This is a genomic window from Arthrobacter sp. K5 (assembly GCF_040448525.1).
GTDB classification, from domain to species: Bacteria; Actinomycetota; Actinomycetes; order Actinomycetales; family Micrococcaceae; genus Arthrobacter; species Arthrobacter globiformis.
Genome location: NZ_CP159279.1, coordinates 2860090 through 2973185, shown reverse-complemented (window position 1 = coordinate 2973185; position 113096 = coordinate 2860090). Strand labels below are relative to the sequence as shown.

The window sequence follows — 113096 nt, the reverse complement described above, 5'->3', positions numbered from 1 at the left end:
ATACCGTCGAAACCGGCCTTTTCGAGCGTCTGCGCGACACCCGTCCAGTACTGCAGGTCCGTGTACCGGTGGCCCTGATCGCCTTCGGCCCGCCAGGAACCAGAGGTCAGGTGGGACGGCGCAAAGACGTCAAAAGCGAAAAGGCTCAATGGTGCATTTTTCATGGCAGCGGTGCTTCCTTGGACTCGTGCCGGACAAGGCGACAACTTTCGGGGTGACGTTCATAAGATGAACACTGCGTTCAATTTATGATGTAAGCCAGCTCACTGTCAAGGGCTGGTCTATTGGTCCGCGGGATTACGTGCCGCATCTTGACACCGAATGTGGCGCATGCCATATTTTTGACCACGGCGTTCGGAAACTGAACGAACCCGCCTTGGCTCTTTCGCCTCCCCAACCACCGCCGCTGATATCGCCGGCGCCTTCATCCCCGTTCGAATTGGCACGATCCACAAGGAAGTCCATCGTGAATACACCTGTTACACCGGCCCCGGGGCCGTCGCTGCAATCGTCGGTTGCACCGGATCCGCAGAAGAAGCGGTTCTTGTACAAGCTCAGTGGAGTGATCGCCGGCGGCATGTTCATCGACGGCTTCATCTTGGGCGGTATCGGGCTCGTCATGCCGGCCATGACCTCCGACTTGAGCCTGTCTGCCACGTGGCAGGGCCTGATTGGCGCCTCGGCCCTGATCGGCATCTTCTTTGGCGGTCCACTTGGTGGCTATTTCGCCGACAAGATCGGGCGCAAGCCCATGTTCATCGTCGACCTGGCCATCTTCCTGCTTGGCTCCGCGGCACAGTTCTTCGTTGCCGACGCCTGGCAGTTGTTCCTGATCCGCCTGCTCATGGGTATGGCAATCGGCGCCGATTACGCCATCGGCTGGCCCCTGCTGGTCGAATTCTCGCCTGCACGGTTGCGCGGCAAGCTCATGGCCTTCCAGGAGGTGGCCTGGTACGTGGGTTACCTGCTCTCCTACGCCGTCGGTTACTACATGTCCACAGCGATCCATGCCGACTGGCGCATCATCCTCGGCATGAGCACGGTTCCTTCCCTGATCGTCTTCCTGCTCCGGCTGGGCACTCCCGAGTCGCCGCGTTGGCTTATCAGTAAAGGCAGGGTTGAGGAAGGCATGGCCATCGCCCGGGAATGCATGGAGGAGGCCGACGTCCGGGACCTGGCGCACGAGAAGTCCGAACGCCCCGACTTCCGCAAGCTTTTCTCCCCCCAGTACCTCAAGTCCACGATCTTCGTCTGCATGTTCTGGGTCTGCAATGTGACCCCGTACTTCGCCATTGCCACCTTCTCGCCGATCGTGCTCGAGAGCCTGGGCGTTGAGGATGGCCTGGCCGGAGCGCTGCTGCTCAACGGCGTGGTCGTGGCCGGCGCATTGGCCTCCATGTTCCTCATTGAGCGCGTGGGACGCCGCAAGCTGTCCATCCCGCCGATGTGGATTGCCGCCGTCGCCCTGGTTGTCATCGGCCTGTTCGCCCACGTTTCGCCGATCATCATCCTCGTCTGCTTCATCACCTTCTCCTTCTTCAACGCCATCTCCACAGCCCTGACCGGTGTCTACCCGGGCGAGGTATTCCCCACGGAAATCCGCGGTGCCGGCGTCGGCTTTGCCACGGCTTTTTCCCGCATCGGTGCGGCGGCAGGAACATTCATCCTCCCGATGTCGGTAGAGGGCCTGGGCGTGGGGGCTACCATGCTGATCGCCGCCAGCATTTGTGTGCTCGGCGCAGTCATCTCCCAATACCTGGCGCCGGAGACGAAGGGTCTGAGCCTCAGCGACACATCGGCACCCATGGCCAAAGCGGCCCTGGCCAAGGCCGCAGCGAAGTAGCACCGCGGCCTTACCGGTTTGAGTAATCGGAAGGGGCCCTGCCCGGGCTTGCGCCGGCAGGGCCCCTTCCGTGCTGAGCACCAACTCCGTGCTCCACACCAACACAAGGCACCAAACAACCGTTGACCCCAAGGAGAACCAGCACATGAAAATTTACGGTGACAGTGAACGGGACAGCGGTCTGCGTACCCCGCCGCTGATCCTCGACGACGGCGAGACCCACCCGGGTGCCTGGATCAGTTTCTGTGACCCGGCTGTTGTGGACACGCTCGCGGCCGAAGGATTCGACTGGATCTGCATCGACGGCCAGCACGGCGGCCCGGAAACCCACAAGATGCAGCCACTCATCGAAGCCGCACACCTGTTTTCCGTCCCGTCCATCGTCCGTGTTCCCGGGCACGACATGGGCACCATCGGCCGGATCCTCGACGCCGGAGCCGGCGGAATCATCTTCCCGACGGTAGAGACGGCGGCGGCCGCGGCGTCACTCATTTCCGCCTGCCGCTTTCCCTCCCGCGGAAACCGCAGCTACGGTCCTACCCGCCGCAGCCCGCGGTACCCCAAGCCGGTCCCGGGCAACCCGCACGACGACGCCCTGTGCATTCTGATGATCGAAACAGCCGCCGGACTGGCGAACCTCGACGAGATCCTCGCGACCGGACCGGACGGCATTTTCGTGGGTCCCTACGACCTGTCCCTCAGCCTGGGCATGACCCTGGAGGAACTGACGGGCGAAGGGCCGGACGGAATACTCGCGGACATCGCACGCCGCTGCGCGGCAGCCGGCGTCACCCCCGGCATCTACACCGGAGAGCCCGCACTCTCCGAGAAGATGGCCGCCCTCGGATTCCGCTTCATGCCGGCCGCCTCTGACACCGGGCTGCTGGCTGTCGCGGCCCGCAACGCAGTTTCCGCGGCCCGGCGGCTCACGGCCGCAAAGGCCATGAGCTAGTCCCGAAACCAAGCCGGTACGGGGAGCGCCGCACCAATCGTCGACTGGCCCCAAGCCAACCCACAAGGAGAACTGCCATGCCCTATGCCATGCAAATCACCCGGGCCGGAGGCCCGGAAGTGTTCGAGCGGATCCACGTTCCGCGTCCGGTCCCCGGCCCGGGCCAGGTGCTGGTACGCGTCGCCGCGGTGGGGGTGAACTTCATCGAGACATACCAGCGTTCGGGCGTCTACGCGGTCGACTACCCCCTGGTTCCCGGCGTCGAGGGTGCGGGCACAGTCGAGGAGGCCGGAGCGGGCGTCACCGGGTTTGCGGTGGGGGACCGGGTTGCCACGACAGAGGGCGCGGGCAGCTACGCGGACTACATGGTGCTGGACGCTGATAAGGCGCTTCCCGTGCCGGACGGCGTCTCTGACGACGTTGCCGCGGCGCTGCCGGCGCAGGGCATCACCGCCCACTACCTGATCAACTCCAGCTACCGTGTCCAACCCGGTGACACCGCCCTTACCTATGCCGGTGCCGGCGGGGTGGGACTGCTGCTGATCCAGCTGCTCAAGCTCCGCGGCGCCACCGTCATCACCACGACCTCGACGCCGGAAAAGGCCGAACTGGCCCGGGAAGCCGGCGCCGACCACGCGCTGGACTACGCCGAGGTCCCCCGGCGGGTGCGCGAGCTGACCGGCGGCCGCGGCGTCGACGTCGTCTATGACGGCATCGGCAAAGACACCTTTGAAGGTTCTCTGGACGCCCTGCGGGTGCGCGGCACGCTGGTGCTCTTTGGCGGAGCTTCCGGGCAGGTGCCGCCCTTCGATCTGCAGCAGCTCAACGCCCACGGTTCCCTGAGCGTCACCCGCCCTAAAATCGACGATTTCCTGCTTGACACCGTGGAGCGGCGCTGGCGTTCCGAGGAAATATTCGGCCTGGTGGCCGACGGAAAACTCAAGGTCACCATCGGCGCCCGCTATCCCTTGAAGCATGCCGCTGCTGCCCATGCAGCAATGGAGTCGCGTGCAACCACCGGCAAGGTCATCCTGCTCCCGTAGCTCTGGGTGAACGCCCCGTTCGCTAATTGAAGGGGCATAGGATGGATGTGGACAGCACGGGCCACGCGCCCTGAGCGAATGTGAACCGGGAGCAGACATGGCGGCGGGACAAAGCGCATCAGAAGCAGATGAAGCACAAGGTAGCGATGCCACGACTGCCGAAGAGTCGGCGGACCTGACCAACAAGTCCGTCATTAAGGCAACCGTCCTGCTCAGCGAACTTGGCCGCCACCGGCAGGGCATCACCGTGACGGAACTGGCCCAGGCCGTGGGGATGACCCGTCCGACGGCCTTCCGGCTGCTTCTGAGCCTGGAACAGACCGGCTTCGTGGACCGCGTGGACAACCGCTATCTGCTCGGCTGGCAGGTGGCAAGGCTGGGCAGGCTTGCCGACCCTTACACGGGTGCCGTTGCCAGGATCCAGCCCATCCTGGACGAATACGCCGCGAAGCTCAAGGAGACGATGAGCTTCGCGATGGTCCGGAGTGAAACTTCCTACGACGTCATCGCCGAGGCCTCGGGCTCCCGCTACCTGAACGCCACCCACCTGTACGTTGGCGGGAACTACCCTGCTCATGCCAGTGCTACGGGGAAACTCCTTCTCTCTGAACTCAGTGACGACGCCATTGCCGCCACGCTGCCTGAGAAGCTGGAGTCCTACACCGCCCGCACCATCACGAACCGGAAGGCACTCCTGCAGGAGATCCGGCAGGTCCGCGAACAGGGCTATGCCGTCATCGATGAGGAGCTCGAAGAGGGCCTTTTCGCCGTCGCCTATCCGGTGCGCAACGGTTCGGCCGGGCTGATCGGAGTGCTTGCCGCCCAGGGGCCGGTTCAGCGGTTCAAATCGGACAAGCTGCCTGGAGTTGTCGACCAGCTACATAAGGCCGCCGACGAGGTCGCGAAGGCTTTGTCCTAGAGACCCCTGCGCGGCCCGGTAATCGTGCGCGCCCGGTAATCAGGTGTTCGCCATGGCGATCAGGTGCTCACGCGACGGGTATTTCCATTCCACGTACTGAACGGGGACGTCGGCGCGTTCAGCCACCACTCCATGGGTGACGCCGTCGGGGCCCTCACTGCTGCTCACCTCGGTGATGCAGGCGATCAAGGCTGCCGTTCGCCGTTCATTGCGTTCGCGGATGATGTCCGCGGCCCGCTTGGGGGTCTTACGCCTTGCTTTCTGGCGCCAGTGCGTCATGTCTGATCTCTGACGGGCGTTAGGAAGCGTTGTGGCCTTCAACGTACAGGCCGGCCCACGGAGTGCAGGTGAGCACATCGGAGCCCATGGACTGCTGAGCCATGGGGCTTACGTTGCCAGCCAGCCTGCGCCCGGCGATGGGGCGGGCGGAACGTGCGAACGCGCTGAGAAGGATGCGGTGAACGGTGCTCATGGTGGGTTCCTCGCGGACTGCCGGGGGAACCAGGGGTTCCCGGGTGAAATTTCGGATACCGGAAAGCCGCCTTTGGCCGTCCGATGCGACTGCAAGTGAAAACGTTCTTTTTGAACGTGACGTTCATTTAATGAACGTATCTTTATTGTGGCCTCTGTCACGGCATTTTGCAAGGGGCTGTTCAGGGCGCCGCAGCCGGGGTCCAAATGATTGCCCGCAGGCGCACGGCATCTGGGACCGGTAGCCCCGCTAGACGCCGCAGAAATGCATCAGCGGCAATATCCGTAATCATTGCGCCGGAAGGTGAGCCGTGCCACAATGGACCACGTTCATAAATTGAACGTGACGTTCAAATTTCTTGCCAGCAAGTTTTTACATGACAAGGATCCCGGCCGGATACGCAGATGTGCCGGACGGCAAGGCAGAAGGGAAGGAACCATGTCCATCTCAGTAGGTCACCGAGCAATTGCCAGCGCCTTCGGCTGGGGGCAGGGCCCCGCCCGCCGCCCGGCTGGCGCGCCTTCGCCCGCCACGACGACGGCGGCGGCACAGTCCTCCGTCCAGGCCGCCGCCGTCGAACCCGGCGAACTGGTGTGCTCCCCCTGGGAAGGCCTCTACCGGGAGCAGGCCCACCCGGTGACCGCACGCGGGAAGGAAGCCACGACGCGTCAGCAGCTGGACTCCTTCCTCAACAGCCTTATGTACGGCGAATAGCCAGCACGATGACAACCATTCTGTACGCGGGGGCCGCGGACGACGCCCCATCCACGGCATCATTCACCGAGGACTGCGACGCCAACACCTGCTTCTACTGCGCCGGCCCTGAAACGGACTGAGGACAGCAAGCCCCCGCTCACCACCTCCCCGGGATTTCGGACGGCTGCCGCGAAAGCGGTCCACGGAGGCCATTGACCGCCGATTCTTCTGGAATAAGACTTTCAGTGGGCCAGCAGCCCGCCACCGTCGACCAGGAGGAGCCAGCGATGACCACGCAGGAAACCGAGGCAGAGGCGGCCTACCGGGCCGGCCGGGAATGGTTCAAGAGCGCGGTGGTGTACCAGATCTATCCGCGCAGCTTCGCTGATTCGGACGGCGACGGCATCGGCGACCTCCGCGGGATCATCGGCAAGCTGGACTACCTCCAAAAGCTGGGGGTCGACGTCGTCTGGCTCTCCCCGGTGTACCGGTCACCGCAGGATGACAACGGCTACGACATCAGCGACTACCGCGACATCGACCCCGTGTTCGGTGACCTGGAGACCCTTGACGAACTGCTGGCGGGACTGCACTCGCGGGGGATGAAGCTGGTGATGGACCTGGTGGTCAACCACACCTCGGACGAGCACCCGTGGTTTGTGGAATCCCGCTCCAGCAAGGACAACCCGAAGCGGGACTGGTACTGGTGGCGGCCGCCGCGCGAAGGCCATGGCCTGGAAACAGCCGAGCCAGGCACACCCGGCGCTGAACCTAACAACTGGGGCTCTGCCTTCTCGGGGCCGGCCTGGGAGTACGACGCGGAAACAGGGGAGTACTACCTGCACCTGTTCTCCAGGAAGCAGCCGGACCTCAACTGGGAAAACCCGGAGGTGCGGGCCGCCGTATACGACATGATGAACTGGTGGCTTGACCGCGGCGTGGACGGCTTCCGGATGGATGTCATCAATTTCATCTCCAAGGAGCAGTCGCTGCCCGACGGTCCGCAGGCCGAAGGGATGCTCTACGGCGACGGCGGCCCGTACTTCATCTGCGGCCCGCGCATCCACGAGTTCCTGCAGGAGATGCACCAGGAGGTCTTCGCGGGGCGTGACAAGGACCTGCTGACCGTGGGCGAGATGCCTGGCGTTACCGTCGAGGACGCCGCCCTGTTCACGGATCCCGGCCGGCGGGAAGTGGACATGGTCTTCCAGTTCGAGCACGTGGCCCTGGACCAGGAGGGCGGCAACAAGTGGCGGCCCAAGAAGCTGCTGCTCACCGATCTCAAGAAGTCCCTGGGCCGCTGGCAGGAAGGGCTCGCCGAGAGCGGCTGGAACAGCCTCTACTGGGGAAACCACGACCAGGCCCGCGCCGTTTCCCGTTTCGGCGACGACGGCCAGTACCGGGAGCTGTCGGCGAAGATGCTGGCCGCCGTCCTGCACCTGCACCGCGGCACGCCGTACGTTTACCAGGGCGAAGAGCTGGGCATGACCAACATGGCGTTCGGCGCCATCAGCGACTACCGGGACATCGAAGTCCTCAACCACCACCGCGAGGCCACCACGCACCTGGGCCACACCGACGCCGAGGTCCTCGCGGCCCTGGCGCCGCTGAACCGGGACAACGCCCGGACGCCCGTGCAGTGGGACGCCAGCCGGCACGGCGGCTTCACCACCGGAGCACCCTGGATAGCCGTGAACCCGAACGCAAACACCATCAACGCCGCGGCCCAGGTTGACGATCCCGGGTCGGTATTCAGCTTCTACCGCAAGGTGATCGCCCTCCGGCACTCGGATCCCGTGGTCGCATATGGGGATTTCAGCATGCTGCTGCCCGACGACGAACACGTCTACGCGTTCAGGCGCTCGCTTCCGGACGTGGAGCTGCTGGTCCTTGGCAACTTTTCGGGGTCCAACCGGACAGCCGGGATCGACGACGGCACCTGGCTCAACGGGGGCGCTGAGCTGGTGCTGGCAAATTATGCGCCGGAAGACGGCGAGGTGCCATCCTTCGACCTGCGCCCGTGGGAAGTGAAGGTTTTCCGCCGGAACGTGTAGCGCAGCCCAGGGCGTCTAGGCGACTACGGCGCCAGGCGGTCGCCGGGCCGGTGGACGCGGAACCAGCGGTAGCCGTACCGTCCCAGCTCAAGGGTGAACCCGCCGTCGGCCTCCAACGGAACGTTGCCGCCGTCGAACAAATCCAGCAGCATGGCGTTCCTGAACGCCCGCCGCGGACTGTCCCCGGACCCGACGTTCGCGGTGACCTTGACCGGCTCGTCGCCGAAGTTGTGGAGCAGCACCACGGTGGCCTCCGGCGAGCCGCAGCGGTGCGCAAACACGGCCGGCTCGGGCTGTTCGAGGACGGCGAACTCGCCCCAGCCCAGCTCCGGTGACTCGCGGTACCGCTGGATGAGCGTGGCCATGAAGTTCCACAGCGACCCGGGGTCCCGTTTGGCGCGGGCCGCGTTGACCTTTTCCGGGCCGTACTCCCCGCGGGGCAGCGGGACCACCAGCTCCGACGCCTTGGCGCTGGAGAAGCCGCCGTTCTTTTCGTCGTTCCACTGCATGGGCGTGCGGACGGCGGCACGGCCCTTCTGCCGCAGGTCCTCGCCCATGCCGATCTCCTCGCCGTAGAAGAGGACCGGCGTGCCGGGCAGGGAGAACATCAGCGAGTAGACCATCCGGATCCGGTCGGCGTCGCCGCCCAGCATCGGCGGCAGCCGGCGCCGCAGTCCCCGCCCGTAGAGCTGCATGTTTTTGTCCGGTCCGAACGCGGCGAAGACCTCCTCCCGCTCTCCGTCGCTGAGCTTGTCCAGCGTGAGCTCGTCATGGTTGCGCACGAACATCGCCCAGTGGTTGTCAGGATGCAGCCGCGGACGCGTTTTCAGCGTTTCGGCCAGCGGACGGGCGTCCTGCCTGGCGAGCGACAGGTAGATGTGCTGCATGGACATGAAGTCGAACTGCATGTTCAGCTCGTTGCCTTCGTCGCCGCCGAAATACTCCAGCTGGTCCTTGTACGGCAGGTTCACTTCGCCCAGCAGCACCGCGCTGCCGTTGCGCCGGTTCACGAAGCTGCGCAGGGCGCTGAGGTAGTCGTGCGGGTCGATGTTGGCCGCCTCGTCCTTGGGCGCGCCCCGGGTCTCCAGGAAAAACGGCACCGCATCCAGCCGGAATCCGTCCAGCCCGAGCTCCAGCCAGAGGCCCATGGCCTTGGCTATCTCGTTGCGGACTTTGGGGTTGGTGACGTTGAGGTCCGGCTGGTGCTCCATGAACATGTGCAGGTACCACTCGCCGGTGGCATCGTCCTGGGTCCAGAGAGAGGTCTGTTCGCCCGGGAACACCACTTCCGAGGACGTGTCCGGCGGCGGATCACTTCGCCAGACGTAGTAGTCCCGGTACGGGTTGTCCACGGATTTGCGGGCCTCGACGAACCAAGGGTGCTGGTTGGAGGTGTGGTTGACCACGAAGTCGGCGATCACCCGGATGCCGCGGTCCTTCGCGGTGCGGATGAACTCCACAAAATCGCCCAGCGTGCCCAGCCGCCGGTCGACGTCGAAGAAGTCCGTTACGTCGTAGCCGTCGTCGCGGTCCGGTGACGGATAGAAGGGCATGAGCCAGATGCAGTTCACGCCCAGCGCCGCCAGGTAATCCACGCGCTGGGTCAGGCCGCCGAAATCACCGGTGCCGTCGCCGTCGTAGTCGAAGAACGTCTCAACATCCAGGCAGTAGACGACGGCGGTTTTCCACCACAGGTCCGATGTCTCCGCGATGTTCATGCCACCGGAACCTTCCGCAGCTGCGGCAGGACGCTCTGCGCGAAGGCGTCGATGAACGGCGCCTGCTCCTGCCCCACGAAGTGCAGGTACAGCTCGTCGAACCCGAGATCCAGATACTCGCCCAGCCACTGCACGTGGCGGTCCAGGCTGGCGGAGACGTTCACCGATTTCCGGACCTGGGCCTCCCCAACGTCGGCGCTGACACCGTCGAAGTGCGCCGCAGTCGGCAGGTCCCAGGGGACGGGCGGGGCGAAGACGTTCGAACGCCACTGATCCATGGCAATGGCGACGGCGTCCTGCTCCCGGGGAGCCCAGGACAAGTGGATCTGCAGCACGGCCTTCCCCTTGCCGCCCTCTGAGCGGTACGCAGCCAGCATTTCCGTGAGCTTTTCGGCCGGCTGGTTCACCGTCACCAGGCCGTCTGCCCAGCCGGCCGCCCGGCGGGCCGTTTCCACGCTGATCGCCGGTGCGATCAGCGGCGGCGGTGGTGAGGGCACATCCCAGATCCGCGCCTGTTCCACGGTGACCAGGCCGTGATGGGTCACCTCCTCACCCGCATGCAGCCGGCGGATGACGTCCACGCACTCCTCAAGCCGTTGCTGGCGTGTCTCTTTCAGCGGCCACGGGTCACCCGTGACGTGCTCGTTCATGTTCTCGCCGCTGCCCGGAGCCATCCAGAACCGGGCCGGAAACATGGACGCCAGTGTGGCCGAGGCGTGGGCGATGATGGCCGGGTGGTACCGCTGGCCCGGCGCTGTAACCACGCCGAAGCGCAGGCTGGTGGTGGCCAGGGCAGCCCCCAGCCAGGACCACGCGAAGCCCGAGTGCCCCTGCCGCGCCGACCACGGTTCGATGTGGTCCGAGCACATGGCGGCGTCGAAGCCCGCCTCCTCGGCGAGCCGGACGTCCTTGAGGAGCTGGCCGGGGCTGATCTGTTCATGCGATGCGTGGAAACCTATAGCTGCCATCGTTAATGTCTACCGGCGGCCAGGGATCGTGTCGAGGGGGCTATGTCGGGGGCGGAGCGGTGCCGGGGGTGGCGTCCGGCAGGGTCCCGGGCAAGAATGGGGCCTATGCAGCTGCCGGTCATGCCCCCTGTCGCCCCCATGCTGGCCAAATCGGTCGGCGCCATCCCCGAAGGCCGCTTGAGCTACGAGCCGAAGTGGGACGGATTCCGCTCCATCATCTTCCGCGACGGCGACGACGTGGAGATCGGTAGCCGCAACGAGAAACCGATGACGCGCTACTTCCCCGAACTCGTGGAGGCGCTGAAGGCCAACCTGCCGGCCAAATGCGTGATCGACGGCGAGATCGTCCTGGTGGGCTCGTCCGGCGACCGGCTGGATTTCGACGCACTGCAGCAGCGTATCCACCCCGCAGCCAGCAGGGTCAAGATGCTTTCCGAGCAGACGCCGGCAAAATTCGTGGCCTTCGACCTGCTGGCCCTCGGCGACGAGGACTTCAGCGGCCGTCCCTTCGCCGAACGGCGCACGGCCCTGGAACAGGCATTCGCCGCCGCCAGCGCCCCGGTCCACCTGACCGCCGCCACGCAGGATCCGGAGCTGGCCGGAAAATGGTTCCACCAGTTCGAGGGCGCCGGCCTGGACGGAATCATCGCCAAACCCCTGGACGGCCCGTACCAGCCGGACAAGCGCGTGATGTTCAAGATCAAGCACGAACGAACCGCTGACTGTGTCCTGGCCGGTTACCGCGTCCACAAGAGCGGCCCGGACGCGATCGGGTCGCTGCTGCTGGGCCTGTACAAACCCGGCGGCGAACTCGCCAGCGTGGGCGTGGTGGGCGCCTTTCCGATGAAGCGGCGCAAGGAGCTTTTCGAGGAGCTCCAGCCCCTGGTCACCAGCTTCGACGAGCATCCGTGGGCCTGGGCAAAACAGGAGGAGGGCGCCCGGACACCCCGCAACGCGGAGGGCAGCCGGTGGAGCGCGGGCAAGGACCTGTCCTTCACGCCGCTGCGGCCGGAGCGCGTGCTGGAAGTGAAGTATGACCACATGGAAGGCGAGCGGTTCCGCCACACCGCCCAGTTCGTGCGCTGGCGTCCGGACCGGGATCCAACGTCCTGCAATTATGAGCAGCTCGAGGAACCGGTGAAGTTCGACCTCGCCGAAGTGCTCGCCACCTGAAACTGATTAAACCCCGACGGCGGTCCGCCCCTTCCGAAAAGGGGCGGACCGCCGTCGTCGTAATAGTTCGCCTAGGCTCCGGTCTACTTGAGCCCGAGCTCCTTGGTGGGAACCTTGAACGTTTCCTTGGCCGTCAGCGCGGAGACGGCGGCGATGACGCAGATGACCGCGGTAAAGATGCTGATCTGCACCCAGCCGCCGGGCTTGATGCCGCCCATGGCCGCAACGATGGCCGGCGCGAAGCCTGCCATCAGGAAGCCGAGCTGCGTGCCGATGGCCAGGCCGGAGAAACGCACCTTGGTGCTGAACATCTCGGCGTAGAAGGAAGGCCAGACGGCGTTCGAGGCTGCATAGCCGCAGGAGAAGAAGGCGATGGCAGCCAGGAACATCAGCGGCACGTTGCCGGACTCGAGGCTCAGCAGGAACAGCGGGGCCAGGGCCGCGCTGGACAGGGCGCCATAGATGTAGACGGGCTTCCGGCCGATCCGGTCGGCCAGCTTGCCGAAGAGCGGCTGGGTGCCCAGGGCAACGAGGTTGGCGCCCACCACGAGCCAGAGGGTGATGGTGCCGTCCACGCCGGCAACGGTCTTGGCGTAGCTGATGGCGAGGGTGCCGAACACCGTGGAGACGGCGGCGATGAAGGCGCAGCAGATGACCCGGAGGACGTCGCGCCAGTGGGTCTTGAGCAGGTCAGCCACGGGCAGCTTGGCGATCTGGGCCGACTTCTGGGCGGCTTCGAAGGCCGGCGGCTCGTGCAGCGTGCGGCGGATGAAGAAGGCAATCAGGACAACCACGGCGCTGAGCCAGAAGGGGATCCGCCAGCCGATGCCGTACTTGACCTCGTCCGGCAGGGCGAGCACGGGAATGAAGACGAGTGCCGCCAGGATCTGGCCGCCCTGCGTGCCCGTCAGGGTCCACGAGGTGAAGAAGGAACGCTGGTTGTCCGGAGCGTGCTCCAGGGTCATGGAAGAGGCGCCGGCCTGTTCGCCGGCCGCGGAGAGGCCCTGGCAAAGGCGCGCCAGAACCAGAAGGGCCGGAGCCCACCATCCCACCGTGTTGAAGTCCGGCAGGCAGCCGATCAGGAAGGTGGAGGCACCCATGAGGACCAGGGTGAACATGAGGACCTTGCGCCGGCCAACCCGGTCCCCGAAGTGGCCCAGGACAACGGCGCCGACGGGCCGGGCGATGTAGGCAAAGCCAAAGGTCGCAAAGGACATGATGGCGGCGTTGGCGTCAGCGTTCGGGAAAAACACGTGCGGGAAGATCAGTGCGGCTGCCGAGCCGAAGATAAAGAAGTCGTAGTACTCGACGGCGCTGCCGAGGAAGCTGGCAAGGGCTGCCTTCTTCGGTGTCCCGGCCGGGGCAACAGTGCCCGGCGCGGCGGACGGAATGGTCTGGCTCATGGTGTTCCTTCAGGGGGACGACGTTGTCGCGGGATGGATCAGGGGTCGCGGCCGCCGTCCTTGTTGGGGAAGAGGCGGCGGAGGTCCTTGGAAAGACCGACCCGGACCAAGTAGCCACATGGTGAGAGCTACTTGTGCGATACAGCAATGATGGCTGTGAGGGCAGTCACCTGTCAAGAAAACTGCTCGCGATCTAGAAATAGCTCTCACATTGTGGCAACATCGAGCTATGAGTGTGAAGGAAGCCACAGGCGAAGACGCCTCCCCGGCCAACCCCGTTGAAGCAGATGCCCCCGTTGAAGTGGCAAGACCCGCCAAGGGGGAATCCCGTACCGACATGGTGGGCAAGGCCCTGGGCCTGCTGGTCCTGCTGGGGGATGAGCCCCGCGGGGCCAGCGCGGCGGAGATTTCCCGGCGCGCGGACCTTCCGTTCAGCACCACCTACCGGCTCCTTGGTTCGCTCACCCGTGACGGGTTCGTGGACTACGAGCCGGACGGCCGCCGCTACCACCTTGGCCTTCGCATCTTCCAGCTGGGCCAGGCGGTCTCCCACCACCACGGGTTCGCCGGTACGGCGCTGCCCATCCTGCGCCGCGTTACCGAGCAGACGGGGGAGGCGACCATCCTCTCCGTCCGCGACGGCATCCACCACCTCACCGTGAACAAAGTGGACGGCCCCCAGACATTCCGCGTGACCAGCGACCCCGGGCACCTCGGCGCGCTCCACACCACCTCCGTGGGCAAGGCGCTCGTCGCGTTCGCCGAGAAAGAGGACCGCGAACGGCTGCTCGAGGAACTCCCGCTGGAGCCCCTGACCGCCCTGTCCATCACCGACCGGGACGCCTTCCGCGCCGAAATCGAGAAGGTCCGCCGGCAGGGCTACGCGGTCATGGATGAGGAGAACGAGCTGGGCATGCGCGCCGTGGCGGTGCCGGTCTTCAACTCCCAAGGCATTGCCTTCGCCTCCCTGGCCACCGCTGTTCCGGTGTTCCGGCTCAGCATGGAGGCGCTGGTGGCACTGGTTCCCCTCCTGCAGGCGGCCGCCGTCGAGCTTTCCGCCCGGCTGCCCCAGCGCTGAACCGCGCAGCGCTAAACCGCCGAGAGGTGCTGCCCGAAACTATCTTGTTCGTATCTAGAACAATAGTGCATCATATGAACTTTTCCTGTACTGTTATCCGTATCACCCGGCCAGCGCGGGGCGCAGCAGGCGCCCAAGCCGGTCGAGTGCCGTTGTCAAAGGAGCCGCACGCATGAGCAATCGAACCGAGTCCTACCTCATAGGACTTGTCGGGGATGGCGTGATGCCGTCGCTCTCGCCCCACATGCACGAGCGCGAAGGCGACGTCCAGGGCGTCCGGTACCTGTACCGGCCCGTCGACCTGCACGAGCTCGACCTGCCGGCCACCGCCGTCGGCGACCTGCTGCAAAGCGCCTACCGGATGGGCTTCAATGGGCTGAACATCACGCACCCGTGCAAGCAGCTGGTCCTCCAGCACCTCGACGAGATCGCCCCCGATGCCGAACGCCTGGGCGCCGTCAACACCGTGGTCATCCAGGACGGGCGCTTCATCGGCCACAACACAGACTTCTCCGGCTTCGCCGCCGCACTGGCCTCCGGACTTCCGGACGCCAGGCTGGACCGCGTGGTGCAGCTGGGAGCGGGCGGCGCCGGATCCGCCGTCGCCTACGCCCTGCTCACGGCCGGCGTGCAGACGCTGGAGCTCGTGGACATGGACCCGGCGCGCTGCGCCGAACGCGCCGCCGAACTGGCCGGATTCTTCCCGGACCGCACCGTCACAGCGCGCACGACGGCGGAGCTGCCGCAGCTGATGCCCGCCGCCGACGGCCTGGTGCACTGCACTCCCGTGGGCATGGCTGCCCACCCCGGCACGCCGCTGGACATGGCCCTCGTGGAGCCCCGGCACTGGGTGGCGGACATCGTCTACCGCCCCATCGAAACCGAGCTCGTCCGCGAATCGCGGGCCAAGGGCTGCCAGGTGCTGGACGGCGGGCGCATGGCCGTGGGCCAGGCCGCCGATGCTTTCCGGATCTTCACCGGACTCGAGCCCGACGCCGAACGGATGCGCGCCCACTTCCTGGAGCTCATCGCAGCGGAAGAGGTGGCCGTCTGATGCGCACCGGGATCGCCACCGTATGCCTTTCCGGCACGCTGAAGGAAAAGATGCAGGCCTGCGCCATCGCGGGCTTCGACGGCATTGAGATCTTCGAGCAGGACCTGGTCACCTCGTCGCTGAGCCCCGAAGACGTCCGCAAGATGGCCGCGGACCTGGGCCTCACGCTGGACCTCTACCAGCCCTTCCGCGACTTCGACAGCGTGACCGAGGACCTGCTCGCGGCCAACCTCCGCCGGGCCGAGGCCAAGTTCGGGCTCATGTCCCGGCTGGGCATGGACACCATCCTGGTGTGCACCAACGTCGCCACGGCCACGATCGACGACGACGACCTGCGGGCCCAGCAGCTCGCCGCCCTGGCAGACCTCGCGGGCGAGCACGGCGTCAAGGTTGCCTACGAGGCCCTCGCCTGGGGCAAGTACGTCAACGACTATGAGCACGCCCACCGCCTCGTGGCGAAGGTGGACCACCCCAACCTCGGCACCTGCCTGGACTCCTTCCACATCCTGTCCCGGGACTGGGACACCGCGCCCATTGAGGAGATCAACGCGGACAAGATCTTCTTCGTCCAGGTGGCCGACGCCCCCAAGCTCTCCATGGACGTGCTCTCCTGGAGCCGGCACTACCGCGTCTTCCCGGGCGAGGGCCAGTTCGAGCTCGCCAAGTTCATGGGCCACGTGGTCCGCGCCGGCTACACCGGGCCGGTCTCGCTCGAGGTCTTCAACGACGTCTTCCGCCAGTCCGACGTTGAGCGCACCGCCGTTGACGCGATGCGCTCGCTGATCTGGCTGGAGGAGCAGAGCGCCAAGTGGCTGGACACCAACGCGCCGGCCGCTGGGAACGCTGCCGGTGCGGGTGGCACCCAGGGCGCCGCCCGCCGTCGTTATCCCATGGAACTGGCAACGCTCCCGCAGGTGGCGGAGCCCGCCGGCTTCAACTTCGCCGAGGTCAAGGCCGCGGACACCGGGGTGCTGGAAAAGGTCCTCGGACAGCTTGGTTTCGAGTTCAACGGCCGCCACCGCACCAAGGACGTCCAGCTCTGGACCATGGGCCACGCCCGGGTGATCATCAACGAACAGGCCCCCGAGGCCGCCGAACCGGCCATCGCCGCCCTGGGGTTCGACGTCGACTCCCCGGTGATTGCCTCCGCCCGCGCCCAGCAGCTCAAGGCCCCCGTGGTTCCCCGGAAGAGCCAGGCCAACGAGGAAGTGTTCCAGGGCTTCGCCGCCCCGGACTCCACCGAGATCTTCCTGTGCCAGGGCAACCCGGACGGAACCGCCGCGTGGACGCGTGAGTTCGGGGAGGGACTCGAGGTAGCGTCCGGTGCACGGACCGCGGTGATCGACCACGTGAACCTGGCCCAGCCGTGGCAGCACTTCGACGAGGCTGTCCTCTTCTATACGAGCGCCCTGGCGCTGGAGCCGCAGCCGTACGCCGAGGTCGCCAGCCCCAGCGGGCTGGTCCGGTCCCAGGTCATGCAGACCTCGGACCGGGACGTGCGCCTGGTCCTGAACCTGGCCCCGGTCATCCAGCAGGACGGCGCGGACCCGGGGACGGCCCCACGGAAGACCTACCAGGAGCACATCGCGTTCGCCGTGGATGACCTGGTGGCCACCGCCCGCGCCGCCCGCGACAGGGGCCTGGCGTTCCTGCAGATCCCGGAAAACTACTACGAGGACCTGGACGCCCGCTTCGACCTCGACCCCGGTTTCCTGGGCACGCTCCGGGACCTCAACCTGCTGTACGACCGCGACGCTGACGGTGAGTTCCTGCACTTCTACACCGCCACGGTGGGCAGCGTGTTCTTCGAAATGGTGGAACGCCGCGGCAACTACGACGGCTACGGAGCGCCCAACGCACCGGTGCGCCATGCAGTCCAGTACGACCACCTGCACGACCTGACCAAAACCAACCACTGATTCCAACCACAGATTGAAAGGAGGCTGCTGTGCCTGAAGACGTGAATCTCGCAACGTACAACGCCGACGCGCTGACCGAGGACCTGTCGGACGCAGTACCTGCAACCCCGGCCGCCGCCCCGGCAGAGAAGCCCCGCGTGGAAACCCAGCAGGATCTCAGCGCGGAGATCAAGGCCCTCGGAGACGCCTACGCCCGGGCCCTGAAGGACGGTGCGGAGCCGGAAACCCAGCCGCGCCTGGACTTCCCGCCCTACCGCAGCAGCCTCCTGCGCCACCCCACCAAGAGCCTGCACCACGCGGACCCGGAAACCATCGAGCTGTACTCCCCGGCGTTCGGCCACCAGGACGTCCACGCCCTGGAGTCGGACCTGACCATCCAGCACAACGGTGAGCCCCAGGGCGAACGCATCATCGTCGCCGGCCGGGTGCTGGACGGCGACGGCCGGCCGGTTGCCGGCCAGCTGGTGGAGATCTGGCAGGCCAACTCCTCCGGCCGCTACATCCACAAGCGCGACCAGCACCCGGCACCGCTGGACCCCAACTTCACCGGCGTGGGCCGCTGCATCACCGGCCCGGACGGTTCCTACCGCTTCACCACCATCAAGCCGGGCGCCTACCCGTGGAAGAACCACCTCAACGCCTGGCGTCCAGCGCACATCCACTTCTCCCTGTTCGGCACGGAGTTCACGCAGCGGATCGTCACGCAGATGTACTTCCCGGGCGACCAGCTCTTCCCGCTGGACCCGATCTACCAGTCGATCGTGGACCAGGATGCCCGCAACCGCCTCGTGGCCACCTACGACCACGACCTGACCCAGCCGGAATGGGCGCTGGGCTACAACTGGGACATCATCCTGACGGGCTCCAAGCGGACCTGGACCGAGAACGAGGCGCTGGGCGCGGAAGGCGACGACCATGAGTAACTCCACCAAGCTTGTTCCCACCCCCGGCCAGACCGTAGGCCCGTTCTACGGCTACGCCCTGCCCTACGACAAGGACCGCGAGCTGCTGGCCCCCGGCTCGCCGGGATCCATCCGCCTCCAGGGCACCGTCTACGACGGCGCCGGGCACGCCATCCCCGACGCCATCCTCGAGATCTGGCAGCCGGACTCCGAGGGCAACATCGTGCACCGGACCGGTTCGCTCGTCCGGGACGGCTACACCTTCACCGGCTTCGGCCGCAGCGCCGTGGGCAACTCCGGTGTCTACACCTTCACCACGGTGAACCCCGGCCCCACCGAACCCGGCGCAGCAGCCTTCATTTCCGTCGCGATCTTTGCCCGCGGCCTGATGAACCGCCTCTTCACTCGCATTTACCTGCCGGAGAACGAGGAGGCGCTGGCGAATGACCCGCTGCTGTCCTCGCTGGACCCCGAGCGCCGCAGGACGTTGATCGCACGCCGCGACGCCGACGGCGGGCTCACCTGGGACATCCGCCTGCAGGGCGAGGGCGAAACCGTCTTCCTCGACTTCGAGGGAGCCGGAACCGGGGGCGCCGCAAAGTGACCGGCTTCCAGGCAGCGGGCGCCGGCGGGCTCGGCGACGTCGGACTGCTCAGCCCTGTGTCGGCGTCGCCCCTCGTGGAGGCCCTGACCGGTGACCGGGCCATCCTTGCGGCGATTCTCGCCGTCGAGGCCGGCTGGGCCGCCGTGCTGGAGCACCATGACCTCGCTCCCGCCGGGTCCGCTGCCGTGGTGGCCCACGCCGCCGACGCCTCCCGGTACGATCTTGCCGATATCGCTAGGCGCGCCCAGGGCGGCGGAAACCCGGTGATCCCGCTCCTGGCCGACCTCCGGGCCCAGGTCAAGGCGCTGGACACTGCCGGTGCCGGTGTGCGTGCCGCCAAGGCAGTGCACACCTCGCTGACCAGCCAGGACGTGCTGGACACGGCCCTGATGCTGGTGGCACGCAACACCGTCGCGGCGCTGCTCGCTGACGTGAAAGGCACGACGGCGGCACTCGCCCGGCTGGCGGGACAGCATGCGGACACGCTGTGTGTCGGCAGGAGCCTGACCCAGCACTCGCTGCCGTTCACGTTCGGGCTTCGGGCGGCGCAGTGGTTCTCCGGCCTGGCTGCTGCGGCACGCCGGCTTGAGGCGCTGGTGCTGCCGGTGCAGTTCGGCGGCGCGGCGGGTACGCTCGCCGCCGGCACGGTGCTTACCTCCCAGGCAGGGCTGACGTCCGGTTCTGCCACGGATCCCTTTGCACTTTCCGACGCGCTGGCCGCCCAGCTGGGCCTCGCCGCCGCCCCCGCCCCGTGGCACACCAACCGGCTGGCCGTGACGTCGCTCGGCGACGCGGTCGCCTCCGTGGTGGACGCCCTCGGCAAGATCGCTGCGGATGTCCTGTTCCTGAGCCGTCCCGAGGTGGCCGAAGTGGCCGAACCGCGCGCCCCCGGCCGCGGAGTTTCCTCGGCGATGCCGCAGAAGCAGAATCCCGTGCTGTCTGTGCTGGTGCGCAGCGCCGCCCTGCAGGCGCCCGGCCTCGCTGCGCAGCTGCACCTTGCCGCGGCCACCTTCAACGATGAACGTCCCGACGGTGCGTGGCACACCGAATGGCCGGCCCTGCGCCAGCTGCTCGCGCTGGCCCTCGGCGCCGCCGGCCACGTGCGGGAACTCGCGGAGGGGCTGCAGGTCTTCCCCGACGGCATGCGGCGGAACCTGGACCTGTCCGGCCCGCTGCTGCTCAGCGAAGGCGTCTCCGCTGCGGTGGCACCGCTTCTTCCCGCCGACGGTGATGGTACCCCCGAAGCCGGCCTTGACGGGAAGCAGCAGCTGCAGGCCGTCGTCGACAAGACGCTGCAGGCGCCGCCGGCCGAACAGGCCGCCACCTACCGCCGGCTGCTGCGCGAGGCCGTCCCCGCGGACAGGCTCTCCGACGCCCGGCTGGAGGAGCTGCTCGACCCGGCCAGCTACCTCGGGCAGGCAGCCGAGATCTCGCGGCGGATCCTGGCGGCTTTCCCGGATTTTGCGCCTACTTCAACCGAACCAGACGGAAACGGAGATTCCCGTGGCTAAACCAGCAGTGAAGGCAGTGCTGCTTTCCCCCCAGCGCGCGCTGGGGGACAAACCGCTCCTGATCGTCGGGCCGTCGCTCGGCACCTCCTCGGTGCTGTGGGCCCAGGTCGGCTCGCTCCTGGGCAACGACTTCGACGTCGTCGCCTGGGACCTGCCCGGACACGGAGTCTCAGCCGCCGCCAGCGAAACGTTCAGCGTCGCGGACCTGGCGGACGCTGTCGTCGAACTTGTTGACTCGATCGCCCCCGGCGAGAAGTTCCACTACGCCGGAGTGTCCCTGGGCGGAGCCACCGGCCTGCAGCTGGGCATCAAGCACGGCGACCGGCTCAAGAGCCTCTCCGTGCAGTGCTCCGGCGCCAAGCTCGGCACCCCCGAGGGTTGGCTGGAACGCGCCGAGACTGTCCGCACCCAGGGCACCCCGGTGATGATCCAGGGCTCGGCCGAACGCTGGTTCGCGCCCGGGTTCATGGACCGCGAACCGGAAGTCAGCAGCCGGCTCCTGCACTCCCTGCGCGACGCCGACCGCTTCAGTTACGCCTTCTGCTGCGAGGCACTGGCCGGCTTCGACGTGCGCGACCAGCTCGGCAGCATCACCGTCCCTACGCAGGTGGTGGCGGGTGCGCTGGACGGGGTGGCCCCGCCGTCGTTCGCCGAAGAGGTAGCCGCCGGCATCACCGCCGGCGGCGGAACAGCGTCCGCAGCCACCCTCGAGGGAGTGGCGCACCTGGCGCCCGCCGAGGCACCCGCCCACGTGGCCGAGCTGATGCGGAGCCTAATTTCCTGGACCGAAACCCGTGGAGGAGCGAAATGAGCGGCGCCGAAGCTACCGGTACACAGGCAACGGACACACAGGCACCCGGCAACCGGGCAGCCGACGCCCGGCGCAACGGTGTGGTTCAGCCGGACGCCACCAGCCGGGAGATTTACGACGGCGGCATGGTGGTCCGGCGCGAAGTGCTCGGCGACGCGCACGTTGACCGGGCAAACGCCAAGAAGGACGCCTTCACCGAGGACTTCCAGGACATGATCACCCGCATAGCGTGGGGCGGCATCTGGACGCGTCCGGGCCTGCCGCGCCAGATGCGCTCCGCCGTCACCATCACCGCCATGGTGGCGCACGGGCACTGGGAAGAACTGGCCATGCACATCCGCGCGGCCATCACCAACGGCCTCAGCCGGGACGAGATCAAGGAGATCCTGCTGCAGACCGCCATTTACTGCGGAGTCCCCTCCGCCAACACCGCCTTCAAGACAGCCCAGCAGGTCTTCCATGAAATGGACAGCGCCGGGCTCGACAACACCCCCATCCCACCCAACTAGGTAGCAGCAGACGGCGTTCTGAGTCCTCACAACGCCCTGAAGTGCTACCCAGTTGGGTCCAGAGAATTCGAGGAATTCATGAACCAGGCTTTTGTTTACGACGCCGTACGCACGCCGTTCGGGAAGTTCGGCTCCGGTCTCGCCGGGGTCCGTCCGGATGATCTTGCAGCGCATGTGATCGGCGAGTCCGTCCGCCGGGCCCCCGGGCTGGACGTGGAGCGCATCGACGAGGTGGTGTTCGGAAACGCCAACGGCGCCGGCGAGGAGAACCGCAACATCGCCCGGATGGGCACACTGCTGGCCGGTTTGCCGGTCTCGATCCCCGGCACCACGGTGAACCGGCTCTGCGGGTCGTCGCTGGACGCGGCGATCATCGCGTCCCGGCAGATCAACGCCGGCGACGCCGACCTGGTCCTGGTGGGCGGTGCCGAATCGATGTCACGGGCACCATGGGTTTTGCCCAAGACGGAGAAGCCGTACCCGGCCGGGGACATGACCCTGGCGTCCACCACGCTCGGCTGGCGCCTGGTGAACAAGGCCATGCCCAAGGAGTGGACGATCTCCCTGGGCGAGGCCACCGAACGGCTCCGCGAGAAGTACGGCGTGACCCGGGCCCAGCAGGACGAGTTCGCGGCTGCCTCGCACAACCTGTCCGCCGCGGCGTGGGACGAGGGGTTCTACGACAACCTGGTCGCACCCGTGCCGGGCACGGACCTGGTCCGCGATGAGAGCATCCGCCCGGGTTCGTCGGCGGAGAAACTGGCCGGGCTGAAGACGGTGTTCCGGCCTGAAGCTGCTGGGGCTGAGGGCGGCACGGTGACCGCCGGAAACGCCTCCCCGCTCTCCGACGGCGCGTCCGCGGCCTGGATCGGGTCCGAGAACGCCTCGTCCATCCTGGGCCTGGAACCGCTGGCCCGGATCGCCGGCCGCGGCGCGCACGGCAACGATCCCCAGTTCTTCGGCTTCGCTCCGGTGGAGGCGGCAAACAAGGCCCTCGCGAAGGCGGGCATCGGCTGGGACGAGGTGGGCGCCGTCGAACTTAACGAGGCGTTCGCCGCGCAGTCCCTGGCATGCATCAACGTCTGGGGGATCGACCCCTCGATTGTGAACCGGCACGGCGGTGCGATCGCGATGGGCCACCCGCTGGGTGCCTCCGGTACCCGGATCCTGGGCACGCTGGCGCGGTCCCTGCAGGCGTCCGGGCAGCGCTGGGGCGTGGCGGCGATCTGCATCGGCGTCGGGCAGGGCCTGGCAGTGGTGCTCGAAAACGTAACTTCTTCCAATGGAAAGGCGTAGGCGATGCTGAATTTCGTTGACACGGTCGGCGAGGCCGTCGCGGCCGTCAAGGACGGCTCCACCGTGATGATCGGCGGGTTCGGCAACGCCGGCCAGCCGTTCGAACTGATCGATGCGCTGCTGGACAGCGGCGCCACGGACCTGACCGTGGTGAACAACAACGCCGGCCAGGGCGACCAGGGCCTGGCTCTGCTGATCAAGGAGGGCAGGGTCCGCAAGATGATCTGTTCGTTCCCGCGGCAGTCGGACTCCTGGCACTTCGACGCGAAGTACAAGGCCGGTGAAATCGAGCTGGAGCTGGTGCCGCAGGGCAACCTGGCCGAGCGCATCCGCGCGGCCGGGGCCGGGATCGGCGGGTTCTTCACCCCCACCGGGTACGGCACCATGCTCGCCGAGGGCAAGGAAACCCGTATCATCGACGGCCGCGGCCAGGTCTTCGAAACCCCGATCCACGCCGACGTCGCGCTGATCAAGGCGCTGAAGGCCGACCGTGTCGGGAACCTGGTCTACCGCAAGACCGCACGGAACTTCGGCCCGATCATGGCCGCCGCCGCGAAGCACACGGTCGTGCAGGTGTCCGAGATCGTGCCCACCGGCGGCCTGGACCCGGAGAACATCGTGACCCCCGGCATTTACGTCAACAGCATCGTCCGTATTGACTCCAGCGGTGCTGCCGCCGCCGGCACCGCAGAACAGGTGGCCTGAGATGAGCCTTGTAGAAACGTCCATCCAGACGTCCGAAACCCCGCTGGGCCGCGACGACCTCGCCCGGCTCGTGGCCCGGGACATCAAACCCGGTTCGTTCGTGAACCTCGGCATCGGGCAGCCCACCCTGGTATCGAACTACCTGGTGCCGGAGCAGAACATCACGCTCCACACCGAGAACGGCATGCTCGGCATGGGGCCGGTAGCCACCGGGGACCAGATCGACGAGGACCTCATCAACGCCGGCAAAATCCCCGTCACCGAACTCCCGGGAGCGTCCTACTTCCACCACGCGGACTCGTTCGCGATCATGCGCGGCGGGCACCTGGACATCTGCGTCCTGGGCGCGTTCCAGGTCTCCGCGACCGGTGACCTCGCCAACTGGCACACCGGCGCACCCGACGCGATCCCGGCCGTGGGCGGCGCGATGGACCTCGCCACCGGAGCCAAGGACGTCTTCGTGATGATGACACTCCTCACCCGCGAAGGCGCGTCCAAGATCGTCGAAGCCTGCACCTACCCCCTCACCGGCGTCGGCTGCGTCACCCGCGTCTACACCGACAAGGCCGTTTTCCTCACCGGACCCGAAGGAGTCCGCGTCCGCGAAACCTTCGGCTGCACCCTCGAAGAACTCCAGGCCTTGGTGCCCGTCCCCCTCACCGCAGCCCCCGCCGTCGAACAGTAACCCAGCGCGAACTGGCAGCAGATGCCTCAAATCCCGGATCTGAGGGCATCAGCTGCCAGTTCGCGCTCCGGCGGGCTAATAGGATTGGTAACCATGACCGACGCAGCAGCAGGGACCACGCCTCGGGCGGGCCGCCCGCCGAAGGACGGAGCGGCGCCGGCGGCCAGTGACCAGTACGTGCAGTCGCTCGCGCGCGGGCTGGCTGTGATCCGCGCGTTCGACACCGAACATGCCGACATGACGCTCACCGAGGTGGCTGCCCGCACGGATCTCACGCGTGCCACCGCGCGGCGTTTCCTGCACACGCTGGTGGAGCTCGGTTACGTCCGGACCGACGGCAAGACCTTCGCACTCACGGCCCAGGTGCTGCAGCTTGGCTACGCCTATCTTTCCGGTCTCTCGCTGCCGCAGCTGGCGCAGCCGCACCTGGAGGAGCTGTCCCTGAAGCTGGGGGAGTCGACGTCGGCGGCGGTGCTGGACGGAACGGACATCGCTTACATAGCCAGAGTTACCACCCGCCGGATCATGACCATCGGCATCACAGTAGGGACCAGGTTCCCGGCCTACGCGACGTCGATGGGCAGGGTGCTGCTCGCCGGCCTTCCGCCGGAGCAGCTGAAGGAATACCTGGCCGCGGCGGAGATCAAGCCCCTGACTCCGCGCGCGATCGGCACGGTGCAGGACCTGTTGGCCGTTCTGGACAAAGTTCGGGCTCAGGGCTGGTGCCTGCTGGACCAGGAGCTGGAGCTTGGGCTGATGTCCGTGGCCGCGCCTGTTTACCACGGCCCGAAGGTGGTGGCCGCCGTCAATGTATCGCTGCAGGCACAGTCTGTAGCCGCCAAGCCGGATCGCGAGGCCTACCTCGAATCCGTGCGGAAGGAAATCGTGGCCACGGCAGAACGAATTTCCTCGGACTTCTCCAGCGGACGGTAGCTGTACTCACCCGGTTGGTTGGTGACGCCGCCGAGGATCTGCGCGCCTTCCCACAACGGAGCTCAGAGAAAACCAGCAGTGAGCCTATTCCCGTTGGGGTCGTGAGCGGAAGTAGTGGTTGCGGCGGGGTTTTCGGTGGGGGTCGAGTTCTGGTGGGGGTTTGAACCAGGGGACTTCGTTGGTGATTTCGATGGTCCATAGTTCTTTGTGGATGAGGTGGTGGTGGTGGGTGCAGAGGAGGACGCCGTTGCCGGTGCCGGTGGTTCCGCCCCGTGACCAGTAGGTGATGTGGTGGGCTTCGCACCAGGGCGCGGGGATGGTGCAGTCGGGGAACGCGCAGCCCTGGTCCCGGGCCATGATGGCTTTGCGGATGTGGGGCGGGAAGACCCGTGAGGCGCGGCCGATGTCCAGGATCCGGCCGTCGCTGCCGAGGACGACGGGGATGAGGTCGGCGTCGCAGGCGATTTTGCGGATCGTGGCGGGGTTTACCGGGCCGGAGAAGGCGAACAGGGCGGTCCCGTCGCCGGTCCGGCCGGTGTAGCCCGGCCGGGGGCCCTGCACTCCTTGGAACGAAGGCGCTCCTTGGAACCACTGCGTGCCCTGCGAGGACTCCTGCGGCGGTGCTGCCCGGTCCTGCGGCGGTGCTGCCCGGTCCGGCGGCGGTGCGGCCCACTGTGCGTTGTGCCGTTGCTGGAGTTCGGCGAGGAGGTCGCGGTAGTTGATGGTGACCAGGATCTGGGGCCGGTGTCCGCCGTTGGCGGGCAGGGTGTCGGTGGTGAGGGCGGTTTGGCAGGCGCCGACGAGTCCGTCGAGTCTCTTCTGGCCCTGGGACCGGTGGTCCAGCGGGATTTCCGGGAGATCCGGGAGGTCCCAGCCGGCCGGGCCGCCCTGTTCCCCGGCCCCGGCACCGTCCGTCCCGTCACTGTCCGTCCCGGCACTGTCTGTCCTGTCGGTGCCGGTTGGGGTGCCGGGTGTTGGGGTGCGGGGGTTGGTGGCGGTGTTCATGGCGGTGGTGAGGGTTTCGAATTGTTCGGTGGTGGCGAAGATTTCCAGGTGCTGCAGGCCGTGTTTGGGGCGGCGGATGAAGGCGCCCTGGATCTGGCGGAGGGCCGGTTCGGAGGGTTCGGTCCCGTCCTGGTCGATGGCCTCGGCCCAGTGTTTGGTGACCCGGGTGAGGAAGTCGCCGTCGCTTTCGACGGCGGTTTGGGTCAGGGCGTGTTCCATCGCGGCGGTGAGGTCCGCGGTGGTGAGGTGCCGGGCCCGGTCCAGGGCCAGGGTGATGGTGCTCCCGGCGCGGGAGCCGATCCGGGCGGCGCTGACCGCGGCGGCGAGTTCTTCGTAGCGGGGCGGGAGCGGCTGCCCGCCGAACCCGGCCCGGGGCAGGACGGCGTCGGCCAGGGCGAGGCGGCGGCGGGCTTCGGCGGCCGGGATCCGCAGCCTGGCCTGCAGGAACTCGACAGTGGTCCGGGACCCGTCATCCCCCGGGCCCGGGCGCGCTGCGGCGGCGGGGCCGGGGACGAGGGGTGCCGCGGCGGTCAGCGGCCCGGTGAGCGCCGCGGCGCGGGCCCGGTCCACCGCGCCGGCGGCCACCACCTGCAGAAACTCCACGTGGCGGGAGAGCTGCTCGACCCGGTCCGCGAAATCCGCGGCCTGCCCGAAACCCCACAACGCCGTGTCTTCGGCGGTGATGGCGTTCGAGGCCAGATCAGCAAGGCTGCGGTCCACCACGTCCGCTCCGGAAGAAACGACCTGCAGGGCGTTGGCACCGGCAGAAGCCAACCCACTGGCACCGGGCCCTAAGGCCCGGTCTGCGGTGAATCCCCCCATGGCTTCCATGGAACCAGTCTGGTCCGGGGGTCTGACATTAAAAGCCCCGCCGGCCGAGGGGCCCAAAAAGTTTTTCGCGGACCACCCGAAGCGGCAGTCCAAAGCGTAAGCGGCCCGTCACCCTCCCGCCGCGCGCCCTTGGGCCATAGACTCTAGCCAACTACGTGTAGCAGCGCCGCTCCGTCCATCCGGCCGCTAAGGTCCGGAAACTCCAGGGGAGCAGGGCGCCGCTGCACCCGTTGGAAGGAAGTGGCGGGTGAAGCTGGGCATAGCGCGGGAGCGCCGGGAAGGCGAGCGGCGGGTCGCTGCGACGCCGGAAACCGTAAAGCAGCTGGCCGGACTGGGCCTGGAAGTGCTGGTCGAATCCCGGGCCGGCGTCTCGGCCGGGCATGCCGACGATGAATACCGCCAGGCAGGCGCCCACATCGTTGACGACCTCGATCCCGCCCTGCTGGATATCCTCGCCCATGTCCGGCCGCTGGAACTCCCGACGGCGACAGCCCTGAAACGCGGCGCCGTCACCGTGGGTTTGGCCTCGCCGTCGTCCGAACTCACCACCGTCAGGGTGCTCGCCGAAGGTGGCGTCACGTCCTTCGCGCTGGAACTCGTGCCGCGCATCTCCCGTGCCCAGTCCATGGACGCTCTCTCCTCGCAGGCCCTCGTGGCCGGCTACCGCTGCGTCCTCGAAGCTGCCATCCGCCTGCCCCGCTTCTTCCCGCTCTACATGACAGCGGCCGGAACCGTGCCGCCCGCGAGGGTGCTGGTGCTCGGCGTCGGCGTGGCGGGGCTGCAGGCGATCGGAACGGCTAAACGGCTGGGCGCCCGTGTGTCCGCCAACGACATCCGGCCGTCCTCCGCGGAAGAGGTCACGTCCATGGGCGGCACCTTCATCAAGCTGGACCTGGAGACGGCGGAGGCGGCCGGCGGATACGCCCGCGAGCTCACTGCCGACCGCGGCGCCCTGCAGCGGCAGTTGCTGGCGCCGCACGTAGCCGACGCCGACGTTTTGATCACGACGGCGGCCGTCCCCGGCAGGCGTGCCCCGCTTCTGGTGACCCGCGAGATGGTGCAGGGCATGCGCCCCGGGTCCGTCGTCGTCGACCTCGCCGCGGAATCCGGCGGCAACGTCGAGGGGTCCGTTCCCGGCCGGGACATCCACGTCCCCACCGCCGACGGAAAGGGGACCGTCACCGTCGTCGGCCTTAAGGACGCGCCCTCCGCCATGCCCACCGACGCCTCCCGGCTTTACGCGAAGAACGTCGCCAACCTACTGGCCCTGATGACCCGCGACGGGACGGTGGACCCGGATTTCGATGACGACGTGATAGCGGGTGCCTGCCTGACGCACGACGGCGTGGTGCGTCATCCGCCGACGGCGGAGGCTCTTGCGGCGCTCACGGGGGAGAACGCGCCCGGTGCCGCATCAACGGACGGACCACCCGGCGACACGGACACCGCAAGTGACACGGACCACGAACTCGCCGACGAGCTGGCGAACGGGCCGGAAAAGGCGTCGGAAAACGAAGGGGTGGTCTGATGGACGGTATCAGCCTGCTGACCATCACCGTGCTTGCGGTGTTTGTCGGCTTCGAAGTGGTGTCGAAGGTGTCCAGCACGCTGCATACGCCGCTGATGTCCGGTGCGAATGCCATTCACGGGATCATCCTGGTGGGTGCCATCATCGTCGCCGGGCAGGCCACGCACCCCTGGGTGCTCGCGGTGGCGCTGCTGGCGGTGGTCCTCGCCACGGCGAACCTTGTGGGCGGTTTCGTGGTAACGGACCGCATGCTGGAGATGTTCCGCGGCCGCAAGGAAAAACCGGCGAAGCCCGCCCCCGGGGTTGGGGCTCCGGGCGTCGCCCAGCCTGAAACCAAGGAGAACACGGAGGCCACGCGGTGATCCTCCTCGACCCCAACGTCACCGCCCTGCTCTACCTCGCGGCCGCCGTCTTCTTCATCCTGGCGCTGAAGGGCCTCAACTCGCCGCGCACCGCCCGCCGCGGCAACCTCATCGGCGCCTTCGGTGCGCTGGTCGCCGTCGTTACTGTCTTTTTCTCGACCCGGCTGGACAACGTCCCCCTGATCCTCGGCGCCATTGCCGTCGGTTCCGGTGTGGCCGCCCCCGTGGCCAGGCGCGTCAAGATGACCCAGATGCCCCAGCTCGTCGCCCTCTTCAACGGGGTGGGCGGCGGCGCCGCCGCCCTCGTGGCGCTGCTGGAACTGCCGCATGCGGAGGACGCCTGGGTGCGCGTCGCCGTCGTTTTCACCCTGCTGGTAGGGGCGGTGTCCTTCGCCGGCTCAGCCGTGACGTTCGCAAAGCTGCAGGAGCTCATGACCACCCGCCCCGTGGTGTTCCCCGGCCTGCCGGTGCTCATGGGGGCGGTGCTGCTCGCCGCCGTCGGTGCCGCGGCCGCCGTCGTGACGGGTGGCTCGCTCGCCCTGGCGCTGCTGCTCCTCCTGCTGGGCCTGGTGGCAGGCGTGCTGCTGGTGCTGCCCGTGGGCGGCGCCGATGTGCCGATCGTCATCTCGCTGCTCAACGCGTTCACCGGCCTCGCCGTTGCCGCGTCCGGCCTGGTGCTGGGGAACGTGCTCCTCGTGGTGGCGGGCACGCTGGTGGGGGCATCGGGCACCATCCTCACCCGGGCGATGGCCGCGGCCATGGGCCGCAGCGTGGCCGGCATCCTGTTCGGCGCGTTCCGGGGAGGTTCGACGGCGGGATCCACCGTCGTGAGCGACCGCCCGGTCCGCTCATCCAGCCCGGAGGACGTGGCTGTACTGCTGGGCTACGCGCAGCGCGTGATCATCGTTCCCGGCTACGGGCTCGCCGTTGCGCAGGGACAGCACACCGCGGCAGAGCTGGCGCAGGCCCTGGAATCCCGGGGCATCCGCGTGGACTTCGCCATCCACCCCGTGGCGGGACGCATGCCCGGGCACATGAACGTGCTCCTTGCCGAGGCCAATGTGCCCTACGAATCGCTCAAGGAAATGGGCGAGATCAACTCCGAGTTCCGCACTGCCGACGTCGCGCTGGTGGTGGGCGCGAACGACGTCGTGAACCCCGCCGCGAAGACCACCGCAGGCTCGCCGATCTACGGGATGCCGATCCTTGAGGTGGCGGACGCGCGTCAGGTGGTGTTCCTCAAGCGCTCCATGCGGCCCGGGTTCGCCGGGATTGAGAACGACCTCATGTTCGAGCCGCAGACAACGCTGCTGTTCGGCGACGCGAAGGAGTCCCTGACGAAGGTGCTGGGCGCGGTAAAGGCCCTGTAGGGTGGGGCCTTCGGGGACCCTCTATCCCGGCTCCTGCAGTACCGCCTCCGCCTCCGTCCGTTACCGAAATGTGACTTTTGCTGCGTGAGTGCGATAGCCTCGGGCGGTGTCCTGGTTCCGCTCAGGGCATTCCCGGGCAGAATGCCGAGCCCTGCCGCTGACCGGGATCCGTTCGCTACGACCAACAGGCAGGGACGGGGGAACCACCTTTTTACCGGCCTTGCGAGTCGAGGCCTAGGGGTTAAGTCCAGACGCTCCGCCTAGCCGCGGGCAGGACCGGGTGACTCCCATCCGAACCCGACAGCTCACCCCGCAGGCATGGGAGAGGCAAACCACCATGTCACGTAAGTCCATGTCCGCGCGCCATCGCGCCACCCCCACGACGTCCATCGCCCTGCAGGGCCTGTCGTATTCCCTCAAGTCCAACGCCGCCACGGTTGCCAAGCCGGCGGCAGCAGCCGCCGTCGCTTCCGGTCTCCTCTTCGGCGCCGGGGCGCCCGCCCACGCAGGTTCCTACGCCCCTGAGACGCCGGACGCCGCTGCCCAGTCTGTCGCTGGCCAGGCGCTTGCTGCCCCCGCCGCGCCGGCAGTCCCGGCCCCGGCGGGCGGCGGATCTGCTGTTGCCGGAGCGTCTCACACCGTTGAGCCCGGCGACACCCTTGGCGCCATCGCAGCACGCCACGGCGTCAGCCTCGATGCTCTTCTGGCAGAGAACGGCCTGTCCCTGGCCTCGGTCATTTACCCAGGTGACCAGATCTTCATCCCCGGGCCGGGCGCAGCTGCAGCCCCCGCAGTACCTGCGGCTCCGGCAGCACCCGCGGTGCCTGAGGTTCCTGCCGCGCCGGCGGCCCCTGCGGCCCCGGCTGTCCCCGAGCCGACCGGCATGGGGATCTACAACGCCTCCGCGTCGATAACGCCGGCAGCAACCGCTCCGGCAGCCAGCGGCACCGGCGCAGCCATTGTGGCCTCCGCCCGGGCGCAGCTCGGTGCCACCCAGGACTGCACCGTCCTGGTGGAGCAGGCCCTGCGCTCCGTCGGCAAGTCCGTCGGCGACCTCGCGCCCGCACAGTTCCACCAGTACGGAACTCCGGTTTCGGCCCCGCAGCCCGGGGACCTGATCATCAGCGCGGGACACGTCGGCGTCTACATCGGCGGCGGGCAGGCCATCAGCAGCGGCATGAACGGTGTCAACGAAACCATCGTGCACCCGGCCTCCTGGCTCACCGGCTCCACTTACGTGCGGGTGAACGCTTAGCAGTCGGAAGGGTTTACACGGCAGCGGCGGGTGCATCGGCACCCGCCGCTGCTGCGTTTGGTGGCAGTTGAGCTTGCTTCACGCCCGCTTCGCGGCTCCCCGGCGGCCACGCAAGCTCCGCGGCCGTCCGCGGCTGACATAAAATGTCACTTCCACGCAACAATTGTTGACCTATGGATACCGAGACGGTTAACTGGCAACCTGACCGGATGTGAGGTGGGACACGTCACGGCTGAAACTTCGCAAGCAACGCCGAGAGTGAGTTCCCGTGGACCTAATCACCACCGCCGAGGTTGAGGCAGCAGCGACGAGGCTGATGACCGCCTTCGCGGCCACCAACACAGACGACTACTTCGACTGTTTCGCGCCTGACGCGACCTTCGTCTTCCATTCCGAACCGGACCGCCTCACCTCGCGCGGGGAATACCGCGCCCTGTGGCAGAACTGGCTCCAGGATGGTTGGCAGGTCGCAGGGTGCACCAGCTCTAATCCGCGTATCCAGATCGCCGGCCCAACCGCCGTTTTCAGCCACGATGTCGAAACCGTCATCGACGTCGCCGGCACCAAAGAGACCCTTCACGAGAGGGAGACCATCATTTTCACCAGGACGGAGTCTGGCAGCGTGCTCGCCCTTCACGAGCATCTCTCTCCGGCGCCGGCTAGCCCAAAGGCAATCTCATGACAAACGAACTCAAAGCCCCTGCCGTGACCGAGGTCGAAAAGCATGGCATCGAGCCGATTCCCGCCGCCGACCGGACCGCAAAACCGCTGGATCTGTTCCGTCTCGTGTTCGGCGGCGCGAACACCTTCGCCACGGTAGTCCTGGGGTCGTTTCCCATCCTCTTTGGGCTGTCCTTCAAGGACGCGCTGTTGGCCACGGTCCTGGGCGTGGTGGTTGGTGGCCTGATACTTTGCCCAATGGCCGTTTTCGGCCCGACCAACGGAATGAACAATGCCGTTTCGTCGTCCGGGCACCTGGGCGTGCACGGCCGTGTGGTGGGATCCTTCCTGTCACTCCTGACAGCCTTCGCCTTCTTCTCCATCTCCGTGTGGAGTTCAGGGGACGCGCTGGTAGGGGGCGCGAACCGCCTGGTGGGCCTGCCCCAAAACGCCGTGACGCTAAGCCTCGCCTACGGCGTCTTTGCTGTCCTGATCCTGACCGTGTGCATCTACGGGTTCCGTTTCATGCTTTGGGTCAACAAGATCGCAGTGGTCGCAGCGTCACTGCTTTTCCTGCTCGGAATCGTTGCTTTCGCGGGCACGTTCGACGCGTCGTACGCCGGGACGTTCGGTCAGGGAGCGGATGCAGCTACCAACGCACTGTTCTGGCCGTCCTTCATCGGATCGGCACTGATCGTCATGTCCAACCCGATCTCCTTCGGCGCGTTCCTTGGCGACTGGTCCCGGTACATCCCGGCTGAGACGCCCAAGCGAAAGGTCATGGCTGCCGCCTTCCTGGCCCAGGTGGCTACCCTCGTGCCGTTTGGCTTCGGCCTGGTCACGGCCACCATCATTGCCACGGAGGCGCCGGCATTTTTTGAAAACTCCGATTATGTGGGCGGGCTCCTGGCCGTCTCCCCTGCCTGGTACTTCCTGCCGGTGTGCCTCATTGCCCTGGTGGGCGGAATGTCCACCGGCACCACCGCGCTTTACGGAACTGGCCTCGACTTCTCCAGCGTCTTTCCCAGGTTCTCCCGCGTCCAGGCCACGTTGTTCATTGGCTCCATCGCCATCGTCTTCATCTTCGTAGGCCGCTTCGCATTCAACATTGTGCAGAGCATCTCCACGTTTGCGGTGCTCATCATCACCTGCACCGCGCCCTGGATGATCATGATGATGATCGGTTACGTAACGCGGCGGGGCTGGTACGACGCTGACTCCCTCCAGGTTTTCAACCGCCGCCAGGTTGGTGGCCGGTACTGGTTCAACCGCGGGTGGAACTGGCGCGCGATGGGCGTCTGGATCTTCTCGGCGGTCATGGGAATCATGTTCGTGAACGTTCCTAACCAGTTCGTCGGTGCTCTCGGCAACCTCGCCGCGGGAGTGGACCTGAGCATCCCAATTTCGATTGGCCTGGCTGCAGTTCTTTACCCCGCAGTGCTGTGGCTCTTTCCGGAACCTGCGGACGCGTATGGCCCGGAGGGCCCAAGGTTCGTCAGGGCAGCTGCCCCGAAGAACATCCCGATCGTCGACGAGAAGAAAGATCTCGAGTCCGTGCTGTCCTGACGACCCCGCCGCACCGAAACTAATTTCGGTGCGGCGGCAGGGTTTGTGCGGCGCGGACGACGGCGTTCGTCACCTCCGCGAGGCCCGGCGAGTCCAGGGTCCACACCTGCCAGAAGAGCCGCAGGTCCTCGCTCCACCCCGGGTCGAGCTCTACGAGCGTGTTCCCGGGGTCCTGTTGGTCCGGCACCATGCCCCAGCCCAGGCCCGCGTGAATCGACTCGACGAACTGAACTGAATCGGGGATAAAGTGCTGCGGGGGCGTGGCGTCCGGCGCGACGCGCGCGAGAACAGCGAGCTGGTGCGTGTCCTTCCGGTCGTACTGCATGACAGGGGCGACGGCGAGGGCCTCCGGCGTGGGGCCGTCCGGGAACCAGCGGGCGGCGAAATCGCGTGAGGCCTTGGCCCGGTACACCATGGTGCCCAGCGGCCGGAGGGTGCACCCCTGCACCGGCCGGGGATCCGCGGTAATCGCGCCAACGGCGTCGCCGGACCGCAGCAGGTCGGCCGTGGCGTGCTCGTCGTCGCGCAGCAGCTCGAGGGCCACGCGGCCGCCGAGCGCAATCTCCCGGTAGGCCGCCGGCAGCCACGTCGCGATGGAGTCTGCGTTGGCCACGACGGGAACCCGCAGCCGCTCGGCGCTGGGCGGCGCGCCGCCGTCGTCGTCCCCCTCGTCGTCCTCCGGCTCCCGCAAGGAAAGGACCGCCTCGTCGGCGAGGAGCAGGAGCTGGCGCGCGGAACGGAGGAGCCGTTCGCCCGCCGGCGTTGGGCGAACCGGCTTGAGGCGGCGCACCAGCACACTGCCCACGGAGCGTTCGAGCGCCTTGATGCGCTGGCTCACGGCGGAGGGAGTGAGGCGGAGTTCCGACGCGGCGGCGTCGAAGGTCTCGTGATCGACGACGGCGGCAAGGGCCCTGAGCTGATCGAGTTCCATGAAGAAATTCTAATGGAACTTCAGAAAAAGTGAATTGCTTTTCAGATTTTCGTCTCGTACCTTCGAAGAATGCTTCCCTTCCTCACCGGTCTCGGAGCCGGCCTCAGCCTGATTGTCGCCATCGGAGCGCAGAACGCGTTCGTCCTGCGGCAGGGCCTCAAGCGTGAGGCTGTCCTGCCGGTCATCCTGGTGTGCCTCCTCAGCGACGCGCTCCTGATTCTCGCCGGCGTCGCGGGGATCGGCGCGCTCATCCAGGGCGCACCGGTCCTGCTCGCGGTGGTGCGCTGGTTCGGTGTCGCGTTCCTTCTCGCCTACGCCGCTTTCGCGGCCCGGCGCGCCTTGCGCCCCGGGACCTTGAAGGCGGCGGAATCCCCCGGCAAGGGAACTGTCTGGTCGGCTGTACTCACCGCCGCCGCCATCACCTGGCTCAACCCCCACGTGTACCTCGACACGCTGGTGCTGCTGGGCTCGCTCGCCAACTCCCATGGTGGTTCCGGGAAGTGGCTCTTCGGGGCAGGGGCCGCCGCCGGCAGCGCCCTCTGGTTTCCCCTGATCGGCTACGGGGCGCGCGGACTGAGCGGCTTTTTCGCGCGGCCGGCGTCGTGGCGCATCCTCGACGGCGGCGTCGCCCTGCTCATGCTTGCCCTGGCCGTCGTCCTGGCAACCGGACACTGACGTTCGCAACGAAAGACCGACGGCGGCGTTGCCGGCCGCCGCGGTTATCCGCTGTCGCCAGCCATTCGGTCGAGTATCCCGGCGATGATGTCCAGTGCACGGGCAAGCTGAAGATCGGTCGGGGCGCCGTATCCGATGACGAGGCCGTTTTCCGGTGGTTGTTCTGCAAAGTAGCTTGCGAGTGTCACAACCCGCACCCCCAGCTGCAGTGCTTCCTCGGCCACACGCCCGGCCGGGACGTTCTGTGGGAGCCGGATGACGGCGTGCAGGCCGCCGTCCAGGGCCGCCAACCGGACGTCTGCCCGTCCTCCGAGCCGGTTCAGCAGGAGTTCGCGGCGGTGAGCGTACTGTCTCCGCGCCCGGGCGATGTGCCGTGCGAGGCCTCCGCCCGCAATGTAATGGGCCAGGGCAGACTGCAAGACCCCGGAAACAGGTGTGCCGAGGTCAAGCCGTGCGTCCTTGAGGCGCTGCCCGGAGGTGCCGCGAACCACAAGGTAGCCGCACCGCAGCCACGGGCTCAGCGACTTTGAAAAGGTGCCCACCAGGACGACTTCGGCAGCGGAGGGCAGCGAGGCCAGGGCGGGCAGGGGCATCCGCCGGTGCCGGAACTCGCTGTCGTAGTCGTCCTCGAGGATGACCACCCGGTTGGCTTCAGCCCAGGCCAGCAGGGCCAGCCTTTCCTTCACCGGCATCCGGCCGCCCAGGGGGTACTGGTGGCTGGGTGTTACCAGGATCGCGTCAGGGCTGGGATCAACGCCCGCAACCTGTGCTGCTTCCAGCCCGTCGTCGGCAACCGGAAGGGCTTGAACCACGGCGCCCGCCGCGGAAAGCACCCGTCTGGCCGTGGGATAGCCGGGGTCCTCCATCAGCACGCGGGGCCGGTCCGCCGCGCCGCGGAGTGCCGTGACGATCAGCTGCAGGGCGTCACTGGTACCGGCTGTGATGACGACGTCGTCAGCACTCACCGTAAGTCCGCGGGACGCGGCGAGGTGCTCGGCCACGGCAGCACGAAGGGCCGGAGTGCCCAGAATGGCAGGAATCTCGACTTCCACCGGCTCGGCAACGGCCGTCCGCCACGCGGCCCGCCAGCCGCGGTCACGGAACGGCGCGCCGGACGGCCGTCCCGGGGTGAGGTCGATCGTTGCGGTTTGCTCCGTGCCGGACACGGCCCGAGGGCCTGCCGACGCCGTGCCCTGGCCATCGGAGCGTACCGTCACGCGGGTGCCGCCCGAGCCCCGGCTTTCCAGGTACCCTTCGCCGGCGAGCTGCTCATAGGCGCGGACCACCACTCCGCGGGAGACACCAAGCCCGGCGGCAAGCCGCCGCGACGCCGGCAGGGTGTGCTCCGGCCTCACGGTTCCGTTAAGGATTGCTTCCCTCAGCCGGACAACCAGCTGGGAGGTCAGCGGAACGCGGCTCCGGTGGTCCAGCACCAGGGGCAGTTCGGCTTCGATCTTGGTCCTCCTGAATCGTGGATTCTTGGATCTATGTTAGGACCAATCAGGCTGTGAGCATGAGGAGAGAAACCTAAGCCGAACTGATGAGAGGACACGCCTCGTGTTTACCGGCCTTTGTGCATTTCCCCTGACTCCGCTCGCCGGGGACGACGTCGACGAAACCGCACTGGTGCGGCTGGTTGCGCGGTGCGTCGATGCCGGCGTGGACTCCATCGGTGTCCTGGGTTCGACCGGCATCTATACCTATCTGCTGCGCGGGGAACGCCGCAACGTGGTGGAGGCTGCCGTTGATGCTGCCCAGGGAACTCCGGTGGTGGCAGGTGTGGGCGCCATGCGCACCCGTGACGTGCTGGGCTGCGTCGAGGATGCCCAGGCGGCGGGCGCCTCCGGCCTGCTGCTGGCTCCTGTTTCGTATCAGCGGCTCAGCGACGACGAGGTCTACCGGCTGTACTGTGATGTCTCGTCCGCGTCCGATCTGCCGATTGCCGTCTATGACAACCCGGCCACCACAGGGTTTACCTTCTCCGATGAACTCCATGGCCGGATCGCCGAACTTCCCGGCATCGCATCGATCAAGTTCCCGCCTCCGGCTCCGGGCTTGGCCGCCGAACGCATCGCTAGCCTCCGCGCCGCAGTTCCCGAAGGCGTATCCCTGGGCGTCAGCGGCGACTGGGCCGCAGCGGAGGCACTTCTGGCCGGCTGCGACATTTGGTACTCAGTTATCGCCGGCCTGTTTCCCAAAGCCGCCAGGGTGATCGTTGATCTTGCCCAGACGGGTCAAGGTGGCCAGGCCAGCCACGGCCGCCTTGCGCTTGAGGCATCTGCGGCACTGGAACCGGTGTGGTCCCTCTTCCGCACCTACGGGAGCCTGCGCGTCGCTGCCACCATGGCCGAAGTTCTCGGCTTCGCGGAGGCGCCGTGCCTGCCCCGCCCGCTGCAAAGCCTGCATGGTGAGGGCCGCAGCCGCGTCGAGGAAGCCCTCCGGCTCAGCGGACTGGGCGCCTGAGCAGGTACGGCATGGGCAGCCTGAACCGCGGTACCGCGGAGCAACAAGCACCCACGAAACAGGCCCCGGCCCGCGGCCCGGTCCGCGGAGGATTGGTCCGTTACGTGGCGGCTGCGACGCTCGCACGCACCGCCGACGGCGGAGCCGTGGTGGCAATTGTCCTCATGGTCACAACGAGCGGGGCACCGGGCTGGCTGGCCGGCCTGCTCGGCGCCTGCATCACCGCGCCGCACCTGCTGGGGCCGCTCGTGGCGCGGAGCCTGGACTCCTGCCGCGACGGACGCGTCCTGATCGCGTGGGCGTGCGTCGTTCACGGCGCCACGCTCGCGGCCGCCGTGCTGCTGTACCCGGTGACGTGGCCGGCGGTCACCGGCGTTCTGCTGGTGGCTTCGGGGCTGGTCGGGCCGCTGCTGACCGGCGGCATCAGCAGCCGCCTACCGGCGATCGCCGGCCCGGACCAGGTCAGCCAGCGCCGTGCCCAAGGCTGGGATGTGGCCACCTACGGAATCGGCGGGACCATCGGCCCGAGCGTCGTGGCCGCTGTCTCCGCCTGGGCCGGACCCACCATAGCCGCGCTGATCCTGGCGGCTGCCACCTTCGTGGCCGCCGGCGTCGTTCGACTGCTGCCCTATGTTCCTCCCGCCGCAGTGGCAGCCGAGGTTCCGAGGCCTGCCCAGACCCTGCGGCTCATGGCTGTCACGGGCCGGCTTCGGAGGATGCTGTACCTGACCATCACGGTGGCGTTCTCCGTGGCGGCGCTGCCCATCGCGGCCGTGGCGTCCACCGCCATGTTCCAGGTCCAGCCGGCAGCCGCCGGCGTTCTCACGGCGGCTTACGGGCTGGGCGGCCTGGCCGGTTCCGCCGGAGTGATGTGCCACCCGCTGCGGGGCGACGCGGACCGACTGGTGACGCGTCTCGCGGGATTCGTTGCCGTGGCGCTGGCCGTCGCCGCCTTGTCCGGGTCCTTTGCGCCTGCCGTCGCCGCCTACGCAGCCGCCGGGGTCGTGAACTCGTACTTTTTCGCGGCGACCCTCGCCGCCCGCAGCGAGTTTGCGCCGCCGCAAGTCCGGGGGCAGGTGTTCGTTTGGGTTGGTGCCCTCAAAATCGCCGCCGGGTCCGCCGGAACAGCCACGGCCGGCGTCGTCATCACGGGGGAGCCGCAGCTTCCCCTGTTCCTTGCCGCCGCACTCATTCTGGCCAGTGCCGGGGCATCGGTCCTGGACCGCCGCGGCCCCGTCGGGCTGAAGACGTCGGGCTGAAGCCGGTGGGCTGAAGACGGTGCGCTGAGGGTCGCCGGCCGCCCGACCGCGCTCGCAAGTATCAGCCGGATTGATCGGACTGTGCCCCATATCCGGGGAACGCGGTTACGATTTGAGTTCCGGGGCTTTCGGGCCCGCCCGCAGCAGCCGAAGGACACCATGACAGCCCAGAATGCTTCCTCGCCGCCACGGGCAGCCGTGGTGGTCAACCCCGCCAAGGCTGTTGGCGCCGATCTCCGCGCCTCGCTGGTCCGGCTGTGCGACACTCAGGGCTGGGCCGAGCCGCTGTGGCTGGAAACAACGGTTGAAGACCCGGGCGTGGGCCAGGCCCGCGAGGCGCTGGAGGCGGGGGTCGACGTCGTTATAGCCGCCGGCGGCGACGGTACCGTGCGGTGCGTGGCTGAGGCGCTGGCCGGCACCGGAACGCCCATGGGGATGGTGCCGCTGGGCACTGGCAACCTGCTGGCCCGCAACATGGGCGTGGACATCACGGATCCCGTTTCGGCAGCATACGACGTCCTGAACGGCACAGTCCGCACGGTTGACGTCGCCCGGACCACCTTTGACGGGTCCGACGACGAGAACGTCTTCCTGGTGATGGCCGGAGTGGGCTACGACGCCGCGATCATGGCGGACACAGTGGACGCGCTGAAGGACCGCATGGGTTGGCTCGCCTACGTCGAGGCCGGGATCCGCAAGCTCCCGGGTAAGCCGGTCAGGGCCACCATCAAGGTGGACGACAAGCATCCGGTCAAGCGCCGCATCCGGAGTGTCATGGTCGGCAACTGCGGCCGGATCATGGGCGGCATCGAGATTTTCCCCGAGGCGAAGATCGACGACGGCATCGTGGACGTGCTGATCCTTGCCCCCCGCGGCCGCTTTGGCTGGCTCGGCGTCGCGGCAGGCATTTTCGGCCGCAGGAAGAACAGGAAGGAATCCGCGGAATACTTCCAGGGCAAGAGGATCGAGGTCACCCTGGAGCACGAGGAGGAGTTCCAGCTCGACGGCGACCACGTGGGCGCCGTCAAGCAGCTGTCCATTTGGGTGGATCCCGGGGCGCTCAAGGTCCGGATGTAGACCCGATCCGGGTATAGATCCGCTCCGGACGTAGAGCGCCCCGGGCTTGGGAGTGCCCGGACCTGGCCGATATGGCCAGGCGCGTCAGTCCCCGAGGAGCCGCCCCCACCTTGGTGCGAGCAAGGGTGAGCCGGCAAGTTTCAGGCAGTGCCACAGCGTCACGGCAACCGAATCCAGGACCGGGACGCCCGTGCCCGCCTCGATTTCAGCCGCGATGTTGGCGCCGTACAGGTTGGTGCAGAGATAGATCAGCGCATCCGGCGCGTCGGCCGCGAGTTCCAGGGAACCGGGACGCATCTCATCATCGGTGACCCGGCCGAAGGACTCGTTGTCGCTCAGGCCCAGGCAGCGGTGGCTGACGGTTTTGATGCCGTCCCGCTCATAGGACCTGATGATGGCCTCGTTGACGTCCTGCGTGTATGGCGTGAACAGCCCGATCCGCTCGGTGCCGAAGGACCGGAACGACTCGAGGTAGGCGAGGGTGGACGTCGTGGCGGGGATGCCGGTGGCGTCTGTGATTTCAAGGACGAGGTCGCGGTCGTGCGCGGACCCCAGCCACGAGCCCGAGGTGCCGTTCCAGGCGATCACGTCCACGTCCGCCGTCGCCAGCAGCCTGGCCGCCTCGCGCATGACGGCGGGGTCGAACTGCCGGTCCGACGAATCGTCCAGTGCGATCCGGGTGACCGGAATCCGGGTGAAGTGGATGGTGACGTCGGTGCGGTCACCCAGGATGCGGTAGCTTTGCGGTTCCAGGCAGGTGTTGGAGGACGGCACGATCATGCCGATCCGGGTGGGGCGGGCAGGTGCAGTCTGGCGGTTCAGCGAGGTCAACGAATGCTCCTAGAGGGTCGCGGCGGACAGGTCGGCAGTGGCGGCCAGGTGTTCCCGGAACCCGTTCCGGGACACGAAGCGGCCCACGGCGCCCGGATCGTGGAAGCCCTCCCGGTCCAGTACCACCCGGCCTGCGGAAACCACGACGGCGGGCCAGCCGGCCAGCGTCCGGCCGTCAAACGGCGAGAAGTCGGTGCCCATGTGCAGCGCGCCGCCGTCCACTGTCCGCTGGACGGAAGGATCGAAGAGCACCAGGTCGGCGTCGAAGCCCTCGGCGACGGAGCCCTTGCCGGGCAGGGCATTGATGCGCGCCGGGCCGGCGGCGAAGACCTCCACGAAGTCCTCCACGCTGCTGCCGGCTTCGGCCATGGCCGTGAACGTGACGGGCATGCGGGTTTCCACGCCGGGCAGGCCGTGCGGCATGGCGCGGACGTCGTCGGTGCGTTCCCGCTTCTGGGTCAGGTCGTAGCAGGAGTGGTCCGAGGCCACGGTGTGGATGGCACCGCCGGCCAGCCGCTGCTTCAGTGCCGCGACCGTTTCCGGGCTGCGCATCGGCGGGCAACAGGCGTACCACTCCGGGAACGCCGAGCCGTAGACCGTGTCATCCAGGGTGAGGTAGTGCGGGCATGTTTCCGAGTAGGCCTCCTGGCCGCGGGCACGGGCCTCGGTGACCAGGTCGACGGCGCCGGGCGTGGACTGGTGGACGAAGTACACCGGTGCCTTCGTGTACTGGGCCATGGCCAGGGTTTCCTTGACTGAGGTTTCCTCGGCAAGCTCGGGGCGGGTGCGGTGCAGGTGCTCGATGCCGATCCTGCCGTCGTCGGCGTGCTGCGCCGTGCAGTCCGCGATGATGGGGTCGTGCTCGGCGTGGATGTAGGTGAGCCCGTCCAGCCGGACCATTTCGCGCATCACCTTCAGGATGGTGTCCCCGTCCGCCATGGTGGTGCCGCGGTTGGTGGTGTACATCTTCACGGAGCGGACGCCCTCGGCGGCGAGCTGTTCGAGCTGCCAGGGCACGGTCTCATCCCAGCTGACCACAGAGCCGTGCAGTGCCACATCGCAGCGTGACTCCTGCGCCAGTGCCTTCTTGCTGAGCACGGCTTCAAGCGGGGTTTCGCGGGCGTCGCGGGGGATGCCGAAGTCGATGATGGTGGTGGTGCCGCCCCATAGGGCAGCGGTGGAGGTGGTCCGGTAATCGTCCAGGGTGCGGAACCTGCCGGTTACCTGGGCCACGTGGCAGTGCCCGTCCACACCGCCGGGGATCACCAGCTGGCCGGTGGCGTCGATGGTGCGTTCGGCGTCGGGCACGGGTTCTGTGGCGTCGACGAGCTGGCTGATCTTGCCGTCCACCACCACGATGTGGGCGTGCCGGCGGCCAAAACTGTTGACCACGGTGCCGTTGGCGATGACGAGTTGGGGGATGCGGGACATCGTTGTCCTCCTGACTGGGAAGCTGATTGGAAGGGAAGCTGCTGGGACTAGCTGGGGGAAGGCGCCGCGGCGTTCGACGCCGTCTGGGCGGCGGTCAGGGCGGCGTCGAGGTTTTCGGACAGGCCCTTGCGGGCCTTGACGGGCGGCGGAGCGAACGCGCCGGCCCGGTGCGGGCCGGACTGAAGCCCCACCACGGCCTCCGCCATGCGGATGCCGGCGGAGATGCCGTCCACCACGGGCACGGGGATCTGCCCCCGGAGTTCCCGGGCCAGCCCCGCCAGGGGCGCCCCGGCGAGGATGACGACGTCGGCCCCGTCCTCCGCGACCGCCCGCTGGCTCAGTGCCAGGAGGGTTTCCTTGAAGTCCTGCTGCACGGAGCCGATGGCGTTCAGGGTCTCGTTGATGGAGCGGATGGAGGCCAGGCGTCCGCCCAGGCCAAAGCGTTCCACGCAGTCCACGTACCACGGGCGGATCCGGTCCGAGATGGCGATGATGGAGAAACGGTGCCCCTGCAGCGCAGCGGCGCAGAGGGCCGCCTCGGTGATGCCGATGACTGGAACGTCGGCCAGTTCCTTCAGGGCCGGCATCCCCGGATCCCCGAATGCGGCCACGACGACGCCGTCGATGGGATCGGCGTCGCCGCCTGCAGCAGGGCAGATGGTGTGCTCGGCAATGATCTCGGCGACGGCGCCGGCAGTGATGAGTGATTCAAAGCGGGTTTCGATGTATTCGACGCCGTGGCCGGCGGTGCGGACCAGGAGCTCGGTGCCCGGGGAAGCGGAGCGGCGGGCCTCGGACTCGATCAGGGCGGTGACGTCGTCGCTGATGTTGGGGTTGATGACAAGGAGTTTCATTTTTTCTTCCGGTGAAGGTCGGGTTCTGTTTTCTGGAAGTCGTCGGGGAACTGCTCGCGGTATTTGCCGATGTGCGACGCCGACTGCGCTGCGGCGCGGTCGGGATCACCGCTGGCGATGGCGCCGTAGAGTTCCCGGTGTTCCTGGATCAGTTCGGGCAGGTCGCTCACGTGCCGGAACAGCCAGTGCATGCGGCCCTGCAGCGGTTCGAGGGCGGATTTGAGGAAGCCGTTGTCCGCGATCCGGGTGATGGCGTCGTGGAATTCGCTGTTGGCGCGGTGGGCCTCCATGACGGCGCCTTTGGCGAGGCAGCGTTCGGCCTCGTCCAGCAGCCCTTCAAGATACTCAAGGTCCTCGGGTGTTGCCCGGACAGCGGCGAGGCGGCAGGCCAGCACCTCCAGCGACTGGCGGACGTCGAACAGGTCCTCCACGTCCTTGGGGCTGAGGGAGCTGACCTCGGCGCCGCGGGCTCCCCGGTCGCTGAGGAGGCCCTCCTGGCGCAGCATCCGCAGCGCCTCGCGGACCGGCAGCCGGGAGACATTGAACTCGGCGGCGAGGTCGCGTTCCACGAGCCGTGTGCCCGGAGCGTAATGTCCTTCGAAGATCCTGGTGCGCAGCGTGTCCCGGACAGTCTCGCGGAGGGGACGTTCCTTGTTCTGGGTTTCTTCTGCGGCAAGCATGGTGCTCCATTCGTGGTTTTTTTAGCGACTCTATGTCCTCGGCGGCTTCCATCTCTGCTCAGTCCGCTGAAGCTGGCCTGGACCTGGGTGGCGGTGGGCTGAAGCGGCCAAACTCCCGTTCGAGGGCCGCGGCGACGGCGAGTACTTCGCGGTCGCGGTAGGGCCTGCCCACCACCTGGACGCCCACGGGGAGGCCCTCGCTGGAAAGCCCGCAGGGCACAACCGCCACCGGGAAACCCAGGATGCTGATGGCACGGCAGCAGGATCCCAGCTCCGTCCACGGAATGTCCTTGCCGCGGACGGTGAAGGTTCCGGTCCGGGGATCCGACGCCGGCAGGCTGGCCACAGGCAGCAGCAGGATGTTGTGCTCCGCCATGAACCCGAGCACCTCTGCGCGGATCGCATCCCGCTCCGCGGCGGCCTTGCGGTAGTCCGCCACCGTGCTGGGTTCTCCGCCCAGCACGGAGTCGCGCAGGTTGGCGCCCAGCCCGTCCTCGCGCCCCGTGGCAAGCTCCACCACCTCGGGCATTCCCTCGGCCGTGCGGAGGGCAACGAAGGCTGCCGCCGCCCGCTCCAGGCCTGGCGGCCTGCCGTGCTGCATTGGAACACCGAGGCCCTCGAGGGCTTCCGCGGCCCTCCGGACGGCGGCCACCAGATCGTCCCGGACGGGGTGGGTGCCCTCGTCCTCGAACCAGGCACAGCTGATCCCGGCCAGGGAACCGACCGGACCGCCCAGCGGAACCGGCACGGTGGAGGGATCCACCCCATCCGGCCCGGCGAGGATGCCGAGCAGTACGCCCAGATCCTCCACGCTCCGGGCCAGCCAGGCCACGGTGCCAAGCCGGTGCAGGGCAGACATTGAGTTGGGTGCGGGGAGGCTTTCTCCGGCCGCCGGCGGGACATACGGCAGGAGCCCCGTCTCGGGTACCAGTCCGACAGTGGGCCGCAGGCTGGCCAGGCCCGTGCAGTGGGCCGGCCAGCGGATGGACCCGCCAAAGTCGGTGCCGAGCCCGAAGGCACTCATGCCGGAGGCCACGGCGGCGCTGTCGCCGCCGGTGGAACCGCCGGACGTCAGGCGCGTGTCCCACGGATTCCAGGTGTCCCCAAAGAGCGGGTTGCGGGTGTGGGTCTCGACCGCGAATTCCGAACAGTTCGTCTTGCCCAACAACACCGCTCCTGCCTCCTGAAGGCGTTGGACCGCCGTCGCGGACTGCTCCGGTACGTAGTCCCCCAGAAGGGGGCTTCCCGCCGTCGTGCGCAGGCCCTTCGTCGCCAGGGTGTCCTTCACCGTGAACGGCACGCCGTGCAAGGGGCCCAGGGGTTTGCCGTCGGCGGCGGCCCGGTCCGCGGCGGCAGCGTCCTCAGCGGCCAGCGGGTTGAGCGTGACGATGGCGTGCAGGCGGGGGTTTTCCTCGGCGATCCGTTCGAGGTGCAGTTCCAGGCATTCGGCCGCCGTCAGTCGGCCCTCCCGCATGGCGCTCGCCCATTCGGTCAGGGAAAGGCCGGTCAGCTGCTCCCTGTCCAGGGAGGTCCTGTCCACAGTGGTCCTGTCCACGGTGGTCCTGTCCACGGTGGCCTGCGCTGAAGGCAGGGCGGTGTTGTTCATGTCCATGATCCTTATCGTGTGGTGCTGGCCGTCTTGCCGGCCTCGTTCATGGTGATCCTGGACGTTTCTTTAGCTACGTAGACGCAGTACACCATGAGCAGCAGCGCGGCGGACAGGTAGCCGGCCACGGCGAATCCGGAGCTGGTCAAGACGATCAGCTGAATGGCGATCAGCGGGGCAAAGCCGCCGCCGAAGACGCCGGCGAGCTGGAAGCCTACGGCGGAGCCGGTGTAGCGGACCTTGGTTGCGAAGAGTTCGGGGATGAAGGAGGCCACCGGGCCGTACATGGCCGCAACGATCACCAGGCCGATGGCGGGGGCGATGAGCACCAGGAACGGGTCCTTGGAGTTGAGCATCGCAATGAACACGAAGCTGTAGATGATGCCCGCGACGGCGCCGCCGATCATGACGGGCCTGCGGCCCACACGGTCCGAGAGTGCGCCGAACAGCGGGATGCTGATCATCTGGGCAACGGCCGAGATGGTGGATGCGGCCAGGGCCAGGCTCTTGGGCAGGCCCAGGTGTTCGGTTCCGTAGACGAGGACGAACAGCGCGAAGATGTAGAACGCGATATCGCTGCCGATGCGGGCACCGACTGCCAGGGCCAGCTGCTTCTTGTAGTGCTTGAAGACGTACAGGAGCGGAGCCTTGACTTCTTCCTGCTTCTTCTCCGCGGCCTTCTGTTCCGTCTCCTCGAAGATCGGCGATTCCGCGAGCTTCAGCCGGATGTAGAGGCCGATGGCGACGAGTGCGAAGCTGATCAGGAAAGGGATCCGCCAGCCCCAGGCGAGGAAGGCTTCCTTGGAAAGGGCCGAGGTCATGAGCGTGAAGATGCCGGTGGCCAGGAGCAGGCCCGTGGGCGCGGCGGTCTGGACGAGGCTGCCGAAGAGTCCGCGCCGGCCGCTCTTGTCCGACTCGGTGACCATGAGGGCGGCGCCGCCCCATTCGCCGCCGATCCCGATGCCCTGCAGGAAGCGAAGGGACACCAGGAGGACCGGAGCCCAGACGCCGATGTTTTCGTAGGTGGGCAGGAGGCCGACGGCGGCACTGGCCAGGCCCATCAGGAGCAGTGTGGTGACCAGGACGTTTTTGCGTCCGATCTTGTCGCCGAAGTGGCCGAAGATGGCGGCGCCCAGGGGACGCACCACGTAGCCCACAGCGTAGGTGGCCAGGGCCAGCAGGAGGCCGGTGGCGGGCTCTGAGCCTGGGAAGAACAGGATGGGGAAGACGATGGAGGCGGCTGTGCTGTAGGCAAAGAAGTCGTAGTACTCGAGCGTGGTGCCGACGAAGCTCGCGGCGACGACCCTCTTCATTGAGTTCCCGCCGCCCTTCGGCTTGGCGTCGGACACGGAACTGCGGGTTTGGGAGTTGATCGACATGTGGCCCTCCTGGGCGATGCGATTGGTGGTGCAGGAACCGGGTTGGGTTGAGGAGGTTGTCCTCGCAGTGCCGGTTTGGGATCCCAAATATGACGGTAGGTTGTGCGGGGGCTGATGTCAATGGTTTGGGATCCCAAAACGGGATAAGTGTTGCGGGGGTGGCTCGGCAGGTTTAGACGGGAAGGCGCTTGTTGTAGTTCAGGGTGAGCACGGAGGCGCCCATGATGATGGCGGAGCCCACGAAGTACAGCAGCGCCCAGGTGTAGGAACCGGTGGCGCCCACGATCAGGCCGACGGCGATCGGGGTAACGAACCCGGAGATGTTGCCGCTGAAGTTCATCGCCCCGCCCAGGACGCCGGCGTTGGTGCGGCCGCCCAGGATGGACGGGATGCTCCAGAACAGGCCCACCCAGCGCAGGAAGAACATCACCACGGAGAGCAGTACGACGGCGGTGGTCGGGTCAGCGACGACGGTCACCCCGATGAGGCCGCCCACCACCACGACGCTGGAGATGCCCAGCAGTGTCCGCATAACGCGGTTGGCCGAGGCGCCGGCTGCCCGCCACTTGTCGGCGATGGTGCCGCCCAGGATCTCGCCGACGAAGCCGGCTCCGAAGATCACGAAGGTGGACCAGCCGATGGTTTTCAGGTCGAAGCCCTTGGCCTGGGCGAGGTAGAGCGGTCCCCAGGTGAGCAGGCCGTAGAACACGCCGTTGAAGCCCAGCCAGCCAAAGCACATGGCCCAGAAGGAGCGGAACTTCAGGTACGGGAGCAGTGCCCGCTTGCCCTTGCTGCCTTCCTTCTCGGCTTCGGCGTCCTCCGCCGCATGCGAGGCTTCGATGTAGTCGGCCTCGGCAGCGTTGACGCCGCGGTGCTGGCGCGGGTTGTCGCGGACATACCACCAGACGGCCAGGCCCATCAGGACGGTGGCGGCGCCGGCGATGACGAACGAGCTGCGCCAGCTGCCGGTGGCGGCGATGAGGCCGGCGATAAGGATGCCGCCCAGGCCGGCGCCGAGGGGAGCGCCGGCGTCCAGGATGGTGGCACCCCGGCCGCGCTCCGACTTGTGCATCCAGATGGCGTTCAGCTTGCCGCCGGCAGGCATGACGCCCGCTTCGGTGACGCCGATGCCCAGGCGGGCGATGAACATGCTCAGGAATCCGCCGGCCATGCCTGAGGCGGCGGTCGCCGCGCCCCAGCCCACGCAGGAGGCTGTCATGACCTTGCGCGGCCCGAATTTGTCGATCAGCAGACCCACCGGGATCTGCATCAGGGCGTAGGTCCAAAAGAAGGCCGAGAGCAGGAGGCCCACGAGCTCCGGGGCGAGGTTGAATTCCTTTTGGATGATGGGCAGCGCCACCGAGATGGAGCCGCGGTCGATGTAGTTGACGGCGACGAGGACGAGCAGCAGCAGGAAGAGTCTCCAGCGGACGCTGGTGCGCCGTTGCACGCCGTCCTTGCCGGGCTCGGCACCTCGGGATTCGGTGGATTGGGCCGGGGTTGTCACTGCTTCAGTATCTGGAAGAGACACAGCTTCTCCTTTGCGGGAAGGGTGCGGACAGGGGGATGGGGGAATGAAGTGGGGGCGGTGCGGCCGCGGTTTGGCGGGAATTCCCGGGCTGGCGGTGTTGGGTCTGGGTCAGCGGGAGAGTCCTGCTATTTGGGATCCCGTTTTGGGATCCCAAATTCAAGGTAAGGAGTGGCGTGGGACACTGTCAAGGGTTTTCGGAGAAGTGACCCGTGGCCCGCGAAAAAACGAATTGTGACAGCGGCCGAATGGCAAAGCATCGAAAGGGAGTACCGAATGAAGACGGTCCGACTTGGAAACTCCGGGCTGGAAATCAGCGCCGTTGTCCTGGGCATGATGAGCTACGGCGATCCGGCGAAGGGGTCGCACGAGTGGAGCGTGGGGCTCGATGAAGCCAGGCCGTTGGTGCGACGCGCCTACGAGGCGGGAATCACCACGTTCGATACAGCAAATGTGTACTCGGCCGGCTCGAGCGAGGAGATCACCGGCACCCTGCTCAAGGAACTGGCCCCGCGTGAGGAGGTCCAGATCGCCACCAAGGTCCACGGGCGGATGCGCGGGGCCCGCAACGGGGCCGGACTCAGCCGGGCCGCGATCATGCACGAGATCGACGCATCCCTCACCCGGCTCCGCACCGACTACGTGGACCTGTACCAGATCCACCGGTATGACCCGGTGACGCCCGTCGAGGAGACGATGGAGGCCCTGCATGACGTCGTGAAGGCCGGCAAAGCCCGCTACATCGGGGCGTCGAGCATGTGGGCCTGGCAGTTCGCCCGGATGCAGCACGTGGCGGAACTGCACGGCTGGACGAGGTTCGTGTCCATGCAGGACCAGTACAACCTCCTCGAGCGGGAGGAAGAGCGCGAAATGCACCCGTTCTGCCAGGCAACCGGCGTGGGTGTCATCCCCTGGAGCCCCCTGGCGCGTGGAAACCTGACCCGGCCGTGGGGCGCAGCCGGATCCGGGACCCGGCAGGACACGGACCAGTTCGGCAAGGGCCTGTACAAGCAGGACGAGGATGCGAACAGGGCCATCGTCGACGCAGTCGCCGCCGTGGCGGACGAGCGTGGCGTGCCGATGGCGCAGATCGCCCTGGCCTGGAGCGCGGGCAAGTCCGCCGTCACCGCCCCCATCGTCGGGGCGACGAAGGAACGACATGTCGACGACGCCGCTGCCGCCGTCGGGCTTGACCTGACCGAGTCGGAGGTCCGGCGCCTCGAGGAAAGCTACACGCCCCGCTACCCCTCCGGGTTCTGACCTACCCGCAGAGACTCCCGGTGCGCCAGGATTTCGGCGAGCTCCGCGAGCCGGTGGGCACGGGCCGATTCGGCCGGCGTGAACGGCTCGCCGGGACGGAAAAAGGTGATGGGTCCGTGCCAGGCGGTCGGGATTTTCAGGATGGTCCCGGCGTCGTTCGTTTCACTAAGGTGGCGGGCCGACTCGCTGGCGGGATCGAGGATCCGGGCGGACAGCAGTTCCGCCACGGCCAGCGGAAGTTCCCCCGGCGTGGCGGCGATCCGGGCGGCCAGGCTCAGGGCCTTGGTCTGCCCGTCGGCCATGGCCAGGGCGGTGGTGGGCCAGACCTGCGTGCTGCGTCCACCGCCGTCCGCCAGGGCCTCCAGCAGCTGGCGCTCGCTGACCTCGCCCGGGGCCGACAGGACGAATTCATCCATCACCCCGCCCCGGACCGGATGGACGTGGATGCCCAAAATGTTGGTGTCCAGCAGTGCCAGCGACCTGGTGATCCGCTTAAGGGAACCGGGCTCGTCTCGGAGCACGGTCCGCGCACGCCACAGCGCCGGAGCCGTGCCAAGGCGCCGGCGGTGACGCAGCGCGGGTGCGTGGAGCCACCGCCGCAGAATCCGGGCCGCGGAGGGCTCGGCCACCCAGATCACCAGGACGGTGGCCGTCAGGGTCAGGACCAGCACCTTGGCCAGATAGGGCAGATGCGTCTGGACCACCAGCGCGTGCACCAGCAGTTCGATCGGGAGCATGACGGCGACATTGGCCACCGTGAGGCGCGTCTTGGTGGGCTCGGGCATCTGCCCGCAGACTTCGCAGCTCAGTTCGGCCGCGGCGGGCTTCGGCGTGTGGGGCTTCATGGTGCCAGACTGCCCGGCCGCTGTTACGGGGTGATTGCCCCTGCGTTCCGATCCCGCGAAACATCCCCCGGATGCATGGAGTTTTTGTACAGATGATGGCCTCTGGCGGGGCTTTTGCGCCCAATGGCTGGACAAGAACTCGCGGCTCCTGCGGGGCTATGGCCAGCCTCCGGCCCGGTCCCTACACTGAAGGGACCAGCGTGCGGACTCCCGTACAACGGCCTGCTCGCACGGAAGAGTCGACTCGTGGAGAGCACCGCCATGTCCATCAGCACCAGTTCAGGTCATATGCGCCGCCGTGCCGCGGTAGGGTTCCTCGCCCTCGCCGCGCTCCTGGTCCCCGCACCCGTCGCCTCGGCCGGAGAGACCCGGTCCGACGACATTGCCCCGGTGATCCTGCTGGACGGGGCCAAGGGTGCCGAGGGCATCGCGGCCGCCGGCAGCACGAAATTCTTCGCGGGTGACCTGGTCACCGGGGACATCTACCGCGGCGACATCCGCAAGGACAAGGCGACCAAGTTCATCGATGCACCCGACGGCAGGATGGCCGTGGGCATGAAGGCGGACCGGCACAACGATCTGCTGTTCGTCGCCGGCGGCCCCACGGGCCGGGCTTACGTGTACGACACCGACACGGGCAAGACGGTCAAGACCTTCCAGCTGACCAGGAAGGAAGCCTTCATCAACGACGTGGCACTCACGGACCATGGCGCCTGGTTTACCAACTCGCGGCAGGCTGAGCTGTACTTCATCCCGGTTGACGACGACGGCGACCTCGGCAATGTGCGCACGCTGACGCTGAAGGGTCCCGCGGCGGACACCAGCAAGCAGTTCAACCTCAATGGCATCGCCTATTCACGCGACGCCCGCCGGCTCGTAGTGGCGCACACGGACAATCAGGAGCTGTACACCGTCAGCCCGCGGACCGGTGCCAGCACCGAGATCACCGGCGTGACGGTCCCCAACGTCGACGGCGTCCTGGTCAAGGGCGACACCGTCTGGGCAGTGCAGAACTTCTCCAACCAGATCAGCCGGCTGCGGGTGAACTTCCACGAATCGACGGCAAAGCTGCGCGAGGTCATCACCAGCCCGGACTTCAACATCCCGACGACGGCCGCTCTGTTCGATGACACCCTCGCCGCCGTCAATGCCAAGTTTGGCGTGCCGAACGCCAAGACCTTCGAAGTGGTCACGGTGGACGCACGCACCAACGCCACGAAGTAAAGAGACGGCTGAGGAGACGAACGCAACAGGGCAGCAGGCGGCCTCCGCGGGGAAGGCGGAGGCCGCCCCCGTTAAACTGGGAAGCGGACGCCAGCGCCGCCGTCGTCAGTTCCAAACTGCAACGAAAGGCGCGATTCCCCCGTGAAGCTGCTGGCCGAGATGTTCACCCTTGCCCCGGCAAACAAGGACCATCACGTCGCCATGCGGTGCGCCGTGGGCGTGTTCGTGCCGCTGATCACCCTGGTGCTGCTGGGCCGGCTGGACCTGGCGATCTTTGCGTCCTTCGGCGCGTTCACCGGCATCTACGGCCGCGGCGAGCTGCACCGCAAGCGGTTCTTCATCCAGGTCCGGGCGGGTGCGCTCATGCTCCTGGTGATCCTTCTGGCCACGCTGACCGCCCGCATCGTGCACAACGGCGGCCTGTCCCAGGAGGCGGGCATCTGGCTGCAGGTTCTGGCCACCACGCTGGTGGCCGGCGCCTGCTCACGGGTGATCGCCCGGTGGCGGCACCGGCCGGCCGGCTCGCTGTTCCACATCTTCGCCTTCGCGGCGATCGCGTCCATCCCCAGCCAGCCGCCGCTGTGGCAGAGCCTGCTGGTGTCCGTCGCGACCACGCTTTTCTGCCTGGCCGTTGGGCTGTCCTCCCGGGTGCTGCGGAGCCACCGGACGCCGTGGGAGATGCCTCCGCCCGTCCGGCTCACCGCCGAGGAGAAGCGTGCGGCCGGGCTTGAGGCGGTGGGCTACCTGGCGGCCGCGGGGCTTGCAGGAACCCTCGCCACACTCATTGGCCAGCTGCTCGGCTTCGGGCACAACTACTGGGCCATGGTGGCGGCAGTCGTTCCGCTGGTGGGACGCACCACGCGGCACCGCATTGCCCGCGGCGTCCAGAGGATTATCGGCACCGTGCTGGGCCTCATCCTGCTGGCGGGCATCCTGCTGCTGCAGCCCGTGCCGTGGCAGACGGTCCTGGTGATCGCCATCTGCCAGTTCGGCGCCGAGCTCTTCATTGCCCGGAACTATGTGCTGGCCCAGGTCTTCGTGACACCGCTGGCACTGACGTCCACGCTGCTGGTCTCGCCTGCCGCACCCGGCATCCTGCTCCGGGACCGGATCGTGGAGACGGTGATCGGCGCCGCCGTCGGAATCGCCGTGGTGCTGGCCCCCGCCCTGTGGTCCCGGCGTTCCCGGCGGACCTCGGCCGGGGTGGCCACGCGCTGAAGCGCGCGGCCCCTGGTCATTCAGCTACCAGGAGCGCCTGGGGCGCGGCCTGCTTCATCCTGGTCTGCAGCCACCGGATCTGCAGCTCCGAGTCGTCCTCACATTGCTCCACGACGCCTTGGAGTTCCTTGTCCCGGTCACCCTTGGCTGCCTGCCCCACCATCATCCAGGTGACGTCGATGTGGTTGACCAGCACATACAGGTCCTGCAGGTCCAGCATCAAAGCCAGCGGACCGGAGCGGACTTCCTTCACGCCGTTGGCCGTCAGCCGGTGCTCTTCCTCGCCCTCGACGTCTTCGCCGTAGCGGCCGATGACCGGCTTCAGTGCCTCCCGGTGTGCATCGCACTTCTTGGCGAACGTCTGCAGGATGAAGTGCACGTCGGGTTCGTCGCCGTGGCCGTTGGCCACAACCCGGAACGAGGACGCCAGCGTGGCTTCCGCCTCGTCCAGCAGGCCGATGTAGACAGGGAGTTTCATCGCTGGGCTCCTGTTGCGCGGCGGGATGCGGTGGTGTCCGGAGCCTTCGACGGGCCGTCGCCGCTGCGCAGTTTTTCCACCCGGACGGCGGCGTTCTTGAACAGCGGCTGCTTGGACACCGGGTCCCATTCGGTGACGGTGAGTTCGTTCGCGGCACGGTGCCTGCCGCCGTCGGGCGCGTCCCAGTAGCCGTAGTGGAACGGCGCGAAGACGGTGCCAGCCCGGATGTCCCCGACCCGCACCGGAACTTCCAGGCTGCCGCGGCGGGACGTCACCCGGGCGATGTCCCCCTCCTGGCAGCCGGCGCGTGCGGCGTCCTCCACGGACATCTCGATCCACGGCTCGGGTGCGGCGCCGTTGAGGCGGCGGCTGCGGCCGGTCTTGGTGCGGGTGTGGAAGTGGTACGCCGTCCGGCCGGTGGTGTAGCGCAGCGGGTACTCGGCGTCGGGTTCCTCGTGCGGCGGGCTGTAGTCGAGGGCCTTGAGCCAGGCCTTCCCGGGTTCGACGGTTGCCTTGTACTGGGTTTCGCCCGTCGTGGCGCCGGTGAGGAGGTCGTGCCCGAAGGACTCGCAGTACTCCGGCGCGGTGGGGAACCGGGCATCGGTGTACAGCCGCTCGGTGCCGGCGGGCTGCTCCGCCGTGCAGGGCCACTGGATGCCGCTGCTGCCCCGGAGCTTGTCGTAGCTGAGCCCCGTGTAGTCGCAGGGGCGGCCGCGCGAGCATTCCTTCCACGCCTCGAAGCCGTCCTCGGGGCCGGACCAGTCCAGCAGCGGCTGCCCGTCCTTGTCCTTGAACCCCATCCGGCGGGCATAGTCGAGGAAGACGTCGAGGTCGCTCCGTGCCTCGCCCGGCGGATCGACGGCCTTCTCGGACAGGTGGACGGTCCGGTCAGCGTTCGTGAAGGTACCGGTCTTCTCGCCCCACGCAGCGCAGGGGAGGACGACGTCGGCATACTGCGCCGTTTCGGTGAGGTAGATGTCCTGCACCACGAGGAACAGGCTGTCCCTGCCCAGGATGTGCCGGATCCGCTCCAGCTGCGGCATGGACACGGCCGGGTTCGTGGCGGAAATCCACAGCAGCCCGATGGAGCCCTGTTCGACGTAGCGGAAGATCTGCAGGGCGTGCGTCGGCGGGGCCCAGTCCGGAATGATCCCGGGGTCAACGTTCCACAGCCGGGCCAGGTCCTTCACGTGCTGCGGGTTCTCCCAGTTGCGGAAGCCCGGAAGGTCGCCGTCGGCCCCGCATTCCCTGTTGTTCTGGGCAGTGGGCTGCCCGTTCATCTGCAGCAGGCCGCAGCCAGGCTTGCCCAGCATGCCGCGGAGCAGGTGGAGGTTGTTGACCTGGCACGCGGACGCCGTCGCGTGGGCCGACTGGTAGAAGCCCTGCAGGACGGTGGAAAGCACCCTGCTTTCGGTGCCGAAGATCTCCGCCGCACGCCGCACGTCGGCAGCCTCCACGCCGCAGGTTTCGGCCACTTTCTCCGGGGTCCAAGGCTCCACCACGCTGCGCAGCTGGTCCACGTTGGCGGTGTGCTCCGCGATGTGGGCTTCGTCGATCCAGCCGTTGGCGAAGAGTTCGCGGACCAGCCCGTTCATCAGCGCCAGGTTGGTGCCCGGATGAACCGCCAGGTGCACGTCGGCACGGCGGGCCACCTCGGTGTCGCGCGGGTCGACGCACACGAGCTTAGGCGGGTTGGGCCCGTCCAGCCTGTCCAGCACTCGGGACCACAGCACCGTCTGCGTCTCGGCCATGTTGTGGCCGTACAGGAACACGGCGCTGCACTCATCGACGTCGGCGTAGCTGCCCGGCTGGCCGTCGGCGCCGAAGGATTCCTTCAGTGCCGCCGCGGCCGTGGCGGTGCACAGCCGCGTGTTGCCGTCCATGTGCGGCGTGCCGATCCCGGCCTTGCCGAGCATGCCCAGCGCGTAATACTCCTCCAGGAACAGCTGCCCGCTGGTGTAGAAACCGTGGCTGAGCGGACCCTTGCTGGCCAGAAGTTCCTTGCTCCGCGCCACGATGCGGCCCATGGCGGTGTCCCAGTCCGTCTCCACCAGCTTGCCGTCCACCCTGACCAGCGGGCGGGTCAGGCGGTCCCGGTGATCCTCGCCCTGCCAGCTGCCGTAGAGGCCCTTGGGTCCCAGTCGGCCGCGGTTCACCCGGTCCTCCCTGCGGCCGCGGATGCCCACCATTTTGCCGTCCTTGACGGCGATGTCGCAGCCGCAGCCGTTGCTGCACAGGACGCACGCCGACTGCACCCAGCGGTCGACGTCGCCGTCGGTGAGCCCCTCGGCCAGGACCTGGTCCACGCGTTCGGGCCACGCCTGGCCGCTTCCGTGGGGTGTCCGCTCACCCCAGATGTCTGCGATCCGGTCCGTCATGGGGGTCAGCCTCCAGGATGGTAAGTGAACTTACTGTCCCTAGGTTACCCGCCGCCGTCGCTGGCGGAAGTGGCTGGCCCATGGGTTTCCGTCTAGGAACGCCCGACGTCGGACGGCTGGCCGGGTGCCGGCGCGATGGCATGGGGGACGGTCACCAAGGCCAGCAGACCCAGCACCGCGGCGCCGGCGAAGACGTAGAAGCCCCACGGGTAGGCGATGCCGGCGGCCACGAGCGTTCCGGTAACGGCCGGTCCCATGATGGCGCCGAGCCGCCCGACGCCCGCGGCAAAGCCCAGGGCCGTGCCGCGGAGCCGGGCCGGGAAGAGCTGGCTGACCCAGGCGTAGACGAGGACCTGGGAGCTGAACACGAAGACGCCGGTCACGAACACGGCAGCGTTGAGCAGCAGTTCGCTTTGGACCTTGATGCTGAGGACGGCCAGGAAGAGGGCGGATAGGCCGAACCAGAGGAGCACGATCTTCTTGGTGCCGTGCTTGTCGGCCAGGATGCCGGCCACGATCAGGCCCACCACGGCGCCCACGTTAAGCACCAGGAGCAGCACCAGGCCCGTGCTGACTGTGTAGCCGGCGGAGGACATGAGTTGCGGCAGCCAGGTATTCAGGCCGTAGACCAGCAGGAGCCCCATGAATGATGCGACCGCAATTCCCAGCGCAACCAGCGGATACGGCTTGCGCGTGAGGTCCCGGAAGCTGGCCCGCTCGCCGGCCTGGTCGGCCAGCAACGACGCCGGCGCAGCCTCGGGCTCGGCCGCCGGCAGGGCGATGGGCCGGTGGTGTGTCCGGGCGGGGCCGGCGCGGCGGGCTTCTGGGGCCGGACTTTCGGCGCGGTTGGCCTCGGCATCGTTGATTGCCGCTGGCTCCGCGTGGACGGGCGGCAGGGTTTCCGGCAGCCGGAACCATAGGAACGGCACCAGCACGAACCCGGCAAGGCCTCCCACGATGAACATGATGCGCCAGTCAGGCACCACCAGGATGGCAAGGAACGCTGTGGCCACGGCGCCAACGTGATAACCGGTCATGGTCCGGGTCGTGGACTTGCCGGCGGTGCCGGCGGGGGCGTAATCGTTCATGTAGGCCAGGGCTGCGGGCAGGCAGGCGCCGAGTCCCACGCCCGCGAGGAGCCGGAAGATGCCGAACATGGCAACGTTGGGGGCAAAGACGACGGCTATGGTGAAGAGCGAGAACCAGGCCACGCAGGCAACCAGGAGCCGTCGGCGGCCGAAGCGGTCCGAGAGCGGCGCGATGAAGAGCGCCCCGATGCCAACGCCCACCAGCGAGATGGTGGCCGCGTAGGTGGCCCCGATGGCGTCGAAGCCCAGGTCCTGGGTCTTGATCAGGGTGGGTATCACGGTGCCCAGCACCACCAGGTCGAAGCCGTCCAGCACCATGGCCAGCCAACAGAGCCAGACGGGCCACTGGGAGCGGCGGGCAACAGGGAGCGTTGACATGGGAACCTCATCGTTCGGGTAGAAGCGTCACATTCGACATGAGAGTTGTATCACCGCCGGGTGTAATCTGGGACAACTCAAACCATTCAATGGAAGCGAAAATGCGGTGGCCAATTCAGTCTCGGGCGACTCGGTGGTGGACCGCGTTGTGCGCGTCATTGCGGCGTTCCCGGCCGGCGTTACCGTCCTGCAGCTGTCCGAGCTGGCCGAGCGGGCGGACCTTCCGCTCACCACCGCCCACCGCCTGGTGCGGCAGCTGGCCACGCACGGCCTGCTCGAAACCAGCCCCGGCGGCTCGGTGCGGCTGGGCCTGAGGCTGTGGGAGCTGGTGAACCGTAATTCGCCGACGCTGGCCCTGCGCCAGGCAGCCATGCCCTTCATGGAGGACATCCAGCACGTCCTGAACCAGAACGTGAATCTCGCGGTGCTCGACGGATGGGAAGCGCTTTTTGTTGAGCGGCTGTCCCGCCGCGGGTCCGTGGCCAACCGCGCCCAGATCGCGGGCCGGATGGCAGTCCACGTGTCGTCGGCCGGGCTGGCGCTGATGTCGCACCAGCCAAAGCACGTCCAGGCCGAATACCTGGACCAGTTCGCGGACCCTGCCGGAAAGGTCAGCCGCGACGAAGTGCGCGCCGTGCTGGCCGAGGCTGCCAACCAGGGGTATGCCGAACTGGCCGGTGTGATCGATCCCGATACCTGGGGAATAGCTGTCCCCGTACTGGACGGCCAGAAGCGCGCGGCGGCAGCGATCGGCGTCGTGGTTCCGCTGCGGGAGATGCGCATGCAGGCGCTGGTACCGGCACTTCAGACGGCGGCGCGTGGCATCGCGCGGCGGCTCGCTGAGGGCGTCGGCTGATTCTTGCCCGGGCGCACGCTTCCATTCAGCGGAATTGCTGTAACGCCGACCACACTCCCCGGCGCACACTGTTAGCCAGCAACCACCTTCCGCCCGGACTCCCGGGCCACGCAACGGAGCGAGGAACACCATGGCACGACAGATCATCACCACCCAGGTGGCCATTCTGGGCGCGGGCCCTGCGGGACTCATGCTGTCCCACCTGCTGGCCAAGGCCGGAATTGAATCCACCGTGATCGAAATCCGCAGCCGCCAGGAAATTTCCGAGACGGTCCGCGCCGGCATCCTGGAGCACGGCACGGTCAATATGCTCGTGGAGGGCGGCGTGTCCGACCGCGTGCTGCGGGAAGGAGACCGGCACGACGGCATTGAGCTGCGGTTCAACGGCGAAAGCCACCGCATCGACTTCAAGGAACTCGTGGGCGAGTCCGTCTGGCTCTACCCGCAGACCGACGTCTTCATGGACCTCGCCGCCCGCCGGGAAGCCGACGGCGGCGACGTGCGCTACAGCGTTACCGACACGACCATCCACGACATCGAGGACAAGCCCAAGGTCTGGTTCACCGATGCCGACGGTATTGAGTTCGAGCTGCAGGCCGACTTCATCGCCGGTGCCGACGGCTCGCGCAGCCACTGCCGTTTCCAGATCCCTGAGGCGCACCGCAAATGGTACTTCCACGAGTACCCCTTCGCGTGGTTCGGCATCCTTGCCGAGGCGCCGCGCAGTTCCGACGAGCTGATCTACGCCAACTCCGAGAACGGCTTTGCCCTCATCAGCCAGCGCACCGAGACCGTGCAGCGGATGTACTTCCAGTGCGACCCCAAGGAGAACGTGGCCGACTGGAACGATGAGCGGATCTGGGCGGAGTTCCGCAGCCGGGTCAACGGCAACGGCTTCGAGCTGAAGGAAGGCCCGGTCATCGACAAGATGGTCCTGCCGTTCCGCAGCTTCGTGCACACTCCCATGCGGCACGGAAAGCTGTTCCTCGCCGGCGACGCCGCGCACACCGTGCCGCCGACGGGCGCCAAGGGCCTGAATCTGGCGATCCACGACGTGAAGGTGCTGTTCGAGGGGCTGGACAGCTACTACAACAGCGGCTCCACGGCCCTGCTGGACTCGTACAGCGACCGCGCCCTGGACCGAGTGTGGAAGGCCCAGCAGTTCTCCTACTGGATGACCACCATGCTGCACACCCCTGCGGATGCCGGCGACTTCGCCCGGGCCCGTCAGCTGGGCGAGTTGAAATCCGTGGTGTCCTCGCGGCACGGCCAGGCGTACCTTGCCGAGGCCTACACGGGCTGGCCGTCGGCCTAAATCCCCGTGCCGCCCGCGCCGGGCGGACCGCCACACCCGGCGTCCCGCCGTCGGGCTTAAGATCGGGTCCATGGAAGCCATAACCATCATCGGCGGCGGCATCGCCGGCCTCGCGCTCGGGGCCGGCCTGGACCCGGAGCGCTTCGACGTGACCATCCACGAGCAGCGGCCCGGTGTGCCGCCGGTGGAGACGTCGCTGGCCATGTGGCCGGAGGCGCAGGCGGCCCTGGCGGTCCTGGGAGTCCTGCCGCAGATCAGGGAGGCGGGCACGACCCTCGGCGGGATGGCCTTGCGTGACGCCACGGGCACAGCCCTGATGGCACCCGAGGTGCGCGGGGTCCTGGGCGTCTCCCGGGCGGACCTTATCCGGATTCTCGACGGCGCCGTGCCCGCATCCGTGCGCCGCGTTGAGGGCAGGGTTGACGGCATCCCCGCTACCGGACCGCTGGCGTCAGGCCTGCTGGTGGGGGCCGACGGAGTCCACAGCGTGGTCCGCCGCTGCTTCTGGGGTGCCAGATCGCAGGCAAGGCTGACGCCGTACCTCGCCTTGCGCGGCGTCCTTCCCGAGCCCGTCCAGGCCGACGCCGGCGGGGAATATTGGGGACGCGGGCAGCTGTTCGGCATCACGCCTGCGTCCGGCGGCAGGACCTACTGGTACGCCTCGTTCCGCTCAAACCTGGGACCGGCAGGCCTCGATGCGGCCGAAGCGCTGAAGCAGGCAAAGGAGCGTTTCGCCGGAAGCGCGCCGGCCGTCCGGAAAGTGCTGGAGCTGGCCACGCCAGACGCCACGCTGGCGCAGCGGGTCTGGACCACGCCCAACCTCGGCAGCTTTGTGCGGCCGGGCGCCGTGCTGGCGGGTGACGCTGCGCATGGCATGACGCCCAACCTTGGCCGCGGCGCCTGTGAGGCACTCGTGGACGCCGTCACGCTGGCCGAACTCCTCAATGCCCGTCCGCCGGAGGACGCGCTGAAGGCCTACAACCGGCAGCGCGCCCTCAAGACCCAGCTGCTGCGGCTGGCCTCCTCCGCCATGGCGGGCGTGGCCCTGACAGAACGGGCACAGCCACTGCGCGACGGGCTCCTGAGGCTGGTTTCCCGTTAGAAGCCGGACGACGGCGGCTCGCTAGTCCTGCTGCAGCGTTTCGGTGAGGTGGTGCGTGGGAATGCGGTCGCGGTCGTAGGTGATTTCCGTGTAGCCGTGCGGCTCCGGCTTGCCGGTGGTGCTGAGGTTGACGAACACTATCTCCTCAATGGTGAGGATGCTCTGCCGCGTGATCATGTTGCGCACCTCGGCGCGCATGGTCAGCGACGTGCGGCCGAAGCGCGTGGCGGTCAGGCCCATCTCGATCAGGTCGCCCTGGACCGCGGAGCTGACGAAGTTGATTTCGGAGATGTACTTGGTGACCGCGCGGCCGTTGCCCAGCTGGAGGATGGCGTAGATCGCGGCTTCCTCGTCGATCCACTTCAGCAGGCTGCCACCGAACAGCGTGCCGTTGGCGTTGAGGTCCTCCGGCCGCACCCACTTGCGGGTGCGGAACGTAATGTCTTTGGTTTCCATAGCGCGAGATTAGCCGACGGCGGCCCGACCCACCTGAGTGTGACGGCCGCCGTCGGACTGTAGGAACGGAGCCGGCTCAGGCCATGGCGGTGTGCGCTGCGCTGTGGGAATTGATGCTCTTGGCGTAGCAGTACGAATGCTCGACGCCGATGTAGGGGCCGAAGTTGGGAACCTGGTCGAAGCCGGAGTTCGCGTAGAAGTTGCGGCCATCGGTCTGCGCGGAGCCCGCTTCCGCCGTGATCCGGGAGATCCCCTGTGCGTAGGCTTCCGCCTCAAGGGCGGCCAGGATGGAGCTGGCCACACCTGATCCCCGGGTGTAGGGGAGAACGTAGAGCCGCTTGATTTCCGCCGTATTGGAGTCGAGCAGCCGCAGGCCGCCGCAGCCCACCGGCTGGCCGGATCCCTTGTCGTAGGCCACGAGGAACACGGCCGTGTCCACTTCGGACGGCTTGGGCCCAGGCTCATGGTCGGCACATCCGAAGCGGGCGTCCAGTTCAGCCTGTTGCGCGGCGCGGAGGTCGGCGCCCACAGGGTTCGACCAGGTGACTTTCCGGATATTGAGCCTGGGATTGGTCTGCATCTGTGCCTCGATTCGCCGAAGGGTTGTGCGAATTAAGGCTAGAAGCGCACCGTTACCGCGGTGTTTCCTGCCGGTAAGCGCCGTGGGAACACTTGGCGTTGCACTGTTACGGCTGGCACCCTTACGGCCGCACCAGCGTCCGCAGGAGCTTCAGGGCTACCGAGATCGAGGCGATGTCCACCTGCCCCGGCTTGGTCACTTCGGCGAACGTGTCCTTGATCCGGGCCAACTGCTCCTGGTGCCCCCGCTCCCACGCCACAATGCGGCCAATCGGGTCGGGGGCAGCCGGGTCGGTGTCCCGGGTGTGCTGCATGACCGAGACCGTCATATCCGCCACGGCGGAATAGACGTCGTCCCGCAGGGCGGCCCGGGCGAGGGCTTCCCACCGGTTCTGCCGGGGCAGGTCGGTGATGCGCAGCAGCAGGCTGGCGGCCCCGATGCGCTGGAACACCGTGTAGTACAAATCCGTGATCGCGGCCAGGGGCTCCCGGACCTGTTCCGAAACCAGCGAGATGTCCAGCAGTCCGAAGCTCTCCAGCATGTCCGCAGCCCGCTTCCCCAGGTCGTGCGGCAGCCCCACCTGGTCCCAGTGCGCGAGGCGGTCCTGCACGCGGTCCAGGTCCGAGCCGCGAAGGTAGTCCACGGTGCGGGTCCGGAACATCTCCAGCGTTGGGGTGATCCTTGCCAGCGCCTCCGTGACGGGCCGGTCCCGGTGGTCATGGGTCACGTACCAGCGGGTGGCCCGGTCGAGCACCCGGCGCATGTGCAGCGAGACTTCGGCAGCATGCTCGGTGGGGAACTCGGGGGGAAGGGCGGCGATCCGGTCCACAATCCATGGCAGGTCGTAGACCTCGCGTGCCACCACGAAGGCCTTCGCGACGGCTGCAGGAGTGGCGGTTGTTTCCTCGATGGCGCGGAAGGCGAAGGTGATGCCGCCCAGATTGATCATGTCGTTGGCCACCACGGTGCAGATGATCTCGCGGCGCAGCGGGTGCGTGTCCAGTTCGGCGCCGAAACGTTCGGACAGCTGGCGCGGGAAGTAGCTGCGGAGCGTGCCGTGGAACCAGGGGTCATCGGCGAGGTCGCTGGCCACGAGGTCCGCGACCAGCTCGATTTTGGCATAGGCGGCCAGCACGGACAGCTCCGGGGCGGTCAGTCCGTGGCCGGAAAGGAGCCGGTCATGGAGCTCCTCGGTGCCGGGCAGTGCCTCGATGTTCCTGTCGAGGTCCGCGGCGGTTTCCAGCCAGTCCATGGCCCGCTCGAAGCCGGGGCTCCAGTTGGACACGAGGTGCCGGTCGTTGAGCAGGAGCACATTCTGATCGGTGTTGTTCTTGAGGACCAGCCGGGCGACTTCATCCGTGAGGGAATGCAGGAAGCCGGTCCGTTCCGCGGCGTCCATGCGGCCGGCGGCGATCATCCGGTCCACGAAGATCTTGATGTTGACTTCGTGGTCGGAGCAGTCCACTCCGGCCGAGTTGTCGATAGCGTCGGTGTTGAGCAGGACCCCGCCCAGCGCGGCCTCGATGCGTCCGCGCTGGGTCAGTCCCAGGTTGCCGCCTTCGGCGACCACCCTCGCCCGTAGCTGGGACCCGTCGACCCTGATGGCGTCGTTGGCTTTGTCGGCGACGTCGGCGTTTGTTTCCGTCGCGGCCTTCACGTAGGTGCCGATCCCGCCGTTGTACAGGAGGTCCACCGGCGCCCGGAGAATGGCCCGCAGGAGTTCCTGCGGCGCCACCTCGGTGGTGCCGTGCTCCAGCCCCAGGACGCGCCGGACCGGTTCCGTCACCATGATCGACTTTGCCTGCCGGGAGTACACGCCGCCGCCCTCGCTGATGAGTGACGCGTCGTAGTCGGCCCAGGATGAACGGGGCAGCCCGAACAGGCGCCCCCGCTCGGTGAAGGAGGCCTCCGGATCCGGATCCGGATCCAGGAAGATGTGCCGGTGGTCGAAGGCAGCCACCAGGCGGATGTGGCGGGAGAGCAGCATGCCGTTCCCGAAGACGTCGCCGCTCATGTCGCCGATGCCCGCCACGGTGAAGTCCTCGTTCGCGATGTCCAGCCCGAGCTCCCTGAAGTGTTCCTTCACGGACTCCCAGGCACCCCGGGCGGTGATGCCCATCTGCTTGTGGTCGTAACCCACCGAGCCGCCTGAGGCGAAGGCGTCACCCAGCCAGAATCCGTATTCACCGGCGAGGAGGTTCGCAGTATCCGAGAAGGAAGCGGTCCCCTTGTCCGCGGCCACCACCAGATAGCAGTCGTCGCCGTCGTGGCGGACCACATGGTCCGGCGGGACCACTGTTTCCCGGCCACCGGGTTCAGCGCCACCGGTTTTTCCGACGGCGGTCAGGACCAGGTTGTCGGTCAGGTCCAGCAGGCCGCGGATGAAGATCCGGTAGCATTCCTGGCCCTCCGCCAGCCACGCCGCCCGGTCAACGGCCGGGTCCGGCAGCCGCTTGGGGTAGAAACCGCCCTTGGCCCCGGTCGGGACGATGACCGAGTTTTTGACCACTTGTGCCTTCACCAGGCCGAGGATCTCGGTGCGGAAGTCCTCACGCCGGTCGGACCAGCGCAGCCCGCCCCGGGACAGGGCACCGAAACGGAGGTGAACGCCTTCCACCCGCGGCGAATACACCCAAATCTCGTATCTTGGCCGGGGCAGGGGCGAACTGTGGATGGCCGCGGGGTTGAGCTTGATGCTCAGGTGCGACTTGGCCTGGTAGTAGTTGGTGCGCACGGTCGCCTCCACGAGGTTCATGAAGGTCCGCAGCAGCCGGTCGGCGTCCAGTACTGGGACGTCGTCGATGGCGGCCAGAAGTTCCTGCCGTGCCGCGGCGGTGCTGCGGAGCCGCTCAACGGCGGCCAGCTCCGGATCGAACTTGGCCGCAAACAGCTCCAGCAGGGCGCGCGTCGCCCGGACGTTGGCCAGCAGTGTTTCGGCGATGAAGCCGTAGGAATTGGTGGTCCCCAGCTGCTGCAGGTACCTGGCATAGCTGCGCAGGATGACAACCTGCCGCCACGGTACCGCCTCACGGATCACCAAGGCATCAAAACTGTCGGACTCGATGTCTCCCCGCATGGCTGCGGAAAAGGAATCCGCCAGCAGCGCGCCCACCTGGGCGGGGTCGACGCCGTCGGGATACTTCACGCCCAAGTCGTACAGGTGCAGCTCGCGGCCGCCGCGGCGCAGGCCGAAGGGCCGCTGGTCCAGCACCTCGACGCCGAGATTGTGGAAGAACGGCAGGAACGTCGTGAGGCTGCGGGGCCGGGTGAGGTAGAGCCTGATGCGGGAGCTGCCGGCCGCGGCGGGGGAGGCATCAGTGGTGGTGGGACCGGCGGGGGTGGCACCGGCAGGCAGGGGCAGGGTGTAGACCGTCAGAGCCGGATCGTCGGGGTCCCGGCCGCCCCGCCCGTCCAGGTCAAACTCTTCGAACCTGCCGATGTCCCGAATGGCATCGTCCGCGCTGTACTCTGCGCGGTAGCTGGGCGGAAAGGCGCCTGACCAGAGTGCCGTGAGCCTGGCCCCCTCGGGGCCGGGAAAGTGGTCCCTGAGTGCTTCGTCGAGGCCCTCGGTCCAGGAGCGCGTGGCCTGCAGCACCCGCTGTTCCAGGGCCGCGGCATCTACGTCCGGTGTGGCGCGGCCGGCCAGTAGGATCCGGAAGAAGACGCGGGCCATGGGGGAATCTCCCAGCCGCACCTCGAACTCCATGTCCCGTGGCCGGAATGTCTGGCGGAGTTCGTGCTCGATCCTGAGCCGGACGGCCGTGTTGTAGCGCCGCCGCGGCAGGAACACCAGGGCATGAACAAAGCCGCCGGGACTGTCCGGGCGCAGGAACAGCCGGGTCCTGCGGCGTTGCTGCAGGTCAAGGATGTCGGCGGCCAGCCGGGTCAGGTCATCAACGCCGATCGAGAAGAGCTCGTCGCGGGGAAAGGACTCAAGGACCGCCAGGACATCCTTGCTCCGTTGCGACCGGTGCACGGATTCGAGACGCCCCAGGACCGCCACCAGCTTGTCGCGGATCACCGGAATCCGGCGCACCGACTGGCTGGACGCGCCCGGCGTGAAGAGGCCCACGAAGCGCCTCTCACCGGTAACCGCGCCCGCGGCATCGAAAATCGGGAGCCGCAGTTCGTCCAGGTAGGAGGCCCGCAGCACGCTCGAGTGGAGGTCGCACGTGGTCAGCGTGAAGACCTGTCCGTCCCGGGGCCCGTCCCACTGTTCGGTTCCGGCCTGTGCGATTCCGGCCAGTGTGGTTCCGACGTCGTTCGCGTTGGCACCGCCCGCCGCCTGACCGCCGTCCGCCTGTCCGGCGCCGTCCGCCAGGGGACGGCGCAGCAGTCCCAGCGCGCTGACGGGCCGTCCCGCTCCCTCCGGCGACGCCGGCAGGCGGCGTTCCGCGTATCCCAGGAATGTGAAGTTGCCTTCGTCCAGCCACCGCAGCAGGTCGCGGACCTGGTCCGGCGGCGGAGCGGATGACGCCGGGAACCTGTCCACCGAGCCGATCGCAGCGACCACCGCTTCCTGTATGGCCGGGGAGTCATCCGCGGCCGCCCGGACATCGTCCAGCACCCGGTGCAGGTTGGCGGTCAGTCCGTCCACGTTTGATTGCTCCGGAAGCCTGTCGATTTCCACCGCCACCCAGGTCTCGGTGGCCGTCCAGGCGTCGGGCCCGCCGCCCGGTTCGTCGCCCGCGGCCTGGGCCGGCGGCCGCTGTTCATGAGCCGCCCGGGGAACAGCCAGCCCCGACCGCGAAGGTCCGTGCCGCAAGTCCAGCAGCCGATGGGTCCGGGAGTCCCGCCGCACCTCGAACGTTGGGTGCACCAGGAGCCGGATCGCGGCGTCCTCGCGCGTCAGTTCCGCCGTGACCGAGTGGACCAGAAACGGCATGTCGTCCGCGACCACGGCCACGATCGTGGCGTCAAGGTCGTTCAGAACCCCGACGGCGGCGTGCCCCGGGGCGCGTTCCGCCGCAACGGAAAGGTGGTGCATGGCCCGCTGGCGGAGGACGTCGAGGCTGTAGTCCCCGATGTCTTCCCCGGACACGTGCTCGTAGTAATCAGTCAGGAACGATTCGCCGGGCAGGAAGGGGCCATCCTCGCGGTCCCCGCCCCGCGGCACCGTTTCTTGTGCCATGGCAGTGCGCCTCCACCGTGCGGGACACCGCCGCAAGTCGCGGTTGCCGGTCCTGTCCCGACGCCTGCTTTCATGATGGCCGCGTGGGCTGGCGCCCGTCCAGTACGGCGGGGCCACTACGGCAGGTTGGGTACATGCGGGCCCGCTTGTGGACCAGTCGCTAAGGCCACGGCGGCGGCTGACCTAGCCCGTGGTCTTTCCCATCGGGTCTTCGGCGGCGGGGTCGGCCAGGGCAAGGCCGCCCACCGGGCTGGCGTCCCAGTGGATCAGCTGCCAGCCGGCTTCGGGGTCGCCTTCCAGCGCCACGATGCCGGTGTTGGCGAGGACGTGCCGGGCGGCGAATTCCATGTCGATGTTGTCCGCGCGGCGCGCTGCCCAGACGCGGATCGCGGCGCCGTGGCTCACCAGCGCGACTGCGCCGGCGCCGGCGGCTTCCGCGGCCACCTTCGCGATGGCCGCGTCATAGCGCCCGAAGAATTCGTGCCCGTCCGGTCCGGCGGGCATCCGGCGGTCGAAATCGCCGTCGCTCCAGGCGAACACGGTGCTCATGTACCGCCGGTGGGACTCGTGGTCCGTCAGTTTTTCCAGGGCGCCGGCTTCGATCTCGTGGATGCCGTCCAGGATCTCCACATCGAGGCCGAGTTCCCGGCTCAGCGGTTTGGCCGTGATCTGGGTGCGGAGCAATGTGGACGCGTACAGGGCGCTGACCGGCTCGTTCACCAGAGCTCGCGGCAGTGCCTCCGCCTGGCGCTCGCCCAGCTCGGTGAGGCCGGGACCCGGGTGGGCGGTGTCCAGCTGCCCCAGCACGTTCCCGGGAGTTTCGCCGTGGCGGATGAGCAGCAGCCTCATGGTTTCGCGTTCCTTGTCATGGTCGGGAAGGTGGGCCGCACGAGCCGCCTTGGGCGGGATCGGCCGATTCTTTGCGGGGCCGCCGGAAACGGAAGCGGTGCCGGGCAGCAAAGCCCGGCACCGCCGTCGTACTTATTTGAGGTGGTCCACCAGCTGGTCCGCGATGCCGGTGTACTTGCCCGGGGTCAGGGCGAGCAGCCGCGCCTCGGCCTCCGCGGAGAGGCCCAGGCCTTGGACGAACTCCTGCATCCGGGCGGCGTCCACGCGCTGCCCGCGGGTGAGGTCCTTGAGCCGCTCGTACGGGTTCTCCATGCCTTCGACGCCGGCAATCGACTCCGCCCGCATCACCATCTGGATGGCTTCGCCCAGGACTTCCCAGTTGGTGTCGAGGTCGCCGGCGAGGACGTCCTCGGCCACGTCCAGGCGCTCCAGGCCCTTGGCCACGTTGGAGATGGCCAGCAGGGAGTGGCCGAAGGCCACGCCGATGTTGCGCTGGCTGGAGGAGTCGGTGAGATCGCGCTGCCAGCGGGAGGTGACCAGGGTGGAGCCCAGCACGTCCAGGAGGCCGGAGGAGATCTCCAGGTTGGCCTCTGCGTTCTCGAAGCGGATCGGGTTGACCTTGTGCGGCATGGTGGAGGAACCGGTGGCGCCTGCCACGGGGATCTGCGCGAAGTAGCCGATCGAGATGTAGCTCCAGATGTCCGTGCAGACGTTGTGCAGGATCCGGTTGAAGCGGGCGACGTCGGCGTACAGCTCGGCCTGCCAGTCGTGGCTTTCGATCTGGGTGGTCAGCGGGTTCCAGGTCAGTCCCAGCTTCTCCACGAACGACTTCGCGACCTGCTGCCAGTCCGCGCCCGGGACCGAAGCCACGTGGGCGGCGTAGGTGCCGGTGGCCCCGTTGATCTTGCCGAGGTATTCGGTCCTGGCGATCCGCTCCAGCTGCCGGTTCAGGCGGTGGGCGATGACGGCGAGTTCCTTGCCCAGGGTGGTCGGCGTGGCGGGCTGGCCGTGCGTGCGGGACAGCATCGGAACGGCGCGGTTATCTTCGGCCATCTTGCCGATCTGGGCCACGAGGGCCCGGGCGGCGGGCAGCCACACGTCCTCCACAGCGCCCTTCACGCCCAGCGCGTAGGACAGGTTGTTGATGTCCTCGGAGGTGCAGCCGAAGTGCACCATGGCGGTCAGGTTCTCGATCCCGATGGCGGGCAGGCGGCGGCCGATGTAGTACTCCACGGCCTTGACGTCGTGGACGGTGACGGCTTCGATTTCGGCCAGCTCGGTGACGGAGGAGGCATCGAATTCGGTGACGATGGCCCGCAGCTGCTGCTGCTGGTCCTCAGTCAGGGGGCCGGCGCCCGGGAGGACGTTGTCCCCGGTCAGGTGGATAAGCCACTCCACCTCGACGGCGACGCGGTCGCGGTTGAGGGCTGCCTCGGACAGGTAGTCAACGAGGGGTGCGACGGCGGACTTGTAGCGGCCGTCCAGCGGGCCGAGCGCGATTTGTTCCCCTGACGCGGCGAGGGCGAGGCGTCCGGAGGGCGTACGGGTGTCAGCTGTGGCGGCAGTTTCAGGCATGACCTGATTCTTTCATGAAGTTCTGTGCCCGCTGAAGCACGGGATTCCGTGTGACTTCTCCTCCACAGCCCCGCCCTTCCGCACTTCTCCACATGGACGACGCCGGCCGTTCCGTCGGCGGCGGCCGGCACCTTAGCGTCGTGGGCAGGAACAGGGGAAAGGGCGGACGCGGGGGACGCCGGCCCACAGGGGATGGAGGTACCCGCATGAGCGCCAGCACCACAGCGATGAGCGCCGGCGTCACAACGATGAGCGCCAGCATCACGGAGGCCGACGCCGCGGCATGTTCGTCGCGCAGCTTCGAAGTCCAGCTGCTGGCCGGGCGGGTGGAGGCCTGCGCGGAACAGATTGAAGCCGTCCAGGCCAGGCTCGTGCAGCTCCAGCTTATGGACTGGCGGTCGCCTGCCGGTCTGGCATACCGGTCCAAGCTCCGGGTGCAGGCCGGTGCCGTGGGCGGGGCGCGGGACAAGGTGCGTGCTGCGGCACGTGCCCTGCGGCGGCACGCCGTGCACGTCGCCGAGTCCGCCCTCCCCGCTGCCGGAGGCTGCTGATGGCCGAAACGACGCCGGACAGCGGCGGACAGCTCCGTCCCGCCGAACCGGCCTCCAACAGTGTCCTCTCCGTGCGCGGCGGAGTAGGCGGGATCTCCTTCCAGCTCGAGGAACTGGACGCCGGAGCGCGGGAGCTGGATGCGCTCGCCCGGGATTTGGCGTCCGTGGAACTGGGCGTTTACAGGGTCTGGGAGGCATCGGGAAGCTACCAGCGGGATGATCCGTTTAGCGGCGCCGAGGCCCTGACCGCGGTCTGGGAAGGGCAGCGCTCCGTGGCGGCGGTACGGGAGGAGCTGGAGCGCCTGGCTGGCGGCGTGCGCGCCTGCCAGCTTGAGTACAGCGCCGCCGAGTCGGCAAACCAGCTGGTGATGCAGCTCGGACTGAATGCGTCATGGCTATGGGGGCGGCAGGTGGTGGACTTTGGTCTGTCGGGGGACTGGCGTCCGAATGGGGCGAGCACCGAGGCGATCACCGGGAGCGTCCCCCTCCTGGGCGGCACGATCCTGGCGGCGCTCCTGGGAACGCGGCCAGGCGAGATCGATGCCGCAGCGCGGATGGCCATGACCTCTGGCGGGCGTGCCAGCGTGCCGGTTATCCTCCGCATGCTGCTGGACCGGGTCAAACCCGAACTGAAGCCGCGGCCGGTCAGGGCTCTGACGCAGGGCTCCGCGGACATTGACCTGGACGCTTCCCCGGCAGGCCTCCTCGCCCGGGCAGGGGAGGTGGCAGACGCCGGCCCGGGCCACATCGAGATCATCCAGACAACCACCGGCGGACGCGATGCGTACATCGTGATCATTCCAGGAACCCAGCCCGGCAACACCGGCGGACCCAACCCCTTCGACGAGGCCGGCGTCGGCGAAGCGCTGGGATATGGGTCCGAGTACACCACCGCAGCAATCCGCGCAGCCCTTCGCCAGGCCGGCGCGGAGGCCGGGGACCAGGTGGTGGCCGTGGGCTACAGCCAGGGCGGCATCCATGCAATGAATTTGAGCCAGCACAAGGCTTTCCTCGCCGAGTACAACCTCAGGTACGTGCTGACTGCAGGATCGCCGGTCGGCGCAATAACTCCGGAACCCGGCGTCAGCAGCCTGCACCTGGAGCACCGGCAGGACTGGGTTCCGGGCAGCGAAGGCCTTCCCAACCCGGACACCAGCGACCGGGTGACAGTAACGCTGAACGGAGTGGTCAGGACGCCTGCCGGTGAGGACGCCGGACTCGGCCCCGGGCACCGGCTCGCCAACTACGAGGCCGGGGCCCGGGCAGTCTCCGCGAGTCCGGATACTTCGCTGGTGGCGTCCACCGCCGCGCTTGCCGGAGTAGTGGGTGCGGGAGGAACGGCCAGGGCCACCCGCTTCCAGCTGGTCCGTGCGCCAAAGCCGCATGCGCCCGCCGTGCAGCCGTCACTGCCCGGCCTGGGCAGGGGAATCCTTCCCCTCGGCGGGGGTGTCAGCCTCGGGGGTTTCAGCGGCGGGGGTGTTAGCGGTGGCGGGCGCCGGGGAGCCGGTCTGCCACCAGCGAAATGACGGTGATGATGATGGCAGCCAGCACGGCGGTCCAGAAGAACGAATCGATGGTGAAGTGCACGGGCGTGTAGCCGCTGATCCAGGAGGTGAGATAGAGCATCGCGGCGTTGATCACCACCGTGAACAGCCCCAGTGTCAGGATGGTGATGGGCAGGGAGAGGAAGCTGACCACCGGCCGCACAAACGCATTGACCAGGCCGAAAATCAGCCCGACGAACAGGTACGCGACGACAATGCCGGCGGCGTCGGTTCCCTGGTTTACCCCGGTCTTGGCTACGGCTTCCGTGGTGGCTGTGGTGGAGATATCCAAGCCGGGCAGAAGCCAGCTGGCAACCCACAGCGCCAGCCCATTAATGATCACGCGCATGATGAAAGACCGCATGCGCCCATGCTTTCACACCGCACGGCCAGGCAGGCAGCCAGGGGCATAGGCTAGGTGGCATGACTTCATCAGAGACTATGGCGGGGGGCCTGAGGCCCCGACCGGTGGTTGATCGGCTGCCCCGCTACGCTGCCGGCAAGCCGCCCGTCGCCGTCGACGGCCTTGCAAGCTACAAGCTGTCGTCCAACGAGAACCCGCTGCCGCCCATCCCTGCCGTGGTGGAGGCCATTGCCGCCCAAACCGACTTCAACCGCTACCCCGACCCGCTCAGCACCAAGCTGCGCACCGCGCTCGCCGGGTTCCTCGACGTCCCGGCCGAGGACATCGTCACCGGTGCCGGCAGCCTCGGCGCCCTTACCCAGCTGCTGGCTACGTTCGCCGGCCAGAATGACGATGGCAAACCGGACGAAGTGATCTACGCATGGCGGTCCTTCGAGGCCTATCCCATCTGCGTCGGGCTGGCCGGTGCGGAAAGCGTCCGGATTCCCGTGACGGCTGACGGGCGCCATGACCTCGACGCCATGGCCGCAGCCGTGACAGCGCGAACAAGGGTGATCCTGCTCTGCACCCCCAACAACCCCACCGGCCCCATCCTGACCACCGTGGAAACTGAACGGTTCATCAGGTCCGTGCCTTCGGACGTTGTGGTGGTCATCGACGAGGCCTACCAGGAGTTCGTGCGGGCAGAAGACGCCGTGGACGGCATCCGGATGTACCGCAAGTACCCCAATGTGGTGGTGCTCAGGACGTTCTCCAAGGCACACGGCCTCGCTGGCCTCCGCGTCGGCTACAGCGTTTCCCAGCCCCAGCTCACCCAGCACCTGCGCGTCGCCGCCACCCCGTTCGCGGTCTCGCAGATCGCCGAACAGGCCGCGGTGGTGTCCCTGCAGAATTTTGACCACGTTGTAGAAAGGGTACAAAGCCTGGTGGAGGAGCGGGACCGCGTGACAGCGGGCCTCCGGGACCTCGGCTGGTTCGTCCCGGACGCGCAGGGGAACTTTGTCTGGCTTGATCTGGGCGCGAACAGCGCGGAGTTTGCCCAGCTCGCCGGCGAACGTGCACTGTCTGTGCGCGCCTTCGGAAATGAAGGCGTCAGGGTCAGCATCGGCGAAGCGGAAGCGAACACCCGTTTCCTGGAACTCTGTGCGGTTTACACAAAACCGCCACGCCGTTCCTAGCGCTTAACAAACAGCCGGCGCTACCTACGCCCGATAAAGTAAGGAACAGTAAGCCAAATATATATGCCTCGCGGGGAATGCATTCCCCGCGAGGCATATATCCCAGCGACATTGCAACGCATCCGGATGCGGCAGGCAAGGAGACGGTATGGGCGCAACACATCTGCCCTCCACCGAGTTCGATGGAACGGAACTGGACGACCAGCTCGAGGCGCAGGCCGAGGCTGCCTTGGGCGTGCCTCCGACTGAAATGGTCCAGCTTCTGCGCCCCGATGGCACGCTGGGCGCGGACTCCGTGTTCTCCGAGTACGCCGAGCGTCTCGACGCCGAAAAGCTCCGGGGTTTCTACGCGGACATGGCGGCCATCCGTCGCTTTGACCAGGAGGCCACGGCCCTGCAGCGGCAGGGCCAGCTGGCATTGTGGGTTCCGCTCACGGGCCAGGAAGCCGCCCAGATCGGATCCGGGCGGGCCAGCCAGCCGCAGGACTACATCTTCCCCACCTACCGTGAGCACGGCGTCGCCCTGACCCGCAACGTGGACCTGGCCGAACTGCTGAAGCAGTTCCGCGGCGTCTCCAACGGCGGCTGGAACCCCAAGGACACCAACTTCCACCTGTACACACTGGTGCTGGCTGCGCAGACGCCGCACGCCGTCGGATATGCCATGGGCATCCAGCGCGACCAGCGGCTGGCAGCGGCACAGGGTGTGGAAGGCTCGGTCGAACCGAAGGCCGCCGTCATGGTCTACTTCGGCGACGGTGCGAGCTCCGAGGGTGACGTCCACGAGTCCATGGTCTTCGCCTCCTCGTACAATGCCCCGGTGGTCTTCTTCTGCCAGAACAACCACTGGGCTATCTCCGTGCCCACAGCTGTGCAGACCCGCATCCCGCTCTCCAACCGCGCCAAGGGCTACGGGTTCCCGGGCATCCGCGTGGACGGCAACGACGTCATCGCTGTCCACGCAGTCACCGAATGGGCGCTCGAACACGCGCGGCAGGGCAACGGACCGGTCCTGATTGAGGCCTTCACCTACCGGGTGGGAGCCCACACCACAGCCGACGACCCCACGAAGTACCGCGAGTCCTCAGAAGAGGCCCTGTGGCGCGAAAAGGACCCGCTGGACCGCCTGGAGAAGTACCTCCGCTCCGAGGGCATGGCCGACGAGGCCTTCTTCGCCAAGGTTGCTGCCGAGGGCGACGAACTCGCCGCCTACATCCGCAAGTCCACCTACGCGTCGGACGCCCCGGACATCAGGACGGCCTTTGCCAACACCTACGTCGAGGCGCATCCGCTCGTGGCCGAGGAACTGGCGTGGTTCGAACAGTACAGCGCAGGCTTTGCCGGCGAGGACGAGGGAGAAGGGGCAGGCCGCTGATGACCACCATGACCATTGCCAAGGCCATCAACGAAGGCCTGCGGGCCACGCTCAGCAACAACCCCAAGTCCCTGCTCATGGGCGAGGACATCGGCCCTCTCGGCGGCGTCTACCGCGTCACCGACGGCCTGATCGGCGAATTCGGGCCAGACCGCGTGGTGGACACCCCGCTCGCCGAATCCGGCATCATCGGCACGGCGATCGGCCTGGCGCTGCGCGGCTACCTGCCCGTTGCCGAGATCCAGTTCGACGGCTTCGTCTTCCCCGGCTTCAACCAGATCACCACCCAGCTGGCAAAAATGCACTCGCGCAGCAACGGCAACCTCACCGTGCCCGTGGTCATCCGCATCCCCTACGGCGGCGGCATCGGCTCCATCGAGCACCACTCGGAATCGCCGGAGGCGCTGTTCGCGCACACCCCGGGTCTGCGCATCATCACCCCGTCCAACCCCCACGACGCCTACTGGATGATCCAGCAGGCCGTGAACTGCCAGGACCCGGTGATCGTCTTCGAGCCGAAGCGCCGCTACTGGCTCAAGGGCGAGGTCGACACCGAATCCGCCGGCCCGGCTGAGGACCCGTTCAAGGCCCACGTGGTCCGGGAGGGGACGGACGCCACCGTGGTGGTTTACGGCCCGCTCGTTCCCGTGGCCCTCGCCGCCGCCAACGCTGCGGCCGAGGACGGCCGCAGCATCGAAGTGATCGATCTGCGCTCCATCTCGCCGATCGATTTCGACGCCATCGAGGCCTCCGTCAAGAAAACGGGCCGGCTCGTCGTGGCGCATGAGGCTCCCACCTTCGGCGGCATCGGCGGCGAAATCGCTGCCCGAATCAGCGAACGGGCCTTCCTCTCGCTGGAGGCGCCGGTCATCCGGGTAGGGGGCTTCCATATGCCGTACCCCGTGGCCAAGATCGAAGAGGACTACCTCCCGGACATCGACCGCATCCTTGAGGCGCTGGACCGCACCTTCGCGTACTGACGCCGTTGCACCAGCGCCTGCTGACTCTTTCGCCTACCGCCTCCGCACCTCCCGGAGCGCCCGAGCTTTCGAACCCGAGGATCCCATGACGCTTAACAAGTTCAACCTCCCCGACGTCGGTGAGGGCCTGACCGAGGCAGAGATCGTTTCGTGGAAGGTCAAGCCCGGCGACGAGGTGGCCATCAACGACGTCCTGTGCGAAATCGAGACGGCCAAGTCCCTCGTTGAGCTCCCGTCGCCGTTCGCCGGTACCGTCACCGAGCTGCTGGTTCAGGAAGGGGCAACGGTCGACGTCGGGACTGCCATCATCAGCGTGTCTGACTCCATGTCCGGCGATCCTACGCCGGCCGACGCGCCGCTGCCCCCGGTCCCGGATGCCGAGCCGGCGCCGATGTACGGAAAGCTGAAGGACGACGGTGAAGCTGGCGTTAGCGGTCTTGCTGCCGGTCCGCTGGTGGGTTCCGGGCCGAAGGCGGACGCCGTGAAGCGGCGGCCGCGCAAGACGGGGCACGTTATTCCGGCGGATGCAATGCACGGTGCTCCGGAGGTTGAGCCGGTCCAGCCCCGGTCTGCCGAGGAAGTGCTCTCGGATGGTCCGGCCAGCGCCGGACCGGTGGCCGCGTCTGCCGTGTCGAGGCGGCCCGAGTGGACTCCAACAATCGAGAGCGACAAGCCGACCTTCGGCGGGGCCATTTCCGGGCTCGTAAACAGGGTCCTGGCCAAGCCGCCCGTGCGCAAGATTGCCCGCGACCTGGGGATTGACCTGGCCGACGTCGTGGCTACGGGCGCGCGCGGCGAGGTGACGCGCGAGGACCTGGTCAGCTACCAGGCGCAGCGCGATGCGGAACTGGACAAGGCGGACACCTTCTGGGGCACGTCAGGCCGTCCCCAGGAGCAGCGGATCGAACGGATCCCCGTCAAGGGTGTCCGCAAGGCCACCGCGAAGGCCATGGTGGAGTCGGCGTTCTCCGCCCCGCACGTGAGTATCTTCGTGGACGTGGACGCCAGCCGGACCATGGAGTTCGTCAAGCGGCTCAAGGCTTCGCGGGACTTTGAAGGCATCAAGGTCTCACCTCTGCTGATCCTCGCGAAGGCCGTCATCTGGGCGGCGGCACGGAACCCGAGCGTCAACGCCACCTGGGTGGACAACCCGGACGGCAGCGACACCGCCGAGATCCACATCAAGCACTTCATGAACCTGGGTATCGCCGCGGCCACGCCCCGCGGGCTGATGGTCCCGAACATCAAGAACGCCCAGGACCTGTCCCTCAAGGAACTGGCGCTGGCCCTCAACGACCTCGCCACCACCGCGCGCGCCGGCAAGACCCAGCCGGCGCAGATGCAGGGCGGCACGCTGACGGTGACCAACATCGGCGCCCTCGGCATCGACACCGGAACCCCCATCATCAACCCCGGCGAGGTGGCCATCGTGGCGTTCGGCACGATCAAGCAAAAGCCGTGGGTCCTGGACGGCGAGGTCATTCCCCGCTGGATCACCACGCTTGGCGGATCCTTCGATCACCGGGTCGTGGACGGCGACCTTTCAGCCCGCTTCATGGCCGACGTCGCCGCCATCCTGGAAGAGCCGGCACTGCTGCTCGACTGACCTGCCCGACTGGCCTGCTCGACTGACGGTCCCCGGAGGGGTACCCTCCGGGGAAAGGGGGAAGAGCCGGACAGTCAGGGACGGGGTTCCCATGGGTGAGGATCGCGGGATCGTCAGCATCCGCGTGAAGAACCGCGTGGCCCGGGCCATCACGGAGGCCCTTCAGCCGCCCATCACCGTGGCTTTGCTGCTGCTCCTCAGCCCGGCAATGGAACCCGGCTTTCCGGGCACCGTGTGGTTCGGCGCCGTGGCGGTACTGTTTGTGTGCGTGCTGCCGCTGGCCGCCGTCGTCGTTCTGGTCCGGATGGGCAAGGTGACGGACCGCCACGTCAGCGACCGCAAGCAACGCTTCCCGGTGCTCGCCATGTCGGTGGTGTCTTTGCTCGCGGGGCTGGGAGTCCTGCTGGCCATCAACGCCCCGTACAGCGTTATCGTGGTGGTGCTGGCCATCGTGGGCGGTGTGGTGGTGCTCGCCGTTATCAGCCTGTTCTGGAAAATCAGCGGCCACGCCGGCGCGATCGCCCTGACGACTGTCATTACCGTGCTGATCCTGGGCACGCCGTGGATTCCGCTGCTGCTGCTGATACCCGCTGTCGGGTGGTCCCGGGTGGTGCTGCGCGCGCATACCGTGGCGCAGGTTGTTGCCGGTGCCCTGGTGGGAGGCGGCGTTACCGCAGCGCTCTGGTGGCTGCTCCGCGAGCTGCTGGTACGGACGGCTGACGGCTGACGGCTGACGGCGGGCGTGGGCGGATGCCGGGGGCCCCTTGGACCGGGGGCCGGCGGCGGAGGCTGGCCTTAGTAGGCGGCGTAGGAGTTGGCCAGCAGCTGGGCCATGGCCGGGTCGGCGGACATGCCTGCCATGCTCACCGCAGCGGCCAGCATGACGCCAGCTACGGCGGCGATGCCGCAGCTCACGAGCGTGAGGAACTTCCAGTCCTCGCGCACGACGCTCTTCAGCGTGTCCGGCAGCTGCAGGTCGGGGGAGATGAGATTCGGGGCGCTGTCCACCGAGCCGTCGTCGAGGAGGGCGATTACGCGGCCGGCCGAGCGGTCCACGCGCATCGCGCTGATGTGGTTGCCGTGGCGGGCAAGGAGGATGTCGTGGCCGACGAGGTGGCGGCGCTGGAGTGTAAGCACAGTGTTCCCCTGAAAGGTAGATTTGGGTTTGTCCGCACCATCGGGGGCACCTCCAATTTTATCTTTCAGGGCATGCCGGACTGCCCGAAACGGGGGTGAGACTGCCCACCAGCCCGGGTGATCCGCGTCAAGTCAGGCCCGCGCTGCTGCTAATCGGCTCCGTAGGTATTCGCGATGTAGACGTCGCAGGACGCGCTGTGGGCAACGCTGTTGGCCACACTGCCCAGCACGCGCCCAAGGCCCTGCATGCGGCGGTTTCCCACCACGATCATGCTTGCGTCGAGCCGGTCCGCCTCCCTGACCAGGGCTTCTGCTGGCTTGCCCCGCGCGGAGGAATAGGTGACCTGGAGCTCGCCGGCCGCCAGCGCGGCCGCCACATCCCGGGCCACCTTTTCCGCTTCGCCGGCGTCCGAGACGATCCACCGGTCACTGCCGCTGCCGAAGACTTCGGTCCTGTCGGTATCGAATGCGGACACGACGTGGAGCCTGGCGCCCAGCGCCGCTGCCAGGTCCCGGGCCACTTCCGCCGCCTTGCGTGCAGTACCGCTTCCGTCCACGCCCACCACAATTGTTCCCGCCATGGCCTTATCTCCTTTGATTAATCGTGACTCATCTGGTGCCCCGTTCGCGGCCGCAGCTCAGGCCAGGGCGTCTATGGCTTCCCGCAGCACCGGAGCCAGGCGTCGCACGCCCTCGGCGATGGCCTCCGGCGGAACGGCGCTGAACGCCAGGCGGAGTTTGTTCGACGGGGAATCCGAATGCATGAAGGCCGCGCCGGGAATGAAGACGACACCGGCATCAATCGCCTTGTGCAGCAGGGGGTAGGTGTCCACGCCCTCAGGCAGCGTCACCCAGACGAAGAATCCGCCCTGCGGCCGGGTCCAGCTGAGCCCGTCGGGCATGTGCATCTCCAGGGCCGCCAGCATGGCGTGGCAGCGCTCGGCGTACAGCCCGCGGTACGTCTCGATCTGGCCCTTCCAGTCGTAGTCCCGGAGGTAGGCCGAGACCAGCATCTGGTTCAGCGTGGGCGGGCAGAGCGTCACTGCCTCGGAGGCCAGGTAGTAGCGGCGCTGCAGGTGGGCGGGAACCAGGGCCCAGCCGATGCGCAGTCCCGGGGCAAAGATCTTCGAGAACGAGCCCATGTAGATGACGTCGTCGGGGTTTCCTGCCCGCAGCGGGGCCAGCGGCTCGCCGTCGAACCGCAGCAGGCCGTAAGGGTTGTCCTCGAGAACCAGGATGTTGGCGCGGCGGCAGATGTTCACGATCTGCTGCCGGCGGTCCTGCGCCAGCGTGATGCCCGACGGGTTGTTGAAGTTGGGGATGGTGTAGAGGAACTTGATGTTCTTCCCGGCGGTCTGGAGCGCCGCGATCCGGGCCTCGAGAAGCTCAGGCACCAGGCCGTCGTCGTCCATGGGGACGGCCTCCACCTGGACCTGGTACGCCTCGAACGTGTTCAGCGCCCCCACGTAGGTGGGTTCCTCCACGAGGACCACGTCGCCGGGGTTGCAGAACACCTTGGTGGCCACATCCTGGGCGGACTGCGAACCCGCGGTGATCACCACGTTCTCCGGCCGGGCGTCCAGGATGCCTTCCGCGGCCATGACCTCGCAGATCTGCGTGCGCAGTTCCTCGGTGCCCTGGCCCCCGCCGTACTGAAGTGCCGTGAGGCCGTCCTCGGCGATGATCCGCGCGGCCGTCTCCGAGAGCCTTTCAAGGGGCAGGGACTGCAGGTAGGGGCTGCCGCCGGCGAGCGAGACCAGGCCCGGCCGCATGGAGATATCGAAAACATCCCGGACCGCCGACTGTTTGATGTTCGCGGCGCGCTCCGAGAAGAGGTCGTCGTGGCGGTGGGCTGAGGTCGCGGCCCGCTCGATGGCGTCAATGGCTTCGGCGGGGAGGACGGCTGCGGCGGCGTCGAGTGTCTCGTGTGTCACACCCCCAGAGTACAGCCATTGGTTGCTGATTAGGCAACAGGTGTTGACCAGAATCTCGCAAGGAATCTGAACTGGTGCCTGCGGACGCCTTTACGTCCGGCAGGGCAGGGCATGGAATGGAGCCATGACGTCACTCGAGCCTACGCCCGCACTGTCCCAGCCCGCCAAGGCCGACGCCTTCCACCAGATGCACGAGGGCGGCCCTGTCCCGCTGGTGCTCGTGAATGTCTGGGATGCCGCGTCGGCCCGGCTTGTGGAGAAGGCCGGGGCGCGCGCCATTGCCACCTCGAGTTCAGCCATTTCGTGGAGCCTCGGGTTTCCGGATGGCAGCCACGTGCCGCCGGGCCTGGCCTTCGGCGCGCTCCGCAGGATAACCGCGGCCACGACCGTCCCTGTCACGGCCGATATCGAAGCCGGGTACGCGGGTGCGGACGGTGCTTTCGACGACGGCCTGCTCCGGCAGACTGTCGCGGCGGTGCTGGAGGCCGGCGCGGTGGGCGTGAACATCGAAGACTCAGGCGGTACGTCCCTCACAGCCGTGGACGAACAGGCCCGCAGGATCAGTCTGGTCCGCAGCATCGCGGCGGAGTCCGGTGTGCGCCTCTTCATCAATGCGCGCACGGACACGTACCTTTCCGGGCAGTTCGGGGACGCCGCCTTCGAGGAAACGCTGGAGCGTGCCGGGGGCTACCTCGCCGCGGGCGCCGACGGAATTTTCGTTCCCGGCGTGACGGACCTGCATATCCTGCATGAACTCAGCCGGCGGATAGCGGCGCCGCTCAATGCCCTTGCCGGCGTCGGGTCGGCGTCCGTGGGCGAACTGCACGACGCCGGCGTGCGGCGGGTCAGCATCGGCGGCAATGCGGCGAAGGCGGCGTATGCAACGGTTTCCCGTGTGGCAGCCGAAATCCTGGGGGACGGCAACTGGTCCGAACTTGCCGGTTCGCCGAGCCACGCCGACATGGACGCCCTGTTCTCCGGGTCAGCGGGCTCTCCCGGGACACCGGATGCCTAGCGTCCGGGTCTCCACGCGGGTCTAGCTGAGGCCGAGAACGTCGGCCAGCGGCACCCCGCTGACATAGATTTCCGCCCGGACGGCACCTACGGCCGTGACGGCTGTGTGGGTGAGCTGCGCTTCAATCCGCGGAAGATCGCAGACGCCGCCGGGCTGCACCGCGCCCGTCAGGTTCACCACCACGGTAGTGCCGTCGAGATAGCCGGAGACGTACTGGAGCGAGGAAGCCGACAGCGCGTTGTACAGCCCGCTGGCCGGCGGCGCACCCGGGCCGGACAGCAGCCTGCTCATGGCCGCCTGCAGCGGCTCGCTGATGGCGGAGTCGGCATTCCGCACGGCCACCAGGCTGTCGTTGCAGCCAAAGCGTACGCCGGATCGGCCGCCGTCGTCGATGGCAACGTAGTAGACCGCAGTGCCGGCGCTGGCAGCGCCGGAGGCCGCGCCCGGACCCGCACCCGGTGACATGGAACCCGGTGACATGGAACCCGGTGCGTTGGGGCCCGTCGTGGGCCCTGGGGAAGCGGGGCCGGCTGCGGCGCCGGAAGCAGGCGCGGGCTGGTCGCCGGATTCGCCCGGCAACTGCGCCTGGGTGTCCGGACCGACGCCGGCCGGCTCGCCAGCAGTCGGGCCGCCCGGGTTTGAGCCCGCGGACGGGGGAGCCAAACCGGCCGACGGGACGGGTTCGGAAACCCCGGCCCCTGTGCCGTGACCTGTTGTTCCCTGACCTGCCGTGCCCTGACCAGCACCCTGGCCGGAGGCTCCCAGTGCGGGGCCCGGTCCGGATCCGGAGGCGGCGGGTGAGCCGGCTTCCCCGGGCGGGTTCACTGGGGGTGCCGGGCGTGGCTCGGGGGCTGCCGCAGGGGCGGCCCCGGCGTCGTACGCGTTTTGGAGGGGGGCGCAGGAGGTGAGCCACAAGGGAAGTGCCAGGCAGAAAGCGGCAACCGCCGTCGTCAGCGGTCTGACTCCCCAGCTCGACTTCATGACTGCACCGCACTCCCTGCCCCGGCACGTCCCGTACATCAACGTTACGGCGGGGCGGCGGGCCGGGGAACGGTGCCCGGGTGTCAGTTTGGCCGCAGCTCAGTCACGGATTGGTTGCAGCCTGCCCTCGCTGGCGGCCGGCATGCAGAGACCGGAAGAAAGCGCATGCCCCCGGCCCCTCGACGGCCGGGGGCATGCGAACGAGCGGAGCAGCCTAGGCAGCAGCGCCGGCCGGCTCGACGGCGGCAAGGGCGCCGAAGAGTTCCTTGATCTGCTCAACGACCTCGGCGTCGTCCTTCGGGTGGGTCTCCGCGAAGCGGACCATGGAGCCGGGGACGGCGAGCTTAGCGTCCTCCAGGACGCGGGCGCCGGCGATACCAACAGCCTTGCGGGCCTCGTCCTGGGCCCAGACCCCGCCGAACTGGCCAAAGGCGGTGCCGACGACGGCGGTGGGCTTTCCGGCGAGGGCGCCGGCGCCGAACGGGCGGGACAGCCAGTCGATGGCGTTCTTCAGCGAGGCTGGCATGGTTCCGTTGTGCTCGGGGGTGACCAACAGCAGGGCATCTGCCTGGCCGGCTGCCTCGCGCAGTGCGGTGGCGGCTGCCGGGACCTGGCCTTCGACGTCGATGTCCTCGTTGTAGAACGGGATGTTGCCCAGGCTCTCGTGGATCACGATCTCGACGCCTTCCGGCGCGTTCAGCTGGATGGCTTCGGCAAGCTTGCGGTTGTGGGAGTCGGCGCGCAGGCTTCCCACCAGGGCGAGGACGGTGCTCTTGGACATGTGAACTCCTTAGGTCTTGCCGCGGAACGCTCCGTGGCGAGTGGTTCTGGAGGCGTTTGGTGCCTTCATCAAGACTAAACGGACTACGGTCCGGATATTATTCCCGGGTCTAGAATGCTTGGTGTGAGCCTCATCCCCATCCGCCCCGGGTCTTCGCCCGGATCCGGAGCGGAACGCAGCGATGCTGCCCGCAACCGGGAGCTGTTGCTGTGCGCTGCCCGGCAGCTCGTGGAGGAGTGCGGCGCCGACGGCGTGACCATGGACAAGCTGGCGGAGCGCGCAGGCGTGGGCAAGGGGACGGTGTTCCGCCGCTTCGGCAGCCGCGCCGGCCTCATGATGACCCTGCTGAGCGACGCCGAGGCTGAATTCCAGGGCCGCTTCATGTTCGGGCCGCCGCCGCTTGGTCCCGGGGCGCCGCCGCTGGAACGGCTGATCGCCTTCGGTGCCGAACGCATCCGCTACGTCCTGGAATACGGTGAGCTCGCGAGGGCCGCCGAAGCGTCCCTGCACAACAGGTTCGAGGCACCCCCGGCGGTGCTGTGGCACCGGCACATCGAGCACCTGTTGCGCTCGGCGGGCTTCGATGCGGACCCGTGGCTGATGGCCATGTCGCTCAGCGCAACCCTCGATCCCGACCGGCTGCTGCACGCCGTCCGCGTGCAGCACGTTTCACAGGAGCGGCTCGAGGAGTCATGGCGCCAGCTCGTCACCCGCGTCGCAGGGGGTACCGTGGCACCATGAGCACCGATTCCTCGATGTCCCCCGCCCCCATTCGCACCGCCGTGGTGGGCTTCGGCCTGTCCGGCCGGGTATTCCATGCGCCGCTGGTCGCCGCGGACCCCGGCTATTCGCTGGACGTGATCGCCACCTCTGACCCCGGCCGGCAGGCGGCCGCAGCCGGACAGTACCCGGGCGTGAAAACAGTGCCCGACGGCGATGCCGTCCTTGCGCTCGCCGCTGACCTTGACCTTGTGGTCCTGGGGACCCCGCCGGCCACCCATTACCCACTGGCGAAGGCCGCGCTCGAGGCCGGGCTCGACGTCGTCGTTGACAAGCCGTTCGCCGTGACGAGCGCCCAGGGGCAGGAACTGATCGCGCTCGCGGAGCGGCTGGGGCGGGTGCTGACGGTGTTCCAGAACAGGCGCTGGGACGGGGACTACCTCACGGTCAAAGCCTTGCTGGAGGGCGGCGTGCTGGGTGAGGTGACGCGGTTCGAGTCACGCTTTGAACGGTGGTCGCCCGAAGTTTCCAAGGCCTGGAAGGCGGAGGCCACGGCGGCCGACGGCGGCGGCGTCCTGTTCGACCTCGGCACCCACCTCCTGGACCAGGCGCTCCAGCTTTTCGGGCCGGGCACGGTGGTCCATGCCGAGCTCCAGGCCCGGCGCCCGGGAGAAAAGACGGATGACGATTGCTTCGTGGTCCTGCGGCACGGGAACGGCGTGGTCAGCCACCACTGGATGAACATGCTCTGCGCACAGCAGGGACCGCGCTACCGGGTCCTCGGCACCGGCGGCGGCTACACCAAGCATGGCGTGGACCCGCAGGAGCCGTACATCGTGGCCGGCGGGAGCCCGCTGGACGCAGAGTACGGTGTGGAGGCCGCCGAATGGGCCGGGCAGCTGGGCCGCGACGGGCATCTGGACCGGCTGCCCACCGAGCGCGGAAACTACCCAGAGTTCTACCGGATCCTCGCCGCAAAGATTTCCGACGGCGGCACCGCCTCAGCCCTGTCCGTCCCGGTAGATCCTGCCGGCCCCGTGGAAGTCCTCAAGCTGATAGAGCAGGCCCGGGAACTGGCCGGTTAAGCACGTAACCGCTGGGTGAGCTCGTCGAAACCTCGGTTTCGACGAGCTCACCCAGCGGCGGTCTCTCGGCTGCTAAGCGGAGACCAGCTCGTGCCAGTCCGCTACCAGGGGCAGGTTGTGCGCCTCGGAGACGGAGAGGTGTGCCACGTGGCCTCCGGCGATGTTCAGGCCGGCGGCGAGTGCCGGGTCCTTCTCGAAGGCGGCCTTCACGCCGAGGTTTGCCAGGGCCACGCCGTAGCGGAGCGTGACGTTGGTCAGCGCGTAGGTGGAGGTGTTCGGGACGGCGCCGGGCATGTTGGCCACGCAGTAGAAGATCGTGTTGTGGACCTTGTACGTGGGTTCCTGGTGCGTGGTGGGGCGCGTGTCCTCGAAGCAGCCGCCCTGGTCCACGGCGATGTCCACCAGTACCGAGCCGGGCTTCATGCGGGCGACGAGCTCGTTGGTCACCAGCTTGGGTGCCTTGGCCCCTGGGATCAGGACCGAGCCGATCACGAGGTCCGCGTCCACCACGGACTTCTCGATCTCGTACTTGTTGGATGCCACGGTCTTGAGCCGGCCCTGGTACTGGGCGTCGAGTTCGCGCAGCCGGTTGATGTTGATGTCCAGGATGGTGACGTCGGCGCCGAGTCCGAGTGCCATGGCGGCTGCATTGGTGCCTGCGACGCCTGCACCCAGGACCACGACCTTGGCGGGGCGGACGCCCGGAACGCCGCCGAGGAGCACACCCTTGCCGCCGGCGGGCGCCATCAGGGAAGTCGCGCCGACCTGCACCGAAAGCCGGCCGGCCACCTCGGACATGGGGGCGAGCAGGGGCAGGGTGCGGCCTTCCTGAACGGTTTCGTAGGCGATGGCGGTGACGCCGGAGTTGATGAGGGCCTGGGTCAGCTCGGGCTCGGCGGCCAGGTGCAGGTAGGTGAAGAGGATCAGGCCCTTGCGGAAACGGTGGTACTCGGCCTTGATCGGCTCCTTGACCTTCATCACCATGTCCGCGCGGGACCAGACCTCGTCGGCGTCGGCGACGATTTCGGCGCCCCCGATCGCGTATTCCTCGTCGGTGATGCCGGAGCCCAGGCCCGCGCCGCGCTCCACCAGGACCGTGTGGCCGTGGGTGCGGAATTCGTGAACGCCGGCAGCCGTGATGGCGACGCGGAATTCGTTGTTCTTGATCTCTTTGGGGACACCGATGATCATTTTTGGGCTCCAGATCCGATGGCTTTCAAGGCCGGAATGTGTGGGGAAGTTGTGATTCCAGAATAGATCCGGCTGTGAGGCGCGCTACAGGAATCCGCCGCCCTGCCCGGGACTAAACCGCGTGTTTCCGCGGATTTTCAGCCCGCCAGCTCGACTAATGTCGACCGCTGGGGCGTCAGGTGTCGCCTGATGTCCGTTCGCCCGGGACCCCCCGCGGGACGTAGTCTGTCACCATGCAGCAGGATGTGGAACAGCTCGTCGAGCGGGTGGCCCTGAAGCTGGGCCGCGGGCTTTCCCTGGAGGACCTCGACGGCCTTTTGCTGGCCTACAGCTCCAACCAGTCGCATGCGGACCGGGTCCGGGTTAACTTCCTGCTCAGCAAACGGGTGCCGCTGGACGTCAAGAACTGGCAGCTCTCGCACGGCATCGCCACCGCCGTACGGCCCGTGGTGGTGCCAGCCAACGAGGAGCTGGGGATGCTTGGGCGCGTCTGCGTCCCGCTGCTGGTCCGTGGGTTCCGGGTAGGTTACCTGTGGGTGCAGCTGGACGTGGAAGACCAAAGCGCGACGGCTATCCTCGCCGAACTGCCCGGCCTCCGGGACGATCTGGACGTGCTGTCCGGGCTCCTGCTGGACTCCAACACCGCGGAATCCGAGTTCAGGCGCAGCCGCGAACGGGAGTTCCTGGCAGCCTGCGCCGGGGAGGCCAATGCGGTGGCTGCCGTGGCGGGCTGGAAGGAAGTGCAGGACCGCGGGCCCTGGCAGCTGGTCACCGTCCTTGACGCCGACGGCTGGATGGCCGGTCCGGATCCGATCGCTTCGACGCTCATCCACCGCGCTGCGGCGTTGCAGGCCACCATCGGCGTGGACGCTGTCCTGTTCAGCGCCGGCGCGGAAACCCATTCGGTGGTCCTTTTCCGGGAGTCCACGGGGCGCGCCAGCCAGGCGCAGGTTCTGGTGCACTACCAGTTGGAGCTTGCCAAGCGTTCCGGCAGGTCCGTGGAGCGGATCATCCTGGGAACCAGTGAGGGATTCAGCCGCATCAAAGACCTAAGCGAGGCGTACCGGCAGTCCAAGGTTGCCGCCCTGGCAGCGGCGGTTGATCCGCGGCTCGGCGAGCTTGTGGATTGCCGGGCCACGGGCGTCTACCAACTCCTGGCATCGGCCGGCGGCGGGGCCGGCGTCTGGAGCGATGCAAGTTCGGTGAATTTCCGGGCCCTTGAGGAACATGACCGGAACGGGGAACTGCTGCCCGTTTTGGAACTGCTCTACGACAATGACGGTTCCGTCCAGGATGTTGCCGAAAAACTGCATCTGCACCGCAGCAGCATCTACAACCGGCTGGGCCGCATCCGTCAGCTGCTGGGCGTCGATCCGCTCAAGGGGATGGTGCGGCTGGAGCTGCACGCCGCCCTGAAGGCACGGCGCTGGGCATCAAGGCCAAGAATCTAAGGAGCAGGTTATGCGGCGTTGCCTTCGCCGCTGGGCAACTGCTCAGCGCTCCGCTCGGCGGCCCGTTCGGTGGTCCGCTCCGCGGTCAGATCGACGGTCCGTTCCAGCGCGACGCCGTCGGGAAGAGGCTGCGGAAGTCCCTGGAGCCGGGTGCGGGACTTGGCGACGCGGCTCTGGACCCACAGGGAGACTGCCACGAAGACCACGCAGCTGGAGGTAAAAACGGCGGTGTTGTTCAGGCCCATGACGATTCCCAGGGCAGCCGCCAGACCCATTGCGGCGATGCCCGCCACGATGTGCAACCCCCTGAATCTCACCACGAATAAAGAGTAACCCCGTGCGCCAGCCGGAAACCCTGGTTCCGGGGGATCGTTGCTTGATCCTTATCACCGCGTCATTTTTGCGTGCACAGCGGCGATTTACGGCCCATGGAACGAGGCAAGGAGCCTAGTCCCGGAGGGTGACCAGCTTCCAGGGCAGGCGCGCGGGGTTGTCGGGCGAAACGTCCACTGAGATGTCAGCCCGTGCCATGTCCTCTTCCAGGAACAATGTTCCGGTGGCGATGCGTGCGTTGTTGGACGCGATGACGCGGCCGTTGGGACCCACGAGCACCACCACCGGCTCGCGGAGCTGAAGGGCGCGGAGGAAGATGCCCTCAAGGTTCGCGAGGGTCAGGTCGCATCCCAGGATCTGAATTCCCTGCGCGGTGGGCGCCGGAACGCACAGCGTGATGATGTTGACGTTGATGCCGCCGAAATCAACGTAGGGTCCGACGGCCACGGGCTGTCCGCTGGCGGTCGGGATGGTGAACCAGTCGCGGGTTGTGTAGTCGTAGTAGTTCAGCGAGTCCGGGTTGAGGTCATGGGTGACGAAACGGGGTTCACCTGTCCGCTGCGTCCGCCACCACTCCAGCCAGTGGGTTGCTTCCCGGAGGCTCCCCGGAGCGTAGGCGATGCCGGCGCCGACGATGATGTCCGAGTGCTGCTTGATGAAATTGGCCAGTTCCTGCTTCAGGTACAGGAATTCGCTGCGGCGGGGGACGCCTGATGCCGCTGCCGCCGCGGCCGTGACGGTGCCCGCAATCTTCTCCAGGTCGACGAAAACGCGGCTGATGCTCGAGGAGAGTGCGGTGGCTGTCCGCTCGAGGGCTTCTTCTACGGTCTCCACGTCACGCACCTTCTTCGGGCCGCATCGTCAATCTGAGATGCTGCTCTATCAAGTATTCGGTCTCGTTGCGGCTGTGGCGCTCTGCCGCGCTGGCGGCCACGTCAGCGTCCCGCGCCCTGATGGCATCAAGGATTGCGGCGTGTTCCTCCACGGACTTGCCGTCGATGCCGCCCTGGCCGGAGTGCCCCCACCACAGGGTCATGAGTTCGGCTTCAAGCTGAAGGGCCGCCGAGGTCAGCCTGCTGGACTGCGCGGCGATGCTGACGGCAACGTGGAACCGGCTGTCCATGCGGCGGCGCTCCCGGTCATCGGCCGCGTCCCGGTGGCGCCTCGCCAGATCTTCGAGGTGCTCCACATTCTTGGGATCCGCCCGGCCGGCGGCAAGCCGCGCGGACATTGACGCGATGGCGGCCCCCAGGTCGCCGAGGTCCCTGAGGGCCTCGGTGCTCGTTTCCCGAAGTTTGGCCTGCAACTGTGAATCCGTGAATTCGATCTGCCGGCGAATCACACTGCCGCCGCTGCGTCCCCGGCTGGTTTCGATCAGGCCCTTCGTCCGCAGGGCGGCCAGGGACTGCCGGAGGGTGATCGGGGAGATGCCCAGTTCCCCGGCAAGTACGGATTCCGTGGGCAGCCTGTCACCTTCGGTGAGGATGCCCATCAGAATGGCGGTTTCGATCTGGTAGGAGACCTGGTCGGCCCGGCCCAGCCCCTCTGGCTCGCTTCCGCGGAGGAGCAGCAGCAGGTCAAGCGCGGAAGTGGAAATTGCCGCACTTTCCATTCCCAGGCCTCCTGCAGTCCGTGGCTCCGATGTCACCGGCGTCGATGCCCGGGCTTCGGGCGTCAGCGCTTTCCGATTACCTTCAATCTTTGCACATTTACTTTTTTCGGCCACTGCCGCGCCGTGCGGGGCGCTACTGTCCGGATTCGCCGGCGGAGGTCCCGCCGTCGGCGGCTTCCCCGGCAGCCTCGGCTGCCGCCCGCTTCTTTTTCTGTCCCTCCAGCCAGCCCATGATGGCGGCCAGCCTGATGCGGCGGTGCGTGCCGCGGTATTCCACGGGTATCTCGCCACGGTCCGTCATGTTCCGCAGGTAGGTGTGGGAGATGCCGGCCAGCTCGGCAGCCTGCGAGGTGGTCAGCATTTCCTCCACGCTGCTCACGGTCACCGCTTCGCCGCGGCTGAACCTTGCCAGGAGGTCGACGACGGTGTCCCTCGCCTGCGGCGGGAGGCGGTGGACGGTGCCGTCCACGAAAACTGTGATGTCAGTGCCGCCGTCGAGCGCGCGCTGCAGCGCCAGCGCGTCTTCGGGCGGAAGGGCGGGCGCCACCCTGGGTGCAATCAGAGCCATGGCAGAAGCCTAGCCGTTGCGGAACGGTGCGTTGTGTATGCTCGGCGGATGAGACTTGCCGGCGGAGCAGCAGTGACGGCGAACGGCCTGACCGGCCGCGTGTACTCGTCCAACGCGCCCTCGGCGGCGGGCGAGCCGGCCTATGTGCTGCTCCACGGCATTGGCGTCTCGCACCGCTACCTCGCCCGGCTGCACGTCGAGCTTGCCCAGGGCGCGGATGGGCAGGGCCAGCAGGCGGAGGGCGCGGATGGGCAGGGCCAGCAGGCGGAGGGCGCTGACCAGGGTGCCGCCGTCTACTCCTTCGACCTGCCGGGGTTCGGGGGCACGCCCCGGCCCGGGCGTCAGGTGACCGTCGGCGAATATGCGGCCTTCGTCGCGGCGGTCCTGGCGGAGCGTGGAGTCGAATCCTGCATCGCGGTGGGCCACTCCATGGGAGCACAGTTTGCGGTGGAGTTATCGCTCCAGGCGCCCGGGCTGGTGATCCGGACAGTGCTAATGGGCCCGGTGGTGGATTCGGCGCGCAGGAGTGCCGCCTGGCATGTGCTGGCGCTGACGCGGGATGCCCTGTTCAGCGAGCCGCCATCCACCAACGCCGTGGTTTTCACCGATTACTTCCGGGCGGGGATGCGGTGGTATCTGACCGAACTGCCCGTGATGATGCAGTACCCGCTGGACGTGCGGATTCGCGGCGTAGGGCAGCCGGTGCTCGTGCTCCGCGGCGGAAGGGACCCGATCGCCCGCCGGCCGTGGTGCGAGCACCTGTCCGCGCAGGCACCTGACGGTGCGTTTGCCGAGATGCCCGGACACGGTCACGTTGTTCAGGAGACCGCTGCCGGGGATGTTGCCCGGCTCATCCGGCGCTGGGCCGGCACCGCAGCCGAGGGCTCTCCGGCGGCAGGCGGATCCACCGCCTGAAACCCGAACAGCGGGCAGGCACCAACCCAAGGACCAGGCAGGCGCCCGGAACTCCGTGCGCCTGCCTGCTTCAGACGGTTGCCAGCTGCCGGTGCCTCCTGTCGGCTTCCGGGCCGGCAGGCTTACAGTCCGAGCTCCTCCAGGACGGGCAGCTTCTCCCGGACCCAGGCCCGGGCTTCCACGGCGCTCGGCGCGGACAGGGCCAGCTTGGCCAGCTCCTGGGCCTCCGCCAGCGTGACGGTCTTCAGCACGGCGGCCACAGCGGCCAGCGACCGGGCGGTCATGGACAGGGTGGTGACGCCCAGGCCGGTCAGCACGACGGCGAGGGCCGGGTCCGCAGCGGCCTCGCCGCAGACGCCCACCGGCTTGTTGTGTCCCTCGGCCCTGGAGCCCTCAACTGTCAGGCCGACGAGGCGCAGCACCGCGGGCTGCCACGGCGTGTTCAGCCCTGCGAGCGGACCCAGCTGGCGGTCGGCGGCCATGGCGTACTGGGTGAGGTCGTTCGTTCCCAGGCTGGCGAACCCCACCTCGCGCAGGATGGTGTCGGCCGTGAGGGCGGCGGACGGAACCTCCACCATCACGCCCGGCGTCTTGATGCCGGCCTCGGCGCACATGGTGGCGAAACGGGCAGCCTCCTCCGCCGTCGAAATCATCGGAGCCATGACCCAAACGTCAGCCTCCGACTCCTTTTCGGCCTTTGCGATCGCCTCCAGCTGCCGGTCCAGGACGCCGGGAGTCGTGAAGTCGGTGCGGTAGCCACGAACACCCAGCGCCGGGTTGGGTTCGGTGGAGTCGGTGAGGAACGGGAGCGGTTTGTCCGCGCCGGCATCGAGGGTGCGCAGCACCACCTTTTTGCCGGGGAAGGCGTCGAACACGCCCTTGTACGCGGCGGCCTGTTCCTCGACGGTGGGCTCGGTGTCTCGCTCCAGGAAGCAGAACTCCGTGCGGAACAGGCCCACGCCTTGGGCGCCGAGCTTGGCCGCCGCCTGGGCATCCTTGGCCCCGCCCACGTTGGCGAGGAGGGGCACCAGGTGGCCGTCCGCCGTCGAACCCGTACCGCTGAACTCGGCCAGGAGGGACGCCGTGGCGGCCCAGGCCTCGGCGGCTGCGCGCAGTGAGTCGTCCGGGTCGGCCGTGATGGAACCGGCGGCGCCGTCGACGTAAACCTCGGTGCCGTCCGGGAGTTCGTCCACACCGACGGCGGCCACGACGGCGGGCAGGCCGAGTGAGCGGGCGATGATCGCCGTGTGGGACTGCGGACCGCCGCCGGCGGTCACGAGTGCAAGGACCTTGTTGGGGTCGAGGGTGGCGGTGTCGGCCGGGGCCAGGTCCTCGGCCACCAGGATGAACGGTTCGTTCGACGTCGGGATGCCCGGGGCGGGCACGCCGCGGAGCTCGGCCACGATGCGGGCGCGGACGTCCAGGACGTCGGTGGCGCGCTCCGCCATGTAGCCGCCGAGGTTGTGCAGCATTTCCGAAACCGAGGAGCCGGATTCCCAGATGGCCCGCTGCGGCGAGGAACCGCGCGCGATCAGCTTCGCGGCGCCCTTGATCAGCATGGTGTCCTTGGCCATCAGGGCCGTGGCTTCCAGGACGGCCTTGCCATCACCGGTGGCATGGTCTGCACGGGCCTTCAGCTCATCATGGACGGCGCCCGCCGCAGCCTTCAGGGCAGCCGTGGCCTCTTCGGGCGTGGTCCCCGCAGCCAGCTGCTCGCCCGCCGGAGGTTCACTGATGGGCTTGGGCATCTGGCGGATCGTGCCGATGATGCGGCCGGGGCTGACGCCTACTCCTGGGAAGTTCTGCACTGAAGGTCCTCGTTCTCTGCCGGTAGCCAGGCCCGCCGGTATCTGCCCGGGCGGAAGCCCGGAAGGTCGGAACAGCTACGTCCGATGATGCGGTTGCGGTGCCTGAAAAAAATTGTATGTGATTCAGTTCATATAGCGTTGCTATAGCTGCTAGGGTAGCGGTTATGAGTTTCGATGGCCAGCTTCCGCCCAAGATGAGGCTGTTGCGTGCGGCAGCCGAATTGCTGGCCAAATCCGCGGGGGCAGCTGTTTCCACCCGCCAGATCACGCAGCTGGCGGGCGTTACAGCGCCCACCCTCTATCACCACTTCGGTGACAAGGAGGGCCTGTTTGACGCAGTTGTCGCCGCGGGCTTCGAAGAATATGTGGCGGGCGAACGCGACTTCGCCCCGTCCGGCCAGCCGCTGGTGGACATCCGGCGGATGTGGGACAACCACGTGCAGTTCGGGCTAAAACAGCCGGAGCTTTATCTGGTCATGTTCGGTAACATCCGCCCCGAGAGCCGCCCCGCCGTCGTTGCCGATGCGGAGGGCCTCCTGGAGGAAATGCTGAACAAAGCCGCTGCGGCGGGGCAGCTGAGCGTCCAGCCACGGGAAGCAGCCCGGAGCATTCTGGCTGCCAACGTGGGCGTCACGCTCATGCTGATCGCGGAACCGGTTGCGGAGCGGAACCTTGAGCTCTCCACCATGACCCGGGACGCCATGATTTTTGCCGTGTCCAGGGACCAAGGGCCGGATGCAGCAGCCGAGGACTCCGGGAAGTCATCGGTAGTCGTGGCTGCCATCGCGCTGAACGCGGCGTTGCAGGCATCGCACTCGGACCAGCTCACCAGTTCGGAACTCAAGCTCTTCCTCGAATGGCTCCACCGGATCTCCACCAGTTCCACCGGCTAGACGAAACTATCGGACCATCCTGCGGTGCAGCAGGGACCACGTTAGGAAATCACATGGCAACAGAGACAGTTGCAAAACCCAAAACCAGTGCGCGGGTGCACGTCCAGAAGTTCGGGACATTCCTGTCCGGCATGATCATGCCCAACATCGGGGCGTTCATCGCCTGGGGCATCATCACCGCGCTCTTCATCGAAAAGGGCTGGATCCCCGTACCGCAGCTTGGCGGCTTTGGCACCAACGCCGCGGGTGCCCCGAACACGGGCCTCGTAGGTCCCATGATCACCTATCTGCTGCCCCTGCTGATTGCCTACACCGGCGGCCGGATGGTTTATGACGTCCGCGGCGGCGTCGTGGGCGCCATCGGCACCATGGGCGTGATCGTCGGTGCCGGTATCCCGATGTTCATCGGCGCCATGATCATGGGCCCGCTGGGCGGCTGGACCATGAAGAAGCTCGACTCGATCTGGGACGGCAAGATCCGGCCCGGCTTCGAGATGCTGGTCAACAACTTCTCCGCCGGCATCTGGGGTGCCCTGCTGGCGATGCTCGGCTTCTACGGCATTTCCCCGCTCGTGACGGCCTTCAGCACGGCTGCCGGCAACGTGGTCCAGTTCCTGGTGAACAACGGACTGCTGCCCCTGACCAGCATCTTCATCGAACCGGCCAAGGTACTTTTCCTCAACAACGCCATCAACCACGGCGTACTGACGCCGCTGGGCATCCAGCAGTCGCTGGAACAGGGCAAGTCCATCCTGTTCCTGCTCGAGGCCAACCCGGGCCCGGGGCTCGGGCTTCTGCTCGCCTACATGTTCTTCGGGCGCGGCGCGGCCAAGGCCTCAGCCCCCGGCGCCGCCCTCATCCACTTCTTCGGCGGCATCCACGAAATCTACTTCCCCTACGTCCTGATGCGCCCGATGCTCATCCTCGCCACGATCGCCGGCGGCATGACGGGCATCGCCACCCTGGCCATCACCAACTCCGGGCTTGTTGCGCCGGCGGCCCCAGGGTCCATCATCGCGGTGATCGCCCAGACCTCCCGGGACAGCTACTTCGGTGTGATTCTGTCCGTCCTCCTTGCTGCGACGGTGTCCTTCCTCGTCGCCTCGCTGATCCTGCGCACCACGCACCACAGCGACGAAGGCGACCTCAACGCGGCCACGTCGAAGATGGAAGCCATGAAGGGCAAGAAGAGCTCCGTCGCCTCCACCCTCACCGGCGCAGGCGCAGGTGGCGGCGTGGGCGTTCTGACCGGCCCCATCAGCAACATCGTGTTCGCGTGCGACGCCGGCATGGGCTCCAGCGCCATGGGCGCCTCGGTGCTGCGCAACAAGATCAAGGCGGCGGGCTTCCCGGACGTCAAGGTCACCAACGCATCCATCGCCAACCTCAGCGACACCTATGACGTGGTGGTCACCCACCAGGACCTCACTGAACGGGCCAAGCCGTCAACGGCCAGCGCCGTGCACGTCTCCGTGGACAACTTCATGAACAGCCCGCGCTACGACGAGATCGTGGAAATGGTCCAGCGCAGCAACGCCGAAGGAACGGCGGCGCCCGCCGCCGGGGCTGCAACAGCGGCAGCGCCGGCTGCCGCCACCACCTCCGGAACCGCCGCTGCCCCCGAAGCCGCCGCAGCGCCGTCGGACATCCTGGTGCCGGAGAGCGTGGTCCTGAACGGCTCCGCGGCCACCCGGGATGCCGCCATCGACGAGGCGGGCCAGCTGCTGCTGGCGCGCGGGGCAGTCGACAACGACTACATCCTCGCCATGCATGAACGCGAGGAGTCCGTCTCCACGTACATGGGCAGCTTCCTGGCCATCCCGCACGGCACCAACGCCGCGAAGGACCACATCAGGAAGTCGGCCGTCTCCGTGGTCCGCTACCCCGACGGTATCGACTGGAACGGCAAGCAGGTCAAGTTCGTGGTGGGTGTGGCCGGCGTCAACAACGAGCACCTGCACATCCTGTCCTCGATCGCCAAGGTCTTCACGAACAAGGCGCAGGTGGCGCAGCTTGAGGCGGCGACATCCGTGGACGAAGTCCTGGAACTGTTCGGAAAGGTCAACGCATAGTGAAGGCTGTACATTTTGGGGCCGGGAACATCGGCCGGGGGTTCGTCGGCCTGCTGCTGCACGAGGCCGGGTATGAGGTGGTGTTCGCCGACGTCGCGGACACCCTGATTGCCCAGCTCGCCGCGGCGGACAGCTATAGCGTGCACGAGGTGGGAGAGAACCCTGCTGTGCGCACGGTGGACAACTTTCGGGCGGTGAACTCCGGCACCCAGGAGGCGCAGCTGATCGAGGAAATCGCGACGGCGGACATCGTCACCACCGCGGTGGGTCCGCACATCCTGAAGTTCGTGGCCCCCGCGATTGCCAAGGGAATTGCCTCCCGGGCAGCGGGGCTGCCGCCGCTGCAGGTGATGGCCTGCGAGAACGCCATCAACGCCACGGACATCCTGCGCGAGTCGATCGTCTCGTCCTGGGACGAGGCCGCCGGGTCGCTGGCGGATGCGGCCGTGTTCGCGAACACGGCCGTGGACCGCATCGTGCCCAACCAGGAACCGGGTCAGGGCCTGGACGTGACGGTGGAGACGTTCTATGAGTGGGTTATCGACCGCACGCCGTTCGGCGGTGCCGCCCCGGTGATTCCGGGCGCCACCTTCGTGGACGAGCTCGGCCCCTACATCGAGCGCAAGCTGTTCACGGTGAACACGGGGCACGCGTCCGCGGCGTATTTCGGCTTCGAAGCCGGGCTGGAGAAGATCTCGGATGCCATGGCTGACGAGGACGTTGCCGCCGACGTGCGGGCCGTGCTCGACGAGACCAAGCAGCTGCTCGTGTCCAAGCACGGCTTCAGCTACGACGAGCAGGAGGCCTACGTCCAGAAGATCCTGGCGCGCTTCACCAACCCGCACCTGCCGGATACCGTGCACCGCGTGGGTCGCGCGCCGCTGCGCAAGCTCAGCCGGCATGAGCGCTTCATCGGCCCGGCAGCGGAACTGGCCGAACGCGGGATTGTCCCCGAGGCGCTGCTCGGGGCGATCGCGGCAGCCCTGCGGTTCAACGACCCCGCCGACGCCGAGGCCGTGGAGCTGGGCCAGATCCTGGCGGACTCCGAGCCCGCCGCCGCCACGGAGCGAATTACCGGACTGGCGCAGGACCACCCGCTCTTCGCCGCGGTTTGCGGCCTCGTCGAGGAGCGCAAGGCGGAGGACGTCGCCGCCCCGGCCTAGCCAACCCACAGCCGCGGCCCTGCTGCCCTGCTGCGGGAGGGACCGCGGCCTGACGGAACGTCTGCACCGCGGAGCCGGAAACAGCGGAACTGAATACAGCGCAACGCACGACGCCGGAACTCAACCGAGTTCCGGCGTCGCCCATTTAACGGGGCCACTCAGACGCGTCCTCAGGTCTTGTCGTCTTTTTCCCGACGCGTCCTCAGGTCCTGTCGCCTTCGGTGCAACGCTTCCGCACTTGTTGAAGCCGGGTCATGCCAGAGCCTCCCCGTGCCAAGTGCGGAAGGGTTTGAGGAAGACCTGCAGGAGGTGAGGGAGGGTTGCCCAGAAACCTGCAGGAGGTGAGGGAGGGTTGCCCGGAAACCTGCAGGACGTGAGGAAGGGTTGGTTGGCGGGGGCGGGGGTTAGTGGCTAGCTCGCCTGGAGGCTCGCGGCGGCAGCTTGGACCGCCTCGCGCAGCGGCGTGGTGGGGCGGCCGAGCAGGGCACTGAGGTCCCCACTGGTGACCAGGAGATCGCCGCGCGCTATGCCGAGGTCGCTGTCCGCCAGGATTGCCGCGTAGGGTTCCGGCAGCCCGGCTTCCACCAGGACCTGGGTGTATCTCTCCGCCGGAAGATCTGTATAAGTCACGGGCATTCCGGACGCCGCGCTGACTTCCCCGGCCAGCTCACTGAGGGTGAAGGCGTCGTCGCCGCCCAGTTCGTAGACCTTGCCGCCCTGGTCATCACGGAGCAGCACGGCCGCCGCCGCCGCGGCGTAGTCGGCCCGGGCGGCGGCACTTACCCGGCCCTCACCGGCACTGCCGAAAACAGCGCCGTGCTGGACCTGAACCGGGAGCTGGCCGGTGTAGTTCTCCAGGTACCAGCCGTTGCGGAGCAGGACGAACGGGACGCCGGAGTCCCGGAGGATCTCTTCAGTGGCGATGTGCTCGGCAGCCAGCTGCATGGCGGTGGTGTCCGCGTTTGCCACGCTGGTGTAGGCAATCAGGCCGACGCCGGCGTCGCGGGCCGCTTCGATCGCATTCCGGTGCTGCTCGACGCGCTGGCCCACCTCGCTGCCTGAAACCAGCAGGACCTTGTCGGCCCCGGCGAACGCCTGCCGCAGTGACTCGGGCTGGCTGTAGTCGATGGTGCGGACCTGGACGCCGCGCTGGCCGAGGTCAGCGATCCTGTCCACGGTCCGGCCGGCGGCCACAATCTGATCGGCGGGCAGGCCGCTGTCGAGCAGTGCTTCGACGACAAGGCGGCCGAGCTGGCCGGTGGCTCCGGTGATGGCGATGGTCATTGATGGTCCTTTCTGAGGTGACTGTCAATGGTGTCAACCCGGCCCCGTCCCGATTACTTCCCAAAAGAGAGTACGCACTTTCAGGTAAGGTACTGTCATGACGGTAAGTACCTCAGCCAAGGTCCCCGCGTTTCCCTTCGCCGATGGGATTTTTCCCGCGGGTTGCCCCAGCCGGACCGTGCTGGACCACGTCACCAGCAAGTGGGGCGTGCTGCTCCTCGTTGCGCTGTCCGAGGGGCCCCAGCGCTGGAGCGAACTCCGCCGCCGTGCCGAAGGCATCAGCGAGAAGATGCTCGCCCAGACACTGAAGACCCTCGAAGCCGACGGGTTTGTCAGCCGCGACGCCCAGCCGGTCATTCCGCCACGCGTGGACTACAGCCTGACCGGCCGCGGGGAGGAACTGAGCGCCCTGCTGCTGCCCCTGGTCGCCTGGGTGGCCGAGCACGCCGAGGCGATCGTGAGCCGCCCGGCGAGCTAGGCCGCATCCCTAGGCGGTGCGGGCCACGGTGTATTCAAAGGTGCCGGATCCGACGTCGTGCGGTTCATGGCCCGGCAGCTCAACGCGTGCTGTGGCACCGGTGGGGACTTCGACCGTCACGCTGTAGCCGCCGTCGTTGCTTTGCCATTCAATCGACGCCCGGCCATAGGGCGTTTCGTGGCTCGCGGCAGCTGACGTCAGCCCTCCTCCCGGCTGTGGGCGGAACAGGATCCGGCGGTAGCCGGGCTCCAGCGGTGCGAGGCCTGCCACCGTGCGGTGCATCCAGTCCGCCACGGCACCCAGCGCGTAGTGGTTGAAGGAGGTCATCTCGCCGGGGTTGACGGTGCCGTCCGGGAGCATGGAATCCCACCGCTCCCAGATGGTGGTGCCGCCCTGGCTTACGGCATACAGCCAGGACGGGCATTCCTTCTCCAGCAGCAGGTCGTAGGCGGCGTCCAGCCCTCCGGAGATCGTGAGCGCGTCGGTGATCACGGGTGTGCCGGCAAACCCGGTGGCGATGCGGTTGCCTGCCGCCCGGACCAGGCCGGCCAGCCGCTGCCCGGCCGCCCGCTGCAGCTCGTCGTCGGGAAACAGCCCGAAGACGATGGCCAGGGCGTAGGCCGTCTGGGCGTCCCTCGCCATCCGGCCGTCGGAGCCGATGTACTCGTTGGCGAAGGCCTCGGCCACGGCACGCGAAAGCTCAAGGTAGCGCAGTTCGTCGTCGGCCTTGCCCAGGACCCCGGCAGCCTTGGCAAGGTGCAGGGCCGACCACGCGAAGTATGCCGTGGCCACGATGTGCGGATCCGTCATCGCCTGGGTGGGATCCTCCGGCGGGGCGCTCGGGTCCAGCCAGTCGCCGAGCTGGAAGCTGGTGTTCCACAGATGCTTGTCCCCGGCCAGGCTGTCAAGGAGGTCCACCCATGCCTTGGCGCTCGGGTACTGGTCGGCGAGGATTTTCGGGTCGTTGAACCGCTCGTACAGGCTCCAGGGAGTGAGGACGGCGACGTCCCCCCACACCGCGCCAGGGCGGATTGGGGTCCAGTAATTGCCGCCCGGAATTACGGGAACGTACCAGGGGACGGTGCCGTCGGGCAGCTGCTCGGCCGCCACGTCCTTCAGCCAGGAGGACAGCATGCCGCTGCAGTCATAGAGGAAGGCCGCGGTGGGCGTGAAGACCTGGATGTCGCCGGTCCATCCCAGCCGTTCGTCCCGCTGCGGGCAGTCGGTGGGGATGTCCACGAAGTTGCCCTTCATGCTCCACAGCACGTTTTCGTGGAGCCGGTTCAGCTCCGGGTCGGAGCTCTCAAACCAGCCGGTCCGCTCCATGTCCGTGTGATACACCCTGGCCACGATGTTCTCCGCCGCGTTCCCGCCGGTCCAGCCGCTGACCTCGGCGTAGCGGAAACCGTGCAGGGTGAATCGCGGCTCCCAGGTCTCTTCCTCCGCACCGGCCAAGGTGTACCGGTCGGTGGCGTCGGCAAGGCGCAGCGGGCGGGTGTAGATCTCGCCGTCCTGGAGGACCTCGGCGTGCCGCAGCGTCACTGTTGCGCCGGCCTCGCCGCGCACGGTGATGCGGAGCCGGCCCACCAGGTTCTGGCCGAAGTCCAGCACCAGGTTCCCCGACGGGGATTCGGTGACGCTCACCGGCCGGATTTCGCCGGTGCACCGGACCGGGGGCCCCTCCGGGGCCACGAGCGTCGCGGGATCGCGGGGAACGACGACGACGGGGTGCCAGTGCGCGTCGTCAAACCCCGGGCGGCTCCATCCTTCCGGCAGCTCGCGGGCATCGTACGTTTCGCCCTCGTACAGGCCGGTGAACCGGATGGGGCCAAAGGAGGCCTTCCACTCAGTGTCCGTGCCCAGCACGGTGGTGGTGCCGTCGTCGTGCGTCACATGAAGCTGGGCAAGGACGGCTACTTTGTCCCCGTACAGATTGCGGTAACCGCCGTTGAAGCCGATCCGGCCCCGGTACCAGCCGTCGGCGAGCCATGCACCCAGGGCATTGTCGCCCTGGCGGAGGTGGTCCGTCACATCGTAGGTGTAGTAGCGCAGCCGCTGCCCGTAGACGGTCCAGCCCGGTGAGAAGGCGTCCGTGCCAACCCGCGCGCCGTTGATCTCCATTTCGTACAGTCCGTGGGCAGTGGCGTAGAGCCGCGCGGAAACCACCGGACGGTGCAGCGCGAAGGACCTGCGCAGCAGCGGCGGCCGGCGGTCCGAATCCGGGTCCTCAGGCCAGGCCGGGGCCACCGGCTTGGCAGTCCAGTCCTGGGGATCCAGCAGTCCGGGCTCGACGGCGGAGGCCGGGCTCCAGTCACTGGGTTCGCCGTCGTCCTCGCCCCAGACGCGCACGCTCACCTCGGCGCGCTCGCCGGATCCCAGCGGAGCTGCAGGCCAGGGAAGCAGCACCGACTCCGCAGAGGCGAGCCGTTCGCTCATCCAGCTGCCCTCGGCAGTGGTGACCGCGAGCTGGTACGCGGCCTGGGTCCAGCCGGGCGCCGCGCTCGTTTTCCACGAAACGCGAGGGGTGCCCGTGCCGATCCCGAGGGCTGTTGGAAGGTGTTCGAAGGTCACCGGGCGGACGGTGGTGGACATGCGGATGTTCTCCTGTGGTGGCGAATGCTGGTTGTTTGTTCCGGTGCTGGCCTGGCCGGACCTGGCTCTTGGCCGCGGGGCTAGCCTTTGACGGCACCGGCGGTCATGCCCGCAACGATCTGGCGGTTGAAGAACAGGTACATGATGAACGGGGGGATGGTGATGAGCAGGATGTTCATGAAGAGCAGGTTGTAACTGGTGGCGAACTGGCTCTGGAAATTGAAGAGGGTCAGCTGGACGGTCGCGTTGGCATCGCCGGGGAGGAAGTACAGCGGGTTCTGGAAGTCATTGAAGATGTGGACGGACTGGACCACGATGACGGTGACGATGACCGAGCGCAGCAGCGGGAAGATGACCCGGAAGAAGAGTCGGACCGGGCCGCAGCCGTCGATGACCGCGGCTTCGTCCAGTTCCTTGGGGATGCTGGCGATGAAGGCGCGGAACAGCATCACGCAGAAGGAGAGGCCGAAGGCGACTTCGATCAGGATCAGGCCGGGGAGGGTCTTGAACAGCCCCATGCTCTGCAGCACCCAGATGGTGGGGACCACGGCCGGCGGGATGATCAGGCCGGAGAGGATGAGGAAGTTCGCGACGCCGTTCCAGCGTGAGCGGCGGCGCTGCAGGATCCAGGCGACCATGGCGGCGAGGATCACCAGGATGGTGACGCTGGCCACCGTAAGGATGGTGCTGTTGATGAAAGCGGTCACGAGCATGAACTTGCGGGCGGACAGGACGTCCTGGAAGTTTTCGATGAAGTTGAAGGTGGTGGGCCAGGCGAAGTCCAGCTTGGCCGCCTCCCGGCGGTCCTTCACGGCCGTGAGTGCCATGAACGCGAGCGGGACGATGAAGAGGACGACGGTGACGGCGATGGCCAGGACGCCCAGGCCGTAGCGTTTGAGTGCGGTGGTCACTGTTCGACCTCCTTGCGGTTCAGGAACATGGACAGTGGCAGGATGATCGCGGTGACGATCAGGAACAGCACGACGTTGCCTGCTGTGGAGAGGCCGTAGAAGCCGGCCTGGTACTGCTTGAAGATGACCGAGGCGATCACGTCGGAGGTGAAGCCCGGTCCGCCCTTGGTCATGGCCCAGATGAGGTCGAAGGACCGGAGCCCCCCGATCAGAGACAGGATGATCACGGTGGCTGTGGCCGGGCGGGCCAGGGGAAGCGTGATGTTGAAGAAGCACTTGACGGAGCTGGCGCCGTCCATTTTGGCGGCTTCGAAGTATTCCTGCGGAATGGAGACGATGCCGGCGATGTAGATGACGGTGGCCAGGCCCACGCCCTTCCACACATCAACCATGGCGACGGACAGCAGGGCCCAGGCCGGATCGACCAGCCAGGCCGGCCCCTCGATCCCGACAACGGCCAGGGCCTCGTTGATCATGCCCTTGGACGGGTCCATCAGCACCGTGAAGACAATGCCGACGCCGATGCTGCTCAGCAGGACGGGGAAGAAGATGACCGACCTGAGGTAGCCGCGGGCGATGATCCGGGAGGTCAGCAGCACGGCCAGGAGCATGCCCAGGACCACCTTGAGGGTGGAGGTCACCGCACCGTAGATGAACGTGTTGGTCAGGCCCTTAAGGAGCGCCGGCTCCTGGAAGAACTGCACGAAGTTGTCCAGTCCGATGAAGGTGAAGTCGGTGAGGGTCCAGCGGGTAAAGCTGAAGAAGAAGGACGCGAAGGTCGGGACCAGGAACAGGGCGGTGTAGACCACCGCGGCCGGCAGGTAGAACCAGTACGGGTACGGTGATTTGCCTTTGCGGCGGCGGGCCTGGTGCTCTGCTCGCCGCGCGACGGCGGCAGGGGCAGGGGCTGCTGTCTTGAGTGTCATGGTGTCTCCGTCGGTGCCGTCCGGGCCGGTGCGCGGCCCGGACGGCGGAGTGGGGTGTGGGTTAGTTCCAGCCGGGCAGGTTGAGCTGCTTGGCCTGCTTCTTGACGTCCTCGTCGTAGAGGGCGGCGGCGTCCTTGGCGGAGCGGATGCCCGAGCCCACCTCGACCGTGATCTGCTCAAGGGCCGGGCCCTTGACCGGGGAGAGGTACTCCAGGGCGGGGCTGTTCCTGGACTCGTCCTCGAAGTAGGGGAGCATGTCCTTCACTGCCGTGGGCACGTCCGCCGGCAGGTCGCAGCCTTTGACGAGGTAGGGGCCGTTGGCCCCGACGGCCTTGGTCTGCGAGTCGCAGCCGGCCTTGCTGGCGATGAAGGCCTGGAACTTCTTGGCCTCCTCAAGGTTCTTGGTGGACTTGGGGATGTACACCCCGCCCGGAAGCCAGACAGTGAGGGCGTTCTTTGACGCGTCCTCCCCGGGAAGCGGGAAGAGGCCGATGTCGTTGAGCTTGTCCGGGAACGTCACCTTGATCTCCGGCAGGGCGAAGCTCAGGATCGGGTACTGCGCACCCTCGCCGTTGGCCAGCTTCTCCAGGCCCTGGGCGTACGTGGCGGACGCGAAGTCCTCGTTGAAGAGTCCGGCCTTCGCGGCCTCTTCCTGGTGTTCAAAGCCCTTGATGGCTGCGGAATCGGTGGCGTACTTGGCCTTGTTGGCCGTGTAGTCGGCGGCAAATCCTGGGCTGGCGGCAGCCACATTGGCGAAGTCGCCCAGCACGAACAGCTGGGACGTCCAGGTGGTCTGGTACGTCTGGATGATCGGAGCGATGCCGGCGCCCTTGATCTTCCGGCTGTTGGCCATGAACTCGGACCACGTCTTGGGCACTGACAGGCCAAGCTTTTCGTAGACCTTCTTGTTGTAGAGCACGGCGCCGGCGTTGCCGGTGCCCACCGGCACACCGTAGACCTCCTTGCCGGCCGTCACCACGGGCTTGAACGACTCGGAGACGTTGGCCATGTACGGCTCGCTGGTCACGGGCACCAGGTTCTGTTCCGGGCTGATCTGATGGAACAGGGAACCGGAATTGTAGGAGAACAGATCGGCCATGTCGCCGGTGGACAGCCGCGTCTTGACGATGTTGTCGCCTTCCCCGCCCTGGGGGCGGGTCTCGACCTCGACTGTGATGTTCGGGTTGGCAGCGTTGAAATCCTTGGCGATTTGCTCCGCGTAGGTGACAGTGTTTTCGGTGTTGTCCACCAGCCACGTGATGGTCTTGGACTCCCCGCCGCCGGCGCTTCCGCCGCTTCCACCCGCGCAACCCGTCAGAGCCACCGCCAGCACCGTCACGCCAACGGTCAGGGAACCCCAAGGCCGCCTTCTCGATGTGGTCATCTTTACCTCCTCGTAAAGCCCCTGGCCCTGAATCCGTTTATGGAACGTTTCAAGCTGTCTTGGAATGCGTTCCGCCATGGGGGTGTGTATTTGTGTAGATCGGTCTACGTTTTTCCACTGTAAGTCATGTCACAGAAGGTTTCAAGGGATTGTGTAGATCAGTCTACAATTTTGCTAAGGATGACGGCCAGGCGCCGGAAGGGGAGCGATGTCCGAGCAGGTCAAGCGGGCGACCATCGGCGACGTTGCCCTGCACGCCGGGGTCTCAAAGGCTGCGGTCTCGAAAGTGCTGCGCGGGGCTTACGGCGTCAGTGAAGCCATGAAAGCCCGGGTTGAAGCCTCCATGGCCGCCTTGGGCTACCGCCCGTCCGCTTTGGCGCGCGGCATGCGCGGCAGCAGTTTTACCCTTGGTGTCTTCGTTGTGGACCTGCAGAACACCTTCATGTCGGTGCTCATCGAAGGCATCCGGGCCGAGGCTGAGGTCAGCGGGTACCAGGTGTTCATTGGCGAGGCGAGCCGCGGGCTTAGCCAGCAGCAGCAGATGATTGAGGCGATGCTCGACCGGAAGATGGATGGACTCCTGCTGATCGCGCCCTTCGGTACGGCGGAGGATCTCGAGGAAATAGGCCGGAGCACGCCCACCGTTGTCCTGGGCCGGCACGGTCCAAGCAAGTCCTATGACACCGTGGCCAGTGATGACGTGGCTGGCAGTGGCCTGATCGTGGATCACCTCGCGGCGCTCGGCCACCGCCGCATAGCGCACCTGAAGCACGTCGGCCGGGAGCGCAATGAGGATGGCATGCCCCAGGTGGTACGCGCCCGGGGGTATGTTGAGGCGATGGTCCGGAACGGGCTGGAAAGCGAAATCGACCTCATCGAAGGCCGGTGGCACCAGGCCGGCGGCCAGCGCGCCATGGAACTGATGCTCGAGCGGCCGCTCCCGCCGACGGCCGTGCATGCCGGCACTGACATGGCGGCCCTGGGCGCCCTCACGGCGCTTCATGAGGCCGGCATCAGGGTGCCCGAGGAGTTCTCCGTGGTGGGCTATGACAACGTCTTCGCTGCGTCCCTGCCTCAGGTGGCGCTCACCAGCGTGGACCAGTCCGGCGTCGAGATGGGATCGCTGGCGGCCAAACTGCTGGTGGAGCGCATCCAGGGCCGGCGCGAAGCGGTTTCGACCGTCGTGGCGCCGAGCCTCGTCGTCCGGCGGACCACGGGCCAAGCCCCGGCTGCCATCGCCCCGGCCGGCCGCAGCTAAACACCGGCAGTCCTCCTCGCCGGCCTTTCCCCGAGGCCTTGATATTAGGTTACCTAACTATTAGGATACCTAAATATGAAATCCCAGAATGCCCCGGCCTTGCAGGAGCTTGCTCAAGACTTCCGGGAGGCCCTGCGGCACAGCGTGTACCTGGTCCGCCGCCTCGACGCGGACGGTGAATTGAGCACCGCCCAGCTGAGCACGCTCAAAATGCTGCTCGACGACGGCGTCCGGGTGGGGGAGATCGCCAAGAACCTGGGCGTCAGGGTGCCCAGTGCCACGGAGCAGATCATCAAGCTCGAGCGGGCAGGACTGGCCCGCCGGGAAGCGGACCCGGACGACTCCCGCGCGGTGCGCGTTGTGCTGACCCCGGAAGGCCGCGACGCCATCGAATCCGCCAACCGGCGCCGGAACGCCGTGATGGCCGGCATTCTCGAATCCCTCACCGATGACGACCGGCGTGCCCTTGCCGCCGCCCTCCCGGTCATCGAAAAGATCAACAGCACCATCCAGAACTGACAAGCGACTCAAACTGACACAGCGACACTTAGGAGTTCCCTCCATGGACGGCCAGCTCGCAGACACCCTGCCGGCACCACAAACCTCCCTCGGGGCTGAGAAAGCCTCATTCCTCAAGCAGCCCAAGGCGGTGTGGGCCACCGCGCTCGCGGCCGTGTTCGCGTTCATGGGCATCGGCCTGGTGGATCCCATCCTGCCGGCCATCGCCAAGAACCTGGACGCCAGCCCCAGCCAGGTCTCTCTGCTCTTCACCAGCTATTTCCTGATCACGGCGGTGGCCATGCTCGTCACCGGTTTCATCTCCTCGCGCATCGGCGGCAAACGGACCCTGCTGGCAGGGCTGGCCGTGATCGTGGTGTTCTCCTCGCTGTCCGGCCTCTCCGGCAGTGTGGGGGAACTGGTCGGATTCCGCGCGGGATGGGGACTCGGCAACGCACTCTTCGTGGCCACCGCGCTCGCCGTCATTGTGGGCGTGGCCAGCGGCGGCGCCGGGACGGCGATCATCCTGTATGAGGCCGCGCTGGGCCTGGGCATTTCGCTGGGCCCGCTCCTCGGCGCCCTCCTCGGGGGATGGCAGTGGCGCGCCCCGTTCTTCGGCACGGCCGCGCTGATGGCTGCGGCGTTCATCGCGCTGACCGCGCTGCTTCCGAAGACCCCGCTGCCTGAACGCAAGGTGAGCCTGGCCGATCCGCTGCGGGCCCTGGGCAACAAGGGATTAAGGACGACGGCGGCCAGCGGGCTGTTCTACAACTACGGCTTTTTCACCGTGCTCGCCTTCACCCCGTTCATCCTGGGCATGGATGCCTACGGCATCGGCGGGGTGTTCTTCGGCTGGGGCGTCGCCGTCGCCGTCTTTTCGGTCTTCGTGGCTCCGGCGCTGCAGAACCGTTTCGGCGCCACGAAGGTGCTCCTGGGCACCCTTGGCCTGCTGATGCTGGACTTGGCAGGCCTTGGCCTGGCTGCGGGCCACTCCGTGCCGGCCGTTGTGGCGCTGGTGGTGGCCTCCGGCGCGCTGCTGGGCATCAACAACACCATCTACACCGAACTGGCCATGGGCGTCTCGGACTCGCCGCGCCCGGTGGCCTCGGCGGGGTACAACTTCGTCCGCTGGATGGGCGGCGCCCTGGCGCCCTTTGCCGCGGCGCAACTGGGCGAGCACTTCGGGCCGCAGGTGCCGTTCTTCGCCGGCGCCGTAGCCATGATTGTCGCCATGGCCGTCGTGGCCGGCGGGCGGCGCTACCTCGCGGCCCACGAACCGCACGTGGTCTGAGCCGCGAGCCCCTCAGCCCGAAGGCACGCACAAAACAAAGACGCCCACACTCCCGGGACATAGTCCGCAGGGAGCATGGGCGTCTTCCGTTTCATGCCGGAGGAGCCAAGAGCCGGTCAGACCTTGACGGACCCCTTCGGAACAAACAGGGTCTCAGCCTGTTCCAGCGACATGCCGTTCGTCTCCGGCACCTTGTACATGACGAAGAAGAACGAGGCTGCCGCGAAGAGTGCGTACATGGCGTACGTCAGCGGCAGCGAGCCTGCGGCCATCACGGGGAAGCTCAGCGTGATGGCAAAGTTGGCGATCCACTGGGCGGCCGCTGCCAGGCCCAGGGCGCGGGCACGGATCCGGGCCGGGAAGATCTCGCCCAGCAGCACCCACACCAGCGGTCCCCAAGATGCGCCGAAGCTGATCACGAACACGTTCGCGGCCACCAGGGCTACGGGGCCCCAGGCGCCGGGGAGCGTGATGTCGGAGCCGGTGCCCTTGGCAGAGGCGAAGGCCAGGGCCATGGCGCCGAGGGAAACGGCCATGCCGATGGAGCCGGCCAGAAGGATGGGGCGGCGGCCGATCCTGTCCACGAGGGCGATGGCCACGAGCGTGACCAGGATGTTGGTGATGGACGTGGCCACCGAGATGGTCAGGGAATCCTTCTCCTGGAAACCTACGGCCTTCCAGAGCGTGGTGGAGTAATAGAAGATCACGTTGATGCCCACGAACTGCTGCAGGACGGATAGGGTGATGCCGATCCAGACCACGGCCTGCAGTCCGAAGGCCTTGCCGCGCAGGGAGCCCTTCCTGCCGGCCAGCTGGTCCTCCTCGATGGCCTCCCGGATTTCGCGCAGGTGGCGGTCGGTGTCCTCATCCGGGGCGATGGAGTCGAAGACCTTCCGTGCCAGGTCCTCCTTGCCCTGGACCACCAGGAAGCGCGGGGACTCGGGCAGGGTAAACGCGATGACGCCGTAGAGCACGGCCGGAACAGCGGCGGCCAGGAACATCCAGCGCCAGGCCTCGATGCCCAGCCAGAATGCCTGGTGCGCGCCGCCGGCGGAGGTCGCGAACAGGGCGTCGGACAGCAGGGCGGCGAAGATGCCCGTGGTGATGGCCAGCTGCTGCAGCGATGCGAGCCGGCCGCGGACGTGCCGGGGCGAGATTTCGGAGATGTACGCGGGGGCAATGACGGAGGCCAGGCCGATGCCGAGACCGCCCACCAGGCGCCAGAAGATGAGGTCCCAGACGCTGAAGCAGAAGCCGGTGCCGATGGCGCTGATGAGGAACAGCAGTGCCCCAAGCTTCATCGCGGGGATGCGGCCGTAGCGGTCCGCGACCTTTCCGGCCAAGTACGCGCCGGCCGCGCAGCCGAGCAATGCCACTGCCACGGCGAAACCGGTGACGGCCTCACTGAGCGCGAATTCGTCCTTCATGGCGTCCACGGCGCCGTTGACCACGGAGGAGTCGAAGCCGAAAAGGAAGCCGCCCACGGCGCCGGCAAGCGCCAGCCAGATCACCCGCTTGGGGATCTTGGCGGTTGTCTGCTTGTCGGTGGACATGGTTCTCCCTTGGTTCGGGGGTGGGTGGATGCGGTGCAAACGTCGTCGGCTGCGGAAACCGGCCCTGTCGGCCGGCGCACACGCGCCTAACAGTGTGCCACGTCACCGCCTGCTGATCCACTCCGGGACGGAGGACGACGACGGCGGCCGGTCCCGCCGTCGTCCATCTCCCGGCCTGGCTCCGGGCCGTCACGCAGCGCAGGCTTTTGCTTGCCGAGGCGCCGGTGCGTCCCGGAATTCCGCGGAAACGAAACGGCGGGCAGCCCGAAAGGCTGCCCGCCGTGACATGCAGGTGTGGCTAGTGCGCCGAAACGGATTCCTTGGCCACGGCCTTGGGGTCCGTCAGTTTCTTCTTCGGCAGTGCGAAGCTGATGAGGAAGGCGATGCCGGTAAGGACGGCGGCGGTGAGCATGACCGCGTCGATCGACTGGGCAAAGCCCTCCGTGATGGGCCGGGTGAGCACCGGGTTCGCGGTGTGCAGCCAGCTGGTGTCGTTGAGGGAGTCGTTGCTGGCGCCGTTCTTGAAGAAGTCGTAGAGCTTGGCGTTGGCGGGGTCGGCGGCGACGGCGGGGTCCTGGAGGACCTTCACGTAGTCGGCGTTCTGCATGGCGTCCTTCATGCCGTTGGCGATCTTGTCCGCGGCCATGCTGAACAGCATGGAAATGAACACGGCTGTGCCCACCGCGCCGCCCATGGAGCGGAAGAACGCGGCGGTGGAGGTGCCCACGCCCATGTCCTTCGCGGGCACCGAGACCTGCATCGCGAGGGTGAGCGGCTGCATGCAGAAGCCCAGGCCCAGCCCGAAGAAGACCGCAATCAGCCCCGGGACCCAGAGTTCGGTGTCAGCGCCAAGCGACAGCCCCATGACGACGGCGGCTGTGGTCAGGATGGCGGTGCCGAGGATCGGGAAAATCCGGAAGGTGCCCGATGACGAGATGGTCCGTCCGGCGGTGATGGAGCCGGTCAGGATGCCGATCGTGAAGGTGATCATCATCAGTCCGGCTTCGGTGGGCGTCAGGCCCTTGACCAGCTGCAGGTACATGGGCAGCATGGCGATGGCACCAAACATGCCGATGCCGATGATGAAGTTCAGCAGCGAGGACAGCCCGAACGTGACATTCCGGAAGAGACGCAGCGGGATCAGGGCGTAGTCCCCGGCACGCCGTTCGGCCAGCAGGAACGCGACGACGCCGACGATGCCCAGGCCGTAGCAGATGAAGGAGCTGACCGAGGTCCAGCCCCAGCTGCGGCCCTGTTCGGCGACGAGCAGCAGCGGCACGATCGCCAGGGTAATGGCAGCGGCGCCCCAGTAGTCGATCCGCTGCTTGACATGTTTGGCGGGCAGGTGGAGGTAGAGGAACACCACGGCCAGCGCGGCCAGGCCGATGGGCAGGTTGATGAAGAAGACCCAGCGCCACCCGTCGAAGCCGAGGATGCTCTCCGAACCGGCAAAGGCGCCGCCCACCACCGGGCCGAGGACCGAGGAGATGCCGAACACGGACATGAAGTAGCCCTGGAACTTGGCCCGGTCCTTGAGCGGGACGATGTCGCCGATGATGGTCAGCGCCAGTGCCAGCAGGCCGCCGGCGCCCATGCCCTGGATGCCGCGGGCGATGGCCAGTTCGGTCATCGAGTGCACCGATCCCGCATACAGCGAGCCGGCCAGGAAGATGATGATCGCTGCGAGGTAGAGCGGGCGTCGGCCGAAGATGTCGCTGAGCTTGCCGTACAGCGGCGTGGTGACCGTGGACGTGATGAGGTACGCGGTGGTCGCCCACGCCTGGAGTGAGAGCCCGTCCAGGTCGTTGGCGATGGTGTAGATGGACGTGGACACGATGGTCTGGTCCAGCGAGGAAAGGAACATGCCGAGCATCAGCCCCACCATGACGGTGATGGTCTGCCGCTGCGTCAGGGCCTCTCCGGGCGCGGGTCCGGCGGTGGTTTTGGACATGGGTGCTCCAGGGTCAAGAGAAAGGGGGATCGCATTTGATAGTTGCTTTCAGTAACTATGTTACTTCCTGCTTTGTTCCCCGGAGCAACGAATTTTTTTTGGGGTGCGACGGCCGAGGTTCAGCGTTCGACGAGGATGCCGTCGGGATCGCACCAGATCGTGGCCCCGGCGCGGATGGTCACGCCGTCGATCAGCAGGTCCACTTCTGTTTCCCCCGCGCCGGCCTTGGCGCTCTTGCGCGGGTTGCTGCCGAGTGCCTTGACGCCGAGCGGCAGTTCCGCGATGGCCCCGCGGTCGCGGATGGCACCGTTAATTACGACGCCGGCCCAGCCGTTTGCCACGGCGCTCGCCGCGATCATGTCCCCCATCAGGGCGGTCCGCAGGGAACCGGCGCCGTCGACGACGAGCACGGCTCCGTTGCCGGGGGTGGCAAGGATCGATTTGACCAGGGCGTTGTCCTCCAGGCAGCGCACGGTCCGGACAGGGCCGCTGAAATGCGTGCGGCCGCCCAGGGACTGGAACTGCAGGGAGATGGAGTCCAGTTCGTCGCCGCGCTCATCGTAGAGGTCTGCGGTGTTGACGCTGCGGCTGGCGGCCGCGGGAGAGGCGTCCGGGGTTTCTGGCGTGCTTGCCGGGGAATCGGTCATTGGTCCTCCTCGAAATGCGTGTGGACAACCCGCGTGCGGGCCGTGCTGCTCACGATAGTCTGAAACCACACCGACCATCAGTTCATGGGGGAGCCGCAATGAGCCTGTCCGACCTGCCGGGGCACGTCCCAGACCCTTCCGCCGTGGCCGCCTCCCCCGGAAGTGGTTCGACGGCGGCGCTCGCCGAACCGGAGCGGAAGGTCACCGCGCGCTGGGTCACCGGCCTGGTCCTTGTCAACGTCGGCATCAATGCCGCCTTCTTCGGGCCCATCAACATCTTCATTGGCCAACAGGCCATCAGCATCGATGCACCCAGCAAGGAAGCGATCTTTTCGCTCGTCACCGGCTGCGGCGCCGCGGTTTCGCTGGTGGCCAATCCGCTTTTCGGCGCCCTGTCCGACCGCACGGTCTCCGGCTTCGGCCGGCGTGCCCCGTGGATCCTGGCCGGAGCCATCCTCGCGGCGGCGGCACTGCTGGCGATGTCCGGGGCAACGACCGTTGCCATGATGCTGCTGTTCTGGTGCCTGGTCCAGCTCGGTGCGAACGCCGCTTACGCCGCCATCACGGCGGCCGTTCCGGACCGCGTTCCGGTGCCCCAGCGCGCCACCGTTGGCGGGTTGGCCGCCATGGGTCAGACTGTTGGCATCCTTATCGGCGCCGTCTTTGGTGCGGTGGTCTCCGGGAACTACATGGTGGGGTACTGGCTCTGTGCCGCGGCCCTCGTACTGTCAGTCTTGCCGTATCTGTTCCACAGGAACGATCCTGTGCTGCCATTGTCCGCGCGCCCGCCGTTCCGGCTGAAGGCCTTCGCCCGGGGTTTCTGGATCAGCCCGGTACGGCACCCTGACTTTGCCTGGGCCTGGATCACGCGCTTCCTGATGAACGTGGGCAACCAGCTGACCATCGTGTACCTGCTTTTCTTTCTCCGGGACGTCATTGGCCATGAGGACCCGGCCCTGGGGGTGCTGGTCCTTACCGGAATCTACGCGGTCCTGGTGATTATCACCGCGGTGCTGGCCGGACCGTGGAGCGACCGGGTAGGCAAACGGAAGCCATTCGTGATCGGGTCATCCCTGGCCATCGCCATGGCAGGACTCATCCTGGCCTTCTTCCCTGTCTGGCCCGGTGCCCTCGCCGGCGCTGCCGTGCTGGGGATCGGCTTCGGCGCCTACCTGGCGGTGGATTTTGCCCTGCTGACGCAAGTCCTGCCGCAGGCGGCGGACCGGGGTAAGGACATGGGGGTCATCAACGTGGCCGCCTCCCTGCCGCAGGTGTTTGCCCCGACGCTCGCCTTCCTGTCCATCCAGTACCTCGGCGGCTATGTCACGCTGTTTTCCGCCGCCGCCGTCATCGGCCTGCTGGGTGCCGTGTTCGTGGTGAAGATCAAGGGCGTCGCCTAGCGCCTGGCCGGTCCAAAACTGCCGGGCGCGGGGGGCGGGCCCTGCAGTTCCCGGGCGGCACGCCGGGCTTCCGGGGAGCAGGCCAGGCTCCCAGGGAACCCGGAGACCCGTGCCGTATAGTGGAGTGCGAATCGCGGCAGGACCGGGAATGGGGCTCTCCCTGACTGCACCAGGAATCTCAACCTCCGGACTGATGATGCTTGACTCTATGCCTGATCTTCCGCCCATGGCCGCCCCGCCCTCCCTTCCCCGGCAGCAGCGCCGCTACAACCGCATCCTCGAGGTGGCTGCCGGGTTCGCACGTAAAGGCCTCCAGTCCGTGACCCTTTCCGAGGTTGCCGCCCAGGCCAACGTTCCTCTCGGCACCCTGTACCGCTACTTTCCCTCCGCCACC

The 113096-nt window shown here is 67.4% G+C and carries 101 protein-coding genes and 1 riboswitch (2 of these 102 only partly in view); of the genes, 56 read left to right on the top strand and 45 right to left on the bottom strand.

What is annotated here, in order from left to right; translation table 11 throughout:
• Positions 1-164, bottom strand: partial view of an LLM class flavin-dependent oxidoreductase gene (locus ABRP34_RS13400; protein WP_353710560.1) — the 5' end (the start) only. 1234 nt of this gene lie to the left of the window's left edge; the window shows 164 of its 1398 coding nt (coding positions 1-164); its start codon is at positions 162-164; its stop codon lies beyond the left edge, outside the window.
• Positions 165-466: 302 nt separating this feature from the next.
• On the opposite strand from ABRP34_RS13400, the gene ABRP34_RS13395 reads away from it, so the two are divergent.
• From ABRP34_RS13395 to ABRP34_RS13380, 4 genes are all read left to right on the top strand, one after another.
• Positions 467-1843 (top strand): MFS transporter, encoded by a 1377-nt coding sequence (locus tag ABRP34_RS13395; protein ID WP_353710559.1) that lies wholly within the window; start codon positions 467-469, stop codon positions 1841-1843.
• A 145-nt stretch (positions 1844-1988) separates the two neighbouring features.
• Entirely contained in the window at positions 1989-2795 is an 807-nt protein-coding gene (locus ABRP34_RS13390; RefSeq protein WP_353710558.1) for an aldolase/citrate lyase family protein, read from the top strand.
• Between the two features lie 77 nt (positions 2796-2872).
• The gene (locus tag ABRP34_RS13385; RefSeq protein WP_353710557.1) at positions 2873-3838 is read left to right on the top strand and encodes a quinone oxidoreductase; all 966 of its coding nucleotides are present in this window, start codon (positions 2873-2875) and stop codon (positions 3836-3838) included.
• 97 nt (positions 3839-3935) lie between these two features.
• The gene (locus tag ABRP34_RS13380; protein ID WP_353710556.1) at positions 3936-4757 is read left to right on the top strand and encodes an IclR family transcriptional regulator; all 822 of its coding nucleotides are present in this window, start codon (positions 3936-3938) and stop codon (positions 4755-4757) included.
• Positions 4758-4796: 39 nt separating this feature from the next.
• Here the strand turns inward: ABRP34_RS13380 and ABRP34_RS13375 are convergent, their stop codons facing one another.
• Together ABRP34_RS13375 and ABRP34_RS13370 are read right to left on the bottom strand one after the other, a co-directional pair.
• The gene (locus ABRP34_RS13375; RefSeq protein ID WP_353710555.1) at positions 4797-5036 is read right to left on the bottom strand and encodes a hypothetical protein; all 240 of its coding nucleotides are present in this window, start codon (positions 5034-5036) and stop codon (positions 4797-4799) included.
• Positions 5037-5055: 19 nt separating this feature from the next.
• The gene (locus tag ABRP34_RS13370) at positions 5056-5229 is read right to left on the bottom strand and encodes a hypothetical protein (RefSeq protein ID WP_353710554.1); all 174 of its coding nucleotides are present in this window, start codon (positions 5227-5229) and stop codon (positions 5056-5058) included.
• Positions 5230-5667: 438 nt separating this feature from the next.
• Between ABRP34_RS13370 and ABRP34_RS13365 the strand changes: the two genes are divergently transcribed.
• Positions 5668-5943 carry a hypothetical protein gene (locus ABRP34_RS13365; RefSeq protein WP_353710553.1) on the top strand — a complete coding sequence of 92 codons (276 nt, stop codon included), beginning with the start codon at positions 5668-5670 and terminating at the stop codon, positions 5941-5943.
• A gap of 269 nt (positions 5944-6212) precedes the next feature.
• Positions 6213-7979 (top strand): alpha-glucosidase, encoded by a 1767-nt coding sequence (locus ABRP34_RS13360; RefSeq protein WP_353710552.1) that lies wholly within the window; start codon positions 6213-6215, stop codon positions 7977-7979.
• A 23-nt stretch (positions 7980-8002) separates the two neighbouring features.
• Here ABRP34_RS13360 and ABRP34_RS13355 read toward each other — a convergent pair whose 3' ends face one another.
• Together ABRP34_RS13355 and ABRP34_RS13350 are read right to left on the bottom strand one after the other, a co-directional pair.
• Entirely contained in the window at positions 8003-9697 is a 1695-nt protein-coding gene (locus tag ABRP34_RS13355) for an alpha-amylase family protein (protein ID WP_353710551.1), read from the bottom strand.
• Complete coding sequence (locus ABRP34_RS13350) at positions 9694-10665, bottom strand: TIGR03885 family FMN-dependent LLM class oxidoreductase (RefSeq protein WP_003800050.1); 972 nt, start codon at positions 10663-10665, stop codon at positions 9694-9696. The genes ABRP34_RS13355 and ABRP34_RS13350 overlap by 4 nt, the downstream gene beginning before the upstream one ends.
• 105 nt (positions 10666-10770) lie before the next feature.
• Between ABRP34_RS13350 and ABRP34_RS13345 the strand changes: the two genes are divergently transcribed.
• Entirely contained in the window at positions 10771-11838 is a 1068-nt protein-coding gene (locus ABRP34_RS13345) for an ATP-dependent DNA ligase (RefSeq protein ID WP_353710550.1), read from the top strand.
• An 83-nt stretch (positions 11839-11921) separates the two neighbouring features.
• Here the strand turns inward: ABRP34_RS13345 and ABRP34_RS13340 are convergent, their stop codons facing one another.
• Positions 11922-13241: an MFS transporter gene (locus tag ABRP34_RS13340; protein WP_353710549.1), complete on the bottom strand. Its 1320-nt coding sequence runs from the start codon at positions 13239-13241 to the stop codon at positions 11922-11924.
• A gap of 229 nt (positions 13242-13470) precedes the next feature.
• Here ABRP34_RS13340 and ABRP34_RS13335 point away from each other — a divergent pair, with 229 nt between their 5' ends.
• The 12 genes from ABRP34_RS13335 to ABRP34_RS13280 all read left to right on the top strand — a co-directional run bounded on the left by ABRP34_RS13335 (position 13471) and on the right by ABRP34_RS13280 (position 25248).
• On the top strand, positions 13471-14319 hold the full coding sequence (locus ABRP34_RS13335) for an IclR family transcriptional regulator (RefSeq protein WP_353710548.1): 849 nt from the start codon (positions 13471-13473) through the stop codon (positions 14317-14319).
• 172 nt (positions 14320-14491) lie between these two features.
• Positions 14492-15373, top strand: a complete 882-nt coding sequence (locus tag ABRP34_RS13330) for a shikimate dehydrogenase (RefSeq protein WP_353710547.1) — start codon at positions 14492-14494, stop codon at positions 15371-15373.
• Positions 15373-17292 carry a TIM barrel protein gene (locus tag ABRP34_RS13325; protein ID WP_353710546.1) on the top strand — a complete coding sequence of 640 codons (1920 nt, stop codon included), beginning with the start codon at positions 15373-15375 and terminating at the stop codon, positions 17290-17292. Before ABRP34_RS13330 ends, ABRP34_RS13325 begins: the two co-directional genes overlap by 1 nt.
• 83 nt (positions 17293-17375) lie before the next feature.
• Positions 17376-18215 carry a protocatechuate 3,4-dioxygenase subunit beta gene (pcaH, locus tag ABRP34_RS13320; RefSeq protein ID WP_353713358.1) on the top strand — a complete coding sequence of 280 codons (840 nt, stop codon included), beginning with the start codon at positions 17376-17378 and terminating at the stop codon, positions 18213-18215.
• Positions 18208-18798 carry a protocatechuate 3,4-dioxygenase subunit alpha gene (gene pcaG, locus ABRP34_RS13315; protein WP_353710545.1) on the top strand — a complete coding sequence of 197 codons (591 nt, stop codon included), beginning with the start codon at positions 18208-18210 and terminating at the stop codon, positions 18796-18798. The genes pcaH and pcaG overlap by 8 nt, the downstream gene beginning before the upstream one ends.
• Positions 18795-20309 (top strand): lyase family protein, encoded by a 1515-nt coding sequence (locus tag ABRP34_RS13310; protein ID WP_353710544.1) that lies wholly within the window; start codon positions 18795-18797, stop codon positions 20307-20309. The genes pcaG and ABRP34_RS13310 overlap by 4 nt, the downstream gene beginning before the upstream one ends.
• The gene (locus ABRP34_RS13305) at positions 20302-21120 is read left to right on the top strand and encodes an alpha/beta fold hydrolase (protein WP_003800068.1); all 819 of its coding nucleotides are present in this window, start codon (positions 20302-20304) and stop codon (positions 21118-21120) included. The genes ABRP34_RS13310 and ABRP34_RS13305 overlap by 8 nt, the downstream gene beginning before the upstream one ends.
• Positions 21117-21629 carry a 4-carboxymuconolactone decarboxylase gene (gene pcaC / locus ABRP34_RS13300; RefSeq protein WP_353710543.1) on the top strand — a complete coding sequence of 171 codons (513 nt, stop codon included), beginning with the start codon at positions 21117-21119 and terminating at the stop codon, positions 21627-21629. Before ABRP34_RS13305 ends, pcaC begins: the two co-directional genes overlap by 4 nt.
• 78 nt (positions 21630-21707) lie before the next feature.
• Positions 21708-22925 (top strand): thiolase family protein, encoded by a 1218-nt coding sequence (locus tag ABRP34_RS13295; protein WP_353710542.1) that lies wholly within the window; start codon positions 21708-21710, stop codon positions 22923-22925.
• A 3-nt stretch (positions 22926-22928) separates the two neighbouring features.
• Positions 22929-23630 carry a 3-oxoacid CoA-transferase subunit A gene (locus tag ABRP34_RS13290; RefSeq protein ID WP_353710541.1) on the top strand — a complete coding sequence of 234 codons (702 nt, stop codon included), beginning with the start codon at positions 22929-22931 and terminating at the stop codon, positions 23628-23630.
• A 1-nt stretch (position 23631) separates the two neighbouring features.
• Positions 23632-24315, top strand: coding sequence for a 3-oxoacid CoA-transferase subunit B (locus ABRP34_RS13285; protein WP_003800075.1), 684 nt, complete (start codon positions 23632-23634; stop codon positions 24313-24315).
• Between the two features lie 93 nt (positions 24316-24408).
• Entirely contained in the window at positions 24409-25248 is an 840-nt protein-coding gene (locus tag ABRP34_RS13280) for an IclR family transcriptional regulator C-terminal domain-containing protein (RefSeq protein ID WP_353710540.1), read from the top strand.
• A gap of 84 nt (positions 25249-25332) precedes the next feature.
• Here ABRP34_RS13280 and ABRP34_RS13275 read toward each other — a convergent pair whose 3' ends face one another.
• Positions 25333-27084: a DUF222 domain-containing protein gene (locus ABRP34_RS13275; RefSeq protein ID WP_353710539.1), complete on the bottom strand. Its 1752-nt coding sequence runs from the start codon at positions 27082-27084 to the stop codon at positions 25333-25335.
• Between the two features lie 247 nt (positions 27085-27331).
• Here ABRP34_RS13275 and ABRP34_RS13270 point away from each other — a divergent pair, with 247 nt between their 5' ends.
• The 6 genes from ABRP34_RS13270 (at position 27332) to ABRP34_RS13245 (ending at position 33825) form a co-directional block, all read left to right on the top strand.
• A complete protein-coding gene (locus ABRP34_RS13270; RefSeq protein ID WP_353710538.1) occupies positions 27332-28612 on the top strand; it encodes a Re/Si-specific NAD(P)(+) transhydrogenase subunit alpha in 1281 nt (426 codons plus the stop codon).
• Complete coding sequence (locus ABRP34_RS13265; RefSeq protein ID WP_003805595.1) at positions 28612-28974, top strand: NAD(P) transhydrogenase subunit alpha; 363 nt, start codon at positions 28612-28614, stop codon at positions 28972-28974. The genes ABRP34_RS13270 and ABRP34_RS13265 overlap by 1 nt, the downstream gene beginning before the upstream one ends.
• A complete protein-coding gene (locus tag ABRP34_RS13260) occupies positions 28971-30344 on the top strand; it encodes an NAD(P)(+) transhydrogenase (Re/Si-specific) subunit beta (protein ID WP_353710537.1) in 1374 nt (457 codons plus the stop codon). Before ABRP34_RS13265 ends, ABRP34_RS13260 begins: the two co-directional genes overlap by 4 nt.
• 163 nt (positions 30345-30507) lie before the next feature.
• Positions 30508-30676, top strand: a riboswitch (cyclic di-AMP (ydaO/yuaA leader).
• Between the two features lie 5 nt (positions 30677-30681).
• On the top strand, positions 30682-31599 hold the full coding sequence (locus ABRP34_RS13255; protein WP_353710536.1) for a LysM peptidoglycan-binding domain-containing protein: 918 nt from the start codon (positions 30682-30684) through the stop codon (positions 31597-31599).
• Positions 31600-31867: 268 nt separating this feature from the next.
• Complete coding sequence (locus tag ABRP34_RS13250) at positions 31868-32281, top strand: nuclear transport factor 2 family protein (protein ID WP_353710535.1); 414 nt, start codon at positions 31868-31870, stop codon at positions 32279-32281.
• Positions 32278-33825, top strand: coding sequence for a cytosine permease (locus ABRP34_RS13245; protein WP_353710534.1), 1548 nt, complete (start codon positions 32278-32280; stop codon positions 33823-33825). The genes ABRP34_RS13250 and ABRP34_RS13245 overlap by 4 nt, the downstream gene beginning before the upstream one ends.
• Before the next feature lie 19 nt (positions 33826-33844).
• Here ABRP34_RS13245 and ABRP34_RS13240 read toward each other — a convergent pair whose 3' ends face one another.
• Complete coding sequence (locus tag ABRP34_RS13240; RefSeq protein WP_353710533.1) at positions 33845-34756, bottom strand: ArgP/LysG family DNA-binding transcriptional regulator; 912 nt, start codon at positions 34754-34756, stop codon at positions 33845-33847.
• A 69-nt stretch (positions 34757-34825) separates the two neighbouring features.
• On the opposite strand from ABRP34_RS13240, the gene ABRP34_RS13235 reads away from it, so the two are divergent.
• Positions 34826-35431, top strand: a complete 606-nt coding sequence (locus ABRP34_RS13235) for a LysE family transporter (protein ID WP_353710532.1) — start codon at positions 34826-34828, stop codon at positions 35429-35431.
• A 44-nt stretch (positions 35432-35475) separates the two neighbouring features.
• Here the strand turns inward: ABRP34_RS13235 and ABRP34_RS13230 are convergent, their stop codons facing one another.
• On the bottom strand, positions 35476-36864 hold the full coding sequence (locus ABRP34_RS13230; RefSeq protein ID WP_353710531.1) for a PLP-dependent aminotransferase family protein: 1389 nt from the start codon (positions 36862-36864) through the stop codon (positions 35476-35478).
• A 124-nt stretch (positions 36865-36988) separates the two neighbouring features.
• Between ABRP34_RS13230 and ABRP34_RS13225 the strand changes: the two genes are divergently transcribed.
• The 3 genes from ABRP34_RS13225 to ABRP34_RS13215 all read left to right on the top strand — a co-directional run bounded on the left by ABRP34_RS13225 (position 36989) and on the right by ABRP34_RS13215 (position 40230).
• Positions 36989-37894, top strand: coding sequence for a dihydrodipicolinate synthase family protein (locus ABRP34_RS13225; RefSeq protein ID WP_353710530.1), 906 nt, complete (start codon positions 36989-36991; stop codon positions 37892-37894).
• A gap of 11 nt (positions 37895-37905) precedes the next feature.
• A complete protein-coding gene (locus ABRP34_RS13220; RefSeq protein WP_353710529.1) occupies positions 37906-39153 on the top strand; it encodes an MFS transporter in 1248 nt (415 codons plus the stop codon).
• Positions 39154-39312: 159 nt separating this feature from the next.
• A complete protein-coding gene (locus tag ABRP34_RS13215) occupies positions 39313-40230 on the top strand; it encodes a diacylglycerol kinase family protein (protein WP_353710528.1) in 918 nt (305 codons plus the stop codon).
• 84 nt (positions 40231-40314) lie between these two features.
• Here the strand turns inward: ABRP34_RS13215 and ABRP34_RS13210 are convergent, their stop codons facing one another.
• The 7 genes from ABRP34_RS13210 to ABRP34_RS13180 all read right to left on the bottom strand — a co-directional run bounded on the left by ABRP34_RS13210 (position 40315) and on the right by ABRP34_RS13180 (position 48542).
• Positions 40315-41061 carry an aspartate/glutamate racemase family protein gene (locus ABRP34_RS13210; RefSeq protein ID WP_353710527.1) on the bottom strand — a complete coding sequence of 249 codons (747 nt, stop codon included), beginning with the start codon at positions 41059-41061 and terminating at the stop codon, positions 40315-40317.
• Positions 41062-41070: 9 nt separating this feature from the next.
• Positions 41071-42492, bottom strand: coding sequence for an amidohydrolase family protein (locus ABRP34_RS13205; RefSeq protein ID WP_353710526.1), 1422 nt, complete (start codon positions 42490-42492; stop codon positions 41071-41073).
• A gap of 47 nt (positions 42493-42539) precedes the next feature.
• Positions 42540-43346 carry an aspartate/glutamate racemase family protein gene (locus ABRP34_RS13200; RefSeq protein WP_353710525.1) on the bottom strand — a complete coding sequence of 269 codons (807 nt, stop codon included), beginning with the start codon at positions 43344-43346 and terminating at the stop codon, positions 42540-42542.
• Positions 43343-44026 carry a GntR family transcriptional regulator gene (locus tag ABRP34_RS13195; RefSeq protein ID WP_307098280.1) on the bottom strand — a complete coding sequence of 228 codons (684 nt, stop codon included), beginning with the start codon at positions 44024-44026 and terminating at the stop codon, positions 43343-43345. Before ABRP34_RS13195 ends, ABRP34_RS13200 begins: the two co-directional genes overlap by 4 nt.
• Before the next feature lie 58 nt (positions 44027-44084).
• Entirely contained in the window at positions 44085-45632 is a 1548-nt protein-coding gene (locus ABRP34_RS13190; RefSeq protein WP_353710524.1) for an amidase, read from the bottom strand.
• A gap of 11 nt (positions 45633-45643) precedes the next feature.
• Complete coding sequence (locus ABRP34_RS13185; protein ID WP_353710523.1) at positions 45644-47011, bottom strand: MFS transporter; 1368 nt, start codon at positions 47009-47011, stop codon at positions 45644-45646.
• 172 nt (positions 47012-47183) lie between these two features.
• Positions 47184-48542, bottom strand: a complete 1359-nt coding sequence (locus tag ABRP34_RS13180) for an MFS transporter (protein WP_003805617.1) — start codon at positions 48540-48542, stop codon at positions 47184-47186.
• A gap of 273 nt (positions 48543-48815) precedes the next feature.
• Here ABRP34_RS13180 and ABRP34_RS13175 point away from each other — a divergent pair, with 273 nt between their 5' ends.
• Complete coding sequence (locus tag ABRP34_RS13175; protein WP_003805618.1) at positions 48816-49799, top strand: aldo/keto reductase; 984 nt, start codon at positions 48816-48818, stop codon at positions 49797-49799.
• Here the strand turns inward: ABRP34_RS13175 and ABRP34_RS13170 are convergent.
• A complete protein-coding gene (locus ABRP34_RS13170; RefSeq protein WP_353710522.1) occupies positions 49781-50644 on the bottom strand; it encodes an amino acid-binding protein in 864 nt (287 codons plus the stop codon). The genes ABRP34_RS13175 and ABRP34_RS13170 overlap by 19 nt on opposite strands.
• A 246-nt stretch (positions 50645-50890) precedes the next feature.
• On the opposite strand from ABRP34_RS13170, the gene ABRP34_RS13165 reads away from it, so the two are divergent.
• Positions 50891-51868, top strand: a complete 978-nt coding sequence (locus ABRP34_RS13165) for a hypothetical protein (RefSeq protein WP_353710521.1) — start codon at positions 50891-50893, stop codon at positions 51866-51868.
• A 141-nt stretch (positions 51869-52009) separates the two neighbouring features.
• Positions 52010-53086 carry an FUSC family protein gene (locus ABRP34_RS13160; RefSeq protein WP_353710520.1) on the top strand — a complete coding sequence of 359 codons (1077 nt, stop codon included), beginning with the start codon at positions 52010-52012 and terminating at the stop codon, positions 53084-53086.
• 16 nt (positions 53087-53102) lie between these two features.
• On the opposite strand, the gene ABRP34_RS13155 is transcribed toward ABRP34_RS13160, so the two are convergent.
• From ABRP34_RS13155 to ABRP34_RS13145, 3 genes are all read right to left on the bottom strand, one after another.
• The gene (locus tag ABRP34_RS13155) at positions 53103-53564 is read right to left on the bottom strand and encodes a hypothetical protein (protein WP_353710519.1); all 462 of its coding nucleotides are present in this window, start codon (positions 53562-53564) and stop codon (positions 53103-53105) included.
• Entirely contained in the window at positions 53561-55942 is a 2382-nt protein-coding gene (locus ABRP34_RS13150; RefSeq protein WP_353710518.1) for a nitrate reductase, read from the bottom strand. Before ABRP34_RS13150 ends, ABRP34_RS13155 begins: the two co-directional genes overlap by 4 nt.
• Positions 55943-56034: 92 nt before the next feature.
• Positions 56035-57408 (bottom strand): aromatic acid/H+ symport family MFS transporter, encoded by a 1374-nt coding sequence (locus ABRP34_RS13145; protein WP_353710517.1) that lies wholly within the window; start codon positions 57406-57408, stop codon positions 56035-56037.
• A gap of 106 nt (positions 57409-57514) precedes the next feature.
• Here ABRP34_RS13145 and ABRP34_RS13140 point away from each other — a divergent pair, with 106 nt between their 5' ends.
• The 3 genes from ABRP34_RS13140 to ABRP34_RS13130 all read left to right on the top strand — a co-directional run bounded on the left by ABRP34_RS13140 (position 57515) and on the right by ABRP34_RS13130 (position 60681).
• Positions 57515-58264, top strand: coding sequence for an IclR family transcriptional regulator (locus ABRP34_RS13140; RefSeq protein WP_353710516.1), 750 nt, complete (start codon positions 57515-57517; stop codon positions 58262-58264).
• A gap of 130 nt (positions 58265-58394) precedes the next feature.
• Entirely contained in the window at positions 58395-59579 is a 1185-nt protein-coding gene (locus tag ABRP34_RS13135) for a 4-hydroxybenzoate 3-monooxygenase (protein WP_353710515.1), read from the top strand.
• Positions 59580-59649: 70 nt separating this feature from the next.
• Entirely contained in the window at positions 59650-60681 is a 1032-nt protein-coding gene (locus tag ABRP34_RS13130) for an FAD-dependent monooxygenase (RefSeq protein ID WP_353710514.1), read from the top strand.
• Between the two features lie 21 nt (positions 60682-60702).
• Here the strand turns inward: ABRP34_RS13130 and ABRP34_RS13125 are convergent, their stop codons facing one another.
• From ABRP34_RS13125 to purB, 5 genes are all read right to left on the bottom strand, one after another.
• The gene (locus tag ABRP34_RS13125) at positions 60703-61137 is read right to left on the bottom strand and encodes a hotdog domain-containing protein (RefSeq protein ID WP_003805629.1); all 435 of its coding nucleotides are present in this window, start codon (positions 61135-61137) and stop codon (positions 60703-60705) included.
• A 76-nt stretch (positions 61138-61213) separates the two neighbouring features.
• Positions 61214-61717, bottom strand: coding sequence for a GNAT family N-acetyltransferase (locus ABRP34_RS13120; RefSeq protein ID WP_353710513.1), 504 nt, complete (start codon positions 61715-61717; stop codon positions 61214-61216).
• Between the two features lie 121 nt (positions 61718-61838).
• Positions 61839-66848, bottom strand: coding sequence for an NAD-glutamate dehydrogenase (locus ABRP34_RS13115; protein ID WP_353710512.1), 5010 nt, complete (start codon positions 66846-66848; stop codon positions 61839-61841).
• A 183-nt stretch (positions 66849-67031) separates the two neighbouring features.
• Entirely contained in the window at positions 67032-67697 is a 666-nt protein-coding gene (locus ABRP34_RS13110) for a histidine phosphatase family protein (protein WP_043419833.1), read from the bottom strand.
• Between the two features lie 132 nt (positions 67698-67829).
• A complete protein-coding gene (purB, locus tag ABRP34_RS13105; RefSeq protein ID WP_353710511.1) occupies positions 67830-69272 on the bottom strand; it encodes an adenylosuccinate lyase in 1443 nt (480 codons plus the stop codon).
• A 206-nt stretch (positions 69273-69478) separates the two neighbouring features.
• On the opposite strand from purB, the gene ABRP34_RS13100 reads away from it, so the two are divergent.
• Both ABRP34_RS13100 and ABRP34_RS13095 read left to right on the top strand, forming a co-directional pair.
• On the top strand, positions 69479-69823 hold the full coding sequence (locus tag ABRP34_RS13100; RefSeq protein ID WP_353710510.1) for a hypothetical protein: 345 nt from the start codon (positions 69479-69481) through the stop codon (positions 69821-69823).
• Positions 69823-71349, top strand: a complete 1527-nt coding sequence (locus ABRP34_RS13095) for a hypothetical protein (protein ID WP_353710509.1) — start codon at positions 69823-69825, stop codon at positions 71347-71349. Before ABRP34_RS13100 ends, ABRP34_RS13095 begins: the two co-directional genes overlap by 1 nt.
• On the opposite strand, the gene ABRP34_RS13090 is transcribed toward ABRP34_RS13095, so the two are convergent.
• Positions 71303-71731, bottom strand: coding sequence for a phage holin family protein (locus ABRP34_RS13090; protein WP_353710508.1), 429 nt, complete (start codon positions 71729-71731; stop codon positions 71303-71305). The genes ABRP34_RS13095 and ABRP34_RS13090 overlap by 47 nt on opposite strands.
• A 59-nt stretch (positions 71732-71790) precedes the next feature.
• Between ABRP34_RS13090 and ABRP34_RS13085 the strand changes: the two genes are divergently transcribed.
• The 5 genes from ABRP34_RS13085 to ABRP34_RS13065 all read left to right on the top strand — a co-directional run bounded on the left by ABRP34_RS13085 (position 71791) and on the right by ABRP34_RS13065 (position 77597).
• Complete coding sequence (locus ABRP34_RS13085) at positions 71791-72909, top strand: histidinol-phosphate transaminase (RefSeq protein ID WP_353710507.1); 1119 nt, start codon at positions 71791-71793, stop codon at positions 72907-72909.
• Between the two features lie 148 nt (positions 72910-73057).
• Positions 73058-74284 carry a pyruvate dehydrogenase (acetyl-transferring) E1 component subunit alpha gene (gene pdhA, locus ABRP34_RS13080; protein ID WP_353710506.1) on the top strand — a complete coding sequence of 409 codons (1227 nt, stop codon included), beginning with the start codon at positions 73058-73060 and terminating at the stop codon, positions 74282-74284.
• Positions 74284-75264 carry an alpha-ketoacid dehydrogenase subunit beta gene (locus tag ABRP34_RS13075; protein ID WP_003805652.1) on the top strand — a complete coding sequence of 327 codons (981 nt, stop codon included), beginning with the start codon at positions 74284-74286 and terminating at the stop codon, positions 75262-75264. The genes pdhA and ABRP34_RS13075 overlap by 1 nt, the downstream gene beginning before the upstream one ends.
• An 85-nt stretch (positions 75265-75349) precedes the next feature.
• Entirely contained in the window at positions 75350-76870 is a 1521-nt protein-coding gene (locus ABRP34_RS13070) for a dihydrolipoamide acetyltransferase family protein (RefSeq protein WP_353710505.1), read from the top strand.
• Positions 76871-76961: 91 nt separating this feature from the next.
• Positions 76962-77597, top strand: coding sequence for a phosphatase PAP2 family protein (locus ABRP34_RS13065; RefSeq protein WP_353710504.1), 636 nt, complete (start codon positions 76962-76964; stop codon positions 77595-77597).
• Between the two features lie 68 nt (positions 77598-77665).
• Here the strand turns inward: ABRP34_RS13065 and ABRP34_RS13060 are convergent, their stop codons facing one another.
• The 3 genes from ABRP34_RS13060 to ABRP34_RS13050 all read right to left on the bottom strand — a co-directional run bounded on the left by ABRP34_RS13060 (position 77666) and on the right by ABRP34_RS13050 (position 79941).
• Positions 77666-78007 carry a hypothetical protein gene (locus tag ABRP34_RS13060; RefSeq protein ID WP_003805658.1) on the bottom strand — a complete coding sequence of 114 codons (342 nt, stop codon included), beginning with the start codon at positions 78005-78007 and terminating at the stop codon, positions 77666-77668.
• A gap of 149 nt (positions 78008-78156) precedes the next feature.
• Entirely contained in the window at positions 78157-78588 is a 432-nt protein-coding gene (locus ABRP34_RS13055) for a universal stress protein (RefSeq protein ID WP_003805661.1), read from the bottom strand.
• A 57-nt stretch (positions 78589-78645) separates the two neighbouring features.
• Complete coding sequence (locus ABRP34_RS13050; RefSeq protein WP_353710503.1) at positions 78646-79941, bottom strand: PLP-dependent aminotransferase family protein; 1296 nt, start codon at positions 79939-79941, stop codon at positions 78646-78648.
• Positions 79942-80065: 124 nt separating this feature from the next.
• Between ABRP34_RS13050 and ABRP34_RS13045 the strand changes: the two genes are divergently transcribed.
• A complete protein-coding gene (locus tag ABRP34_RS13045; protein WP_353710502.1) occupies positions 80066-80956 on the top strand; it encodes an isocitrate lyase/phosphoenolpyruvate mutase family protein in 891 nt (296 codons plus the stop codon).
• A gap of 21 nt (positions 80957-80977) precedes the next feature.
• Here the strand turns inward: ABRP34_RS13045 and ABRP34_RS13040 are convergent, their stop codons facing one another.
• Entirely contained in the window at positions 80978-81781 is an 804-nt protein-coding gene (locus tag ABRP34_RS13040; protein ID WP_353710501.1) for a GerMN domain-containing protein, read from the bottom strand.
• A 370-nt stretch (positions 81782-82151) separates the two neighbouring features.
• Positions 82152-82718, bottom strand: a complete 567-nt coding sequence (locus ABRP34_RS13035) for an NADPH-dependent FMN reductase (protein WP_353710500.1) — start codon at positions 82716-82718, stop codon at positions 82152-82154.
• 123 nt (positions 82719-82841) lie between these two features.
• Here ABRP34_RS13035 and ABRP34_RS13030 point away from each other — a divergent pair, with 123 nt between their 5' ends.
• A complete protein-coding gene (locus ABRP34_RS13030) occupies positions 82842-83459 on the top strand; it encodes a TetR/AcrR family transcriptional regulator (protein ID WP_003805672.1) in 618 nt (205 codons plus the stop codon).
• A complete protein-coding gene (locus tag ABRP34_RS13025) occupies positions 83456-84523 on the top strand; it encodes a Gfo/Idh/MocA family oxidoreductase (RefSeq protein WP_353710499.1) in 1068 nt (355 codons plus the stop codon). The genes ABRP34_RS13030 and ABRP34_RS13025 overlap by 4 nt, the downstream gene beginning before the upstream one ends.
• A gap of 72 nt (positions 84524-84595) precedes the next feature.
• On the opposite strand, the gene ald is transcribed toward ABRP34_RS13025, so the two are convergent.
• Complete coding sequence (gene ald / locus ABRP34_RS13020) at positions 84596-85714, bottom strand: alanine dehydrogenase (RefSeq protein ID WP_353710498.1); 1119 nt, start codon at positions 85712-85714, stop codon at positions 84596-84598.
• A gap of 233 nt (positions 85715-85947) precedes the next feature.
• On the opposite strand from ald, the gene ABRP34_RS13015 reads away from it, so the two are divergent.
• Complete coding sequence (locus tag ABRP34_RS13015) at positions 85948-87165, top strand: helix-turn-helix domain-containing protein (RefSeq protein ID WP_353710497.1); 1218 nt, start codon at positions 85948-85950, stop codon at positions 87163-87165.
• An 8-nt stretch (positions 87166-87173) separates the two neighbouring features.
• Here ABRP34_RS13015 and ABRP34_RS13010 read toward each other — a convergent pair whose 3' ends face one another.
• The 4 genes from ABRP34_RS13010 to ABRP34_RS12995 form a co-directional block, all read right to left on the bottom strand.
• Complete coding sequence (locus ABRP34_RS13010) at positions 87174-87458, bottom strand: hypothetical protein (RefSeq protein ID WP_353710496.1); 285 nt, start codon at positions 87456-87458, stop codon at positions 87174-87176.
• Between the two features lie 154 nt (positions 87459-87612).
• The gene (locus ABRP34_RS13005) at positions 87613-88332 is read right to left on the bottom strand and encodes a cache domain-containing protein (RefSeq protein WP_353710495.1); all 720 of its coding nucleotides are present in this window, start codon (positions 88330-88332) and stop codon (positions 87613-87615) included.
• A gap of 1 nt (position 88333) precedes the next feature.
• The gene (locus tag ABRP34_RS13000) at positions 88334-89110 is read right to left on the bottom strand and encodes an FCD domain-containing protein (protein ID WP_353710494.1); all 777 of its coding nucleotides are present in this window, start codon (positions 89108-89110) and stop codon (positions 88334-88336) included.
• 133 nt (positions 89111-89243) lie between these two features.
• Positions 89244-89678: a helix-turn-helix domain-containing protein gene (locus ABRP34_RS12995; protein ID WP_353710493.1), complete on the bottom strand. Its 435-nt coding sequence runs from the start codon at positions 89676-89678 to the stop codon at positions 89244-89246.
• Positions 89679-89726: 48 nt separating this feature from the next.
• Between ABRP34_RS12995 and ABRP34_RS12990 the strand changes: the two genes are divergently transcribed.
• Positions 89727-90593, top strand: a complete 867-nt coding sequence (locus ABRP34_RS12990; RefSeq protein WP_353710492.1) for an alpha/beta hydrolase — start codon at positions 89727-89729, stop codon at positions 90591-90593.
• 122 nt (positions 90594-90715) lie between these two features.
• Here the strand turns inward: ABRP34_RS12990 and ptsP are convergent, their stop codons facing one another.
• On the bottom strand, positions 90716-92401 hold the full coding sequence (gene ptsP / locus ABRP34_RS12985) for a phosphoenolpyruvate--protein phosphotransferase (RefSeq protein ID WP_353710491.1): 1686 nt from the start codon (positions 92399-92401) through the stop codon (positions 90716-90718).
• A 164-nt stretch (positions 92402-92565) separates the two neighbouring features.
• Between ptsP and ABRP34_RS12980 the strand changes: the two genes are divergently transcribed.
• From ABRP34_RS12980 to ABRP34_RS12970, 3 genes are read left to right on the top strand one after another with little or no spacing between them, the layout of a single operon-like run.
• Positions 92566-93294: a TetR/AcrR family transcriptional regulator gene (locus ABRP34_RS12980; protein WP_353710490.1), complete on the top strand. Its 729-nt coding sequence runs from the start codon at positions 92566-92568 to the stop codon at positions 93292-93294.
• A 53-nt stretch (positions 93295-93347) separates the two neighbouring features.
• Positions 93348-95366, top strand: coding sequence for a PTS mannitol transporter subunit IICBA (locus tag ABRP34_RS12975; RefSeq protein WP_353710489.1), 2019 nt, complete (start codon positions 93348-93350; stop codon positions 95364-95366).
• Entirely contained in the window at positions 95366-96529 is a 1164-nt protein-coding gene (locus ABRP34_RS12970; RefSeq protein WP_003805688.1) for a mannitol-1-phosphate 5-dehydrogenase, read from the top strand. The genes ABRP34_RS12975 and ABRP34_RS12970 overlap by 1 nt, the downstream gene beginning before the upstream one ends.
• 411 nt (positions 96530-96940) lie before the next feature.
• Here the strand turns inward: ABRP34_RS12970 and ABRP34_RS12965 are convergent, their stop codons facing one another.
• Complete coding sequence (locus tag ABRP34_RS12965; RefSeq protein WP_353710488.1) at positions 96941-97813, bottom strand: SDR family oxidoreductase; 873 nt, start codon at positions 97811-97813, stop codon at positions 96941-96943.
• A 97-nt stretch (positions 97814-97910) separates the two neighbouring features.
• Between ABRP34_RS12965 and ABRP34_RS12960 the strand changes: the two genes are divergently transcribed.
• Complete coding sequence (locus ABRP34_RS12960; RefSeq protein ID WP_353710487.1) at positions 97911-98291, top strand: helix-turn-helix domain-containing protein; 381 nt, start codon at positions 97911-97913, stop codon at positions 98289-98291.
• Positions 98292-98300: 9 nt separating this feature from the next.
• On the opposite strand, the gene ABRP34_RS12955 is transcribed toward ABRP34_RS12960, so the two are convergent.
• From ABRP34_RS12955 to ABRP34_RS12940, 4 genes are all read right to left on the bottom strand, one after another.
• Positions 98301-100883, bottom strand: coding sequence for a glycoside hydrolase family 78 protein (locus ABRP34_RS12955; RefSeq protein ID WP_353710486.1), 2583 nt, complete (start codon positions 100881-100883; stop codon positions 98301-98303).
• A gap of 80 nt (positions 100884-100963) precedes the next feature.
• A complete protein-coding gene (locus tag ABRP34_RS12950) occupies positions 100964-101794 on the bottom strand; it encodes a carbohydrate ABC transporter permease (RefSeq protein WP_003805695.1) in 831 nt (276 codons plus the stop codon).
• Positions 101791-102720, bottom strand: coding sequence for a sugar ABC transporter permease (locus ABRP34_RS12945; protein WP_353710485.1), 930 nt, complete (start codon positions 102718-102720; stop codon positions 101791-101793). Before ABRP34_RS12945 ends, ABRP34_RS12950 begins: the two co-directional genes overlap by 4 nt.
• 61 nt (positions 102721-102781) lie before the next feature.
• Positions 102782-104104 (bottom strand): extracellular solute-binding protein, encoded by a 1323-nt coding sequence (locus ABRP34_RS12940; protein WP_353710484.1) that lies wholly within the window; start codon positions 104102-104104, stop codon positions 102782-102784.
• A gap of 208 nt (positions 104105-104312) precedes the next feature.
• Between ABRP34_RS12940 and ABRP34_RS12935 the strand changes: the two genes are divergently transcribed.
• The 3 genes from ABRP34_RS12935 (at position 104313) to ABRP34_RS12925 (ending at position 107151) form a co-directional block, all read left to right on the top strand.
• Positions 104313-105362: a LacI family DNA-binding transcriptional regulator gene (locus ABRP34_RS12935; RefSeq protein WP_353710483.1), complete on the top strand. Its 1050-nt coding sequence runs from the start codon at positions 104313-104315 to the stop codon at positions 105360-105362.
• A 75-nt stretch (positions 105363-105437) separates the two neighbouring features.
• Entirely contained in the window at positions 105438-105881 is a 444-nt protein-coding gene (locus ABRP34_RS12930) for a MarR family transcriptional regulator (RefSeq protein ID WP_003805701.1), read from the top strand.
• A gap of 43 nt (positions 105882-105924) precedes the next feature.
• Complete coding sequence (locus ABRP34_RS12925; RefSeq protein ID WP_353710482.1) at positions 105925-107151, top strand: MFS transporter; 1227 nt, start codon at positions 105925-105927, stop codon at positions 107149-107151.
• A gap of 116 nt (positions 107152-107267) precedes the next feature.
• Here the strand turns inward: ABRP34_RS12925 and ABRP34_RS12920 are convergent, their stop codons facing one another.
• The 3 genes from ABRP34_RS12920 to rraA all read right to left on the bottom strand — a co-directional run bounded on the left by ABRP34_RS12920 (position 107268) and on the right by rraA (position 111302).
• Positions 107268-108704, bottom strand: coding sequence for a sugar porter family MFS transporter (locus ABRP34_RS12920; RefSeq protein ID WP_353710481.1), 1437 nt, complete (start codon positions 108702-108704; stop codon positions 107268-107270).
• Positions 108705-109002: 298 nt separating this feature from the next.
• Positions 109003-110655 (bottom strand): MDR family MFS transporter, encoded by a 1653-nt coding sequence (locus tag ABRP34_RS12915; protein ID WP_353710480.1) that lies wholly within the window; start codon positions 110653-110655, stop codon positions 109003-109005.
• A gap of 119 nt (positions 110656-110774) precedes the next feature.
• The gene (gene rraA, locus ABRP34_RS12910; protein WP_353710479.1) at positions 110775-111302 is read right to left on the bottom strand and encodes a ribonuclease E activity regulator RraA; all 528 of its coding nucleotides are present in this window, start codon (positions 111300-111302) and stop codon (positions 110775-110777) included.
• Between the two features lie 98 nt (positions 111303-111400).
• Between rraA and ABRP34_RS12905 the strand changes: the two genes are divergently transcribed.
• Together ABRP34_RS12905 and ABRP34_RS12900 are read left to right on the top strand one after the other, a co-directional pair.
• Complete coding sequence (locus ABRP34_RS12905; RefSeq protein WP_003805706.1) at positions 111401-112702, top strand: MFS transporter; 1302 nt, start codon at positions 111401-111403, stop codon at positions 112700-112702.
• 208 nt (positions 112703-112910) lie between these two features.
• Positions 112911-113096 carry the beginning of a TetR/AcrR family transcriptional regulator gene (locus ABRP34_RS12900; RefSeq protein WP_353710478.1) on the top strand. Its footprint extends 396 nt past the window's final position, so 186 of the gene's 582 nt are visible here — the first part of the coding sequence; it begins with the start codon at positions 112911-112913; its stop codon lies off the right edge, out of view.

Bases quoted from the DNA above. Each gene is read 5' to 3' on its own strand.
- ABRP34_RS13145 (WP_353710517.1), bottom strand. From the start codon at position 57,408: ATGTCAACGCTCCCTGTTGCCCGCCGCTCCCAGTGGCCCGTCTGGCTC.
- ABRP34_RS13130 (WP_353710514.1), top strand. From the start codon at position 59,650: ATGGAAGCCATAACCATCATCGGCGGCGGCATCGCCGGCCTCGCGCTC.
- ABRP34_RS13115 (WP_353710512.1), bottom strand. From the start codon at position 66,848: ATGGCACAAGAAACGGTGCCGCGGGGCGGGGACCGCGAGGATGGCCCC.
- ABRP34_RS13345 (WP_353710550.1), top strand. From the start codon at position 10,771: ATGCAGCTGCCGGTCATGCCCCCTGTCGCCCCCATGCTGGCCAAATCG.
- ABRP34_RS13390 (WP_353710558.1), top strand. From the start codon at position 1,989: ATGAAAATTTACGGTGACAGTGAACGGGACAGCGGTCTGCGTACCCCG.
- ABRP34_RS13110 (WP_043419833.1), bottom strand. From the start codon at position 67,697: ATGAGGCTGCTGCTCATCCGCCACGGCGAAACTCCCGGGAACGTGCTG.
- ABRP34_RS12945 (WP_353710485.1), bottom strand. From the start codon at position 102,720: ATGACACTCAAGACAGCAGCCCCTGCCCCTGCCGCCGTCGCGCGGCGA.
- ABRP34_RS13360 (WP_353710552.1), top strand. From the start codon at position 6,213: ATGACCACGCAGGAAACCGAGGCAGAGGCGGCCTACCGGGCCGGCCGG.
- ABRP34_RS13085 (WP_353710507.1), top strand. From the start codon at position 71,791: ATGACTTCATCAGAGACTATGGCGGGGGGCCTGAGGCCCCGACCGGTG.
- ABRP34_RS13075 (WP_003805652.1), top strand. From the start codon at position 74,284: ATGACCACCATGACCATTGCCAAGGCCATCAACGAAGGCCTGCGGGCC.
- ABRP34_RS13200 (WP_353710525.1), bottom strand. From the start codon at position 43,346: ATGAAACTCCTTGTCATCAACCCCAACATCAGCGACGACGTCACCGCC.
- pcaC (WP_353710543.1), top strand. From the start codon at position 21,117: ATGAGCGGCGCCGAAGCTACCGGTACACAGGCAACGGACACACAGGCA.
- ABRP34_RS13090 (WP_353710508.1), bottom strand. From the start codon at position 71,731: ATGCGGTCTTTCATCATGCGCGTGATCATTAATGGGCTGGCGCTGTGG.
- ABRP34_RS13240 (WP_353710533.1), bottom strand. From the start codon at position 34,756: ATGGAACTCGATCAGCTCAGGGCCCTTGCCGCCGTCGTCGATCACGAG.
- ABRP34_RS13335 (WP_353710548.1), top strand. From the start codon at position 13,471: ATGAGTGTGAAGGAAGCCACAGGCGAAGACGCCTCCCCGGCCAACCCC.
- ABRP34_RS13245 (WP_353710534.1), top strand. From the start codon at position 32,278: ATGACAAACGAACTCAAAGCCCCTGCCGTGACCGAGGTCGAAAAGCAT.
- ABRP34_RS12955 (WP_353710486.1), bottom strand. From the start codon at position 100,883: ATGTCCACCACCGTCCGCCCGGTGACCTTCGAACACCTTCCAACAGCC.
- ABRP34_RS12960 (WP_353710487.1), top strand. From the start codon at position 97,911: ATGACGGTAAGTACCTCAGCCAAGGTCCCCGCGTTTCCCTTCGCCGAT.
- ABRP34_RS13000 (WP_353710494.1), bottom strand. From the start codon at position 89,110: ATGGAAAGTGCGGCAATTTCCACTTCCGCGCTTGACCTGCTGCTGCTC.
- ABRP34_RS13330 (WP_353710547.1), top strand. From the start codon at position 14,492: ATGAGCAATCGAACCGAGTCCTACCTCATAGGACTTGTCGGGGATGGC.
- ABRP34_RS12975 (WP_353710489.1), top strand. From the start codon at position 93,348: ATGGCAACAGAGACAGTTGCAAAACCCAAAACCAGTGCGCGGGTGCAC.
- ABRP34_RS13035 (WP_353710500.1), bottom strand. From the start codon at position 82,718: ATGTCCAAGAGCACCGTCCTCGCCCTGGTGGGAAGCCTGCGCGCCGAC.
- ABRP34_RS13175 (WP_003805618.1), top strand. From the start codon at position 48,816: ATGAAGACGGTCCGACTTGGAAACTCCGGGCTGGAAATCAGCGCCGTT.
- ABRP34_RS13155 (WP_353710519.1), bottom strand. From the start codon at position 53,564: ATGAAACTCCCTGTCTACATCGGCCTGCTGGACGAGGCGGAAGCCACG.
- ABRP34_RS13055 (WP_003805661.1), bottom strand. From the start codon at position 78,588: ATGGCGGGAACAATTGTGGTGGGCGTGGACGGAAGCGGTACTGCACGC.
- ABRP34_RS13255 (WP_353710536.1), top strand. From the start codon at position 30,682: ATGTCACGTAAGTCCATGTCCGCGCGCCATCGCGCCACCCCCACGACG.
- ABRP34_RS13025 (WP_353710499.1), top strand. From the start codon at position 83,456: ATGAGCACCGATTCCTCGATGTCCCCCGCCCCCATTCGCACCGCCGTG.
- ABRP34_RS13120 (WP_353710513.1), bottom strand. From the start codon at position 61,717: ATGCAGACCAATCCCAGGCTCAATATCCGGAAAGTCACCTGGTCGAAC.
- ABRP34_RS13015 (WP_353710497.1), top strand. From the start codon at position 85,948: ATGCAGCAGGATGTGGAACAGCTCGTCGAGCGGGTGGCCCTGAAGCTG.
- ABRP34_RS12940 (WP_353710484.1), bottom strand. From the start codon at position 104,104: ATGACCACATCGAGAAGGCGGCCTTGGGGTTCCCTGACCGTTGGCGTG.
- ABRP34_RS13285 (WP_003800075.1), top strand. From the start codon at position 23,632: ATGAGCCTTGTAGAAACGTCCATCCAGACGTCCGAAACCCCGCTGGGC.
- ABRP34_RS13265 (WP_003805595.1), top strand. From the start codon at position 28,612: ATGGACGGTATCAGCCTGCTGACCATCACCGTGCTTGCGGTGTTTGTC.
- ABRP34_RS13355 (WP_353710551.1), bottom strand. From the start codon at position 9,697: ATGAACATCGCGGAGACATCGGACCTGTGGTGGAAAACCGCCGTCGTC.
- ABRP34_RS12990 (WP_353710492.1), top strand. From the start codon at position 89,727: ATGAGACTTGCCGGCGGAGCAGCAGTGACGGCGAACGGCCTGACCGGC.
- ABRP34_RS13185 (WP_353710523.1), bottom strand. From the start codon at position 47,011: ATGTCGATCAACTCCCAAACCCGCAGTTCCGTGTCCGACGCCAAGCCG.
- ABRP34_RS12995 (WP_353710493.1), bottom strand. From the start codon at position 89,678: ATGGCTCTGATTGCACCCAGGGTGGCGCCCGCCCTTCCGCCCGAAGAC.
- ABRP34_RS13215 (WP_353710528.1), top strand. From the start codon at position 39,313: ATGACAGCCCAGAATGCTTCCTCGCCGCCACGGGCAGCCGTGGTGGTC.
- ABRP34_RS13370 (WP_353710554.1), bottom strand. From the start codon at position 5,229: ATGAGCACCGTTCACCGCATCCTTCTCAGCGCGTTCGCACGTTCCGCC.
- ABRP34_RS13205 (WP_353710526.1), bottom strand. From the start codon at position 42,492: ATGTCCCGCATCCCCCAACTCGTCATCGCCAACGGCACCGTGGTCAAC.
- ABRP34_RS13290 (WP_353710541.1), top strand. From the start codon at position 22,929: ATGCTGAATTTCGTTGACACGGTCGGCGAGGCCGTCGCGGCCGTCAAG.
- ABRP34_RS12965 (WP_353710488.1), bottom strand. From the start codon at position 97,813: ATGACCATCGCCATCACCGGAGCCACCGGCCAGCTCGGCCGCCTTGTC.
- ABRP34_RS12905 (WP_003805706.1), top strand. From the start codon at position 111,401: ATGAGCCTGTCCGACCTGCCGGGGCACGTCCCAGACCCTTCCGCCGTG.
- ABRP34_RS12930 (WP_003805701.1), top strand. From the start codon at position 105,438: ATGAAATCCCAGAATGCCCCGGCCTTGCAGGAGCTTGCTCAAGACTTC.
- ABRP34_RS12915 (WP_353710480.1), bottom strand. From the start codon at position 110,655: ATGTCCAAAACCACCGCCGGACCCGCGCCCGGAGAGGCCCTGACGCAG.
- ABRP34_RS13095 (WP_353710509.1), top strand. From the start codon at position 69,823: ATGGCCGAAACGACGCCGGACAGCGGCGGACAGCTCCGTCCCGCCGAA.
- ABRP34_RS13385 (WP_353710557.1), top strand. From the start codon at position 2,873: ATGCCCTATGCCATGCAAATCACCCGGGCCGGAGGCCCGGAAGTGTTC.
- ABRP34_RS13100 (WP_353710510.1), top strand. From the start codon at position 69,479: ATGAGCGCCAGCACCACAGCGATGAGCGCCGGCGTCACAACGATGAGC.
- ABRP34_RS13170 (WP_353710522.1), bottom strand. From the start codon at position 50,644: ATGAAGCCCCACACGCCGAAGCCCGCCGCGGCCGAACTGAGCTGCGAA.
- ABRP34_RS13325 (WP_353710546.1), top strand. From the start codon at position 15,373: ATGCGCACCGGGATCGCCACCGTATGCCTTTCCGGCACGCTGAAGGAA.
- ABRP34_RS13365 (WP_353710553.1), top strand. From the start codon at position 5,668: ATGTCCATCTCAGTAGGTCACCGAGCAATTGCCAGCGCCTTCGGCTGG.
- ABRP34_RS13275 (WP_353710539.1), bottom strand. From the start codon at position 27,084: ATGGAAGCCATGGGGGGATTCACCGCAGACCGGGCCTTAGGGCCCGGT.
- ABRP34_RS13350 (WP_003800050.1), bottom strand. From the start codon at position 10,665: ATGGCAGCTATAGGTTTCCACGCATCGCATGAACAGATCAGCCCCGGC.
- ABRP34_RS13125 (WP_003805629.1), bottom strand. From the start codon at position 61,137: ATGGAAACCAAAGACATTACGTTCCGCACCCGCAAGTGGGTGCGGCCG.
- ald (WP_353710498.1), bottom strand. From the start codon at position 85,714: ATGATCATCGGTGTCCCCAAAGAGATCAAGAACAACGAATTCCGCGTC.
- ABRP34_RS13150 (WP_353710518.1), bottom strand. From the start codon at position 55,942: ATGACGGACCGGATCGCAGACATCTGGGGTGAGCGGACACCCCACGGA.
- ABRP34_RS13375 (WP_353710555.1), bottom strand. From the start codon at position 5,036: ATGACGCACTGGCGCCAGAAAGCAAGGCGTAAGACCCCCAAGCGGGCC.
- ABRP34_RS13045 (WP_353710502.1), top strand. From the start codon at position 80,066: ATGACGTCACTCGAGCCTACGCCCGCACTGTCCCAGCCCGCCAAGGCC.
- ABRP34_RS13190 (WP_353710524.1), bottom strand. From the start codon at position 45,632: ATGAACAACACCGCCCTGCCTTCAGCGCAGGCCACCGTGGACAGGACC.
- ABRP34_RS12935 (WP_353710483.1), top strand. From the start codon at position 104,313: ATGTCCGAGCAGGTCAAGCGGGCGACCATCGGCGACGTTGCCCTGCAC.
- ABRP34_RS12925 (WP_353710482.1), top strand. From the start codon at position 105,925: ATGGACGGCCAGCTCGCAGACACCCTGCCGGCACCACAAACCTCCCTC.
- ABRP34_RS13195 (WP_307098280.1), bottom strand. From the start codon at position 44,026: ATGCTTGCCGCAGAAGAAACCCAGAACAAGGAACGTCCCCTCCGCGAG.
- ABRP34_RS13235 (WP_353710532.1), top strand. From the start codon at position 34,826: ATGCTTCCCTTCCTCACCGGTCTCGGAGCCGGCCTCAGCCTGATTGTC.
- ABRP34_RS13135 (WP_353710515.1), top strand. From the start codon at position 58,395: ATGGCACGACAGATCATCACCACCCAGGTGGCCATTCTGGGCGCGGGC.
- ABRP34_RS12920 (WP_353710481.1), bottom strand. From the start codon at position 108,704: ATGTCCACCGACAAGCAGACAACCGCCAAGATCCCCAAGCGGGTGATC.
- ABRP34_RS13070 (WP_353710505.1), top strand. From the start codon at position 75,350: ATGACGCTTAACAAGTTCAACCTCCCCGACGTCGGTGAGGGCCTGACC.
- ABRP34_RS13340 (WP_353710549.1), bottom strand. From the start codon at position 13,241: ATGAGCCAGACCATTCCGTCCGCCGCGCCGGGCACTGTTGCCCCGGCC.
- pcaG (WP_353710545.1), top strand. From the start codon at position 18,208: ATGAGTAACTCCACCAAGCTTGTTCCCACCCCCGGCCAGACCGTAGGC.
- pdhA (WP_353710506.1), top strand. From the start codon at position 73,058: ATGGGCGCAACACATCTGCCCTCCACCGAGTTCGATGGAACGGAACTG.
- ABRP34_RS12980 (WP_353710490.1), top strand. From the start codon at position 92,566: ATGAGTTTCGATGGCCAGCTTCCGCCCAAGATGAGGCTGTTGCGTGCG.
- ABRP34_RS13065 (WP_353710504.1), top strand. From the start codon at position 76,962: ATGGGTGAGGATCGCGGGATCGTCAGCATCCGCGTGAAGAACCGCGTG.
- ABRP34_RS13380 (WP_353710556.1), top strand. From the start codon at position 3,936: ATGGCGGCGGGACAAAGCGCATCAGAAGCAGATGAAGCACAAGGTAGC.
- ABRP34_RS13280 (WP_353710540.1), top strand. From the start codon at position 24,409: ATGACCGACGCAGCAGCAGGGACCACGCCTCGGGCGGGCCGCCCGCCG.
- purB (WP_353710511.1), bottom strand. From the start codon at position 69,272: ATGCCTGAAACTGCCGCCACAGCTGACACCCGTACGCCCTCCGGACGC.
- rraA (WP_353710479.1), bottom strand. From the start codon at position 111,302: ATGACCGATTCCCCGGCAAGCACGCCAGAAACCCCGGACGCCTCTCCC.
- ABRP34_RS13220 (WP_353710529.1), top strand. From the start codon at position 37,906: ATGGGCAGCCTGAACCGCGGTACCGCGGAGCAACAAGCACCCACGAAA.
- ABRP34_RS13295 (WP_353710542.1), top strand. From the start codon at position 21,708: ATGAACCAGGCTTTTGTTTACGACGCCGTACGCACGCCGTTCGGGAAG.